We start from the raw sequence: 115343 nt of genomic DNA, 5'->3' as shown, positions 1-115343 counted from the left end.
TCTGCCCGGAGGTGATGCCGACCTCGCGCATGCGCGGCACCACGTAGTCCAGCAGCGGCTTGAGTTGCTCGTAATGGGCCTTGGGATTGTCGCTGATGCGCCCCAGCACCAGGACCGAGGGCCGCGCGTGCACGGACGCGGGCCAGCAGATCGCCAGCGCCAGCCACACCACGACCACCCGCCAACGCGAACTGGACAAACCACGATCCCCAAGTAGACCTTGCAAAGCCTAGCCGAAAGCGCATGCCGGTGACAGCGTCACAGAATGGCGCCTGCCGCGCATGCAGTCCGCCCTGGGCGCACGCGTCGGCGCGCGCGCCGCGATGGAGGCCTTCGCGCCTTGCCTGGCCTCAGTTTCCGGCCTGCCCGGCGAGTCGCGCCATGCGCTGCGCATCGGACAGCACGCCGCGCAGCAGGCGCACTTCCTGCTCGGTCAGCTCGGTGCGCAGGAATAGCCGGCGCAACTTGCGCATCGCCGAATCCGGGGCGCGGCCCTTGTGGAAGTCGATATCGTCCAGGGTCTCGGCCAACTGCCCGAACAGCCCTTCCACCTGTGCGTGGCTGGCCGGCGCCTCGCGGAACCCCGGTGCCGGCGCCGGCGCGGGGGAGGCGCCGCGCAGCTGCGCCAGGCGCAGTTCGTAGGCCAGCACCTGCACCGCCGCGGCCAGATTGAGCGAGCTGAACGCCGGATCGGAGGGAATGTGCACGGCCGCATGGCACAACTGCAGTTCCTCGTTGGTCAGGCCGGTGCGCTCACGCCCGAACACCAGCGCCACCTCCGCCGGTTCGGCGCTGGTGGCGGTCAGGCGCTGCGCGGCATCGGCCGGCAGCAACTCCTCCAGCGACACGCGGCGGCTGCGCGCGGTGCAACCCAGCACCAACCGGCAATCGGCCACTGCGTCGGCCAGCGCCGGCAGCACCGGCGCCTGCTGCAACAGATCCTCGGCCCCGGCAGAACGCCGGTAGGCCTCGGTCTCCAGCTCGCATTCCGGCGCCACCAGCACCAGCCGCGACAGCCCCATGGTCTTCATCGCGCGCGCCGCCGCGCCGATGTTGCCGGGGTGCTGGGTCCCGACCAGGACGAAGCGGATACGGAGGGAATCGGTCATGGCGGCACGGCAGGCGAAGCGAACGGGGGCGTAGATGGTAAACTGTGCGGCCGGCCTTGGCGCCGGACTGCTCTTTTCCTCCTCCAGACCCACCTCCGCCTTCTCGGGAGCGCTTGCCATGCAAAAACCCGCCGTCACCGTCATGGTCAAGGCCGCCCGCCTCGCCGGCAACGTGCTGTTGCGCCACATCAACCGCCTGGAAGCACTGAACGTGGTGCAGAAGGACCGCATGGACTACGCCAGCGAAGTCGATGCCGATGCGGAAAAGGTGATCGTCAAGGAGCTGCGCCGCGCCTACCCCGACTACGGCGTGATGGGCGAGGAAAGCGGCGTGCAGGGCGGCGGCCGCTACATGTGGGTGATCGACCCGCTCGACGGCACCAGCAACTACCTGCGCGGCTTCCCGCACTACTGCGTGTCGATCGCCCTGGTCGAGAACGGCGAGCCGGTCGACGCGGTGATCTTCGACCCGCTCCGCAACGAACTGTTCACCGCCAGCCGCGGCAACGGCGCCGTGCTCAACGACCGCCGCATCCGTGTCAGCGAGCGCAAGGAACTCAACGGCGCCATGGTCCACACCGGCTTCGCGCCGCGCGAGCGCAAGCGCACCAGCCCCCAGCTCAAGTGCGTGGATGCACTGCTGGTGCAGGCCGAGGACATCCGTCGCACCGGTTCGGCGGCGCTGGATCTGGCCTATGTGGCCTGCGGCCGCAGCGACGCCTACTTCGAAGCCGGCGTGAAGGCCTGGGACATCGCCGCCGGCGTGCTGCTGGTGCGCGAGGCCGGTGGCCGCGTCACCGATTTCAAGGGCGGCACCCTCGGCCGCATCGACGACCGCGGCCCGCAGCAGTTCCAGGTGGTCGCCGGCAACCTCAAGGTCGGCGACGCGCTGCAGAAGCTGATCGTCAATACCGGCTTCGCCGGGGAGTTCGACGCGAAGTTCTGAGCGAGGCGACCGGCGCTACGCCGGCGCAGCGACACCGCAACAACAGAAAAGCCGCGCACTCGCGCGGCTTTTTTTATGTCCGTCATCCGCCGATCGGACCGGCGCACGACCTCCGCACAGGTCCTTTCGCAGCATCCGCCTGGCCTCGCGCAGACCAGCCGCCATCCAGGAAATCCCGTCGAACGCAGAACGCACGGGCCGTTTTTCCGTCACACCGCACTCACGCATTGGACGCTGCGCGCTTCACTCCTGCTTGATCGGCGCTTGCGTAGAAAACGGCACACGACGCGCTACGTGCAGGCAAAACGGCATGTGCGATGCGCCCGACGCAATCGGCGAACGCAGCCCTAAAGATCCACGGAACGCGGCCGATACCGATGCGGGTCTTTGCCCGAACTTCCCCGCTGATCCGTGCCTGCATTGCCGTCCCTGCGGCAATGGAGCCGATAGCGCCGCTCTCTCGCATCTTCCGGAGATCTCGCGTGTCCTTCCATCATCTCACCGTCACCAAGCGCCTGGCAATCGGCTTCTGCGGCGTGATCGCCATGTTGTTGTTGGTCGGCATCACCAGCCTGATCGGCTTCCGCAAGTTCACCAGCGCGGCAGCGCTGGACGCGCACACCTACAAGGTCATCACCCTCGGCGACCGAATGCTGGTGAGCCTGCTCAACATCGAGAGCGGCGCGCGCGGCTTCGCCCTGACCCGCGATCCGTCCTACCTGGCGCCACTCGAACTCGGCGAACGCGAGTTCAGCGCACAGTGGCAGGAGTCCAAGGAACTGACCGCGGACAACGCGGCGCAGCAGGCGCGCCTGCAGACCCTGATGCAGGACTACACGCAGTTCATGACGACCAAGCGCAAGGCGGTGGAGCACATGCGCACCACCGCGGCCGACAGCGACGACGCCCAGCTGGACGCGTTCCGGAGCGTCGGCAAGCAGCAGATGGACGGGTTGCGCGACACGATCGGTCAGTACGAGAACGCCGAGCGCGCCCTGCTGCAGGTGCGCAAGGCCGAGAGCGAGGCGCGCGCGCAGTCGGGCGAATGGACCAGCCTCGGCGGGATGCTGATCGGTATCGTCGCCGCCATCCTGCTCGGCCTGCTGGTCCGCAACAGCCTGATGCGCCAGCTCGGCGGCGAGCCCGCCTACGCAGCCGACGTGGTGCGCCGCATCGCCAGCGGCGACCTGTCGCAGGACGTACGCCTGCGCACCCAGGCGCCGTCGCTGCTCAACGACATGCGGCAGATGCAGGAGGAACTGCGCACGGTGATCCAGGCGCAGACCGAGATGGCCAAGCAGCATGACGCCGGCCGGATCAGCTTCCGCATGGACGAGACACGCTTCCCGGGCGACTACGGGCGCATGGTCCGCGACACCAATGCCCTGGTGCACAGCCATATCTCGGTCAAGCAGCAGCTGATCGCGCTGATGGGCGAGTATGCCGAAGGCGATCTGAGCCGCGACCTGGAGCAGTTCCCGGGCGAGAAGGCGATCCTGACCGAGACCATGGCCAAGGTGAAGCGCAATCTCGGCGCGATCAACGACGAGATCGACCTGCTGGTGCGCGCCGCCGCGCAGGGCGACTTCTCCCGCCGCGGCAATGATCAGCGTTTCCGTCACGCCTTCCGCGGCATGGTCGCCAACCTCAACACGATGATGACGGGCACCGAGACCAATCTGGCGGCGCTGTCGCAGCTGTTGCGCGCGATCGCCGCCGGCGACCTGACCCAGACCATGCAGGGCGAGTTCCACGGCGTGTTCGCGCGGATGCGCGACGACGCCAACGCCACCGTCGCGCAACTGACCGACATGGTCGGCCGCATCCAGCAGGCCGCGGCCAGCATCGACACCGCCGCGGGCGAGATCGCCAGCGGCAACGACGACCTGTCGCGCCGCACCGAGCAGCAGGCCGCCAGCCTGGAGGAAACCGCCGCATCGATGGAGGAACTGACCGCCACGGTGAAGCAGAACGCCGAGCATGCGCGCCAGGCCAACCAGCTGGCCGCCGGCGCGGCCTCCGTGGCCTCGCAGGGCGGCACGGTGGTCGGACAGGTCGTCACCACCATGGACGGCATCGAGGCGGCCTCGAAGAAGATCGCCGACATCATCGGCGTGATCGACGGCATCGCCTTCCAGACCAATATCCTGGCACTCAATGCCGCGGTGGAAGCGGCACGCGCCGGCGAGCAGGGCCGCGGTTTCGCCGTGGTCGCCAGCGAGGTCCGCACCCTCGCCCAGCGCTCGGCCAGCGCGGCCAAGGAGATCAAGACGCTGATCGACGACTCGGTCGAGCGCGTGAACGCAGGTTCGGCGCTGGTCGCCCAGGCCGGCACGACGATGCAGGACATCGTGGCCTCGGTGCAGCGCGTGACCGACATCATGGGCGAGATCGCCGCCGCCTCACAGGAGCAGTCGGCCGGCATTGAGCAGGTCAACCACACCGTCACCCAGATGGACGAGACCACCCAACAGAACGCCGCCCTGGTCGAGGAAGCCACTGCCGCGGCACGCGCGATGGAGCAGCAGGCCGGCGACCTGGTGGAGATCGTCGGCCAGTTCCAGGTGCGCAGCGAGACCTATCCGATGGTGGCGCAACTGGTGGCCCGCGCCACCGCCAACGCGACGTAGCGCGGACGCCCTGCGCGGCACGCACGCCACGGAGGGGATGGGACCGTCATTGACGGCCCCATCCCACGCACGGCAACCCGGCCGACGTCGCGCTGCACCCACCCGATGCCCCCAGCGTCCGCACAAAGAAAAAGCCGCGCATCCGCGCGGCTTTTTCGTTCGCAGGAGGGAGTGCTTCAGGCCCAGGACGTCACGCTTTCACGAATCTCCAAACCCGGATCCCCACTCCCGGCCCCATCAGGGCCTGCGCGCCAGCGCCTCGACGTCCTTCGACTTCGGCAGCAGGTCCTGCTTGGTGACCTGGAACGGCCCGATCGACAGCAGCGGCACCGCCACGATCACCGAGGACACCACCACCACCACCGCACCGATCATGTGGGTCAGCGCCAGGCCTTCCATCGACTCGCCGCCGTACAGGTACAGCGCCAGCGCCGACAGGAAGAACATCACCGCGGTGATCACCGTACGCGACAAGGTCTGGTTGATCGAGCGGTTCAGCACCTCGATCGGCTCCACGCGCAGGCTGCGGAAGTTCTCGCGCACGCGGTCGAACACCACGATGATGTCGTTGATCGCAAAGCCCATCACCGACAGCAGGCCGGCCAGCACGGTCAGGTCGAACTCACGGCCGGTGACCGACACGTAGGCCACCGTCACCAACAGGTCGAACAGCGCGGTCAGGCTGGCCACCACCGCGAACTTCCACTCGAAGCGGAAGGCGATGTAGATCAGGAAGCCGACCAGCATGAACACCGTGGCGTAGACGCCGTTCAAGGCCAGGTCCTTGCCGACCTGCGGGCCGACGAACTCGCCCGGCTTGACCGTGGCCGGGTTCTGCGGCGTGCTCACCGCCTTGCGCACCTGCTCGGCGAGGTTCTTGGTGATGTCCTCGTTGTTGTGCTCGCCCTGCGGCTGCAGGCGGATCACCACCTCGTTGCCGCTGCCGACGTTCTGCACCTGCGCATTCTCGAAGCCGGCCTTGGCCAGCTGCTCGCGCACCTGGTCCACGTCGACCGGCTTCTGGAAGCTGGTCTGCACCAGCGCGCCGCCGGTGAACTCCAGCGCGTAGTTGAAGCCCTTGGCGAAGATCACCGCGAACGAGGCCAGCGCCAGCACCAGCATCAGCACCAGGGTCGGGTGCCGCCAGCGCATGAAGTCGATCTTGGTGTCGTTGGGGATCAGGTGAAGCGGGAAGATTTTCATTGGAGACCGCTCTGCGTTTTTTTGGACCCCGCGCCTGTCGGCGCGGGGACGTGCGGAAGGTGGCGTGCGTGGCTCAGATGGCCACGGACTTGATCTTCTTGCGACGGCCGTAGATCAGCACCGCCAGCGCGCGCGACACGGTGATCGCGGTGAACATCGAGGCGAAGATGCCGATGATCATGGTCAGCGCGAAGCCCTTCAGCGGGCCGGTACCGAACGCGTACAGCGCCACGCCGACGATCAGGCCGGTGAGGTTGGCGTCGAGGATGGTGCCGCCGGCCTTCTCGTAACCGGCCGCGATCGCCGACTTGGGCGGTACGCCCAGCCGCAGTTCTTCGCGGATACGCTCGTTGATCAGCACGTTGGCGTCCACCGACAGGCCCACCGACAGCGCCAGGCCGGCGAAGCCCGGCAGGGTCATGGTGGCGCCGAACAGCGACATCACCGAGACCACGATCAGCAGGTTCATCAGCAGCGCGACCGAGGTGATCAGGCCGAACATGCGGTAGTACACGCTGAAGAACACCAGGGTGAACAGAAACGCGTAGACCACGGCGGTGATGCCGCGCTCGACGTTCTCTGCGCCCAGGCTCGGGCCGATCACGTATTCCTCGACGAAGTCCATCGGTGCGGCCAGCGAACCGGCGCGCAGCAGCTTGGCCAGGTTCTCGGCCTCGGTCTTCTCCAGGCCGGTGGTCTGGAAGTTCTTGCCGAACACGCCGGCGATGCGGGTCGGCGCCAGCGCCTCCTCGTTGACGCGCACGCTGCGCACTTCCTTGCCGTCGACCATGGTCACGGTGGGGATGCGCTCGATGTAGACCACCGACATCAGCTTGCCGGTATTGGCGCTGGTGTAGTCGAACATGCGCTGGCCAGCGGCGTTGTTGAGCGTGACCGCCACGGCCGGCATGCCGTTCTGGTCGGTGCTGACGGTGGCGTTGACCATCTGGTCGCCGGACACCAGCACGCGCTTGCTCAGCAGCACCGGGGCGCCGCTGTCGCGCAGGCGGTAGACCTTGGCGTCGGGCGGGATGTTGCCGCTGCGCACCGCGTCCTCGGCGTTGCCGTCGACCACGCCGCGGAATTCCAGCGTGGCGGTGGCGCCGATCATGCGCTTGGCCTCGGCGGTGTCCTGCACGCCCGGCAGCTCGACCACGATGCGGTCGTCGCCCTGGCGCTGGATGATCGGCTCGGCCACGCCCAGCTGGTTGACGCGGTTACGCAGCGTGGTGAGGTTCTGCTCGATGGCGCCAGCGGCGATCTGCTTCAGCTCGGCCTCGGGCACGGTCACGGTGATGGTCTGCCCGGACACGGCGTAGCTCAGGGTCGGCTGCGCCTTGGCGATGGCCGCGCGCGCGGCGCTGGCATCGACGCCCTCGCCCAGGCTGACCTGGATGCTGTTGTCGGGACGGCGCTCGACCGAGCGGTAGGCCAGACGGCTGTCGCGCAACGTGGTGCGGATGTCCTCGGCGAAGGCGTCCAGGCGCTTTTCCAGCGCCGCCTTCTGGTCGACCTGCAGGGCGAAGTGCACGCCGCCGACCAGGTCAAGACCCAGCACCATCGGCTTGCCGCCCAGGCGCGACAGCCAGTCCGGCACGGTCGAGGCCAGGTTCAGCGCCACCGTGTAGTTCTCGCCCACCTGCTGGCGCAGCACGTCGTTGGCACGGGTCTGCGCCTGCAGGTTCGGCAGGCGCACCATCAGGCTGTCACCTTCCTTGTCGACCAGCTTCGGGGTAATCCCGGCCGTCTTCAGGTCGGCGAGGACCCGCTCGCGCAGGGCGTCGTCGATCTTGCCGCCGCGGCTGGCGGTGATCTGGACCGACGGATCCTTCTGGTACACGTTGGGCAGCGCGTACAACGCGCTCAACGCCAGCACGATCAGGATGAGGACATACTTCCAGCGCGGAAACTCGAGCATTGCGGGACCCCGCACGACGCCACGCCGGCGTCGCGCCTAGCAGTAGGAGAAATGGATCAGGCGGACTTCAGCGTGCCCTTCGGCAGGACATTGCCGACGGCGCCCTTCTGCACGCGGATGCGCACGTTGTCGGCCACTTCGATGGTGATGAAGTTGTCGCCGATGTCGGTGACCACGCCGGCCACGCCGCCGGAAGTGATGACCTCGTCGCCGCGGCCGAGCTTGTCCAGCATCGACTTGTGTTCCTTCTGGCGCTTCATCTGCGGCCGGATCATCACGAAATACATCACCGCGATCAGGATGATGGGCAGCAGGAACATCTGCAGGCCACCACCGGCCGGGGCGGCGCCGCCAGCGGTCTGCGCCTGGGCGACGGGAATCAGGAAATCGAGCGGATTCATCGGGTACGTCCTATGGTTTGGGCAGCCCGACGCCCTGGGGCACGGACCGCTGGTTTGCCTTGCGGCAGCAAGCAGCCGCCGATTATGCCACGATCTTCCCCTTGCCCCCCCGGAACGGCCGCCGCGCCCCTCCCTTCTCCCTGCGGGACCCGCGGCCCCCTTCTCGGGGGAAGGTGCCGCGCAGCGGCGAATGAGGGTACGGGCGAAGCCTCGTATCCTTTCGACTGCACGAGGCTGCGCCCGAACCCTCACCCCAACCCCTCCCGAACAACACGAGGCTGCGCCCGAACCCTCACCCCAACCCCTCTCCCGGGGGGAGAGGGGCTTATCCGTGCTCCGTTGGGAGTGGCGTGGCTTCCATCCCGCGCGCCGCATAGAAGGACCGCCGGAACTGGGCAAAGGTTCCCGCGGCGATCGCCGCGCGCATGTCGGCCATCAGCTTCTGGTAGTACCAGAGGTTGTGCAGGGTGCCCAGCATCGGCGCCAGCATCTCGTTGCAGCGGTCCAGGTGGCGCAGGTAGGCGCGGGTGTAGCCGCTGCTGCAGGCATGGCAGCCGCAGCCCGGCTCGATCGGATCGAGGTCGCGCTCGTACTTGGCGTTGCGGATGCGCACCGTGCCGAACGAGGTGAAGTAGTGGCCGTTGCGCGCGTTGCGGGTCGGCATCACGCAGTCGAACATGTCCACGCCGCGGGCCACCCCCTCGACCAGGTCCTCCGGGCGTCCCACGCCCATCAGGTAGCGCGGGCGGTCGCCGGGCAGGCGCGGATGCAGGTGCTCGAGCATGGCATTGCGCTCGTGCTCCGGCTCGCCCACCGCCAGGCCGCCGATCGCGTAGCCATCGAAGCCGATCGCCTGCAGGCCCTCGATCGAGCGGCTGCGCAGGTCCGCATGCACGCCGCCCTGGACGATGCCGAACAGCGCGGCGTCGTTGCCCAGCGCGTCGTGCGCGTCGCGCGAGCGCTGCGCCCAGCGCAGGCTCAGTTCCATCGAGCGCCGCGCCACGTCCTCGGTGGCCGGGTACGGAGTGCACTCGTCGAAGATCATCACGATGTCCGAATCGAGCACCCGCTGGATCTTCATGCTCTCCTCCGGCCCCAGGAACACCTTGGCGCCGTCGGTCGGCGAGGCGAAGGTGACGCCCTGCTCGCTGATCTTGCGTCGGTGCGCCAGCGAGAACACCTGGAAGCCGCCGGAATCGGTCAGGATCGGCCCGTCCCAGCGGGCGAAGCCGTGCAGGCCGCCGTGATCGCCGATCACGTCCAGGCCCGGGCGCAGGTACAGGTGGAAGGTGTTGCCGAGGATGATCTGCGCGCCCAGCGCCTTGATCTGTTCGGGCAGCACGCCCTTGACCGAACCGTAGGTGCCCACCGGCATGAACGCGGGAGTCTCGACCGTCCCGCGCGGGAAGGTCAGGCGGCCGCGGCGCGCGGCGCCGTCGGTGGTGTGGAGCTGGAACTGCAATCGGGACATGGTCTGGCGAATCTCGGTAAGCCGGGCATTGTCGCATTGCCGGGCCGTCGGCGCCGAACCGCCTGGCGGTGCGCCGCCCAGGGAACACCACGGTCGGCTGGTCGGATGCGCGTCGGGCACGCACAGCGCAGGCCCCGCCCAGGATCATGCCGCGGCGCGTACCCGGCGCCGCCCTGCCCTGGCGGCACGACACCGATGTCGCGCCGTCGCCGGCCATCCTGGATGGCGAGCCGCGTCAGTCCGCCGCGACGAAGCCACCGGTCTGGCGCGCCCACAGCCGCGCGTACAGGCCGCCGCGGGCGACCAACTCGGCGTGGGTGCCGGTCTCGACGATGGCGCCGCGGTCCATCACCACCAGCCGGTCCATCCGCGCGATGGTGGAGAGCCGGTGGGCGATCGCGATCACCGTCTTGCCGGCCATCAGTTCGTCCAGGCTGTCCTGGATCGCCGCCTCCACTTCCGAATCCAGCGCCGAGGTGGCCTCGTCCAGGATCAGGATCGGCGCGTCCTTGAGCAGCACGCGGGCGATGGCGATGCGCTGGCGCTGGCCGCCGGACAGCTTCACGCCGCGCTCGCCGACCTGCGCGTCGTAGCCGCGCTGGCCCTCGCCGTCCTGCAACTGTTCGATGAACTCGTCGGCGCGCGCCTTGGCCACCGCCGCGCGCAGCTGCGCCTCGCTGGCATCGGGGCGGCCGTACAGCAGGTTGTCGCGGATCGAGCGGTGCAGCAGCGAGGTGTCCTGGGTGACCAGGCCGATCTGCTGGCGCAGGCTCTCCTGGGTGACGCCGGCGATGTCCTGGCCGTCGATCAGGATGCGGCCCTGCTCCAGGTCGTACAGCCGCAGCAGCACGTTGACCAGGGTCGACTTGCCGGCGCCGGACGGCCCGACCAGGCCGATCTTCTCGCCCGCGCGCACCTGCAGGTCGAGCCCGGCGATGACCCCGCCGCGCTTGCCGTAGTGGAAGTGGATGTGCTCGAAGCGGACCTCGCCGCGCTCCACGCGCAGCGGCACCGCGTCGGCGCGATCCTGCACCTGCGCTGGCTGCGCGATGGTCTCCATGCCGTCCTGTACCGCACCGATGTCCTCGAAGATGCCGTTGACCGTCCACATGATCCAGCCGGACATGTTGTGGATGCGGATCACCAGGCCGGTGGCCAGGGTGATCGCGCCCACGCTGATCTGTCCGCGGCTCCACAGCCACAGCGCCAGCCCGCAGGTCACCGCGATCAGGAAGCCGTTGATGATGGCGATGGCGCTGTCCATCGCCGTGGTCATGCGGGTCTGCCCGCGGTGCTTGACCGCCAGCTCGTCGATCGCCTCGCGCACGTAGGCCTGCTCGCGCCCGGCATGCGAGAACAGCTTGAGCGTGGCGATGTTGGTGTAGCCGTCGACGATGCGGCCCATCGCCTTGGAGCGCGCGTCCGAGGCGATCCAGGCCCGCTGCTTCATCCGCGGCACGAAGTAGACCATCAGCGCCACGTAGGCCAGCACCCACACCAGCAGCGGCGCCATCAGCCAGGGATCGGCCTGCGCGAACAGGTACAGCGCGCTGCCGGTGTAGACCACGATGTACCAGAGCGCATCGACCATCTGCACCGCCGACTCGCGCAGCGAGGTGCCGGTCTGCATGACCCGGTTGGCGATGCGCCCGGCGAAGTCGTTCTGGAAGAAGCCCAGGCTCTGCCGCACCACGTAGTTGTGCATCAGCCAGCGCGCGCGGTTGCTCAGGCCGGGCACGATGGCCTGGTTCACCAGCAGGTTGTGCAGGGCCACGAACAGCGGCCGCGCCAGCAGCACGACGAACGCCATCCACAGCAGCTCGCCCGCATGGCGCTGGAAGAAGTCCGGCCCCGGCTGCTCGGCGACCATGTCGACGATGCGGCCGAGGAAGTCGAACATCGCCACTTCCACCAGCGCCAACGCGAGACCGGCCAGCAGCGTGGCCAGCAAGAGCGGCCACAGCGGACGCAGGTAATGCAGATAGAAGCGCACCACCCCACGCGGCGGCATCTGCGTCTCGATCTTCGGGAAGACCTCGATCAGGGACTCGAACCAGCGGAACATCGCCACGTCACGCCTAAAAAGGGGCGTCAGGGTAGCGTATTCGGCGTCACACTTCGTGACGCTGGGAATGGGGAATGGAGAATGGGGAATCGTAAAAGCGGCTGCCCGTGCGCATCGCTTTCCCTTGCGGGAGCGGCTTCAGTCGCGACGCGGTAGCGCCGGGATTGGGGGTTTGGGATTGGGGATTCGCGACAGTGGCTCCTCCATCGTTCCCCCTCGCAGGAGCGGCTTCAGCCGCGACCGGGCTTCACCGAGGAAGCCCGGTCGCGGCTGAAGCCGCTCCTACCATTCCCTATTCCCCATTCCCGATTCCCAGCAGTCACTCCACCGGCGTCAGCACCAGATCCTGGAAATCGAAGCTGAAATCGGTCAGCGGCGAGATCGCCTGCATGCGCGCCTCGCGTACCTTGCCGTCGGGCGTGAGCGCGAAATTGATGAAGGCATCGGCATTGAGCGAGCGGTCGCGCCAGCGCACGATGAAGGTGTCGTGCTGCCAGTGCTCCAGGGTGCCGACCAACTGCGCGGTCTTGCTGAACTGCAGCTCCAGGCGCTTGCCCTGCTGGCGCACCACCACGTCGCCGTACCACGGGTCGCGGTAGGTGCCGGCGTAGCCGGACAGCGGCAGCGACGGGGTGGACTTGGCGTCGCGCGCCGCGACGTGCTTGGCCCAGTCCTCGTCGGCATTGGCGTCGGCCTTGGCCACGGCCTTGGCGTAGGCGGCGGTCCAGTCCGTCGCCGGCGCGCCCAGGTAGGCGTCCAGCACGCGCAGGGTGATCGCGTTGAAGGCGGCGCCGACTTCCTGGTTGGTCAGCACGATCACGCCCAGCTTGCGCTCCGGCACCAGGGTCAACCGCGAGACCATGCCCGGCCAGCCGCCGGTGTGCCAGACCAGCTTGGCGCCGCGGTAGTCGCTCAGGCTCCAGCCCTCGCCGTAACCGGCGAAATTGGGCCTGGCCGGCAGCAGTTCCGGCACGCTCGGCTCGGAGATCGCGATCGGCGTGATCATCTGCCACATCTCCTGCTGGCGCTGCGCACTGAACAACTGCCGCGCCTGGCCATCGGCCGCCGGCAGGCGCCCGCTGTCGAGCTGCGCCTGCATCCACTTGGCCATGTCGTGCACGTTGGCGTAGATGCCGCCGGCACCGGAATTGTTGGACCAGGTCAGCGGCGCCACCGTGCGCAGCTCGCGGAAGTCGAACTTGGCGTGGCCGACCGCGGCCTCGTCGCCGGGCTGCAGGTGGTCGCTGTTGATGCGCGCGCCGGTCATGCCCACCGGCACGAAGATGCGCTGGCGCACGAACTCGGCGTAGCTCTGCCCGGACACCTGCTCGATCAGCTTCTGCGCCACCGCGTACAGGATGTTGTCGTAGGCGTAGCGGTCGCGGAAACCGCCCTTCAGCGGCACATGCGCCAGGCGCCGCACCACCTCTTCGTTGCTGTAACTGGTGGCCGGCCAGAACAGCAGGTCGCCCGCCCCCAGACTCAGGCCGCTGCGATGGCTGAGCAGGTCGCGCACGCGCATTTCGCGGGTGACGTAGGCGTCGGACATCTGGAACCACGGCAGGTGGTCCACCACCCGGTCCTCGAGCTTGAGCTTGCCTTCGTCGGCCAGGATCGACAGCGCGGCGGAGGTGAAGGCCTTGGTATTGGAGGCGATGGCGAACAGGGTCTGCGCGTCCACCGGTTCCGGCTTGCCGAGTTCGCGCACGCCGTAGCCGCGCTCCAGCACCACCTGCCCGTCCTTGACGATGGCGATGGCGATGCCGGGCACCTCGAACTGCTTGCGCACGCGCTCCACCTGCGCGTCCAGATCCTGCAGCCCGGGCGGCAATGCGGCCGGGGCCGGTGCGGGGGCCGCGGCGGGGACAGGCGTCTGCGCCTGCACGGTGGCGCTCATCGCCAGCAACAGGCCGCAGCCCATCGAGATGCTCTTCAACTGCGTCGCTCCTGAAGAAGGGAAACCAAGGCCGCACACTGGCGCGCGCGTCCCGGCGAGTGTAGAGCCTGCCGGGCCGTTTGCGGCGACGCCACGGCGGGCGGCGGCACCGCGCGGGGCTTGATGTCTTACAGGTGGGCGCTGACACCGCCGCCGACGTCCACCTCGCGAGCGGCGGCCAGTGCGGTTCCGCAACATCTCCCGTCCCCAGGCATATGCCTGCACGCGATCACGCAGGCCTCGACCTGCCGCACAGGCGGCGGCCGCGCAGCACCGAGCGACCCCGCAAGGTGGCCGGCTCCCACGACCACACCCCGCAACGCCACGCTGCGGCACAATCGCTCCCCGCCTGCCGCCGGACACGCCCGCATGAACGACCTCTTCGACTCCGCCCCGGCCGCGCCGGACGGCATCCGTATCGGCATCGGCGGCTGGACCTACGCACCATGGCGCGGCGGCATGTTCTATCCGCAGGGCCTGGTGCAGCGCCGCGAGCTGGAATACGCCAGCCGCCACGTCACCAGCATCGAGATCAACGGCACCTACTACGGGGCGCAGAAGCCGGAGACCTATGCGCGCTGGCGCGACGAGACGCCGCCGGGCTTCCTGTTCTCGGCCAAGGCGCCCAAGCGCATCACCGCATTGCGGCGGCTGGCCGGCGCCGGCACGCAGATCGAGGATTTCGTCGGCGGCATCGCCAGCCTCGGCGACCGCCTCGGCCCGCTGCTGTGGCAGTTCGAGCACGGCCACCGCCTGGACCTGGACGACCTGGCCGCGTTCCTGGACCTGCTGCCGCGCAGGACCGACGGACGCCGTCTGCGCCACGTGCTGGAAGTGCGCGATCCGGCCTGCGTCGGACCGGAACTGCTGCACCTGACGCGCCGGCACGGCGTGGCCACGGTGTTCACCGATTCGCCCGAGTTCCCCTCCTTCGCCGACCTGGGCGCCGACTTCGTCTATGCGCGGCTGATGCGCAGTCGCGCCGACCTCGCCCATGGCTACCCGCCCAAGGAACTGCAGGCCTGGGCCGCGCACGCGCAAGCCTGGCGCCGCGGCGAGGATCCGCAGGCGCTGCCGCACGCCGATACGGCCGTGGCCAAGACCACGCCGCGCGAGGTCTTCGTCTACTTCATCAGCGCCGCCAAGGAGCGTAATCCCGCCGCGGCGATGGCCCTGCTGAAGATGCTGGGGTCCGCCGCACAGGCGTGACGCGCTCGACCACGCGTACGCGACGCCCGGCACGGCGCAAGCGCGACCGTCGCCGCCGCGGTCGCAAGACGGCTGAACCGGACCCCGAGCGCGCGCACGCGGCGACACCTGGCGGTCGCCGCGCTGGGGTACAACACCGCCCGTCCGGCGCCGTCGCCGGGCCGCGGCCGCGGGCCGCGCCTGCACACGCGGAGTCCCTCGATGCGGATCAAGCACACGCTCGAACGTCTTCCCGGCGCCATGATGCTGGCGCCGCTGCTGCTCGGCGCGCTCTGCCACACCGTGTGGCCGCAGGCCGGCGCCTGGTTCGGCTCCTTCACCGAAGGCCTGATCGGCGGGCTGGTGCCGATCCTGGCGGTGTGGTGCTTCTGCCTGGGCGCCTCGATCCGGCTGCGCAGCGGCGGCCGCGTGTTGCGCGCCTCCGGCGTGCTGGTGCTGACCAAGATCGCGGTGGCGTGGCTGACCGCGGTGATCGCCGCGCGACTGCTGCCGCCGGGCGGCATCGTCTCCGGCATCTGGAGCGGCATGTCGGTGCTGGCACTGGTCGCGGCGATGGACATGACCAATGCCGGCCTGTTCGCCGCGCTCATGCAGCAGTACGGCCGCCGCGGCGAGGCCGGGGCGATGGCGCTGATGTCGCTGGAATCCGGCCCGCTGGTGACCATGCTGATCCTCGGCACCGCCGGCGTCGCCAACTTCGAACCGCGGCTGCTGCTCGGCGCGGTGCTGCCGCTGCTGGCCGGTTTCGCGCTCGGCAATCTGGACCCGGCGCTGCGCGCCCTGTTCGCGCGTGCGGTGCCGGCGCTGATCCCGTTCTTCGCCTTCGCCCTGGGCAATACCCTGGACCTGCGCATGGTCGCCCATGCCGGCATGGCCGGGGTCGCGCTGGGCCTGCTGGTGATGGTGGCGACCGGGATCCCGCTGCTGCTGGCCGATCGCTGGCTGGCCGGCGGCAACGGCAGCGCCGGCCTCGCCGCCTCCAGCACCGCCGGCGCGGCGGTGGCCACGCCCGCGCTGGTGGCGGCGGTGGCGCCGCAGTTCCGGGCCACCGCGCCGGCCGCGACCGCACTGGTGGCGACCTCGGTGGTGGTGACGGCGCTGCTGGTGCCGCCGCTCACCGCCGCCTATGCGCGCAGGATGGCGCGGAACGCGTCGCCGCCGGTGCCAGACGCCTGACCCGTGTGGCGATCCGCGACCGTGGCGGCGCGCTTTGCGCGACAATACGCGGATGCCGATGCACCCCACCACCAAAGCCCAGCTGCAAATCCATTTCTGCGTCCTGCTGTGGGGAATCACCGCGATTCTCGGCAAGCTGATCACCCTGCCCGCGCTGCCGCTGGTGTGGTGGCGGATGCTGATGGTGGTGGCCGCGCTGGCGCTGCTGCCGCGGGTGTGGCGCGGACTGGCGGCGCTGACGCCGAAACTGGCGCTGGGCTATGCCATCGTCGGCGCCCTGGTCGGCCTGCACTGGCTCACGTTCTACGGCGCGATCAAGCTGGCCAACGCCTCGGTCGCAGCGACCTGCATCGCGCTGGCGCCGGTGTTCACCGCGGTGATCGAACCCTGGGTGGCGAAACGGCCGTTCCGCCCCAGCGAACTGGCCTTCGGCCTGGCGGTGCTGCCTGGCGTGGCCCTGGTGGTCGGCGGGGTACCGCACGGGATGCGCGCCGGTGTCGCCGTCGGCGCGGTGTCGGCGCTGCTGGTGGCGGCCTTCGGCTCGCTCAACAAGCGCCTGGTCGACCATGCCGATCCGCTGACCGTGACCGCGCTGGAACTGGGCGCCGGCACCCTGACCCTGACCGCGCTGGCGCCGTTGCTGCCGTTCGTGCTGCCGGCGTTGAGCGGGCCCTTGCTGGTGCTGCCCAGCCTGCACGACACCGCGCTGCTGCTGGCGCTGGCGCTGCTGTGCACGCTGCTGCCGTTCGCCCTGGCCCTGGTCGCATTGCGCCGGCTCAGCGCCTACGCGGTGCAACTGGTCACCAACCTGGAACCGGTCTACGCGATCGTGTTCGCGATCGTGCTGCTGGACGAGCAGCGCCAGCTCACCGGGCTGTTCTACCTCGGCGTGGCGGTGATCCTGGGCGCGGTGTTCCTGCATCCGCTGCTGACCCGCACGCGTCCGGTGCAGCACCCGGAGCTGCTGGCCACCTGCGAGGCGAAGAACGTGGTGGAGTGAGCACGGGGGCGCTCACTTCGGGATTGGGGATTGGGGATTGGGGAGTCGGGATTGGCCCCGCTCCGCGCAGTTGCGGCATCACCGCAGGCCAACGCGAAGGGCGCAGCATGCTCGGGAACTAGCCCCTCTCCCCCCGGGAGAGGGGTTGGGGTGAGGGTACGGCGCGAAAGCGTCTGCGTCGTCTGCGTTCGCGAGGCGACGCGCCTACCCCTGCGGGGGAATTTTTCCCGTAGAACAAGGAGGAACCTGAGGATCGTCCCGGAATGACGTGGCGTACCTACGCCGCCAGCGACACGCAGTCGCGGCCGGCACGCTTGGCCTGGTACAGGCCCTGGTCGGCGCGCTTGAGCAGGTCCTCGGCGCTTTCGCGACCCTGCAGCGTGGCCACGCCGATGCTGGCGGTGAGCGGCACGCCGAGCTGCAGCAGACTGGTGTCCTGGCGCAGGCGCTCGCAGGCGCGCATGGCCTGCGCCGCGTCCATCCCCGGCAGCAACAGCGCGAACTCGCCGCCGCCGTAGCGCGCCACGACGCTCTCGGGCGGCAGGCGCGCGCGCAGCATGTCGGCCAGCGCCAGCAGCGCCTCATCGCCCTTGTCGTGACCATGCAGGTCGTTGACGCTCTTGAAGTAGTCCAGATCCAGGATCGCCACGCTGAGCGGCGCCGAACCCGGCTGCGCCGCCTCGGCATGGATCATCAACGCGGTGGCGAAGGCGCGGCGGTTGAGCAGGCCGGTCAGCGGATCGGTGCGCGCCTGTTCCAGCAGTTCGGCGTTGAGCGATTCCAGCGATTCCTGGTATTGCAGCAGCTGTTGCTCGTACCAGGCGCGTTCGCGCAACTGCAGCGCCAGCGCATGGCTGCTGCGGCGCAGTTCGATCAGCTGCATCACCTGCCGCGACAGCGCCTGCAGCGCCGCCAGTTGTTCCGGCTGCAGGGTGCGCGGACGGTTGTCGAGCACGCACACCGTGCCGACCGGCAGGCCCTCGCGGGTCAGCAGCGGCGCGCCAGCGTAGAAGCGCACCCCGCCCTCGGTGACCAGCGGATTGTGCTGGAAGCGCGCATCGGCGGTGGCGTCGGCGACCACCATGACCTGCTCCGGGGTCAGGATGGTGTGGCCGCAGAACGACTCGTCGCGTGCGGTGCTCAACAGGCAGACGTTGCGCTGCGCCTTCAGCCACTGGCGCTCGTCGTCGACCAGCGAGATCAGCGCCGAGGGCGTGTCGCACAGCTTGGCGGCGATGCCGACCAGATCGTCGTAGGACGCTTCCGGTTCGGTGTCCAGGATCTGCAATGCGTGCAACGCCTGCAGGCGTGCGGCTTCGTTGTCGGGCTTGCGGGGCTTGATCACGGAATACCCGGCGGCGGCGATGGTTCGGTTCGCATTGCGCAGTATGGCCAAATCCGCGACGGACGCCAGCCCTGGCGGGCGCGCCGCCTGTACGGTTGGGCCGCGCGGCGGCAGCCGACCGCCGACACTGCGACGTGGTTACCACTCCTGGCGCTGCGGCAGCAGGCCGCGCAGTTCCTGTTCGGTGAGATTGCGCCACTGGCCCGGCTTCAGCGCGCCGAGCTTGATGTTGTCGATGCGCACGCGGCGCAACTGGGTGACCCGGTAGTCGAACGCCGCGGCCATCAAGCGGATCTGCCGGTTGAGCCCCTGCTCCAGCACGATGCGGAAGCCGAACTTGGCGATCCGCGCGGTGCGGCACGGCAGGGTCATCTGGTCGTGCACGCGCACGCCGCGCGCCATGCCGCGCAGGAATTCGTCGGTGACCGGCTTGTTCACCGCCACCAAGTATTCCTTCTGATGGCGGTTCTCCGCGCGCAGGATCTCGTTGACGATGTCGCCGTTGCTGGTCATCAGGATCAGCCCCTCGGACTCCTTGTCCAGGCGCCCGATCGGGAAGATGCGCTGCTCGTGGCCGACGAAGTCGACGATATTGCCCTTGACCGCGCTCTCGGTGGTGCAGGTCACCCCGACCGGCTTGTTCAGCGCGATGTAGACGTGGCGGCGCCCGCTCTTGGTCTTGGCGCGCGCGCGCAGCGGCTGCCCGTCGACCTTGACCTCGTCGCCCTCGCCCACCACCGAACCGACCCCACCCGGCTGGCCGTTGACGGTGACCCGGCGCGCGGCGATCAGCCGATCGGCCTCCCGGCGCGAGCAAAAACCGGTCTCGGCGATGTGCTTGTTGAGGCGGACGGACATGGGCTGGGAGCTGGGAATGGGGAGTTGGGAATGGGGAATGGCAACAGCGGGCTGCTGCCGGCTGGGCCATGGCTAACGTCGGGAACGACGGCAGGGAGCGGCAGCGGGGACGCCCCCATTCCCGATTCCCTACTCCCTATTCCCGGCCTCTCAGCGCTTCGGCGGCCCCTTGCGCGGCGGCCGGTCGGCGGCGAAGCGGCCGGCCGGGCGCGGGCCGGCGGCGTTGGGCTTGCCGCCGGGCTTGCCGGTACGGGCGAACTTCGGCTTGAACGGCGCGCCGCCGGCATCGTCGCCCTCGAGCTTGCGCATCTGCAGTTGCTGGCCGGACACCCAGACCTTCTTCAGGTGCGTCAGCAGCTCGCGCGGCATGTCCGCCGGCAGGTCCAGCACCGAATGGTCGTCGTGGATGTCGATGCGGCCGATGTACTTGCTCTCCAGCCCGGCCTCGTTGGCGATCGCGCCGACGATGTTGGCCGGCTTGACCCCATGCTGGTGACCGACCTCGATGCGGTAGGTCTCCATGCCCACTTCCGGCGCGCCGCGCGGCGCTTTCGGCGCCTTGTCGCGGCGCGGCGCCTCGAAGCTGCCGACGTCGCGGTGGTAGTCGAAATCCTCGCCACGCGCGGCCGGGGCCGAACGCGCCGGGCGCTCGCCGTCGTCGCGACGCGGCGCACGCGGCTCGCGCTCGAACTTCGGCTCGAACCGGGGACGCTCCGGGCGCTCGCCCCGCTCGGGCCGCTCGCGGCGCTCGAAGCGTTCGCCCTGCGGCGGACGCGGACGGTCCGGGGCCAGCAGCAGCGGCGTCTCGCCCTGCAGCAGGCGCGCCAGCGCCGCGGCCACTTCCACCATCGGCACGTTCTTCTCGGCCTCGAACTTCTGCAGCAGGTCGCGGTACATGTCGATGCCGCCGGCGGCGATGGTCTCGCTGATCTTCTCCATGAAGCGGCTCACGCGCTGGTCGTTGACCGCGTCCACGCTGGGCAGCTGCATTTCCTCGATCGGCTGGCGGGTGGCGCGCTCGATCGCGCGCAGCATGCCGCGCTCGCGCGGGCTGACGAACAGGATCGCTTCGCCGCTGCGCCCGGCCCGGCCGGTGCGGCCGATACGGTGCACGTAGCTTTCGGTGTCGTAGGGGATGTCGTAGTTCAGCACGTGGCTGATCCGCTCCACGTCCAGGCCGCGCGCGGCCACGTCGGTGGCGACCAGGACGTCGAGCTTGCCATCCTTGAGCTGCTGGATCACCCGCTCGCGCTGCGCCTGCTGGATGTCGCCGTTGATCGCCGCCGCGGCCAGGCCGCGCGCCTGCAGCTTCTGCGCCAGCTCGTCAGTGCCGGCCTTGGTGCGGGCGAAGATGATCATCGCGTCGAACGGTTCGACCTCCAGGATCCGGGTCAGCGCGTCGAGCTTGTGCAGCCCGCTCACCGCCCAGTAGCGCTGGCGGATGTTGGCCGAGGTGGTGGTCTTGGAGGCGATGATCACCTCGGCCGGGTCGTTCAGATAGGTCTGCGCGATGCGCTTGATCGCCGGCGGCATGGTCGCCGAGAACAGCGCCACCTGGCGCGATTCCGGCAGCTTCTTCAGCACCGCCTCGACGTCGTCGATGAAGCCCATGCGCAGCATCTCGTCGGCTTCGTCGAGCACCAGCGTCTTCAGCTCGGACAGGTCCAGGGTGCCGCGGTCCAGGTGATCGATCACCCGCCCCGGGGTGCCCACCACCACGTGCACGCCGCGCTTGAGCGCCGACAGCTGCTGCACGTAGGGCTGGCCGCCGTACACCGGCAGCACCTGGAAGCCGGGGATCGCCGCGGCGTAGCGGTGGAACGCCTCGGCCACCTGGATCGCCAGTTCGCGCGTGGGCGCCAGCACCAGCGCCTGCGGCTTGCGCTGAGCGAAATCCAGCCGCGACAGGATCGGCAGCGCGAACGCGGCGGTCTTGCCGGTGCCGGTCTGCGCCTGGCCGAGCAGGTCGCGGCCGGTCAGCAGCGCCGGGATGGTGGCGGCCTGGATCGGCGACGGCGACTCGTAGCCGACGTCGGCGACCGCCTTCATCACAGCAGGGGAGAGGCCGAGATCTGCGAACAGCAGCGGCGCGGGGGTATCTTGGGACATGGGAGACTCCGGGGGCGCCGCAGAGAACCGGCAGGCGCAAAGAAGCCCCTATTGTGCGCCCTGCCGGGCCGCATGTCGAAAGCAGGTGAACGACACCGTTCAGGCGTGACCCTCTCCGCACTGCCGGACGCCGGCCACCGCGGCCGCCTCCAGCAGGCGCGGCGCCGCGGGCTGCGGCAGCGGCGACAGCCCCCAGCCGCCGACATGGCGGGCGTTTTGCCCGCGAATGACCGACAATGGGCGCCGATTTCCGAGCAAGCCCCAATGCAGACCATCGATCTCCAGCTAGAAAGCGACTACGTGGAACTCAAGCACCTGTTGAAACTGACCGGCCTGTGCGACAGCGGCGGCGCCGCCAAGGCCGTGATCAGCGAAGGCCAGGTGCGCGTGGATGGCGAGGTCGAACTGCGCAAGGCCTGCAAGGTGCGCGCGGGCCAGGTGGTACAGCTGGGCGACGTGCAGGTGCAGGTGCTCGGCAAGGCATGACCACCATCGGCGCCCCTGGCCTGCCACTCGCCGGCCGGTGGCGCCGGACAGCGCGGATCCCCGCACGATGCTGATCACGCTGGGCATCCGCAACATCGCGCCGTCTGCGGAAGATCCGCACCACGACGTGTACATCGCGCAGCTCGACCCCGACGCAGCGCAGCCATTCCGCCTGGGCCAGTCCATCCGCGGCGGCCACGCGGAGCGCGGCGGTTCCATCTCCCTGGCGCTGGACGAACTGGAGGGCTGGACCGGCGACTGGCGCCAGCACCTGCGCCACGCCGGCTGCGCCTGGGCCATCGCGCCGATCGAAGCGGCGCAGCGCAGCGGCGACCTGCAGAGCGCCCTCGACGCGCTGGTCGCCGGTGCGGAACAGCGGCACGCCGACGCCAGCTAGCCGCCGCTGAGATCGGGATTCGGGATTCGGGATTCGGGATTCGGAATTGAAAGCAAGCCGCGCCGAGCACCGATAGACACGCACGCATGCATCGGCACGACCGCCGCCTCAGCGCGCCATGGCCGCCACGCGCTGGGTCAGGTGCGCCGCGATGGCACGCTTGAACGGCGCGACCCGGTCGGCCACGCGCAGCGCGGCGCTGCGCAGGGCGCGCGCCGGCAGGCGATCGTCGGTGTACAGCGCGGCAATCGCGTTGGTCGCTTCGTACAGCGGCCGCGTGGCCAGGCGGTGCCCGCGCTGGTAGCCGGCGAGCAAGGCCGGCGCGGCGATGTCGCCGCCGCGCGCGACCGCGTCGTGCAGCGCACGCGCCAGCCGCGCCTGGCTCTGCAGGCCGAAGTTGAACCCATGCGCGGTCACCGGATGCATGCCCACCGCGGCGTCGCCGATCAAGGCATAGCGCTCGGCGACGAAGCGCTGCGCATAGACGGCCACCAACGGATACGCCTGCGGCCGCACCAGTGGCGTCATCGCGCCCAGGCGATGCTCGAAGCAGCTACTGATCTCCGCCCCCAACGCCGCCTCGTCCATCTGCAGCAGCGCCTGCGCGCGTTCCGGCGGCAGGGTCAGCACTGCCGAGGCCTCGTTGCCGTGCAGCGGCAGCAGCGCCATGGTGCGGCCGTAACCGAACCACTCCCAGGCGGTCTGATGGTGCGGGCGCTCGTGGCGCACCCGACACACCAGCATGGTTCGGCCGAAATCGCGCAACTGCGCGCCGATCCCGCTCATGCGCCGCGTGCTGGAAAAACGGCTGTCGGCCGCCACCACCAGCCGCGCCGCCACGCTGCGCCCGTCGGAGAGCTGCACCTGCGCCTGGCGCGCGTCGCGGCGCAATGCCTGCACCGAGACACCATCGAGCAAGGTCAGACCGGGCTGGTCCTGCACCGCGGCGAACGCGGCGCGGCGGATCAGATGATTGGGCACCAGCCAGCCGAGATCGCCACGGCCGCCCTCGCCCGCCGCGAAGGTCAGTGCGAACGGCGAGGAACCGTTCATCACCCGCGCATCGCGCAGCGGCGCGATCGCCTGCGGGTCGATCCGCGGCCACAGGTCCAACTGATCCAGCAATGCTCGCGAGGCATGGGTCAGGGCGATTTCGCGGCCGTCGAAGGCGGCCTCGGCCAGCGCCGCGCGCGGCTGCGGCTCGATCAGCGCCAGCGACAGGCCGCTGCCGGCCAGCGAGCGGGCGAAGCACAGGCCGGCAGGGCCGGCCCCGACGATGGCGATATCCACTTGCATGCGGCGACTCCGTGATCGGACCCGGCCAGGATACGACCGCCGCGCACCGCGTCCTTGATCTGGATCAGCGCTGCGACGATCGGTCGCAGCCCGCGGGGCTCAGAACAGCGCCCACACCAGTTGCAGGATCGCCCACAGCGACACCACCCACACCAGGCTGCGCACGTACGGCACGCCCGCCGCGTACAGCGGCACGTACGCCACCCGCGCCCACAGGTAAATCTGCGCCGACAGCGCGGTGTGCGCATCGCCCTTGCCCAGCGCCGCCACCGCCACCGCCGCGGCGGCGAAGAACGGGAAGGTTTCCAGGAAGTTGCGCAGCGCGCGGTCCAGGCGCCCGGCCACGCCGGCCGGCGGCGGTTGCGGCGCATCGCGCGCGCCGGCGTTCCACTTCAGCCCGCGCTGCGCGGTGACGAAGGCGGAGGCGAGCAGCAGTTGCGCGATCCCGAGCAGGATCGCCCAGGCCAGCATGCGGATTTCGATGGGCATCGGAGCCTCGGAGGAAAGGAAGACGGCGCGCAGCATGCCGCTCAATCGGGCATGGCCACGTGATAACCGACCAGGCGCCAGGTCTTGTCCTCGTCCAGCCGCAACGACACCAGCTCGCGCACCGGCTGCGGCGCATTGGCGAAGCGGCTGGGGAAGCTGATGTTGACGTAGGTGCCCGGCGGCACCTGCGAGCCGGCGGCGTACTGCACCCGCGCCACGCTGGCGACGCCGCGGCCGAGCAGCGCGCCCAGCCGCGCACGCGCGGCGTCGATCTCGCGCACGAACACCGCACGCGTCACCGCCTTCTTCGCCACAACGGAGGCGCCGTCCCACAGCTCGCCGGTGCGTCCGGCATCGACCAGTTGCGCGGCGCGCAGGCCGGCCTGCGCCATCTGCGCATCCTGCTTGGCCAGCGGCCCGGGTGCGGGTGCGGCAGCGGCGGCATGGCGCGGCGCCGGTTTCGGTGCCGCCGCGGGAGCGGCAGCAGGTGCGGCGGGTGCCGCTGGCGGAGCAGTCGTCGGCGCGGGCGCGGACGATGCCGGGGGCGCGTTTTGCGCGGAAGCGACGCCAGCGACGAGGGCCAGCAGGACGGGAGTGAGGCGGAACGCGAAGGAGATGGACAAGGACATCGCTCGGCAGCGGCGGTGGCAAGGCCGCAGTCTACGCGGCCTGTGCGGACCAGCGCAGCGGCCCTATGGCGTCTCCTCGGTCGCCACTACCGTATTCTCGCTCGCCACTACCGCGGCCGCGGCCGCGGCCGGGGCGGCATAGCGCTGGCGGTGCCAGGCGCGCCAACTCGCCCACAGTGCCCACGCGGTCGCCGCGAGCAGGCCGAACAGGCTCAGCAGCGAGCCGGTCCGCGCCAGCCACGGCGCATGCAGGCCGTTGGCGAGGTGCAGCAGCACTTCGGCGATCACGAAACCGCCCAACGCCAACAACGCCGGGGGCAGGTACAGCCGCAGCATCAAGCGGGTTCCGGCGGCCATGCGCGCGCTCCGGGATGGGATGCGGCGACGCTAGCCCCGCGTCCATGCCCGCCACGTGAATGGGCGGCACACGCCGCAGCGGCCGTTCAGGCGCCGGGCGAGGCCAGCGGCAGGGTCGCCACGTCGATCTCCGAGAGCGGGCTTTCCGCCGGACAGGCCTGGTCCGGGAACCCGAAGCGCTGCTTCAGCGCCTGGCCGCAGGCGGTCAGGCTCTCAAGGTCCACGTCTTTTTTGGTCTTGCACTCCTGGTCGAAGGCGACCAGGAACGCATCCTTGCGCCGCACGAAATCGTCGCCGCACTTGCGCAACTGCTTGATCCGTTCCAGATCGTCCTGCACCGCGTTAGTGCCGTCGAGCCCGTACTGCTTGAGCTCGTCGCTGCTGAGCAGGCGCAGGCTGCGGTTGGGCACGGTCATCATCAGGTCGGCCACCGCCACCGCCACGCCGTTGCGCTCCAGGTAGTCCTTGACGTTGCCATAGACCTCCTGCAGCTCGCGATTGAGCTCGGCGCGCGAGGTCGCAGTGGAGCTGATCCGCATCATCCGGTGGATGCCGACCTTGCCGGAGATCAGCCGGTTGTCGCCGGCGGCCAGCACGAACACGCAGGCGCTGTGGCAGACCGAACCTTCGCGCACCCACACGGTCCAGCCGGATTCGCCGATCGCATCGCCGGCGCGGATCGCCGCCTCGACCTGGCCGCCGCTGGAATCGAGGTCGAGCACGCGCTTGCCGATGCCGGTCTGCCTGGCCACCTCGGCCAGGCGCCGCACCATCTCGGCGAAGCCGGCGTTGATCTTGCCGACATAGCGCACCCGCATCAGCCCACGCTCGCGGCACGGCGCCAGCGCCGCCTCCACGGCTGGCCGGTCCAGCCCGGCCAGCGGCTGGCCATCGCCGGCGTCGGCGGCATAGTCGGTGTCGCAGCTGATGAAGGCCTCGCCATTCTCCAGGGTGGCCTCGTCCCAGGCCTGCGGGTCGCGCTTGGGCGCGACCGCATGCGGCGGCGGTGCCGGCGGCGCACCGATCGAGACCATGTGCTCGCCATCGGCGGAGGGGCTGTCGGCGACGGTCCGCGGTGCCGACGCCGGCTGCTGCCCGCAGGCCAACAGGCCCAGGCAACACAGCGACAACCAGCAGAGTCTGAACGGAGCGGCCAAACGGAGGATCCACGGACGAGACGAAAAAGACAGGCGCCAGGCGCCTGTGGACCTAGTCTAGTGCCGCCGCGCGGAACCTCCCCAACTGCGCCTAAACCGCGGGCACCGCGGCCACGCGACAGCCGCGGCATTGCTGTCCGAAAACGGCCAGTGCGCTGCGCCGGGGCCGACTAGACTGGCGCCATGCCTGCCCTCGCCGCCACCGATCACGCCCTCTACGACCGCGCCCGCCAGTCCCGCGACGCGCGCTTCGACGGCGTGTTCTTCACCGCCGTGCGCAGCACCGGCATCTACTGCCGGCCGGTGTGCCCGGCGCCGCCGCCCAAGCGCAGCAACGTGCGCTACTACCCCAGCGCCGCCGCGGCCGCGGCAGCCGGCTACCGGCCGTGCCTGCGCTGCCGCCCCGAACTCTCGCCGGAGGCGCAGCAGCACCTGGGCGAAGAAGTGGTGCGGCGCGCACTGGCGCTGATCGCCGAGGGCGCGCTGCAGGACGCCAGCGTCGCCGCGCTGGCGGCCGAACTGGGCATCAGCGCGCGCCAGCTGCAGCGCCTGTTCGTGGCCCAGCTCGGCGCCACCCCGGCAGCGGTGCACGCGACCCGGCGCCTGTTGCTGGCCAAGCAACTGCTCACCGAAACCGCCTTGCCGATCACCCAGGTGGCGCTGGCGGCCGGCTTCAACAGCCTGCGCCGCTTCAATGCCGCCTTCCTCGACGGCTGCGGCATGCCACCCTCGGCGATCCGCAAGCAGCGCACCGACAGCCCCGGTGGCGATTTGGTGCTGCGCCTGGGCTACCGGCCGCCACTGGACTTCCCGGCGATGCTGGCGTTCCTGCGCAAGCGCGCGATCCCCGGCATCGAGCGCATCGGCGAGGCCAGCTACGAGCGCGTGCTCGGCCTCTGCGAGGCCTCCACCCGCATCCGTGTCGAGGCCGATCCGCAGCGCCACGAACTGCGCCTGCACATCGCCGCGGCCGATCCGCGCGCCATTCCCGACATCGTGCGCCGGGTGCGCCGCGTGTTCGACCTGGATGCCGACCTGCGCGCGGTGCACGCCACGCTCGGCGACGATCCGCTGCTGGCGCGTGCCATCGCGCGGCGCCCCGGGCTGCGCGTGCCGGGCGGCTGGGACGGCTTCGAAGTGGCGGTGCGCGCGGTGCTCGGCCAGCAGGTCAGCGTGGCCGGCGCAGCGACCCTGGCCGCGCGCCTGGTCAATCGGCACGGCGCCGCGCGGCCCGGCCAGCCGCCGGGGCTGGACCGCGCCTTCCCGACCCCGCAGGCGCTGCGCGACGCGCCGCTGGAAGCCATCGGCCTGCCGCGCTCGCGTGCGGCGACGATCCGTGCGCTGGCGCAGGCGGTGCTGGACGGCCGTCTGTCGTTCCGTGCCGGCCAGCGCCTGGACGACTTCGTCGCCCACGCCATCACCTTGCCCGGCATCGGCGCCTGGACCGCGCAGTACATCGCCCTGCGCGCGCTCGGCCAGCCCGACGCCTTCCCCGCCGGCGACCTGGTCCTGCAGCGCATGCTCGGCGAGGACGGCGCACGCCTGAGCGAACGCGCCACCGAGGCACGCGGGCAGGCCTGGCGTCCCTGGCGCGCCTACGCGGTGCTGCACCTGTGGCACCTGGCCAACGACCCTCCCGAGGAGACCCGCGCATGACCGCGTCCCCGCTGTCCTACGACCGTTTCGACACCCCGATCGGCATGCTCACCGTCGCTGTCGGCAGCGATGGCGTGCGTCACATCCTGTTCCCCGAGAACCGCTACGACGCCCGCGGCCGTGCCGACTGGGTGCACGATCCGGCCCCGGTGCGTGCCGCGCGCGAGCAGTTGCTGGCCTACTTCGCCGGCGAGCGCGAGCACTTCGACCTACCGCTGGCGCCGCACGGCACCGACTTCCAGCGGCGGGTGTGGCTGGCGCTGGCCGAGATCCCGTTCGGCGCGACCTGGAGCTACGCGCAACTGGCGCAGCATGTGGGCCAGCCGCGTGCGGTGCGCGCGGTCGGCGCCGCCAATGGCCGCAACCCGTTGCCGATCGTGCTGCCCTGCCACCGGGTGATCGGCGCCAACGGCGCGCTCACCGGCTTCGGTGGCGGCCTGCCGACCAAGGCCGCGCTGCTGGCGCTGGAGCGACGCGATGGCGGCGACGCGGCCGCCGGCACCATGGCCCCGCTGTTCGGCTGAGCGTCGCAGCCTGCGGCGGCGGCGCCGCGAGCGCTGCGGCATCGCGCGCCCCGGATACCGATGCACGCGCGCCGCAGGCGCTGTCTTCGCCACGTCACCGTCCGCGCCTTATCATGCCGCGATGATGTCCTCCGTCCTGCGTTCCACGCTCGTCTGCGCCACCCTGCTGCTCGGTGCCTGCGCCTCCGCCCCCTCCACGTCGCCGCACGCGGCCGCCGCGGCCGCCGCACCCAGCGCCGCCGCACCGGCGAGGCTGCCCACGCCGGTGTTGCTGATCTCGATCGACGGCCTGCGCGCGGACATGCTCGATCGCGGCATCACCCCGAACCTGAGCCGCATGGTCCACGACGGCGTGCGCGCGCAGTGGATGACGCCCTCCTATCCGTCGCTGACCTTCCCCAACCACTACACCATCGCCACCGGCCTGCGCCCGGACCATCACGGCATCGTCCACAACAGCATGCAGGACCCGCTGCTGGGCACGTTCCAGCTCAGCGATCGCGCCGCAGTCAGCGATGGCCGCTGGTGGGGCGGCGAGCCGATCTGGGTCGGCGTCGAGAAGGCCGGCCTGCACGCGGCGACGTGGGCCTGGCCGGGCAGCGAGGCGGCCATCCAGGGCGTGCGCCCCAGCCGCCGCCAGGCCTTCGACGCGGACATGCCGCCGAACGCGCGGGTCGACCAGGTGCTGGGCTGGCTCGACGATCCCAGCGCGCCGCGTCCGCAGCTGCTGACCCTGTACTTCGAACAGGTGGACGAAGCCGGCCACGAGCATGGCCCGGAGTCGCGGGAATACGCGCAGGCCGTCGCCAGGATCGATGCGGCGATCGGACATCTGCTCGACGGCCTGGCGCAGCGAGGCGAACTGGACCGGATCAACCTGGTGCTGGTCTCCGACCACGGCATGGCCGCGGTGCCGCCCAAGCAGGTGCTGGCGGTCGAGGAGATGGTCCCGCCGCAACAGGTCACGGTGATCAGCTACGGGCAATCGGTGGGCATCGTTCCGCGCCCGGGCCAGGAAGTCGCGGCCGAGGCGCGCCTGCTCGGCGCGCATCCGCAGTACGACTGCTGGCGCAAGGGCGAACTGCCGGCGCGCTGGCACTACGGCAGCAATCCGCGCATCCCGCCGATCGTGTGCCAGATGCACGAGGGCTGGGATGCGCTGCCGCGTGCGCGCATCGCCGAGAAGCCGCGCAGCCTGCGCGGCTCCCACGGCTACGACCCGGCACTGCCGTCGATGCGCGCGGTGTTCGTCGCCCGCGGCCCGGCGTTCCGCCAGGGCGTCACCCTGGCGCCGATCGACAACGTCGACGTCTACCCGCTGCTGACCCGCCTGCTCGGCATTCCCGCCGCCCCCAACGACGGCGATCCGCAGGCGCTGCTGCCGGCGCTGCGCTAAGGCGGGCCACCACTCCCCGAGCATGCCGCGCCACGATTGCGCGCGCCTGTGGCAAGCGTCCACGCCCGTGCGATGACGCGGCCCTTCGGGTTGGGTCTGGCAGGCGCGCGGCATGCTCAGGAATGGGTGACACGCCCTGAGCGCCACGACAACGGTCGCGGCGCGGCGACGCCCGCCCATGGCAACGCGTGCGACAATGGCGGCATGCATTCGCCCGACTCCGCGCAACCGCCGCGCCTGCGCCATCGTCTGCGCCCGCTGATCTCGCAGGAGAGCTGGAAGCAGCGCGCCGTGCTGTGGGGCGGCGCGGTGGCGGTGGCCCTGGTCTCCATCGTCTTCGCCAAGGCCAGCGACGCCGCCTTCCACGTGTTCCAGCGCATCACCGCGCATTCGCCGTGGTGGGCGCTGCTGCTGACCCCGAGCGTGTTCGCCCTGCTGGCCTGGCTGACCAACGGCGCGTTGCGCCCCACCCGCGGCAGCGGCATCCCGCAGGTGATCGCCGCGCTGGAACGTCCCGACGACGGTTTCCGCCAGGCCAACCTGTCGCTGCGCGTGTCCGCGGGCAAGCTGATGCTGACCACCATGGCCCTGTTCGGCGGCGCCTCAATCGGCCGCGAAGGCCCCACCGTGCACGTCGGCGCCAGCCTGATGTACGTGTTCGGGCGCTGGTTCGGCTTTCGCGATGCGCGCCAGGCCAGCCATTTCCTGCTGGCCGGCGGCGCCGCCGGCATCGCCGCGGCGTTCAACACACCGCTGGCCGGCGTGGTGTTCGCCATCGAGGAACTGAGCGGACGCTTCGAGCACCACTTCTCCGGCACCTTGCTGACCGCGGTGATCGTCGGCGGCGTGATTTCGCTGGGCCTGCTCGGCGACTACACCTACTTCGGCCGGGTCGCCACCGCCGGCCTGCCGCTGGGCAAGGCGTGGCTGGCGATCCTGCTGTGCGGCGTGGTCGCCGGCCTGCTCGGCGGCGCCTTCGCGCGCATGGTGCTGCTCACCGTCGCCGGCAAGCCGCGCTGGCTGGGCGAGCTGCGCCGGCGCCAGCCGGTGCTGCTGGCCGCACTGTGCGGTCTGGCGCTGGTGCTGCTGGGCCTGATCTTCGGCGCCGGCGCGTTCGGCACCGGCTACGAGCAGGCGCGCAGCCTGGTGCAGGGGCACGCCAGCGTCGGCCACGAATTCGGCCTGATGAAACTGCTGGCGAACCTGGTGTCCTACGTGGCCGGCATCCCCGGCGGCCTGTTCTCGCCGGCCCTGGCGGTCGGCGCCGGGCTCGGCCACAACCTGGCCGTCCTGATGCCGGGCGTGGACCCACGCATCTTCGTGCTGCTGGGCATGTGCGCCTATCTCACCGGCGTAACCCAGGCGCCGCTGACCTCGGCGGTGATCTCGCTGGAACTCACCGACAGCAGCGACATGCTGCTGCCGATCCTGGCGACGGTGCTGATCGCCCGCGGCGCTTCGGCGCTGGTCTGCCGCACGCCGATCTACCGCGGCCTGGCCGAACTGTTGCTGGTGGCGCCGCCGCCGGCACCCACGCCGCCCGCGGAAGAGGAAACACCGACCTCGCTGGTGGCCGACCTGGCCAGCAGCGACCACGACGACCGCGACGACGGCCCGACCGCGCCACGCCCGCACTGATTGGCGGCGCGTGCCAGGCGCTGGTGCGATCGGAACGCGCGCCACTGCTGCCCGCTTCCGACGCAAGACCGCCGCCTGCCGCCTGGCAGCGACGGCCAAGGTAAAAACAGACAGACATAAAAAAACGCGGCGCAAGCGCCGCGTTCTTCGTCGCAACCGGTGGCTGGCTCAGCCGGCCTTGGCGACCGTCTTCTTGGCCACGGCCTTCTTCACCGCCGGCGCCTTGACCACCGACTTCTTAGCGGCCGGCGATGCAGCGCCCACGGCCACCTTGCTCACGCTGTGCGAGCGCGAATTGCCGTAGCTGGCGTTGTAGCGCTTGCCCTTGGCGGTCTTGCGGTCACCCTTACCCATGCTCATCGACTCCTGAATGTGTTTGCGAAAACCCCCGCGAGATGCACGGGGTTTGGCGAGGCCAACGCGGTCAGCGCCCTCGCGCAAGGGCGGCAAGCCTACCACGTGCGCTCAATGGGCGCAGCTTGCGTCGTGCACGTGGCCGTGGTTCAAACGCAGGTTGAGCAGGTGCGCCAGGCCGACCAGGGTGCCGCCGAAGGTCATGATCGCCGCGTGCGGCGCCACCGCATGATGCAGCGCCGGCACCAGCAGCCCGGCCCATAGGGCCAGCAGGCCGAGGATGAGCAATCCCAGCGCCTGCCACACGCGGTGCCGGCGATACCCGAGCACCAGACTGAACAGGCCCAGGCAGGTCACGAACAGGACCAGGGTGCGCTCCACGCCCTCGCCCAGCCACATCGCCAGACCCAGCGACGGCAGCACCGCCAGCGCCAGCGGCAACACCGCGCAATGCACCGCGCACAGCAGCGAACCGGTGGCGCCGAGACGGTCGAGCGTGGCGCGCAGATCGAACGATGAGGACATGACGGTCGGCACGGATTGAAAGTGTTACGGAATAATATAACATTCGGCCGCCGGCGACCAGCGCGTCCCGCGCCCCTTCCCCGACCGTCCACCGCCGCTGTGCGGTGCCGGCAGCGCGCACGTCGCCCCCGACTGTCCCTCCTGATGGAATGCCCATGCCCTCTCCCCGTCCCGTCCTGCTCCGCCGTTCCGCCCTGTCCCTGGCCCTGCTTGGCCTGCTGAGCCCGTCGCTGGCCCTGGCCGCCGACCCGACCACCGCGACGACCGCGACCGACGCCACGCCGCCTGCCAGCGACAGCCGCCACGGCGCAGGCCACAGGCAGGACCGACACGTGAAGGACATGGACCAGGTGGTGGTCACCGCCAGCCCGCTGCGCGATGCCGCCGGTGCGCTGAGCCAGCCGGTGGACGTGCTGGCCGGCGAGCGCCTGGACGAGAACCGCGGCGCCAGCATCGGCGAGACCGTGGCCAGCCTGCCGGGCGTGCAGAGCTCCAACTTCGGCCCCGGCGTGGGCCGGCCGATCATCCGCGGCCTCGACGGCCCGCGCGTGGCGGTGCTCAACGACGGCCTGTCCTCGCAGGACGTGTCCACGGTCAGCCAGGATCATTCGCCTGCCGTTGAGCCGTTCCTGGCCGACCAGATCGAAGTGCTGAAGGGTCCGTCCACCCTGCTGTACGGCTCCGGTGCGATCGGCGGCGTGGTCAACGTGGTCGACGGGCGCATCGCCGAGACCCCGGTCGACGGCGTGCACGGTCGTGCCGAAGCGCGCTGGGAAGGCGGCGACAAGAGCGGCAACACCGACATGTTCCGCGTCGATGCCGGCAACGGCAGCGGCCTGTCGATCCATGCCGACGGCGTGTACCGCAACCTGAAGGACTACGACACGCCGCAGGGCCCGCAGCTCAACTCGTTCGTCAAGTCCAAGGTCGGCTCGATCGGCAGTTCGCTGGCCGGCGACTGGGGCTTCGTCGGCGTGTCGATCTCGCGCTTCCGCGACAACTACGGCAACCCCGGCGAGCCCGGCGATCCGGCCGCCGGCGAGCGCGGCGTGTCGCTGCAGCTGCACCAGGACCGTTTCGAGCTCAAGGGTGCGCTGAACGACCCGTGGGGCGACGGCAGCGCACTGCGCTACAGCTTCGGCCACACCGCCTACACCCACACCGAGTTCGAAGGCGCGGAAGTGGGCACCAAGTTCGACAAGCGCGCCAACGAAGGCCGCGTTGAGGCCTCCTTCGGCCTGGGCGGCGGCTGGCAGACCGCGGTCGGCGTGCAGGGCAGCGACTCGACCTTCCAGGCCACCGGCGAAGAAGCCTTCGTGCCGAAGACCGACACCAGCGCCATCGGCGTGTTCGCGCTGGCGCGCAACAGCTGGGACCGCGTGCAGGCCGAGGTCGGCGCGCGCGTGGACAGGACCAAGTACGAGACCGACACCGGCGTGGACCGCGATTTCACTCCGAAGAGCCTGTCGCTGAGCGGCGGCTTCCGCTTCAACGAGCAGTGGCGCCTGACCGCCAACCTCGACCACGCCGAGCGCGCCCCGGCCGAAGAAGAACTGTTCGCCAACGGTCCGCACATCGCCACCCTCGCCTACGAGATCGGCAACCCCGACCTGAAGACCGAGAAGGCCAACCAGGCCGAACTGGGCCTGATCTTCAAGAACGACTGGGTCGACGCCAAGGTGGCCGGCTACTACAACCGCTACGACGACTTCATCTACATCGTCGACACCGGCGGCCAGTGGTTCCACGAGGAAGACAACGATTTCCTGCCGATCCGCCAGTGGACCCAGGCCGATGCGGTGTTCCATGGTTTCGAGGGCGAGGCTACCTTCCACCTGGCCAACAACGACAGCGGCGCCTGGGACTTGCGCGTGTTCGGCGACACCGTGCGCGCACGCCTGAAGGACGGCGGCAACCTGCCGCGCATCGCGCCGGCGCGCTACGGCGCGCAGCTGCGCTGGGACGCGAGCAACTGGCGCGCCGCGCTGGGCGCCACCCGCTACCAGAAGCAGGACAAGGTGGCGGTCAACGAGACGCCCACCGCCGGCTACACCCTGGTCGATGCGCATCTGGCCTATCACGTCGATGCCGGCAGCACCGCCTGGGAAGTGTTCCTGGACGGCAACAACCTGACCAATCAGGATGCGCGCGTGCATACCTCGTTCCTCAAGGACGACGTCATGCTGCCCGGCCGCAGCGCCTCGTTCGGCGTGCGCCTGTTCTTCTGATCGGGCAGCTTCGCTGCAGCATGACGAGGCCGCCTTCGGGCGGCCTCTTTTTTTGGCCAATCGCCCTGAGGCGCACTTACCCTCTCCGGCCAAGGCAACTTTGTCTAGGGCTCGGAAGGAATGAGAGCCGGCTCAAGAATTGAGTTCGGCCAGCAAAAGGAGTGTCGTCTCCTGCCGTGGCCCACCATATTGGCAAAGACAACCAAGGGTATTCATTGATCGAAACGGTTCCGTTAGAAACGGCAGAACACGCCCCACAATACGGTCAAGCTCTGCAATCTTCCAAGGATCTTGGCTGGGAGGCACAAGCTGATGAAGGTAGTTATTTCGCATCGTGTTCGCCTCAAACATCACCGAGACGAATTCCTTAAATTCCGCACCTCGCAAATCAGGCTCTGTTTCGGCCAAAACTATTTTACTTATCAATTCAAGGTTCTTCCGTTGCCCCTGCTTTTGGACCTTATCTTCAGCGATGGGATCAATCGCGACGACAAAGGCAAGATAACGCTCAACCACAACTTCAAAGGCTGCGTTCGCGAGAACCAAAGCCTCCATTGCGAACCCCGATTGGAAAAGCCGCTGAACCCGCGAAGAAACAAATTGAAGATCGACGACTTTACGACGCTGCTCATTGGACACGATTGCCAACGCCGCCCCTCCTTCCCAACGCCCTTGCACCTTAAACGAATTATCACCTTGGTGCTTAAATTGCGAAAGTCTTATCGAGCCGTCACCATGTCGCGCAAAGGTAAGATGGGCGCGTAACAGCGCATCCTCCATCACATGTCCAGGAACGTTACCTCCATATTCGAGCGCAAACGCTTGAAGCGCGACATTGGCTGTGTCGGCCAAGGCGTAAGTCAGGTAACTAGGAGCCATTTGGATCAGCCAATCGATTGATGGCCCCCTTGATTTACTTCTACCTGAGCGCGTCAAATGCTGCTCTAACTGATCATTTACAAAGGGTGCAATCCGCTCGTCGATGCGCGCAAGTTCACTTCTAAAAATCTTTAATAAATGCGCTACAGAAATCTCGACTTCGATCATGGCTGCATTGAGGTATTTTAGCAAAACCGGATGCTCGGGCGGCTCAGCTCCCAACGCTTCGCAGACCAAGGGAAATACATCACCCGCTTCGGCCGGCAGGTTTTGAAGCCTTACTTGCAAAGCCACTGGATCACTGTCAGGATTGGCCCGATACTCAAATGATCTCTCTAGCCGACCTGCTAGATGCTGCCAACCTCGATCCAGAACGACGCAAAAAATAAGGCTATTGATCTTCGACATACTCTCGTCGATTCCTCTCGGCTCCTCGACCTGACAAATTCCAGATTCGATCGCAGAGCGAAGTAGTTGAAACAAATGGTTCTGAAAGTCGTGAGGAATAAAGCCACACTCACAGTCATATCCGGTAAGGCGTCCTTCGGAAGAATAGACCTTTCTGGCCCACGTGACACGAGGCTCTAGCTCTTCGCAGAGTTTTTTTGCAATTCTTTCACGCAAAGCCCGAAAATGCCGGTTGCCTTCGTCGCAAGGAATCCAGCAATTATTGGCATGATAAGAGACATGCAATCCGCGCCAATTATAGACTTTGGTCGCGATAAACACATTCGAACATTCCATATCCAACTTTGTTTGAGACATGCGCGTTCACCCCCCTTTTTCTTGTGAGTTCGATCAAGGACGGCGCACACAGGACCCTGCTGTCACGGCAGCTTTCCGGCTTCGTCCATCCATAATGCAGCAAGTCCGCACTCGCCCCGAATCAGATAGTGTCGCGACTGAAGCTAATATCTTCTGTTAGCGAAAAGCGGTCAAATGCGAGCTCTCCCAAATAAATAAACTTCTTTTTGGGACGACAGCCAGGTCACTCAAATCAAGGCTTTCCGGAAAAATTCACCATGTTTCAATTGGACAACGGAGCAGTAGTTTGCCGCGTCATTTCGCCCTCGACTGAACCGCACCCGGATACGACTTCTTTTTCTCTTCCACACGCCCCCTGCAATCCTTGTTTTCCCACGGAAAGCTTCGCCGTCAGGCTCAGAATTCTCGCGCATGCGAGCCATCACACACGTGGCTGCCCCGCTAGCCGGTGGGATCAGCATACAGCGACAACGGAACAGTGCCATCGGAGCCCACTAACAGCAGACTTCAGTCGTCGATCGCCGTTCTCACGCCGCCTTTCTCAGACAGGCCAGAACGGTCTTTGTTTGCATAACCCCACCGTATCTCAGCACCTATCGGATTTCCTTGGGCAAGTGCGCCCTCATGGCGTGGCTAATGCGGGGCGCTGCGCGAGAACACGTTGATCACCACCACGCCGGCGACGATCAGCGCCATGCCGACGATCGCCGGCGGGTCCAGCGCCTGGCCGAACCGCCACCACGCCAGCAGCGAGATCAACACGATGCCGATGCCAGACCAGAGCGCATAGGCGACGCCTACCGGCACGCTGCGCAGGGTCAGCGACAGCAGGTAGAAGGCGATGCCATAGCCGCACAGCGCCAGCAGCGTCGGCCACAGCCGGGTGAAGCCCTCGCTGGCCTTCAGCGCCGAGGTCGCGACCACCTCGGCGAGGATGGCCACCAGCAGGAACAGCCAGTTCTTCATTGCAGGACACTCCTGGACGCACAGCGCGCCACGATAGCAAGCGGCGCGTGGCGACGATGGCGACGGCCCTTGCCCCGGATGCACGCTGCGCAGGAGCGGCGCGCTGTGCCCTTCTGGAAATCGACCACGATCGGCGTTCCGCGATCGTCTCTGTCACGGCTGCGCCTCTCCTGCGACGCCACGCATGACCACACGCATGACCAACCGAAGCGACGCCGCCCTGCGCAGCGCACGCCGTAGGTTGCGGTGCGATGTCGACCTGCCTGGGCAACCTGTCACGCAAACGCGGCCGGTACCGCGCTGCACAACGCTCCGATCGCCCGACGGCGTTACAAAGGGCGCCGCGCGTCGCCCCCTGCTTCGCGCCGTACCGGCCGATGCGACGCGGCCGCGCGCTGCACGCGCGTGCCGCATCCCGGCCGATCGTTCCGAATGAAGAAAGGAGAGATTCTTCATGCATCTTGCGCCGCTTCGTCATCTGCTGCCCCTGTCCATCGCCGCCGTCCTGCTCGCGCCCCCCGCGCTGGCGCAGACCGCCGACGCACCCGCTGCGCCGGCAACGCAACCCGACGCCACCACCCTGGATACCGTGGTCGTCAGCGGCACTGCGCGCTTCAGCGGCCTGCGCAAGCGCGACGCGAGCTTCTCGATCACCACCGCCACGCCCGAACAGATCCAGCAGGCGGTGCCGCAGAGCAGCGCCGACCTGCTGAAGATCGTGCCGGGCGTGTGGGCCGAGCCGAGCGGCGGCGGCACCGGCGCCAACATCTTCGTGCGCGGCATGCCCTCCGAAGGCGATGCGCCGTTCGTCACTTTCCAGCTCGATGGCGCGCCGCTGTTCCCGCCGCCGACCCTGTCGTTCCTGGAAAACTCCACGCTGTTCCGCACCGACGACACCATCGAACGCATGGAAGTGCTGCGCGGCGGTTCCAGCCCGATCTTCTCCAACGGCCAGGCCGGCATCACCGTCAACTTCATCCAGAAGAAGGGCCAGGACGAGCCGGAAGGCAGCGTGCGCCTCACCGGCGGCAGCGACGCCCTGCGCCGCATCGATCTGTTCGACAGCGGGCCGATGGGCAACGGCTGGTACTACAGCATCGGCGGCTTCTTCCGCGAGACCGACGGCGTGCGCGACCCGCAGTTCCCCGCCGACAAGGGCGGCCAGTTCAGCGCCACCCTGAGCAAGCGCTGGGACAGCGGCGAACTGTCGTTCTATGCGCGCCATACCGACGACAACAACGCCTTCTACACCGCGATCCCGTTGCTGTCGCGCAACAACGGCAACGACCTGTCCAGCTTCCCCGGCCTCAATGCGCAGCGCGGCACGCTGCTGAGCGACGACTTCCGCAACGTCACCCTGCCGGTCGGCCCCAACGGCCAGACCATCCGGCGCGACCTCGGCGACGGCCGCGGCGTCAACATCGACGTGTTCGGCGGCGAACTGAACTGGGAGGTGGGCGACTGGACCGTCGCCGACCGTTTCAACGTGATGGGCGGCACCGCACCGACCTATGCGCTGTTCACCGGTGACGCGCCGCAGCGGCTGGGCGACTTCATCGCCGGCTACGGCAGCACCGGCAGCGCGCGCTACACCAACGGCGGCGGCGCGGTCGATCCGAACCAGCAGGTACTGGAAGCCGGCTGGTGGTCGGTGGACAAGCGCCTGAACTCCTTCACCAACGATCTGCGCCTGAGCCGCATGCTGTTCGCCGGCAACACGCTCACCGTGGGCAGCTACTACGCCAGGTACACCTCCAACGACACCTGGTACCTCGGCAACACCATGCTGCTGACCGCGCAGAACCATGCGCGGCGCATCGACGTGACGCTGGACGACGGCCGCCAGCCGACCCGCGACGGCTTCACCAGCACCGCCTTCCTGGCGCTGCGCGCGCATTACGAGGGCGAGAACGCCGCGGTGTTCGTCGCCGACGAATGGGAACTGGACGAGCGGTTGCGCCTGGACCTGGGCGTGCGCTACGAGCGCCAGCGCGTCACCGGCACCGTGCACGACACCGCGACCGTGGACCTGGACGGCAATCCGGCCACGCTCTACGACAATGCCACCTCGATCTCGCTGCCGAGCGCGCGACACATCGACCAGGACGACAATGCGCTGTCGTGGACCGCCGGCCTGAACGTCAAGCTCGACGCGCACAACAGCGTGTTCGCGCGGGTCAATTCCGGGGTCAAGTTTCCTGGCTTCGACAATCTGCGCGACGGCCAGACCAAGGTGCAGGACATCCGGCAATACGAACTGGGATTGAAGTCGGGTGCGGCCAACTACGATCTGTACCTCACGGCGTTCTACAACACCTTCAGGAATTCGCCGTTCCAGGCCTTCCTGGCCAACGGCAGCAACTTCACCACGGTCGGCGATTCGCGTGCCTACGGCCTGGAGGTGGAAGGCGCGATCCGTCCGTTCGGCGGCTTCGAACTGGCCGGGACGGGGGTGTGGTTGGACGCGAAGTACCGCAATTACCGCGAATACACCGGCAACCAGGTCATGCGCCAGCCCAAGCGCCAGTTCCGGCTGACGCCGAGCTACTACTGGATGCTGCCGTTCGGCGACCTGCGCGTGTTCGCGACCTATTCCTACATCGGCGAACGCTACGCCGACCTGGCCAACAGCCAGCGCCTGCCGTCCTACGACATGCTCGACCTCGGCGCCAGCCTGCACAGCGGCGAGCACTGGGAGTTCACCGTCAGCGGCAGCAACGTGACCGACACGCTGGGCCTGACAGAAGGCAATGTACGCGTGCCCGGCGCGGCCACCGGCGGCGTGTTCATGGGCCGCCCGATCGCCGGCCGCCAGTATCAGGCATCGGTGGCGTATCGCTGGTAGCGCCTGCCGCATCGCAGACGCACGCGACGCCATCGCTGCACCGGCGTCGCGTGGCGCCGACGATGACAGGCGCAATCGCGCGCCTGTCGTGGCGGCGATGGCATCTGCAGGAGCGCATGCACGCGCATCCCGATCCAGTACGGCCACCCGTCCGTATCACTGCCCCGACACCCTCCCTTCGCGCCCTCTTCGCAATCCCTTCGCGGTACCGCCGCGATGCTGGCGGCCGGGTTCCGATGCGTGCCCGTACGCCGGCGTCGCGATGGCGCTGCTACCCAGGTCGACTCGCTCCATGCTGCGCCACGGCGCGCGCGGTGGCGGTCCCCCAGGCAGGAGAGACCGATGCAGCATGAGCCCCACCGTACCGATGACGCGTCCGGCGCCGCCGACAGCGCGCGCGACACCCCGCTGAGCGAGGACGAAGCCGCGCTCGCGCGCCGGCTCGGCATCAACGGCCTCTCGCGCCGCGAATTCCTCGCCCTGCTCTCGGCCGCGGGCCTGAGCAGCGCGGGCGGACAGATCCTCTTCAGCGAGGCCGCATTTGCCGCGCCGGCCGCCAAGGCCGCGCCACCGCAGAACGCCTTGCCCGTGGTCCTGGAGGTCAACGGTCAGCGCCATGCCCTGCAGCTGGATCCACGGACCACGTTGCTGGATGCGCTGCGCGAACACCTGGCACTGACCGGCACCAAGAAGGGCTGCGACCACGGCCAGTGCGGCGCCTGCACGGTGATCGTCGATGGCGAGCGCCGGCTGTCCTGCCTGACCCTGGCGGCACAGGCAGAAGACACCCAGATCACCACCATCGAGGGCCTGGCCGACGGCGAGCGACTGCATCCGATGCAGGCCGCGTTCGTGCAGCACGACGGGTTCCAGTGCGGCTATTGCACGCCTGGGCAGATCTGCTCGGCGGTGGCCTTGTTGAACGAGATCAGGCGCGGCGATGCCAGCCACGTCAGCGCCGACGTCAGCCGGCCGGTCACCGAACTCAGCGACGCCGAGGTGCGCGAGCGGATGAGCGGCAACATCTGCCGCTGCGGCGCCTACCCGAAGATCGTCGCCGCCATCCAGGACGTGCACAGCGGCGGCGCGCCGCGGCCGCTGACCTGGCGCTATGTCGACCAGTCCGAACTGACCGCCCTGAAGATGGCGAAAGAGGTGGCCGATGACGCCGTTTAAGTATCAGCGCGCGACCTCGCCGGAGGACGCGGTGCGCCGTGTCGCCGCCAACCCGAACGCACGCTTCCTCGGCGGCGGCACCAACCTGCTCGACCTGATGAAGGAAGGGGTGACCGGTGCCGACGAGATCGTCGACCTGACCCGGCTCAAGGGCCTGGCCGAGATCGCCGAAACCGCCGACGGCGGCCTGCGCCTGGGCGCGCTCGCCAACAACACGCAGACCGCCAACCATCCCTTGGTGCGCCAGCGCTATCCGCTGCTGAGCCAGGCGATCCTGGCCGGGGCCACGATGCAATTGCGCAACATGGCCAGCAACGGCGGCAACCTGCTGCAGCGCACGCGCTGCGGCTACTTCTACGACACCGCCCTGCCCTGCAACAAGCGCGAACCCGGCAGCGGTTGCGGCGCGCGCGAGGGGCTCAACCGCACCCACGCGATCTTCGGCCACAGCGCACACTGCGTGGCCGTGCACCCGTCGGACATGTGCGTGGCGCTGGCCGCACTGGACGCGACGGTGCAGGTGCGTACGCCGGCCGGCACGCAGCGCGAGATCCCGTTCGCCGAATTCCACCTGCTGCCCGAGGCGCGCGCCGATGTCGACAACCAGCTCGCGCATGGCGAACTGATCGAGTCCATCACCCTGCCGGCGCAGAGCTTCGCCGCGCACAGCCACTATCTGAAGGTACGCGACCGGGCCAGCTACGCATTCGCACTGATCTCGGTGGCCGCGGCGCTGGCACTGGAACCGGACGGGCGCATCCGCGACGCGCGCATCGCCATGGGCGGGGTGGCGCACAAACCCTGGCGCGCACGCGCCGCCGAACGTGCGCTGGTCGGGCAGCATGTCGGCGAGACCGCTTTCGCCGCCGCCGCGCAGGCCGAGATGGCCGCGGCGCAGCCGCTGGCGCACAACGCCTACAAGATCCCGATGGGCACGCACGCGATGATCCGCGCCCTGCACCGCGCCAGCGGCAGCGACGCCGCGTGAGCGGCCAACCGGAGAACCGGCAATGAACTACATCGGCAAGGAAATGCGCCGCGTCGACGGCTACGCCAAGGTCACCGGCAAGGCGCGCTATGCGGCGGAGTTCCAGATCCCGCATCTGGTCCACGGCTACATCCTCACCAGCACCATCGCCAAGGGCCGCATCGTGCGCATCGACACCCGCGCCGCCGAAGCCGCGCCGGGCGTGATCAAGGTGCTGACCCATCTCAATGCGATCAAGCCGGTCTCCGACGCGGTCAAGAAGAAGGGCGAAGACCTGTCGTTCCGCGCCCTGGTCGACGACCGCATCCACTTCAATGCGCAACCGATCGCGGTGGTGGTGGCCAGCACCTTCGAGCAGGCGCGGCATGCGTCGCGGCTGATCCAGGTGGAGTACGCCACCGAGGCCGCGCAGACCGATTTCGACGCGCTGCTCGGCCAGGCGCACGATCCGACACCGGAAGAGTCGCCGAAGCCGCGCGGCAACCCGGCCGCCGCGTTCGCCGCCGCGCCGGTGAAGCTGGAGGCCGCGTACACGATGCCGGTCGAGCACCACAATCCGATGGAGCCGCACGGCGGCATCGGCTACTGGATCGGCGACACCCTGACCGTGGTCAACAAGAGCCAGAACGTCTACCAGGACCGCGAACAGCTGGCCGGCTACTTCGGCATTCCGGTGGACAAGGTCAATGTGGTCTCGCTGTTCGTCGGCGGCGCGTTCGGCTCCTGCCTGCGCCCCAACTACTACACCTTCCTGCTCGGCGCGGTCTCCAAGGCGGTCGGCCTTCCGGTGAAGATCGTCTACACCCGGCGGCAGATGTTCAGCGGCCATGGCTACCGCCCCTATTACCGCGTGGAACTGGGCCTGGGCGCCGACGCCGCCGGCACGCTGCAGGCGATCCGCTACCGGCACGTGCTCAACACCTCGCGCATCGAGGCGTTCAACGAGGCCTTCTTCCGCAATGCCCGCTCGCTGTACGCCTGCCCCAACGTGGAGGATCGCTTCGAGGTGGTGGAGACCGACCTGCCGACGCCGCAGGCGATGCGCGCGCCCGGCACCATCAGCCAGATGTTCGGCATCGAGTGCGCGATGGACGAACTGGCCTATGCGCTGAAGATGGACCCGCTGGAACTGCGCCTGGCCAACTATGCCGAGACCGACCCGGACAGCGGCAAGCCGTTCTCGAGCAAGGCGCTGCGCGAATGCTACGCGCTCGCCGCCGAGACCTTCGGCTGGAGCAAGCGCACGCCCGAGCCGCGCTCCATGCGCGACGGCCGCCTGCTGGTCGGCTGGGGCATGGCTACCGGCACCTGGGCGTCGATGCAGATGCCGGCGCTGGCGCGGGTGGTGCTGAAGGCCGACGGCAGCGCCCGGGTCGGCAGCGCCACGGCCGACATCGGCCCCGGCACCTATACGGTGATGACCCTGATCGCCGCCGAGTACCTGGGCATCGACGCCAAGCGCGTGCAGTTCGAACTCGGCGATACGCGTCTGCCCAAGGCGCCCGCGCAGGGCGGCTCGTGGACCACCGCCAGCGTCGGCAGCGCGATCCACGGCGCGGCGCGCGAGATCCGCGGCAAGCTGCTGGAACTGGCCAGGCAGGATGGGCAGGCCGCATTCAGCGGGCTGGATGTGGATGCGGTGGAACTGGTCGATGGCCAATTGCGCCCGACCGGCAAGCCCGAAGCCGGCCTGGACGTGGCCAAGCTGATGCGCCAGCACGGCCTGCAGGAGCTGGAGGTGGTGCACGAATCCAAGCCCTCGGCCGAGCGCAAGCAGTACGCCACCGCCGCACACGGCGCGCAGTTCATCGAGGTCAAGGTCGATCCGGACACCGGCATGGTGCAGGTGACGCGGGTCATCGAAGCCACCGCCTGCGGCAAGATCATGAATCCGCTGACCTCGCACAGCCAGGAAATCGGCGGCGTGGTGATGGGCATCGGCATGGCGCTCAGCGAAGGCGCCGAGATCGACCACCGCTACGGGCGCATGCTCAACGCCTCGCTGGCCGACTATCATGTGCCGGTCAACGCCGACGTGCACGAGATCCAGACCATGTTCGTCGAAGAGGACGACACCATCGTCAACCCGCTCGGGGTCAAGGGCATGGGCGAACTGGGCATGGTCGGCATTCCCGCGGCCATCGCCAATGCCGTGTTCCACGCCACCGGCAAGCGCATCCGCGACCTGCCGATCACCCCGGACAAGTTGATCGGCTGAGCACGAGCGCCGCTTGCTGCGCCGTTCGCCCTATCCCTCGTGGGAGCGGCTTCAGCCGCGACAGACGTTACCCATAGCGCCTGTCGCGGCTGAAGCCGCTCCTGCGACATCGCTTCCGTAGTCATCAGAGGTGGCATTCCGTTGCAAAGAGCAAAGTAGGACGCCATCCGACGTCGCCCGTTGTCTGATGGAAGCCTTCGATGCATCTATCGCATCCCGCAGCAAGTCCTGCAGGAACCATCGCTACGTCGCGCCCTGCAGCGACCGCGATGGATCCAGCCACCCTTTCGCCACCGCCGCCTGCACATCCTCCGGCGTGTCCAGGTCCAGCGCCAAGGCCGGCGCGACGATGCAACCGAGGCTGTCCGGTGCCAGCGTCGCGAACAGCGTGCGCAAGCCCTGGTCGCCGCCCAATGGCAGCGCGCGCCAGCGCTGCTGCGCCACCACCGCGGGCATGCCACGCACGCCGGCGTAGGCGCTCACCGCGCAACCGGACGCCGCCCGTGAGGCCGCCGCCAGCAGATCCTGCAGATGCGCCGCGGCCAACGCCGGCTGGTCGCAACCGAGCACCAGGCTATGGGTGATCGCGGCATCGTCGCCTACCGCCGCACGCAGGCAGTCCAGGCTGCCGCCCATGCCGGTGGACCAGTCCGGATTGCGCACGCATTCCACCGGCAATCCCTCCAGCAGCGGGTGCAGCGCCTCGGCCTGCGCACCCAGCACCACCACGCAACGCGCCGGTGCCGTGGACAGCGCCAGGCGCACGACCTTGCGCAGCAGCGGCTCGCCGTCGCTGGTCAGCGTCTGCTTGGGACGGCCGAGGCGGCGGCTGCCGCCCGCGGCCAGGATCAGCGCCGCGTGCGCCTGCGCCATCACCTGGCGCCCTCGGCCAGCAATCGCGGCGCTGCCGTCAGCGCATCGCGGTGCGATCGCCGCGGCCTGTCGCTTGCCTGCGCGACCGCACTCAGCCGCGGCGGCGCCGCCCGGCTGGCCTGCAACTGCGCGGCGATGCTCAGCGCGATCGCTTCTGCGCCATTGCCTCCCAGGCGCAGCCCGATCGGCGAATGCAGGCGCGGCGACACCTGCGCGCGTTGCGTCGGGCTCAGCAAACGGAACAGGTCCTCGCGCCGCCGCACCGGTCCCAGCAGGCCGAGGAACGGGATCGCGCTGCCGGCCAGCGCGTCCAGCGCTTCACGATCCAGTTCGAAATTGTGGTGCATCACCAGTGCCGCGTCGCTGCCGTCACAGTCGGCCAGTGCGCGGGTCGGCGTACATGCCAGGGCGCGGTCGGCCAGCGCCGCCAACGCAGACCAGCGCGGCCGCTGCTCGACCAGGGTGGTCATCCAGCCCAATTGACGTAGCAGCGGCAGCAACACGGTGGTTTCCGGGCCGGCACCGAAGACGCTGACCCTCGGCGGCGGCGGCACCTGCACTTCGCCGGCGCGCGGCGGCGGCGCAGACAGCGTGTGCCAAGGCAGGCACCACCGCAACGCCTGCGCGGCCACGCTGGCGGCGATGCGACCGTCGGCCTCCAGCACCAGGGTCAATCCACCGCGCCCCTGCAGCCAGGCCTGGGCCAGCCCGTCGAAGCCCGGCAAGGCGAGCAGCGGCAGCAAGGCCAGGTGCAGGCGGCCCCGGCAACCGGCTGCCGAACCCGACAGCAGGTCCTCGTCCTCGCGCGTATCGATCTCCATCCACACCGGCATGCCGGCGACGGCGGCCTCCGTGGCGCAGCGCGCGATCTCCGGCTCCAGGCACCCGCCGCTGAGCCAACCTTGCTGCGCACCATCGGGGCCGAACAAGGCCATCGCCCCGGCGTGCGCGTAGGTAGAGCCTTCGCGGGCCATCGCCACGGCCAGGACCGCGGGCGTGCCGCGGCGGCAGGCGTCGATTGCAGCATGGAGACAGTGTCGGGCAGCGGACATGCGGCGGCACAGGCAACGTGGGAAACCCGAGCCTAAGCGGCAGCCTGTGGTCGCGAGGTGACCCTGGCCGCCGCGTGTGAGCGTCGGTTCGCGGCAACAGCGGTACGTTTGGGCAACAACCGACGTAGGCATGCGATCGGGAATGCGCGGCATCCTGCCGAAGTCCGGCGCTGCGCCGCGGATGCCCTTGGCGCGAGTTGCACCGCCGCAAGCCATACCCCTGCGGCAGCAGCACCCGGCTACAGCAGATGGAAGCGTTCGAACCGCTGCAACGCCGCGTCGATCCTCGCCTGCAGCGCCGGTCGCTGCGGCGCCAGCCAGGTCCATTGCTGGATCAGCAGGCGGCCGGCGCGACGGTCCATCTTCAGGTCGAGCGCGGCGACGATGCGGTCGCCGACCAGCACCGGCAGCGCGAAGTAGCCCAGTACCCGCTGTGGCGCCGGCACATAGGCCTCGAAGCGATGGGTATAGCCGAAGAACTGCTGCAACCGTTTGCGCTGGATCACCAGCGGATCGAACGGCGACAGCAACTGCGCCCGCGTCGGATCCGGTGGCGGCGGCGTGCTGTCCAGCAGCTCCGGCTCGACCCACAGGGCCACGCCTTCCTGGCCCTGCAGATGCACCGGGCGCAGGCGCTTGCGCGCCACTTCCGCGGCGATCAACGCTCGCACCGCCGGTTTGGCGGCGGTCTCGCCATAACAGACCGAGTCCACGCCGACGATGGCCTGCGCGCGCAACGCTCGCTGCAGCAGGTAACGCGCATATTGCGCGTCGCTGACCGGACGCGGCCGCTGCCGCCAGCCGAAATGCCGCGTGGCCAATTCGTACGTCTTGAGCATGCCGCTGCGCTGGCTGACCACCAGGTCGCCGCTGAAGAAACCGTACTGCAACGCAGCCCGCGACGGCTTGCGGCTGCCCCAGGGGTGGGTCTTCTCGACCAGCACCTCGTCGTCGATGTCGCGGATCGACAACGGCCCCTCGTTGCGGATGCGCCGCAACAACCGCGCATAGTCCTGCGCATCCACCGCGCCCCGGGCGTCGGCCTGTGCACGTCGGCGCGCCATCTGCGCCACGTACATGCGGTAGTCGGCGACCGGCACGTAGGCCAAGGCATGGGTCCAGTACTCGAACAGCGACTTGTCCTGCGACTGCGCCCGTTCCAGATCCCGTTCGCGGTACTCGGGAATGCGCGTGTACAGCACGTGGTGGTGGCTGCGCGCGATCACGTGGATGGTGTCGATCTGCACATAGCCCAGGTGCGCGGTCGCCTGCCGCACCGCTTCGGCGCCGCGGCCGAACGGCGCCGGCGTGGTCAGGCGCTGCGCATGCAGCCACAGCGCACGTGCCCGGTCGGGCGCGATCGGGACGGAGCGACGTGAGTGCGCATCGGAACGACCTTCCTGGCAATGCGGTAGCGCCGATCAGAATAGCAACCCGGGACGCGCAACGCGGTTCTCAGGCACTCGCTGTGGGGCTCCGCTTCGCCGTCGCTCCGATTTCCAGCGCGGCAACGCCGCACCGGAACGCGTTTAGCACGCTACCGCCACACGTCACGGCGGACAGGACGTGCCCGCGTTGCGGTGATAGCAGGCATTGCCGACAGCTATTCAGCCAGGCTCAGATCAATCGGATGCCATGTCCCGCAGGCCTGCAACGTATCGCAATGTCGGCACGGAGCTCAGCCCGCGCACTTCGCGCACAGCCCGTGCACTTCCAGGGTCTGCGCCTGCGGCTGGAATCCCAGGGCCTTGGCGCGCTGCTCCAGCTGGCTGACCACGTCGCGGTCCTCCAGCTCCACCGCGCTGTGGCAGCGGTCGCAGATCAGGAACGGCACCGAATGCTGGGCACTGCTCGGATGGTGGCAGGCGACGAAGGCGTTGACCGACTCGAGCTTGTGCACGAAGCCGTTGGCCATCAGGAAGTCCAGCGCGCGGTACACGGTGGGCGGCGCGTCGGCGCCCACGCCCTTGCCTTCGCGCACCCATTCCAGCAGGTCGTAGGCCTTGACCGGGCGCCCGGCCTCGGCGATCAGCCGCAGCACGTTGGCGCGGATCGGGGTCAGGCGCAGACCGCGCTCGCGACTCACCCGCTCCACCACCTTGACGAAGTCGGCAGCGTCGTGGACGTGGTGGTGCGGCTCGGTACAGGCGGTCTTCTTGCTGGACATGGCGGTCTCCCGGGAATCAGCTTCCCGCTGGGATCTTGATGAGCGCGGCGTCGATGCGTTTCAAGGCCTCCTCGCGACCGGCCAGGTACACGGTCTGCGAGATGTCCGGACTGACCTGGGTGCCGGTGATGGCCACGCGCAGCGGCTGCGCCACCTTGCCCATGCCGATCTCCAGGGCGGCGGCGGTGTCGTGCAGCGCGGCGGCGACGCCGTCCAGGTTCCACTGCGGCAGCGCGGCCAGCAGTTCGCGGGCCTTGCCCAGCGCCAGTTCGGCGCCCGGCTTGAAATGCTTGGCCACCGCCGCGTCGTCGTAGCGGGTCAGCGGGCGATACCAGACCTCGGCCTTCTCGGCCATTTCCTTGAGCGTCTGCACGCGCTCGCGCAGCGCCACCACCACCTCGGCCGCAGCCGGGCCGGCGGCCGGGTCGATGCCGAGCTTGCGCAACTGGAACTCCAGCTGCGGCGCGATCGTCGCCGGGTCGTCGCTCTTGAGGTAGTGCTGGTTGACCCAGCCGAGCTTGGCCATGTCCAGGCGCGCGGCCTTGGAGTTGACGTCCTTGACGTCGAACAGGTCGATCAGCTCCTGGCGCCCGAACAGTTCCTGGTCGCCGTGCGACCAGCCCAGCCGCGCCAGGTAGTTGATCAGCGCGTGCGGCAGGTAGCCGGCGTCCTTGTACTGCATCACGTCGGCCGCGCCGGTGCGCTTGGACAGCTTGGCGCCCTGCTCGTCCAGGATCATCGGCATGTGCGCGAACTTCGGCACCGGCGCGCCCAGCGCCTGGTAGATGTTGATCTGCCGCGGGGTGTTGTTGATGTGGTCGTCGCCGCGGATCACCTCGGTGATGCCCATGTCCCAGTCGTCCACCACCACCGCGAAGTTATAGGTGGGATAGCCGTCGGGACGGAAGATCACCATGTCGTCCAGTTCGCTGTTGGCGATCTCGATGCGGCCCTTGATCAGGTCGTCGAACGCCACCACGCCCTCGGTCGGGTTCTTGAAGCGGATCACCCGGTTGGGATCGTCGCGGTGCGGCAGGTTCAGTTCGCGCGCGGCGCCGTTGTAGCGCGGCTTTTCCTGCCGCGCCATCGCCGCTTCGCGCATGGCATCCAGTTCCTCGCGGGTCTCGTAGGCGTAGTAGGCCTGACCCTGCGCCAGCAACTGCTCGGCGACCTCGCGGTAGCGATCCAGGCGCCGGGTCTGGTAGATCGGGCCTTCGTCGTAATCCAGGCCCAGCCACTCCATCGCCTCCAGGATCGCGTCGATCGCCGCCTGGGTGCTGCGCTCGCGGTCGGTGTCCTCGATCCGCAGCACGAATTCGCCGCCGCGGTGGCGCGCCTCCAGCCAGCAATACAGCGCGGTGCGCGCGCCGCCGATGTGCAGATAACCGGTGGGACTGGGGGCAAAACGGGTGCGGCAGGCCATGGAACGCTCGAAACGACGGGAATCGGGCGATTTTACCTTGCCGAGCAGGCGCCTGCCGGCGCGCGGGATTCGGGATTGGGGATTCGGGATTGGTACGAGCAGCATTTTGCCCAGGGACAGGACCTGCCACGCCAGGGCGGACTGCCGACGGCGCAAAATCCTGCCCTACGCGAACCCGCTCAGTTCCGCGCGTACCACGGCCGGTGCCAGTTGCCCGCGCCAGTCGCGGTCGTTGGCCACTTGCGCATTAGCGCGGCTGGCCTCGAACGCGGCGAAGTCCAGCTCGGCGATCGCCCAGACCTGCTCGCCATGGGTCTGCGCGACGATGCCGTCGGCCGGGAAGCCGGCGTCCATCGGCGCGTACAGCGTGGCCTCGCCGGTGTTCACGTCCAGCGCCGGGCTCCACTCGGCGACGCCGGCGGTCACCGACTGAGCGACGAAGATGCGGTTCTCCAGCGCCCGCGCCAGGCAGCCCACGCGCACGCGGGTGGCGCCGGCCTCGGTGTCGGTGCAACTGGGCACCACCAGCAGCCGCGCCCCGGCCTCGTACTGGGCACGCACCGGCAGCGGGAACTCGCTGTCGTAGCAGACCGCCACGCCGGCGCGCACGCCCTCGGCCTCGAACACCTTCAGCGCCTCGCCGCCGTCGATCAGGCCGGTGGCTTTTTCGAAGCCGGTCAGTTGCAGTTTGTCCTGCCAGCCGTGGCCGCCGTCCGGGGGGAACCAGTAGGCGCGGTTGCGGTAGCGCCCCTGGCCCATGTCGAGCAGGAAGCTGCCGGCGACCACGTGCAGGCGATGGCGCCGTGCCAGGTCGGCGAACAAGGCCAGGTACGGCGCATGCAGTGCCTGGATCGCCGCCAGCGAAGCCGGCAGCCGCGCCGACACATCGGCGCCGAAGGTCGCGGCCAGTTCCAGCGAGAGGTACTCCGGCAGCACCGCCAGCTGCGCGCCGGCCTGCGCGGCCTCGCCCAGCAGCGCGGCCTGCTTGTCGGCGAAGGCGGCGAAATCGGCGGGCGCGCCGATCGGATACTTGGCGACGGCGACTTTCATGCGGCAGGCTCCAGCGCGCGGGTCCAGAAACCCAGGGTATGCGGCGTTTCGCCGCGGTCGACCTCGTTCCACGGCAGATGCATGCGCAACGCCGGCTGTGGCAGGTAGCCGCGCTTGCGCCAGAACACGTCGTTGCCGCGATACTCCGGCGGCCGCCGCGGGTCGTCGGGCGCCCGCTCCACCGAACAGAACGCGGTTAGGCGGAAGCGACCGAGCGCGCGCGCATGCGCCTCGCGCTCGTCGAAGAAGGCATGGCCGGCGCCGCGCCCGCGATACTGCGGCAACAGCACCGACTCGCCGAAATAGAACACCTCGGCCGGGTCGATGCCGCTGCCGGCGAAGGCCGCGGCGAACGCCTCGGTGTCGTCGACCAGCGGCAGCCCGGTGGAGGCGCCGACCACCTGCTCGCCGTCGCGCGCCAGCACGAACACGCTGTCGGGCGACGCCGCATAGGCGGCCAGGTACTCGCGTTCGTAGCCGAGGTCGCCGTCGTAGAGGTAGGGCCAGTCGCGGAACACCGCGATGCGCAGCTGAGCGACCGCGTCCAGGAACGGCACGATCCCGGCGCCGCGCAGGCGCTGAATGGAGAGCGGAGAGTGCATCCGTGCACTCTACCGCAAGCGTTTCCCTGGCGCTGCCTGCCTGGCGATGCCCTTGCATGTGCCTCCTTGCCGCCTCCCTGCGTGGGCGTCCCTGCCCGTCCTGTGACCCGTGGCGGCATCCGTGCCGCCACCGTCGGTGTTTCTGCCGTCAATGGCCGATGACCATCCGACCGATCCGCCCGTAGTGGTGGCGATCGATGCGGGTGCCCTGCCTCAGCGCCACCAGCGGCACAGCAGCGCGGCCTGTGCCGGCAGCACCAGCAAGCGCGCGCGGCCTTCCGCTTCCCAGGTCACGAACCCCGGCGCAGGCGTGTCCCCGCACCGCTCCACGTCCATCGCCCAGGCAGGATCGCGGCGCACCGCGCGCCAGGGGCAGTAGCGCCACGGCGCGGCTTCGCCCGGCAAGGCCGCACGCGCCTGCAGCGCGCCGGCCAGGAACGCCACCGCGTCGCCGGCCAGGGCGGCGCGGCTGCGTTCGCTCAAGCGCAGCCACAGGGCCCCGCCGCGGTCGGCGGCGGTGACCAGCGCGGCCTGCGCGCTGCGCGCGAGCGCCCCCGGCAGGTTGCCGGGATGCAGGCCATGGGTCTCCAGGGCGGGCGGCAGCAGCGCCTGCAGACGCCGATGCAGATGACGATGCGCGACCATGTCCGGTTCTCCCCCGACGGCTCAGCGCAGCGACGCGCCGAGTTCGTACCAGTCGATCCGGCGGGTGATCCACATGATCGCGCCGAGGATGCCGAACAGCAGCAGCGAGCCCATCAGCAAGGCGTTGTCTTCCGAGGCCAGCAAGCCGTACAGCGCGCCGTACAGCACGGTGAGCATGCTGGCGAAGCCGGCCGCGCGCAGGCGGCTGCGCAAGACCCCCGACAGGTAGAAGAACTGCAGCCCGATGCAGGCCACCGCCGAGACCAGATACGCCTGCCAGAACGGGATGTGCTCGGACAGGCTGAGCAGCAGCAGGAAGAAGATCGCCAGCGCCAGGCCCACCAGCAGGTACTGCAGCGGATGGATCGGCAGGCGCTTGATCAGCTCGAACAGGCCGAAGGCGACGAAGGTCAGCACCACGAACAGCAGGCCGTACTTGCTGGCACGCTCGGCCTGGGTATACACGTCCACCGGGTCGACCAGGTCCACGCGCAAGGCGTCGAGATCCTGTCCGCCGGAGGCCAGCTGCGCCTGCGCGCCGGTCGCCAGCGACGACAGCGCCCAGCTCGCCTGGAACCCCTGCGCGGTGATGCGGCGCTCGTTGGGCAGGAAGCGGCCGCCGAACAGCGGATGCGGCCACGGCGAGTTCAGCGCGATCTGGTTGTCGTCGCCGACCGGCACGATCGACAGCGCCTGGGTGCCGTCGAGCACGAATTCCATCTGCACGTCGTGCAGGTCGGTCAGCCGGCCCTGCTGCGTATCGCGCAATGCCGGCAACACTGCGTGCACGCCCTTGGAGATGTTGGCCAGCCCTTCCGAGCCCGGCTGCAGCGGCAGCGCGCGGCCGTCGGCGCGCAGATTCGGCGTGCCGACCAGGCCGCGCACGTCCTGCAGGCCGATCGCCAGATACGGCGTGCCGTACTGGCGGCGATCGACAGCGGCATAGTCGAGATCGTCGAACTCGGCCTTCAGCCGCGCATGCCAGCTGTACACCTGCACCTTGAACAGGCCGATGTGGCGCTGCGCGGGCTTCAGTTCGCCTTCGACCTGCAGCCGCCGCGGCGCCTGCAGCACGTAGCCGGCCTGGGTCTCGCGCTTGGTCACCCGCTTGCCGTCGGCGTCGAGTACGGCGACCTCACGTTCCTGGGTCCACGGGATCACCCGCAGCGGGCCGAGCAGGCGCTGCTCGCCGGCCTTGCTCTGCGACACCCGTTCCACCGCCTCGTCGCGGTAATGCTGGCGGTCCTGCACGGTGCCGCGAATCATCAGCAGCGGGATCAGCAACAACAGGATCAATCCGCCGATGGTGGCGAATCGCAACAGCAGCTTCAGGGATTTCATGGCGACCTCTCGGTTGGGAGGGGGCCAGCATGCGACCGCTGCGTGGGTGGGGTTTGAGGCGAATTTGAAGTGGGTGTGAAGTGGGAGGAGCCGGGATTGGGGATTGGGGAATCGGGATTGGTGGCCGGCATCCGGTCGACGCGGCGCCCCACTGTGGGAGGGACTTCAGTCCCGACGCGGGAGCCCCGGCACCGCGCTTCACGCCCTCTCGCGCGAATCGATCCGGCTCAGGCCAGCGGCAACGCCAGGCAGGCCACCGCGCCGCCACCGTCGCGGTTGCGCAGGCTGGCGTCGCCGCCGTGCAGGCGCGCCACCTCGCGCACGAACGGCAGACCAAGGCCGGAGCTGCGCTGGCCGGTGGCCGGGCGCGCCAGCGAGTAGAAGCGCTCGAACACCCGCTCCAGCGCGTAGTCGGGAACGCCCGGGCCAGCGTCCTCCACCGTCAGCAGCACGCGCGCATCGGCGCCGCGTTCGGCGCGCAGCACGATGCTCGCGCCCTCCGGCGAAAAGGCGATGGCGTTGTCGAGCAGGTTGTGCAGCGCCTGCCGCAGCAGGTAGGGATCGCCCGACACAACCAGGGCCGGGTCCAGCACCTGGACCTGCAGTTGCAGACCGCGCGCCTGCAGTTGCGGCGCCAGCGCTTCGGCCAGGTCCGCGCACAGCGGCGCCAGCGCCACCGGTTCGCGCCGCTGCAACCAGCCGTGCTGTTCCACCTCGGCCAGCGCCAGCAGCTTGTCGATGGTCTCGGTGAGGCGCTGCTGCTGCTCGGCGATGTTGCGCACGAAGCGCTGCCGCTCCGGTTCCGGCAGCGGCTCCTGCAGCAGTTCCGCCGCGCCCCGGATCGCGGCCAGCGGGCTCTTCATCTCGTGGGTCAGCGACTGCACGTACTGCTCGACGTACTGCTTGCCCTCCAGCTTGCGGCGCATGGTCTCCAGCGCACGGCCGAGATCGCCGATCTCATCGCGGCGCGGCGGCGGCGGCGGCACCGGCGCACCGGCACTGACCGCCTGCGCATAGCGGTTGAGCCGGCCGATGCCGCGCAGCAGGCCCCAGGTCATCAGGATCCCGATCAGCGCCGAGATGCCGATCAGCCAGGCGCCGCGCAGCAGGATGCTGCGCTGGCTGGCGACAATGAACGGCTCGATGCTGCGGTTGGGCTGGGACAGGGTCAGCACGCCAATCAGCCGCTGCGGGTCGGCCGGATCGTAGACCGGCGCGGCCACGTGCATCACCGTGTGGTTGGGGTCGCCGTCGGCCTCGGGGCTGGAGCGGGCGCCGTACTCGCCGCGCAGGGTGCGGTACACGTCGTTCCAGCGCGAGTTGTCGCGGCCGATGTCCTGTCCGCGCGAATCGAACACCACGATGCCCGCCGCATCGGTGAGGGTGACGCGGTAGTCGACGCTGTGCTTGGGAAAACGCCAGACCATCGCGCGCGGATCGCGCCGCTGCGCCGCGGCCAGGTCGCGGGCGAAACGGCCGCTGGCGATGCGCCCGTCCTTGAGATCCTGCGCGGCCATCTGCGCCAGCACGTTGGCCGCGTCCACCAGGGTCGATTCCATCGCCTGGCGCACGCCCGGCTTGACCTCGTTGACGAACACCCGCATCACGAAGAAGGCGGCCACGCCGACGATCAGGAAGAAGCCCAGGAACAGCTTCAGCCCCAGCCGCACCTCAGGCCTCCAGCGCGTAGCCGAGGCCGCGGTGGGTGCGGATCGGATCGTCGGTGGCGCCGGCCGCGCGCAGCTTGGCGCGCAGGGTCTTGATATGGGTGTCGACGGTGCGGTCGGCGCTGTCGGCGCTGCTGTCCCAGCCGCGGTCCATCAGTTGCGCGCGACTGAGGATGGCGCCGGGCCGCTGCAGCAGCGCTGCCAGCAACGCGTACTCGTAGCGGGTCAGGTCCAGCACCGCAGCGCGCCAGCGGATGCGGCGGCCGTCGCGGTCGATGGCGAAATCGCCGTGCTGCTGCCAGCCGGCCTCGGCATCGCCGACGACCACCGCCGGGCGCCGCAACCGCGCCCGCACCCGCGCCACCAGCTCGCGCGGCGAGAACGGCTTGGCCATGTAGTCGTCGGCGCCCAGTTCCAGGCCGAGCACGCGGTCGATCTCCTCGTTGCGCGCGGTCAGGAACAGCACCGGCACCTGGCTGAAACCGCGCAGCGTGCGGCACACCTCGAACCCGCTCAGGTCCGGCAGGCCGACGTCCAGCACCACCACGTCGATGCCGCCCTCGCGCAGCTGCGCCAGGGCCTCGCGCCCGAGCTGGCAATGCCGCACCGCGTAGCCCTCGCTGCGCAGCGCGTACAGTACGGTGTCGGCGATGGCGGATTCGTCCTCGACCACGAGGACACTGGCGGCGGCAGGCGTGGACATGGCGCGCAGCATAGCCGTCGCGCGGGCGCCGCGGCAGTCCGTCCGGCCATTCCGCGGCACCGCTCGTGGATCGGCACGGAACCCGACGCGCACCTGCGGCGCGTCAGCTGTCGCTGCCGCCGCGCGCGTTGGCCGCGCCCGGCGCCGACGCCAGTTCCACCCGGTTGCGGCCGCCGTGCTTGGCCCGGTACAGCGCGGCATCGGCGCGCGCCAGCAGCGCCTGGCTGCTCTCGCCGGCGCCGGCCTCGGCGATGCCGATGCTGACGGTCAGGCGCAGGCCCGGCACGACCGCGTCGAACGACTGCCGCTCCAGTACCTCGCGCAGCAGCCCGGCCAGCTCCCGTGCCTCGGCACAGGTGGCGCCGGGCAGCAGCGCCAGGAATTCCTCGCCGCCGGTCCGGCCGAAGCTGTCGTTCCTGCGCAGGCTCTGCCGCAGGGTGGTGGCGACCAGCCGCAGCACCTGGTCGCCCGCCGCATGGCCGTGTTCGTCGTTGATCCGCTTGAAGTGGTCCACGTCCAGCGCCAGCACCGACAGCGGCATGCGCCCGCCGCGTGGCAGCGCCGCCAGCGCAGTGTCGAGTTCGGCCAGCACCTGGCGCCGCGAGGCGACGCCGGTAAGGCTGTCGACCCGCACTTCGCGGCGGGCGCCGCGCAGGCGCCCGAGGGTCAGGAACAACACCCCGACGAGCACCGCCAGCAACAGCAGCGCCGCGCCCAGCAACGCGCGCCGCAGGGTCGCCTCGCGCTCCATCGCCTGCAGCCGGTTACGCTGGGTTTCCGCCTTCTGCGCCAGTTGCAGCGCCGCCAGGTCGCGCTCGCGGCTTTCCGATTCGGCGATCAGGAACTGCGATTGCTCGCGCTGCATGCGCGTGTCCAGTTCCTGCTGCACGCGCATCTGCGCCTCGCGCGCATCCAGTGCCTGGCGCCAGGCGCCCAGCGCGCGCAAGGCGGTGGCCTTGAGGTCCAGCACGTCGCTGAGGCTGCGCAGGTCGCCGTTGGCGCGGTAGCCCTGCTCGGCCTGGTCGGCCAGCGCCAGCGCGGCCCGCGCATCGCCGCTGCGCTCGGCGATCAGCGCATCGACGTAATCGCGACGCGCGCGCATCAGCCGCGTGGCGCCCATTGCGACCAGTTGCGCTTCGGCCTGCTGCCGCTGCGCCCGCGCCTGCGGCAGGTTGCCCAGCAACGCGTTGATCCGGGCCGCGCGCAGCAACAGCGACGCCTGCGACCCCTCCAGCGGATGTCGGCCATGCAGCTCGGCCGCGCGCAGGTAGGCAGCCAGCGCCGCCGGCAGATCGCCGCGTTGCTCGGCGATGGCGCCTTCGCGCTCCACCGCCAGCGCCTGCATGTAGCCGCCATCGCCCTGCCTGGCCCGCTGCAGGACCTCGGCGACGACCTGCTGCGACAGATCCGGCAGGCCCATGTCCAGGTAGGCGTCGGCAATGCCGATCAGGGTCAGCAGCGCGACCCAGCCGCCATCGCGCCGTGCGTCCAGCGCGCGCAGTTCCTGCAAGGTACGCAGCGACTGCGCGTAGTGGCCGGCGTCGCGCTCGGCGAAGGCACGCATGCGCAGGGCCGCCGCGCGCAGTCGCGGGAACCGCTGCGCGTCGGTCAGCGCCAGGATCGTGGTGGCGGGCCGCAGATAGGCCGGGCGCTGGCCGTCGTTGTAGAGCGCATAGGTTTCGCACAGCAGGTACTCCAGGCGGACCTGCACATGGGTGCGCGCGATCGCGCCGCGCTCGCCGCGCCGCGCCTGCTCCACCGCCGCGGCCGGGCCCTGCGGAAAATGCTGGCAGTCGAAGGCGTCCAGGCGCGCCCGCCGCACCGGGTCGCCGGCGGGCAGCAGCGCCTGCAGGCGCGCATGCGCGACGCGGTAGGCCTGCTCGTCGGCGGCCATGTCCTTGCCGTGCGCACCGACATCCTCGATCAGCGCATCGAACGCCGCAGCTTGCGCTGCGCCCGAGGGCGCGGCTTCGGCACGGGAGGCACCGCAGGCGGCGAACGGCAGCGCCAACGCCAGGACACCGAGCAACAGGGGAGAAGACATGCGCATGCGAACCGTGGACCCGCCGGCCGCCCACGCGGTATCGGCACTGCGCACCCGAACGCTCCGACGACGCCTGCGCCCGGATGCACAGGCCCATCGTCCACACCTTCCGGCCTCATGCCCGTTAGGCGCCGTGCGGCCGCCAGCGGTCGCCCGGCTAGTGTACCGCGGCCGCGGACCCGCCCCGCCCGGCACCTCGGCAGGCGTGGCCGGCCGGCGTGGCGCCCCGTACACTGCGCGGATGAATTACCGCCACGCCTTCCACGCCGGCAACCATGCCGATGTCCTCAAGCACATCGTGCTGCTGGCGCTGCTCGATGCGTTCAAGCGCAAGGACAGCCCGTTCTTTGTGCTCGATACCCACGCCGGGCGCGGCCGCTATCTGTTCGCGGCCAACGAGGCGCGCAAGACCGGCGAGGCCGCCGCCGGCGTGCTGCGGTTGATGGGCCAGCCGACCCTGCCCGACGTGGTGGAGCGCTACCTGCGCGCGGTGCAGGCCGACAATCCGGTCGGTGCCCTGGTCGCCTACCCTGGTTCGCCGCTGCTGGTGGCGCAGGCGCTGCGCGCGCAGGACCGGCTGGCCGCCTGCGAACTGCAGCCCGAGGAAGCCGCCGAACTCAAGGCGTTGTTCGCCCACGACCGCCGTGTGCAGGTGCATGCCGGCGACGGCTATGCGGCGATCAAGGCATTCCTGCCGCCCAAGTCCGGGGCCAACCGGATCGGCCGCGGGCTGGTGCTGATCGATCCGCCCTACGAAGCGCAGGACGCCGAGTACCCGCTGATCGTGACCGCGCTGCGCGAAACGCTGAGCCGCTGGCCGCAGGCGGTGTGCGCGGTGTGGTATCCGATCAAGCAGCGCCGCAGCCTGCAGCCGTTCTTCCGCAAGGCCGCGGCCCTGCCGGTGGCGTCGGCACTGGTCGCCGAACTGCAGGTGCGCCCGGACGATTCGCCGTTGCGGCTCAACGGCAGCGGCATGTTGCTGCTCAATCCGCCCTGGCAGTTCGAGCAGGCGCTGGCGCAGGCGCTGCCGCCGCTGAAGGCGCACCTGGGCGAAGCCGGTGCCAGCACGCGCCTGGAATGGCTCAAGCGCGAAGCATGAGGTACGCGGGGCGGCGCACGCGCGCGCTCAGAAGCAATCCCAGTTGTAGGCGATGCGGCTGAAATCGCCGCGCCGCAGGTCGTCCGGATCGATGAAGAAGTTGGCGACGCCGCTGTCGCCCCACATCATCTCCTCGTCGCTGTCCAACTGCAGCAGCAGGACCTGCTTGTCCTGCAGGGTTCGCGGGTCTTGCTGGGTGAACTCCGGGTAGCCGCCGAGCTTGTTGCCGCCACGGCTCAGCGCATCGAACAGCGCGTCGTCCACCGTATCCTGCGACACCGCGTGGCGCTTGGCATAGGCCGCGGCCACCTCCTCCAGTGGTTTGCCCAGCACCTGCTCGAAGCGCACATCGCTGCTGCCGATGGTTTCCTCGCCGGCGTCGAACCGCATCGCCCGCGGCCGCGCCGGATCGAACGGCAACGTGTCGGCCGCTGGCAACGGCACCTCGGCCTGCCGCGCCGACGCCTTCGGCTGCGGCCAGTACACCACGCGGAAATTGCGTTGTTCGCTCAGCGCGGCCAGGTCGCTGCGCGCGCCACCGAAGTTGGCGCCATAGAAATCGTCGCCGCCGATGAAGAACTGCAGCATGCCCTGGCGCGGGTAGCCGGGCAGCGGCGGCATCCGCGCCAGATCGATCTGCGCCAGCAGCGCCAGCGGCTGGCCGTCGGCCGCGTGCGGATACGGCTTATCACCGGTCCAGTAGGGGCGCCCGCCGACCTTGCTGGCCAGGCGATCGTCCTGCGTCATCGGCTGCAGTTGCACCTGCAGCACCGGCCGGCGCGTGGCCTGCAGGCGCGCCTGGTACGGGGCCAATGCCTGCGTCGCCAGCTGCTCCGCATCGGCGACTGGAGCGGCGGTGGTGGCGGTCGGCGTGTCGTGGTGCTGCGCGCGCAGCAGCCACCTGCCACCGCCCACCAGCAGCCCCACCAGCAGCGTGGCCAGGCCCAGCCCGATCGCCGCGGAGACGGCCACGGCATGCGATGTCTTCATCGTCGCGCATTCCCTTGAACGAAGCGCCACTCTAGCAAGACCACCCGATCGGCACATCGGCAGGACGCTGCGTTCACGGGCGTAAGGTTTTGGCAATGCGAGAATCCAGGCTTCGTCGAGGATCATACGGCCATGGCTACCCGCAACCGCATGCCTCCGTGGCATGAAACCTTCACCCTGCCCAGCGGGCGCGAACTGCTGATCCGTCCGATCCGGCCGGAGGACAGCGCGCCGCTGCAAGGTGCCTTCGGCCTGCTCGGGCCGACCGAGATCCGCGAGCGCTTCCTGCATTCGACGCAGGAACTGACCGAGGACATGGCGCAACGCCTCACCCATCCCAATCCGAAGTCGGAACTGATCCTGGTCGCCGCCGAGCCGCTGCCGCCTGGCGAAGCCGTGGTCGGTGCGGTGGCGCGCGCCGCGATCAACCCGGGTACCCGCGAGGCGCAGTACGCGATCCTGGTCAGCAGTTTCGTTTCCGGCCAGGGCCTGGGCCGGCAATTGATGCGCAAGCTGGTCAAGTGGGCGCGCCGCAAGTATCTGGACCGGCTCTACGGCGATGTGCTCGAACGCAACGTGCCGATGCTGCAGCTGGCCGAGTCGCTGGGCTTCCAGCGCATGCCGCATCCGGACAATCCGGACCTGGTGCGGGTGGTGCTGGAACTGGGCAGCTGAAAACTCGGGACCCGGGTCCCGACCTTGCTAAACTAGTTGGTCCATGCCGCCCCTTCCCTTCCCCGTTCCGCCGCTGCCCAAGTCCGGCCAGTTCCGCGCGCACTGGCGCGCTCCCGCGTCCTCCACCGCCCTGGCCTGGCACATCGCCTGCGCCGCGTCCGCGCACCGCGGGCCGTTGCTGGTGGTCGCCCGCGACAACCAGAGCGCGCACCAGCTCGAAGCCGACCTGCACAGCCTGCTCGGCGACGATCCGAGCCTGCCGGTGGTGCCGTTCCCGGATTGGGAAACCCTGCCCTACGACCAGTTCAGTCCGCACCCGGACATCGTCAGCCAGCGTCTGGCCGCGCTGCACCGGCTGCCGACGCTGACCCAGGGCATCGTGGTGGTGCCGGTGCAGACGCTGATGCAGCGGGTAGCGCCGCTGCGCTACATCGTCGGCGGCAGTTTCGACCTGCGCGTGGGCCAGCGCCTGGACCTGGATGCGGAGAAGCGGCGACTGGAAAGCGCCGGCTACCGCAACGTGCCGCAGGTGATGGACCCGGGCGACTTCGCCGTGCGCGGCGGCCTGCTCGACGTGTATCCGATGGGCACCGACGCACCGCTGCGGATCGAACTGCTGGACGAGGACATCGATTCGATCCGCGCCTTCGACCCGGAATCGCAGCGCTCGCTGGACCATGTGCAGGCGGTGCGCATGCTGCCCGGGCGCGAAGTGCCGATGGACGACGTCAGCGTGGAGCGGGTATTGACCGCGCTGCGCGAACGCTTCGACGTCGACACCCGGCGCAGCGCGCTGTACCAGGACCTGAAGGCCGGGCTGGCGCCGTCGGGCATCGAGTACTACCTGCCGCTGTTCTTCCAGGACACCCGCAGCAGCGGCGCACGCGAGGCCACCGCCACCCTGTTCGATTATCTGGGCGAGCACGTGCTGCCGCTGATCGCACCGGGCGTGGGCGCCGCCGCCGACGCGTTCTGGGCGCAGACCCAGGCCCGCTACGAGCAACGCCGCCACGACGTGGAGCGCCCGCTGCTGGCGCCGGAGGAGCTGTACCAGGCGCCGGACGCGCTGCGCGAGCGCCTCAACGGGCTGCCGCGCATCGACGTGTGGGCCGCCGACCACCCGCGCATCGACGAGGCACAGGCGCTGGGCGACCAGCCGCTGCCGCCGCTGCCGGTGGCGGCCAAGGACGCCGCGCCCGGCGCGGCGCTGAAGAGCTTCCTCGATCACTACCCGGGCCGGGTGTTGATCGCCGCCGATTCGCCCGGCCGCCGCGAGGCGCTGCTGGAAGTGCTGGCGGCCGCGGAGTTGAAGCCGGAGGTGCTGCCGAATTTCGCGGCATTTGTTCCTTCTCCCACCGGGAGAAGGTGGCGCGAAGCGCCGGATGAGGGTGCGGCGTCTGCGCGGTCGGGAACGAAGAAGGCGGGTGCTTCGGCAAGTTCCACGGTTGCGCAGACGAACTCCACTAGCGGTCGGACCCTCACCCCAACCCCTCTCCCGGAGGGAGAGGGGCTTTCTGCTGCACGTTTCGCTATCGCGGTTGCGCCGCTCGACGACGGCTTCGCGCTGGAGGAGCCGCGGATCGCGGTGCTGACCGAGCGCCAGTTGTTCCCCGAGCGTGCCAGCCAGCCGCGGCGCAGCCGCCGTGTGGGGCGCGAGCCGGAAGCGATCATCCGCGACCTGGGCGAGCTGTCCGAGGGCGCGCCGATCGTGCACGAGGACCACGGCGTCGGCCGCTACCGCGGGCTGATCGTGCTCGATGCCGGCGGCATGCCCGGCGAGTTCCTGGAAATCGAATACGCCAAGGGCGACCGGTTGTACGTGCCGGTCGCGCAGTTGCATCTGATCAGCCGCTACTCCGGCGCCTCGGCCGAGACCGCGCCGCTGCATTCGCTGGGCGGCGAACAATGGACCAAGGCCAAGCGCAAGGCCGCCGAGAAGGTACGCGACGTGGCCGCGGAGCTGCTGGAGATCCAGGCGCGCCGCCAGGCCCGTGCCGGACTGGCGCTGCAGGTGGACCGGGCGATGTACGAGCCGTTCGCCGCCGGCTTCCCGTTCGAGGAGACCCCCGACCAGTTGGCCGCGATCGACGCCACCCTGCGCGACCTGGCCAGCAGCCAGCCGATGGACCGCGTGGTCTGCGGCGACGTCGGCTTCGGCAAGACCGAGGTCGCGGTGCGCGCGGCCTTCGCCGCGGCCAGCGCCGGCAAGCAGGTGGCGGTGCTGGTGCCGACCACGCTGCTGGCCGAACAGCACTACCGCAACTTCCGCGACCGCTTCGCCGACTACCCGCTCAAGGTCGAGGTGCTGTCGCGCTTCAAGAGCAGCAAGGAGATCAAGGCCGAGCTGGAGAAGGTCGCCGCCGGCAGCATCGACGTGATCGTCGGCACCCATCGCCTGCTGCAGCCGGACGTGAAGTTCAAGGACCTGGGCATGGTCATCGTCGATGAGGAGCAACGCTTCGGCGTGCGCCAGAAGGAAGCGCTGAAGGCGCTGCGCGCCAACGTGCACCTGCTGACCCTGACCGCCACGCCGATCCCGCGTACCTTGAACATGGCCATGGCCGGCCTGCGCGACCTGTCGATCATCGCCACGCCGCCGCCGAACCGGCTGGCGGTGCAGACCTTCGTCACCCAGTGGGACAACGCGCTGTTGCGCGAAGCCTTCCAGCGCGAACTGGCGCGCGGCGGCCAGCTGTACTTCCTGCACAACGACGTGGAGAGCATCGGCCGCATGCAGCGCGAGCTGAGCGAACTGGTGCCGGAGGCGCGCATCGGCATCGCCCACGGGCAGATGCCCGAGCGCGAGCTGGAAAAGGTGATGCTGGATTTCCAGAAGCAGCGCTTCAACGTGCTGCTGTCGACCACGATCATCGAATCGGGCATCGACATCCCCAACGCCAACACCATCGTCATCAACCGCGCCGACCGCTTCGGCCTGGCGCAGTTGCACCAGTTGCGCGGCCGCGTCGGCCGTTCGCACCATCGCGCCTACGCCTACCTGCTGGTACCGGACCGGCGCAGCATCACCCCCGATGCGCAGAAGCGGCTGGACGCGATCGCCTCGATGGACGAACTGGGCGCCGGCTTCACCCTGGCCACCCACGATCTGGAGATCCGCGGCGCCGGCGAACTGCTCGGCGAGGACCAGAGCGGGCAGATGGCCGAGGTCGGTTTCAGCCTGTACACCGAACTGCTGGAACGCGCGGTGCGCAGCATCCGCCAGGGCAAGCTGCCGGACCTGGATGCCGGCGAGGAAGCGCGCGGCGCCGAGGTGGAACTGCATGTGCCCGCGCTGATCCCGGACGACTACCTGCCCGACGTGCATACCCGCCTGACCCTGTACAAGCGCATTTCCAGCGCCCGCGACAGCGACGGCCTGCGCGAACTGCAGGTGGAGATGATCGACCGCTTCGGCCTGCTGCCGGATCCGGTGAAGCACCTGTTCGCGATCGCCGAACTGAAGCTGCAGGCCAACGTGCTGGGCATCCGCAAGCTGGAACTGGGCGAGCACGGCGGGCGCCTGGTGTTCGGGGCCAAGCCCAACGTGGATCCGCTGACCATCATCCAGATGATCCAGAAGCAGCCCAAGCTGTATGCGATGGATGGCCCGGACAAGCTGAAGCTCAAGCTGCCGCTGCCGGAGGCGGCCGACCGTTTCAATGCCGCGCGCGGGCTGCTGACCGCGCTGTCGCCACGCTGAGCGACGCGGGCGCGTCCGCCCGCGCCGGCTCCCGCACGCGGCCGGCTGCCGCGACCCCGCACCCTCTGCCCCGCCCCGGACCGCCACAACATTCGGTGGCGTATGGGCGCTCGCACCGCTGTGTTCCCTGGCCTGCAGCGGTCTTCACGTGAAGACCGCCGCCACGTCGCACGTATGGCGCGGCTTTTTGACGCCTTCCCCGTTGCCGCGACTGGCACGGCGCGTGCAGAGACGTAGGGACCGACCGCATCGGCGCGGTTATGGGATCCGCGTCCTGGCACCGGCCTGAACCACTCAGGCTCGCGTGCGGCCTGCGAGACAAATGCTTCACGCAGGCTAAATATTTCTAAATATTTCCCGTCCGCGCCGATATCGCTGGTATCCAGGCCTGCACACGCCCTTCACGGCGTGGCGCCGGCTTTCCACTCGCCACTGCCGGAGACCCGCCATGCGCTCGACGCCCCCCGACGAACAGGATCCGCCGCTGCAGTTGATCGTGGACGGCGACATGACCATCCGCCATGCGGCCGAATTGAAGCCGCTGCTGCTGCCCGCGCTGGAGCATCCCGGCGGCCTGCGCCTGCAGTTGCAGGCGGTGAACGACATCGACGCCACCGGCGTGCAACTGCTGCTGGCCACCCAGGCCGCGCTGCGCGCGCTGGGACGGCCATTCCAGCTCGAGGGCTGCACCACAGCGGTCGGCGACGCGCTGGACCTGCTCGGCCTGGGCGACGCGTTCGAGCGCGTCGGCGACGACACTCTTCACTAATCGGCAGCACGACATGAACATGGATCAATTGCTGCAGACCTTCATCGCCGAGAGCCGCGACCTGCTCGAGGACATGGAACGCAACCTGCTGGAAGCCGAGCGCGGCGAAGCCGGTCCCGACGCGGTCAACGCGATCTTCCGCGCCGCCCATACCATCAAGGGCTCCGGCGGCCTGTTCGATCTGGCGCAACTGGTCGGCTTCACCCATGTGGTGGAGAGCGTGCTGGACCTGGTGCGCGAGCAGGCCGTCGCGCTGGATTCGGAGCTGATCCAACTGATGCTGGCCTGCTGCGACCATATCCGCACCCTGGTGGAAGCGGCCGCCGGCGCCGAGGCGGACGAAGCCACGCTGGCCACCGAGGGTGCGCCGCTGCTGGAACGCCTGCAGACCTACCTGCACCCTGCTGCCGCGCCGGCCGCCAAGGCCAGCGCCACCGCAACGCCCGCGGCGCCGGCGCAGACCGGCTACTGGCGGATCTCGCTGCAGTTGTTCACCGATGCGCTGCGCTTCGGCAACTCGCCGCTGCACCTGATCCGCTGCCTGCGCAGCCTCGGCAGCCTGGAAGCGGTGCGCACCCGTCACGAGCGCGTGCCGGCATTGCCGGAACTGGATCCGGAGGCCTGCTACCTGGGCTTCGACATCCTGCTGCGCAGCGACGCGCAGCAGGCCGCGATCGAGGACATCTTCGAATTCGTGCGCGACGACTGCGACCTGCAGGTGCTGGCGGTGGACCCGCACGGCGACGCCGCCAACCTGGATCTGCCGCTGCTGGTGGCCGAGGCCGGCAGCCAGGCCAGCGCCGACGACTTCGCCGGTTTCGAGAGTGCCGCCACACCGGAGGCCGCGCCGGCTGCAGCCGCTCCGTCCGTGCCGAGTGCGCCGGCCGCGGCAGCGGCCCCCGCCGCCAATGCCGGCCCCGCCAAGGCCGCCGGCGCGCGCGGCGAAGGCGGCTCGATCCGCGTCGACGCCGACAAGCTCGACCGCATGATCGACCTGGTCGGCGAGCTGATCATCGCGGTCGCCAGCACCGGCGCCAACGCGCAGCGCACCGGCGATGCGCAGTTGCTGGAATCCACCTCGATCCTCGCCGGCCTGGTCGAGGAGGTGCGCGAAAGCGCGCTGCAGCTGCGCATGGTCAAGATCGGCGGCACCTTCAGCCGCTTCCACCGCGTGGTCCACGACGTGGCCCGCGAACTGGGCAAGGACATCGCGCTGGTGGTCAATGGCGAGGACACCGAGCTGGACAAGTCGGTGGTGGAGAAGATCGCCGATCCGCTGACCCACCTGGTGCGCAACGCCATGGATCACGGCATCGAACCGGCCGAGGTGCGCCAGGCGCGCGGCAAGCCGGTGCGCGGCACGGTACGCCTAAACGCCTTCCACGATTCCGGCAGCATCGTCATCCAGATCAGCGACGACGGCGGCGGCCTCAACCGCGACCGGATCCTGGCCAAGGCGCTGGAACGCGGCCTGATCGAACCCGGCCGCCAGCTCTCCGACCGCGAGGTGTTCGCGCTGATCTTCGAGCCGGGCTTCTCCACCGCCGAGAAGGTCACCAACCTGTCCGGCCGCGGCGTCGGCATGGACGTGGTCAAGCGCAACATCGCCGCGCTGCGTGGCAGCGTCGACATCAGCAGCCAGCAGGACGTCGGCACCACCATCTCGGTGCGGCTGCCGCTGACCCTGGCGATCATCAACGGCTTCCAGGTCGGGGTCGGCAAGTCGGTGTTCGTGGTGCCGCTGGACGTGGTCGAGGAATGCGTGGAGTTCGCGCCGAACTACCAGAGCGAGTACATCGACCTGCGCGGCAACGTGCTGCCCTACGTGCGCCTGCGCTCGCTGTTCGCCATCGCCGGCGCGCCGCCGGCGCGCGAGAGCATCGTGGTGATCCGCCAGGGCGCGCAGCGGTTCGGCCTGGTGGTCGACACCCTGCTGGGCGAGTGGCAGACCGTGATCAAGCCGCTCTCCAAGGTCTTCGCCCAGGTCAAGGGCATCAGCGGCTCCAGCATCCTCGGCAGCGGCGGGGTCGCCCTGATCCTGGACGTGCCGTCGCTCATCGGCCAGTTGCAACCCGGCACCGAATCGCTGGCGGCCTGAACCGTCGCATCGCCTGCCGTCATTCCTACGTCACGCCATCAACCAGGAATCGCCGTCATGTCCCAGAACCGGACGCCCCTTACCACCCTGCCGACGGCCGCGGTCGTCGCCGTCGCCCTGCCCGCCGCCGCGGCCGTCGCGGCGCTGGCGCTGCCGCTGGCCGGCGGCCTCGCCTGGGCTGCGGTCGCCGTGGCCACGCTGGTCGCTGGCCTGGTGCTGGGCGGCAGCGTGCGTTCGGCGCAGCAAACGTCCGCTGCCGCGCAGCGCGAACTGGATCTGGCCCGCACCGGTCTGCAGGCGCTGGCGCAGGGCGAACTGGACCGCGTGGACGCGACCGCCGGCGGCAGCGAGATCGGCCAGGCCCTGCTCGCCGCGCAGCGACCGCTGCGGCAGTTGCAGGCCGACGTCGCGCACATGACCCGCGCGCACGCCGCCGGCGACTGCGACGTGATGCTGGATGCCGCGCAGTCCAGCGGCGCCTATCGGGCCGTGGCCGGCGACATCAACCAACTGGTCGGCGCCCACATCGGCGTCTGCAAGCAGGCGATCGATTGCGTGGGCGAGTTCGGCCGCGGCAACTTCACCGCGCCGCTGGCCGCGTTCCCGGACAAGAAGGCCTACATCAACGACACCATCGAGCAGGTGCGGCGCAACATGCTCGGCCTGATCGCCGAAATGCGCCGCGTCTCCGAGCAGCACGAGGCCGGCGAGATCGACGCCAGCATCGACAGCGCGCACTTCCAGGGCGACTTCCGCAGCATGGCCGACGGCATCAACCGCATGGTCGGCAGCCACATCGCGGTCAAGAAGCAGGCGATGGGCGTGGTCGCCGAGTTCGGCCGCGGCAACTTCGACGCGGGCATGCCGCAGCTACCCGGCAAGAAGGCCTTCATCAACGACACCATCGAGCAGGTGCGCGGCAACTTCAAGCGCCTGATCGGCGAGATCGCGCGCATGTCCGACGAGCACGACAAGGGCGACATCGACGTGCAGATCGACTGCACCCATCTGGACGGGGAATTCTGCGCGATCGGCAAGGCCATCAACCGCATGGTCGCGGCGCATATCGCGGTCAAGAAGCAGGCGCTGGGCGTGGTCGCCGAGTTCGGCCGCGGCAACTTCGACGCGCCGATGCCGCAGCTGCCGGGCAAGAAGGCCTTCATCAACGAGATCATCGAACAGACCCGCGGCAATCTGCGCAGTGTCGGCGACGTGATCAAGGTGATGGGCGCGATGGCCGAGGGCGACCTCAGCCGCCAGGTGCAGGGTCACTACGAAGGCGCCTTCGCCGACATGCAGCGCTACGTCAACGCCACCATCGACAAGCTCACCAGCATCGTCAACGAGGTCAACGGCAACGCCGTGACCCTGGCCAGCGCCGCCGAGGAACTGTCCTCCACCGCGCAGTCGCTGAGCCAGGCGGCCAGCGAGCAAGCCGCCGGCGTGGAGGAGACCAGCGCCTCGCTGGAGCAGATGACCGGCTCCATCGCGCAGAACGCGGAGAACGCCAAGATCACCGACGGCATGGCCGCCAAGGCCTCGCGCGAGGCCGCCGAAAGCGGCGAGGCGGTCCGCGCCACCGTCTCGGCGATGAAGGAGATCGCACGCAAGATCGGCATCATCGACGACATCGCCTACCAGACCAACCTGTTGGCGCTGAACGCGGCGATCGAGGCCGCGCGCGCCGGCGAGCACGGCAAGGGCTTCGCGGTGGTCGCCGCCGAGGTACGCAAGCTGGCCGAGCGCAGCCAGGTCGCCGCGCACGAGATCGGCGACGTCGCCAGCACCAGCGTGAACCTGGCCGAGACCGCCGGGCGCCTGCTCGGCGAGATGGAACCGTCGATCCGCCGCACCTCCGACCTGGTGCAGGAGATCACCGCCGCCTCCGAAGAGCAGAGCTCCGGCGTCGGCCAGATCAACACCGCCGTGGTGCAGCTCAGCCAGACAACACAGCAATCCGCTGCCAACGCTGAAGAATTGGCCGCCACGGCCGAAGAAGTAAGCAGCCAGGCCGAACAGTTGCAAACGCTCATGAGCTTCTTCACCACCGGCGCCACACCCACCCCGGCACCGGCCCCGCAGCCGCGGCGGCTGCCGACGCCGATGCAACGCGGGCCACGCGCGCGCAGCTTCGGCGGGCCTGCCGCCACGGCGCAGGCCGCACGCCTGGAAGAAGCCGCGTTCGTCTCGTTCTGATCCATCTCCGCACCGGCCCGGCAGGCCGGTGCCTCTCTATCCCGCACAGGTACCACGGCATGTCCAACTCCCTTTCGCTGTCATCCAAGCTGTGGAGCGGCTCGGCCATCGCCATCGTGCTGCCATTGGCCGCCGCCGTGTGCGGGTTCGCCCTCGGCCTGCCCGCCGGGCAGACCCTGGCGCTGGGCATCGGCGCCACCGTGCTCGCCGCCGCGGTACTGGCCTTTACCGTCCACGCCATCACCCGCTCGCTGCGGATCGCCACCACCACCCTGGCGCGCTTCGCCACCGGCAACTTCGAGGTGGTGATGCCGACGGTGCGCAACGACCAAGCCTGCGAGGTGCTGCTGGCACTGCGCCAGGTGCAGACCGGCATGCGTCAGATCAACGACGAGATCGTGCGCATGTCGCGCGAGCACGATGCCGGCGACATCGACGTGGTGATCGAGAGCCATCGCTTCGAGGGCGAGTTCAAGGTCATCGCCGAAGGCGTCAACCGCATGGTCGGCGATCACATCGCCACCAAGAAGAAAGCGTTGGCCTGCGTCGCCGAGTTCGGTCGCGGCAATTTCGATGCGCCGCTGGAGACGCTGCCGGGCAAGAAGGTCTTCATCAACGAGATCATCGAGCAGGTGCGGCGCAACATGCAGGGGCTGATCGCGCAGATGAAGCACATGTCCGCGCAGCACGACGCCGGCGACATCGACGTGCTGATCGAGAGCCACCGTTTCGAAGGCGATTTCCGCAGCATGGCCGACGGCATCAACCGCATGGTCGGCGACCACATCGCCACCAAGAAGAAGGCGATGGCCTGCATCGCCGAATTCGGCCGCGGCAACTTCGACGCGCCGTTGGAAGCCCTCCCGGGCAAGAAGGCGTTCATCAACGACACGATCGAGCAGGTGCGTTCCAACCTGCGCGCGCTGATCCGAGACACCAGCCTGCTGGTCGACGCCGCCGCGGCCGGCCGTCTGGACGTGCGTGCCGACGGCAGCCTGCACCATGGCGACTTCCGCCGCATCGTCGACGGCGTCAACCTGACCCTGGACACGGTGATCGGCCCGCTGAACGAAGCCCGCGCCGTGCTCAAGGCGATCGAGGCCGGCGACCTGACCCGGCTGGCGGACGTGCAGTGCCAGGGCCAGCTGAAGGAACTGTGCGACAGCATCAATGCCACCGTCGCGCGCCTCGCGCAGGTGGTCGGCGAGGTCAACATCAACGCCGACGCCCTGGCCAGCGCCTCCGAGCAGGTCAGCGCCACGGCGCAGTCGCTGAGCCAGGCGGCCAGCGAACAGGCCGCCGGCGTCGAAGAGACCAGCGCCTCGCTGGAGCAGATGACCGCGTCGATCTCGCAGAACACCGAAAACGCCAAGATCACCGACGGCATGGCCGCCAAGGCCGCACGCGAAGCCAACGAAGGCGGCGATGCGGTGCGCTCGACGGTGGCGGCGATGAAACAGATCGCGCAGAAGATCGGCATCATCGACGACATCGCCTACCAGACCAACCTGCTGGCGCTGAACGCGGCGATCGAGGCCGCGCGCGCCGGCGAGCACGGCAAGGGCTTCGCCGTGGTCGCCGCGGAAGTGCGCAAGCTGGCCGAGCGCAGCCAGGTGGCCGCGCAGGAAATCGGCCAGGTCGCCGAGTCCAGCGTGGAGCTGGCCGAGAACGCCGGCAAGCTGCTGGAGCAGATGGTGCCGTCGATCCGCCGCACCTCCGACCTGGTGCAGGAGATCACCGCCGCCTCCGAGGAACAGACCTCCGGCGTCGGCCAGATCAACGCCGCGGTCGGCCAGCTCAACCAGACCACCCAGCAGGCCGCGGCCAACTCCGAGGAGCTGGCCGCCACGGCCGAGGAAATGAGCGGGCAGGCCGAGCAGTTGCAGCAGTTGATGAGTTTCTTCCGTACCAACCAGGTCGTGGCGCCGCGGCGTCCGAAGGCAGTCACCGCCGGTCCGTCCCGCAGGGCGGCGCCGGCGCGCAAGCGTGGGTTCGGCGAGGTCGGCCTGGCACTGGTGTCGGGGCCGGACGAAGCCCATTTCGATACGTTCTGACATCCACTTTCACGACATCACATCCAGGGGGATAACGATGTTCCAGCACATGAAGATCGGCACGCGCATCGGCATCGGCTTCGGCCTAGTGTTGCTGCTGCTGTTGGGGACCGGCATTTTCGCCACGATGCAGATGGCCAGGATCAACGGCTCGTCCACGGAGCTCGCCACCAACTGGATGCCCAGCGTGCGCAACGTCGAGGAGATGAGCGCGAACTTCAACAAGCTGCGTCTGCTCGAGTTGCAGCGGGTCGTCGCCACCAGTCCAGCCGAGATGCAGGATTACGACACGCGCATGCTCAAGACACTGGAGGCGTTCGAGAACAACAGGAAGACCTATGTCCCGCTGATCTCCTCGCCCGAGGAGCAGGCGCTGTACGCGGATTTCGCCAAGAACTTCGATCGCTACACGGAGCTGCACAAGCAGTTGCTGGCGCTGGCGGCGCAGGGAAAAACGCAGGAGGCGATGACCGCACTGAACGGCGAGCAGCGGCAGATCTTCCGCAGCACCGCCGACGCGATCGACAAGCTGGTGGACCTGAACGTCAAGGGCGGCCAGGATGCCAGCGACCGCGGCGACGAACTCTATGCGTCCGCGCGCTCGCTGATCATCGCGACCATCGTGGCGGCGGTGCTGCTGGGCGCGGTCGTGGCGTTCTTCATCGTGCGCATCCTCACCCGCCTGCTGGGCGGCGAGCCGGCCTATGTGGCCGAGATCGCCAACAAGGTGGCGCAGGGCGACCTCAACCTGGAGGTGGCGGTGCGCGCCAACGACAGCGGCAGCGCGCTGTATGCGATGCGAACCATGGTCGAGCGGCTGAAGCTGGTGATCGACGGCCAGCGCCGTGTGGTCGCGGCCGCCAACCGCGGCGACTTCTCCGAGCGGATCGCGTTGGATGGCCTGGCCGGGTTCCAGCGTGAGATGGGCCAGGGCCTGAACGATCTGGCGACCACGACCGGCGGCAGCATCCAGGACGTGGTGCGGGTGATGGGCGGCCTGGCCGAGGGCGACCTGACCCAGAGCATCGACAAGCACTACGACGGCGCCTACGCCGAAATGAAGAACTACATCAACGACACCATCGCGCGCCTGTCGCAGGTGGTCAGCGAGGTCAACGGCAATGCCGAATCGCTGGCCAGCGCGTCGGAAGAGGTCAGCGCCACCGCGCAGTCGCTGAGCCAGGCGGCCAGCGAACAGGCCGCCGGCGTGGAAGAGACCAGCGCCTCGCTGGAGCAGATGACCGCCTCGATCTCGCAGAACACCGAGAACGCCAAGATCACCGACGGCATGGCCAGCAAGGCCTCCAGCCAGGCGCTGGACGGCGGCGAATCGGTGCGGGCGACCGTGCAGGCGATGAAGCAGATCGCGCAGAAGATCGGCATCATCGACGACATCGCCTACCAGACCAACCTGCTGGCGCTGAACGCGGCGATCGAGGCCGCGCGCGCCGGCGAGCACGGCAAGGGCTTTGCGGTGGTCGCCGCGGAAGTGCGCAAGCTGGCCGAACGCAGCCAGATCGCGGCGCAGGAGATCGGCGACGTCGCCAGCTCCAGCGTGGAACTGGCCGAGAACGCCGGCAAGCTGCTGGACGAGATGGTGCCGTCGATCAAGCGCACCTCCGACCTGGTGCAAGAGATCACCGCCGCCTCCGAGGAGCAGACCTCCGGCGTCGGTCAGATCAATGCCGCGGTCGGCCAACTCAACCAGACCACCCAGCAGGCCGCCTCCAACTCCGAGGAGCTGGCCGCCACGGCCGAGGAGATGAGCGCGCAGGCCGAACAGCTGCAGCAGCTGATGAGCTTCTTCAAGGTGCAGGGCGCCCCGCCGGCCAGGACCGCGGCGCGACGTCCCGGCGCCGGGCGCGGCCGCAACGGGCAGGCCGGTCCCAAGCCGATCGCGCGCGTCGCCAACGGCCAGCTGGTCCTGGCGGATTCGCTCGACGAAGCCCACTTCGAAACCTTCTGAGACATGGCCATGAACGCTCCCGCTTCGCTCTCACCCTCCGACGCCGGCGACCTGGCCACGGACCAGTTCCTGACCTTCCTGCTCGGCAAGGAAATGTTCGGCGTCGGCATCCTCGGCATCAAGGAGATCATCGAGTACCGCACGCCGACCGACGTGCCGATGATGCCGCCCGCGTTGCGCGGGGTGATCAACCTGCGTGGCGCCGTGGTGCCGGTGGTGGACCTGCAGCAACGCTTCGGCCGCGCGCCCAGCGAGATCAGCAAGCGCACCTGCATCGTCATCATCGAGGTGGCCAGCGGCGAGGAACGCCAGGTGCTGGGCCTGCTGGTGGACGCGGTCAGCGAGGTGCTGGAGATCGCCACCGCCGACATCGCGCCGCCGCCGGCCTTCGGGACCGGCATCCGCCGCGATTTCATCCACGGCATGGGCAAGGTCGGCGAGCGCTTCGTGATCCTGCTCGCCGCCGATGCGGTGCTGGCGCCCCAGGAGTTCGCCAGCATGACCGCGCTCGACGCCCACCTGGAAGAAGGCATCGCCGCCTGAGCGGCCGTTGCCACTTAGCGCCCCGCCCTTTCCTCGAGACGGATTTCGCATGCCCACGTCCCCCGACACCGCCGCCCTGCACCACTTCGGCACGGTCCTGGTGGTCGACGACAGCCAGGTCCAGCGCGAACATGCGCTGGCCCTGTGCCAGCGCATGGGGGCGGTGGCGGTGGAAGGCGCGGCCGACGGCCATGCCGCGCTGGCACGGGTAACCCAGGGGCCGCCGCTGGGGCTGTTGATCGTGGATCTGGAAATGCCCGGCATGGACGGCGTGCAATTGCTCGACGCACTGGCCCGCTGCAGCGTGCGCGTGCCGATCGTGGTCGCCTCGCAGCGCGGCGCGGCCCTGATCGACTCGGTGCTGCAGGTCGGGCGCAGCAACGGCCTGCAGGTGCTGGCGGGACTGGAGAAGCCGCTGCGCGCCGCCCAGCTCGCGGCCGCGGTGCGCGCCCACGCGCCGAGCGCACCGGCACCACGTGACGACGCCGAGGCGCCCGGCGAGGCGACCATGGCGGCGATGCTGCGCGAGGCACTGCAACGCGGCGAGATCGAGGTGGCCTATCAGCCCAAGGTGGACATGCGCAGCGGCCGGGTCGGCGGCGTGGAAGCGCTGGCGCGCTGGCGCCATCCCAGCGCCGGGCCGATCGCGCCGGACCGCTTCATCGCCGTGGCCGAGCGCGAAGGCCTGATCCATGCGCTCACCGCCTGCGTCGCCGACCAGGCGATGGCACGGCTGGCGGCGTGGAAACAGGACGGGTTCCAGCTGACCCTGGCGTTGAACCTGTCGCCGAGCATGCTGCAGGACCCGAACCTGCTCGACGAACTACTCGGGCTGCTGCGCCAGCATGGGCTGGCGCCGTCGGACCTGGTGCTGGAAATCACCGAAAGCTCGCTGGTCTGCGGCAGCGCACTGGGCATGCTGGCACGGCTGCGGCTGCAGGGCTTCGGCCTGTCGCTGGACGACTACGGCACCGGCTTCTCCTCGCTGCAGCAGCTCACCCGCATCCCCTTCACCGAACTGAAGATCGACCGCATCTTCGTCCACGACGCGCACCGCAGCCGCAACCTGCGCACGGTCCTCGAATCGGCGCTGGGCATGGCCCAGCGGCTGGGCCTGAGCACCGTCGCCGAGGGCATCGAAACGGTGGAGGACTGGACCCTGCTGCAGGAGCTGGGCTGCGACTTCGGCCAGGGCTACCTGCTGGCGCGCCCGTTGGGGGGCGGCGCGCTGCACGCCTGGCTGCTGGAGCACCAGCGCCTGCTGCGGGAACACGGCCCCACCGGCAACGCCAGCGTCCCCGCTCCCGCCCCTCCCCACTGACCGACCGGCCATGACCATGACCAGCCACGACACCATCACCGAGCAGGAATTCGGCCGGTTCCAGCGCTTCATCTTCGACGCCGCCGGCATCACCATCTCGCCGGCCAAGAAGGCCATGCTGTGCGGACGCTTGGGCAAGCGCCTGAAGGCGCATTCGCTGCAGACCTACACCCAGTACCTCAAGCTGCTGGAAAGCCGCGAGGGCAGCGGCGAGGTGCAGACCGCGATCGACCTGCTGACCACCAACGAAACCTATTTCTTCCGCGAACCCAAGCACTTCGACCTGCTGCGCAGCATCGCCGCCGCGCACACCGGCGGTACGCCGTTCCGTTGCTGGAGCGCGGCCAGTTCCAGCGGCGAGGAGGCCTACAGCATGGCCATGGTGCTGGACGATACCCTGCAGGGCCGCCCCTACGAGGTGGTCGGCACCGACATCAGCACGCGCGTGCTGGCCAAGGCGCGGACCGGCCATTATCCGCTGCTGCGCATCGAGCACATGCCGCCGGCCATGCTCAAGCGCTACTGCCTCAAGGGCCGCGGCGAGTACGAGGGCAGCATGCTGATCGACCGCAAGATCCGCGACCATGTGCGCTTCCTGCACGCCAACCTCAACGCGACGCTACCCAACCTGGGCCAGTTCGACGTGGTGTTCCTGCGCAACGTGATGATCTACTTCAACGGCCAGACCAAGCGCGAAGTGGTGGCGCGGGTGCTCGGCACGCTCAAGCGCGGCGGCATCTTCTGCATCGGCCACTCCGAAAGCCTCAACGACGTCAACGGCGACGTGGTGCAGATCGCGCCGTCGGTGTACCGCAAGCCATGAACCACGACGTCCCAGGAGGGAACCCCGCATGACCACGATCAAGGCCATGGTGATCGACGATTCGGCGGTGGTGCGCCAGGTGCTGGTCGCCGTGCTCAACGACGCGCCCGGCATCGAGGTCATCGCCGCCGCGGCCGACCCGCTGCTGGCGATGGACAAGATGCGCCAGCAGTGGCCGGACGTGATCGTGCTGGACGTGGAGATGCCGAAGATGGACGGCATCACCTTCCTGCGCAAGATCATGAGCGAACGCCCCACTCCGGTGGTGATCTGCTCCACGCTCACCGAGAAGGGCGCGCGGGTGACCATGGACGCGCTGGCCGCCGGCGCGGTGGCGGTGGTGACCAAGCCCAAGCTCGGCCTGAAGCAATTCCTCACCGACTCGGCCGAGGAAATGATCGCCACGGTGAAGAGCGCGGCGCGCGCCAACGTCAAGCGCCTGTCGGCGCGGCCGGCCGTGGCGCCGGCGGAGCCGGAGATCAAGCACACCGCCGACGTGATCCTGCCCGCACAGGGCGGCCGCGCGCTGTCGCAGACCACCGAACGGGTGGTGGCGATCGGCACCTCCACCGGCGGCACCCAGGCGCTGGAGGAAGTGCTGACCGCGCTGCCGCGGGTCAGCCCCGGCATCGTCATCGTCCAGCACATGCCGGAAAAGTTCACCGCCGCCTTCGCCGCACGCCTGGATACGCTGTGCCAGATCTCGGTGAAGGAAGCGGCCAACAACGACCGCGTGGTGCCGGGACGCGCGCTGATCGCGCCGGGCGGCAAGCACATGCTGCTGCGGCGCAGCGGCGCGCAGTACTTCGTCGAAGTGCTGGACGGGCCGCCGGTGAACCGGCACCGGCCGTCGGTGGACGTGCTGTTCCGCTCCGCCGCGCGCGCCGCCGGCGGCAACGCGCTGGGCATCATCATGACCGGCATGGGCGACGACGGCGCGGTCGGCCTGCTGGAAATGCGCCAGGCAGGCGCACGCACCGTGGCCCAGGACGAACAGAGCAGCGTGGTGTTCGGCATGCCCAAGGAAGCGATCAAGCGCGGCGGCGCGGAGAAGATCCTGCCGCTCAACGCGATGGCGCGCGAGATCGGCCAGCAGCTGAGCTAGCCCAGCCGGCCGCCGCACCACCCTGCCGCAGGAGCCGCTTCAGCTGCGACGAAGCATTCCCATGAATGTCGGTCGCGGCTGAAGCCGCTCCTGCAAACGCGGGCAGCCAAGCCCTGTCCCTGCCACACACCTTGCAGCGCGCAGCGGCGCAAGCAGGTTCGCGGCAAGCGGCGACGCACATGCGCCCGCAAGCCCCACTCAACCCGAATTGATGTGCTCCTTGCAGTACAGCCGCCGATACGCACTGGGGGTCATGCCCAGGCGCTGGCGGAACACGCGGCGGAAGTAGCCGCTGTCGCTGAAGCCGGCGCGCTGCGCCACGTCGTCCACCGCGCAGGTGTTCACCAGCAGCAGCTTCTCGGCGAAGGCGATGCGCTGGCGGTGGATCGCCTCGGTCAGCGTGGTGCCGAAGCTGCGCCGGTAGATGCGGCCCAGATAATCCGGATTGCAGTGCAGTTGCGCGGCCAGCGACGAGGCGGTGAGCGCGGTGTGGAACTGGGTGCCGATCAGTTGCTTGGCACGGTACGCCAGCGCCACCCCGGCGCGTTCGGAATCGTGCGGATCCGGCCAGGCGCCGGCCACGCATTGCAGCATCGACAGCACGATCGGTTCCAGCATCGGCAGCGTGCGCCGTTCCTCCTGCTCGGCCAGGAACCAGCGGAACAGGCCGACGAAGCGATCCGGATCGCGGATCGCAGTGCGCTGCGGCATCGACAGCGCCACCGCGTTGTCCGCCTGCGCCGCGCCCGGTTCCAGTTCGAAATGCACCCAATAGAACCGCAGGTCGTCCGGGAACTGGCCCAGGCCGGCGTGCGCGCGGCCGGGCCACAGCAACAGCGTCTCGCCGGGGCCGACGTGGAAGTCGTTGTCCTGTTCGCGAATCGAGAGGATGCCGCGCTCGACGAAGATCAGCTCGTAGGACTGGATCACCCGCGCCGGATGCGCACCCACGCCGCGGGAAATGAACAGTCCTCCGTTCTGGACCCGGATCGGATAGGCGACGGCGAATTCGAGCATGTCGGAAACGTCTCCCCTTGCCTGCGCGACGCTGCACTGCAGCATTCGAATGAACGATGCCGCGCAAGGACGCCGCGGCCGCCGTGGTCGGAATCGTACCGGTTTTATACCGCACAGACTCTTGTCGCGGGTGCGCCGCCATGCCACTTTGCGCTGGCGCCGGACCGGGCGCGCCAGGAGCCGTTACGTTGACCGCGACCGCCATCGGCCACGCCACCGCAGACGCCGCACCGGCCGCGACCACGCCGCGTCTGTCGCGTCTGGAGAAGTTCGGCTACGGCCTCGGCGATGCCGGCGGCACGGTGGTCACCTGCCTGATCGCCAACTTCCTCACCTTCTTCTACACCGACGTGTTCGGCCTGACCCCGGCGCTGGTCGGCACCCTGTTCACCGTGCTGCGCGTGGCCGACGCGGTGTCCGATCCGGTGATGGGCCTGATCGCAGATCGCACCCGCAGCCGCTGGGGCCGGTTCCGCGCCTGGCAACTGTGGGTCGCCGTGCCGATCGGCATCGCCTGCGTGCTGACCTTCAGCGCGCCGCAGCTGAGCGCCGGCGCCAAGATCGCCTACGCCTTCGCCAGCTACTTCCTGCTGTCGCTGTGCTACACCGCGATCAACGTGCCCTACTGCGCGCTGATCAACAGCATGACCGGCGACCACCGCGACGTGGTCTCGGCGCAATCCTGGCGCTTCGTGCTGTGCGGCATCGCCGGCTTCCTGGTGTCGGTCGGGCTGCCGTGGCTGGTGCGGGAACTGGGCAACGGCGACGCCGCGCGCGGCTACCAGCTCGGCGTGGGCGTGATGGCGGTGCTGGCGGTGGCGATGTTCCTGTGCTGCTTCTTCGCCGTGCGCGAACGCGTGCCGGTCAGCCTGCTCGGCGGCGCCGGCATCGGCGCACATCTGCGTGGCCTGCTGCAGAACGACCAGTTGCGGCTGGTGCTGCTGATGTCGTTCCTGCTGATCAACGTCTACAACATCCGCGGCGGCGCCTATCTGTACTTCATCACCTACGTGCTCGGCGGCAGCAGCGGCTACGCCTCGCTGTTCTTCGCGATGGTGGCGCTGGCCACGGTACTCGGCGCGATCGTGGTCAACGCGCTGTGCCGCCGCTTCGATCCGCTGGCGCTGTACCTGCACACCAACCTGGTGCTGGCCGTGTTCGGCGTGGCGCAGTGGTGGCTGCCGACCGGACCGGCGCAGCAGACGCTGTGGCTGGGGGTGATCTTCGTGCACTGCCTGGTGCTGGGCTTCGCGCTGCCGCTGCACTTCTCGCTGATGGCCTTCGCCGACGACTACGGCGCCTGGAAGAACCGGGTGCGTTCCTCGGGCATCAACTTCGCCTTCAACCTGTTCTGCATCAAGCTGGCCTGGGCCTCGAGCGCGGTGGTGATCAGCGCGCTGTTCGTCTACGCCGGCTACCGCGCCGGCGCCGCGCGGCAGAGTCCCGCCTCGCTGCAGGCCATCACCCTGCTGGAAACCCTGGTCCCCGCCGGCCTGCACCTGCTGCTGGCCGCGGTGATCCTGCGCTGCCGGCTGCGCCGGCCGCTGCTGGCGAATATCGCCGCCGATCTGGCCGCACGCCCGGTGCACTGACCTTCCCCACTCTCCAGGATCTCCGCTCCATGCCGCATTCGCCCGTGCCGTCCCCGGAACTGCCGCTCGCCCACCTGCGTATCGCCGATCCGTTCTGGCAGCGCTACCAGCGCCTGGTGCAGGAGGTGGTGCTGCCCTACCAGTGGGACGCGCTCAACGACAACGTCGCCGATGCCGAACCCAGCCATGCCATCGAGAACTTCCGCATCGCCGCCGGCCGCAGCGACGGCGCGTTCTACGGCATGGTGTTCCAGGACAGCGACGTGGCCAAATGGCTGGAAGCGGTGGCCTACCTGCTCGCACAGCATCCCGATCCGGCGCTGGAGCGCGATGCCGACGCCACCATCGAGCTGATCGGGGCTGCGCAGCAGGCCGACGGCTACCTCAACACCTACTTCACGGTGAAGGCGCCGCAGGAACGCTGGACCAACCTGGCCGAGTGCCACGAGCTGTACTGCGCCGGGCACATGATCGAGGCCGGCGTGGCCTACTTCCAGGCCACCGGCAAACGCACCCTGCTCGACATCGTGTGCCGGCTCGCCGACCACATCGACGCCACCTTCGGCCCCGGCCCCACGCAGTTGCACGGCTACCCCGGGCATCCGGAGATCGAACTGGCACTGATGCGCCTGTACGAGGCCACGGGCGAGGCGCGCTACCTGGCACTGGCGCGCTACTTCGTCGAACAACGCGGCACCGCGCCGCACTACTACGACGAGGAGTACGCCAAGCGCGGCCAGACTTTCTTCTGGGGCGGGCACGGCCCGGCCTGGATGATCCAGGACAAGGCCTACAGCCAGGCGCATCTGCCGGTGGCGCTGCAGGACACCGCGGTCGGCCATGCGGTGCGCTTCGTGTACCTGTACGCCGGCGTGGCGCACCTGGCCCGGCACAGCGGCGACGCCACCCTGCGCGCGGCCTGCGAGCGCCTGTGGGACAACGCCACCCAGCGACAGATGTACCTGACCGGCGCGATCGGTGCGCAGAGCTACGGCGAAGCCTTCAGCGTCGACTACGACCTGCCCAACGACACCGCCTACAACGAGAGCTGCGCCTCGATCGGGCTGATGATGTTCGCCAACCGCATGCTGCAGCTGGCGCCGGATGGCCGCTACGCCGACGTGATGGAGCGGGCGCTGTACAACACCGTGCTGGGGGGCATGGCCCTGGACGGGCGCCACTTCTTCTACGTCAACCCGCTGGAAGTGCACCCGCCCACGGTGCACGGCAACCACACCTTCGATCATGTGAAGCCCGTGCGCCAGCGCTGGTTCGGCTGCGCCTGCTGCCCGCCCAACATCGCCCGCGTGCTGACCTCGCTCGGCCACTACCTCTACACTCGCCGCGACGACACGCTGTACGTGAACCTCTACGTCGGCAGCGATGCGCGGCTCGAGGTCGGCGGGCAAACCCTGACCCTGCGCCAGCGCGGCGAATATCCGTGGCAGGACACGATCGCCTTCGAGGTGGAGTGCAGCGCCCCGGTGGAGGCGGCGCTGGCGCTGCGCCTGCCGGACTGGTGCCAGGCGCCGCAGTTGCGGCTCAACGGCGAGCCGGTGGCGATCGACGCGCACCGCCAGCACGGCTACTGCGTGCTGCACCGGCGCTGGCAGTCCGGCGACACCTTGCAGCTGCGCCTGCCGATGCCGCCGATGCGGGTCAGCGGGCACCCGCGCGTGCGCCACCTGGCCGGCAAAGTCGCGGTGCAACGCGGGCCGCTGGTGTACTGCCTGGAGCAGGCCGACAACGGCGCCGACCTGCATCAGCTGCGCCTGCCGGCCAACGCCACGCTGCAGGCCGTACCCGGCACCGGCGCGCTCGCCGGCCAGGTGCTGCTGCAAGCCACCGGCGAACGCCTGCATGGCGACGTCGACGCCGCGGCCGCACCGCTGTACCGCTACGATGCGCCGCCGCCGACGCGGCAGCCGCAGCCCCTGACCTTCGTGCCCTACTTCGCCTGGGCCAATCGCGGCGAGGGCGAAATGCGGGTGTGGGTGGACGCCAGCGACGGCTGAAGGCAACGCTGCGGAACGTCTGCTGTAAGAGCGGCTTCAGCCGCGACCGGCGTTACCGGGAACGCCGGTCGCGGCTGATCCCGCAGAAGGGGACAAGCGCCGTTCCTGCCGGACAAGCTGCATTCGGATGAATCCTTGCGGAAACAGGTCACCACAGCGATGCCTGCCTGCGCCCCACACGCGCCGCACGGCCAGCGCACGCTCTAAGCTAGGGCCATGAATGCCCTGGCCCTCGCCGCCCCGCCGTTCGCCCGCCTCGCTCTCGGCGCGCATCGCATCGCCGTGCCGGACGCCTGGCTGCTGCCGTTCGAGGTCGATGCCTTCGACAGCGACGATTTCCAGCGCCACCGCGTGCAGCAGCCGCCGTCGATCGCGCGCAGCGTGCGCAAGCGCCAGGCCGAGTACCTGGCCGGACGGCGCGCGGCGCTCGCCGCGCTGCGGGCGGCCGGCAGCACGGCCACCGACCTTCCGATCGGCCCCGACCGCGCGCCGCTCTGGCCAGAGGGTTTCCTCGGCAGCCTCTCGCATACCGACGGCGTGGCGGTCGCCATCGCCATGCCGACGTCCGCCGGAGCCAACGGCATCGGCCTGGATATCGAACGTGTGGTGGCGGCGGACCAGCTCGAGGCGATCCGCAGCATGGCCCTGAACGCCAGCGACTGTGACGCATTGGCTGCGCTCGCCCGCGTCTGCGGCTGGCCGTATGCGCTGACCCTGGGCTTCTCGGCGAAAGAGAGTTTCTACAAGGCCACCGCGGCGACCGTCGGCCGCTTCTTCGATTTCGACGCCTTGCGCATCGAAGGCTGCGACCCGGCCAGCGGCAGCGTGGAGACGCGGATCGCCACGCCGCTGGCGCCGGCCTTGCCGGCCGGACAAGCGCACCGTCTGCGCTGGGTGGACGTGCAGCCCGGGCTGCTGCTCACCAGTTGCGTCTGGTAAGGGCAGTCCGGGGTTACGCCGTTGCCGCGCAGCTGCGGCAACGCGCGCTGCATGCAACACGCGGCGCGGCGTCGACACCGCACTTTCGCTTGGCAGGCCGCAAGAACGCGGCGCCTGCCGAGGCGTCACACACTCACAACGCGGCCAGGATCTGCTCGCGCCGGCGCGTGTACTCCGCCGCATCGATCAATCCCTGCGCCTTCAGTTGCTCCAGCGCGCGCAGGCGCTGCTCGACCGAGTCGACGGGAGGCAACGGCGGCGCCGCCGCGGCCGGCCGGCGCCGCTGGGCGCGGATCGCCAGCCACACCACCATGCCGACCAGCAGCGGCAAGGCGAGCAAGACCAGCAGGATGAGCCAATGCCAGATACTGAATCCACCCATCGCGTTCTCCTGCCGGCCGCGTGCCGATCCTGGTGCTTACTTCGCCTTGCCCTGATTGGCCACCGCTTCGGCGGCCTTCTTGGCCGCTTCCGGGTCGCCCAGGTAGCGGTAGGACTGCACCTGCAGGCTGTCGTCCAGTTCGAACAGCAGCGGGATGCCGGTGGGAATGTTGAGTTCGAGAATTTCTTCGCGCGAGACGTCGTTCAAGTACTTGTACAGCGCGCGCAGCGAGTTGCCATGGGCGGTGACCAGCACGGTCTGCCCGGCCTTGAGCTGCGGCGCGATGGCGTCGTGCCAGTACGGCAGCACGCGCTCGAGCGTGGTCGCCAGCGATTCGGTGGCCGGCAGCGCGTTGCGGTCCAGGGTGGCATAGCGGCGGTCGTGCAGCGGATGGCCCGGATCCTCGGCGTCCATCGGCGGCGGCGGGATGTCGTAGGAGCGGCGCCAGATCTTGACCTGGTCCTCGCCGTGCTTGGCCGCGGTCTCGGCCTTGTCCAGGCCCTGCAGGCCGCCATAGTGGCGTTCGTTGAGACGCCAGCTCTTGTGCACCGGCAGCCAGTCCTGGTCGAGTTCCTTCAGCGCGCCCTGCAAAGTGTGGATGGCGCGCTTGAGCACCGAGGTATGGGCGACGTCGAACTGCAGCCCCTCCTCGCGCATCAGCCGGCCGGCGGCCACGGCTTCCTGGCGGCCCTGCTCGGTCAGGTCGACGTCGACCCAGCCGGTGAAGCGGTTATCCAGGTTCCACTGGCTCTGGCCATGGCGCAACAGTACGAGTTTGCGGGTCACTGCGACGGTCTCCGTTGGGGGATGCGTGGGTCGTGCGGCCCTGGATTGTAGCTCTTGGCTGGGAATGGGGAATCGGGAATGGGGAATCGTTGAAGCGGTTCCCGCGCGGCTCTGACCAGCAGGCGGCGCTTGGCTGTCCGGCTTGCTGGAGAACAAAGCCGTTGCGATTCCCCATTCCCCATTCCCGATTCCCAGCCCCTGCACACCCCAGCCAAGAAGGCGGCGCGATCATCGGCGCATGGACACTTCTTCGCACTCCGTATTCGGCGACTGGGACGGCAGCATCGTGCAGGCGCGCGCGCTGCAGGCGACGCTGGCGCGCCAGGTCAGCCTGCAGGACGAGGTGCCCGACCCGCCGCGCTGGCTGGCCGGCTTCGACGTCGGCTTCGAGGACGACGGCCAGGTCACCCGCGCCGCCGCGGTACTGCTCGACGCGCAGACCCTGCAGCCGCACCAGGCCGAGATCGCCCGCGTGCCCACCTCGATGGCCTACGTGCCCGGCCTGCTCAGCTTCCGCGAACTGCCGGCCTTGCTGGCTGCGCTGGGTCTGCTGCGGCAGCGCCCGGACCTGGTGTTCGTCGACGGCCAGGGCATCGCCCATCCGCGCCGGCTCGGCATCGCCGCGCACTTCGGCGTGGTCACCGGGCTGCCCAGCATCGGCGTGGCCAAGACCTTGCTGGCCGGCCGCTTCGAGGAGCCCGGCGCGCAGGCCGGCGACCACAGCCCCATCGTGCATCGCGGCGAGGTGGTGGGCTGGGCGCTGCGCAGCAAGCTGCGCTGCAATCCGCTGATCGTCTCGCCCGGCCATCGTGTGGCGGTGGACAGCGCGCTGCAGTGGACCCAGCGCTATCTGCGCGGCTACCGCCTGCCGGAACCGACCCGGCTGGCCGATCGGCTGGCATCGCGCCGCGGCGAGGTGGCGATCGCCCAGCCGGGCTTGCTGTAGCCTCGGCATCCGCTGGCGCGACTGCGAAGGCAGAATCGCCGCATCCGCACTGTCGTGTCGCGTCCGAAGCGGACGCGTTGGATTGAAACCACATGGCGTTGTCCCCACCGGCGTCGTCGATCGGTCGCCCCCGCCCGGGGGCGTGGATCCACGCAGTCGCCTGTCGCCTGCGTCGTGTCGCGATGCGCACCTGCGAACGCGCATCACCTGCGCAAGAGAGGCGCACACCAGGCGCCGCGGCACGCGGAACATTGCGTCTTGCGCCGCCGGCGTCCGTGCCACGCGTTCGCATGCGAAGCTTGCGCTCCGTTCCTGCCACCACGAGCGCCGGCATGCCCACCCTGATCGCCCCCCGCGTCCACGATATCGGCGGCTTCGAAGTGCGCCGCGCCGTCCCCAGCGTGCAGGCGCGCAGCGTCGGCCCCTTCGTCTTCATCGACCACATGGGCCCGGCGGTGTTCGAGCCGGGCCACGGCGTGGACGTGCGCCCGCATCCGCACATCGGCCTGGCCACGGTCACCTTCCTGTGGTCCGGCGAGATCGGCCACCGCGATTCGCTCGGCTCCGACCAGGTGATCCGCGCCGGCGACGTCAACTGGATGACCGCCGGCCGCGGCATCTCCCACTCCGAACGCACACCGACCACGCTGCGTGAGCATGCACATCCGCTGCACGGCATGCAGACCTGGGTGGCGCTGCCGAAATCGGCGGAAGAAACCGCACCGGCGTTCTACCACCATGCCGCGGCCAGCCTGCCGCAGCAGCGCCGCGACGGCGCGTGGCTGCGGGTGATCGCCGGCCGCGCCTACGGCGAGGAATCGCCGGTCAAGGTGTTCGCCGACACCCTCAACGTGGCCCTGGACCTGGAGGCGGACGCCGAAATCGACCTGGACGCGCGGCACGTCGAGCGCTCGCTGTACATCCTGGAAGGCGAGGCGCAACTGGACGGCGTGGACATTCCGGCGCGGCACCTGGTCCTGCCCGAGCCCGGCGCGCGCGGGCGGTTGCGCGCAAAAACCCCGCTGAAGGCCATGCTGATGGGCGGGGAACCGCTGGATGGCCCGCGCCACCTCTGGTGGAACTTCGTCTCCAGTTCGGTGGAACGCATCGAGCAGGCCAAGCAGGATTGGCGCGAGGGCCGCTTCGGGACGATTCCCGGCGACGACCAGGAATTCATCCCGTTGCCCGAACCCGGCCGCTGAGCCGGCGGCAGGCCTGCATCGGGCCACCGCCCCCCCACACGCGAAGCGCCACCGCCCTCGTCCCGCCGCGATCCGCGCCCGCAACCGCCTGATCGGCGCAGCCGGGCGGGTGCCGGCATGCCGTACCACGCGTACGGATGTTCCGGAATCCGCATCCCAATTGTCAGCGCGGCCATGCTGGGCTATGGTGCAGACGCGGCCGCGCACGCGTGACCGCACACGGGACACGCACTGCGTCGGGGGATGCACTGCCGGGATCCCGCACAGGATGGGCGCTCCCGCAGACGACGCCACAGGCGTGCGTATGGATCGAACGCGTCGCATCGCGGCGTATGGGGAACATCGCGAATGAAGACACTCTTGCGCAAGGCGCTGCTGACCGCTGCGGCGGCGTTGCCCGCCGCTGCCGCCACCGCGCAGCAGGCACAGAACTGCCCACCGCTGCCGCCGCAGAGCAAACTGCAATGGAGCGAACGCAGCGACAAGGGCTTCATCGTCTGCCGCGCCAGCGACGCCGACGGACGTCAGGTGCTGGGCATGATGCTCACCGCGCGCGACCCGAACATTCCGCTGCAGCGCACGCTGCGCGAGGAAAAGGGCGCCATCGCCGGCGAGCAGGTGTACTGGTACCGGCCGGACCTCGGCGGTGCCGACCTGCCGGGCCTGGCCTCGCGCCGGATCGCGGTCGCGGAGCTGAAAAAGGGCCAGTTCGCCCAGGTGTGGATCGACGCCGCCGACACCCAGGAACTGCAGACCCTGCAGTCGCTGGTGCAGGGGCTGGACATGCGCCAGTCGAGCCTGGCGCTGGAGCGCTGAGGCGGCGCACTGCGCCATGCACTGCGGTCTCTCGTAGCAGCGGCTTCAGCCGCGACGGCGTTATTGGGAATGCCTGTCGCGGCTGAAGCCACTCCTACGAGGAAACAAACCCTCGCACCACATGCGGCGCGAAACGCGCCCTCAGAAGCGCCCTTCCTGGAAATCCACGAAGGCCTGCATCAGTTCCTGGCGCGTGTTCATCACGAACGGCCCATGCCGCGCGACCGGCTCGCGCAACGGCCGTCCGGCAACCAGGATCAGCCGCGCGCCCTGCGTGCCGGCCTGCACCTGCAGCAGGTCGCCGCCGCCGAGCACCGCCAGCGTCTGCGCCGGCAGCACGCGCGCCGCCTCGCCCTCGCCCAGTGCCGCCTCGCCCTCGAACATGTAGGCGAAGGCGTTGTGTCCGGACGGCAGCTCGAACGCCCAGCGCGTGCCGGCGTCCAGCGCGATGTCCAGATACAGCGGGTCGGTGGCCGGCTGCGCGATCGGGCCGTGCACCTCGCCGACCTGGCCGGCGATCACCTTGACCGTCACCCCCGGCGCCGGCTGCGCCACCGGGATGCGCTCGGGCGCGAATTCCTGGTAGCGCGGCGCGGTCATCTTGTCGCGCGCCGGCAGGTTCACCCACAGCTGGAAGCCGCGCATGCGCCCGTGCTCCTGCTCCGGCATCTCCGAATGCACCAGGCCGCGGCCGGCGGTCATCCACTGCACGCTGCCCGGGGTCAGCAGGCCCTCGTTGCCATGGTTGTCCTTGTGCCGCATGCGCCCGTCGAGCATGTAGGTGACGGTCTCGAAGCCACGGTGCGGATGGCTCGGGAAGCCCCCGATGTAGTCCTCGGCCCGGTCGGTGCCGAACTCGTCGAGCAGCAGGAACGGATCCAGTTCGGGCAGCGCACCGCCGCCGATGACGCGGGTCAGCTTGACCCCATCGCCGTCGGCGGTGGCGTGGCCGCGAATGGCACGCAGGATGCGCGCGGGGGCGACGGTAGTGGAAGCGGTCATGGCGGACGATCTCCTGATGAGCTCCCTACTGTGGGTGCCGCCGCCACCGCGGCCAACCGCGACCGGCGCAACCCATCGTTCCATCGTCTGCGGCGACTGGTTCCCTTCCCCCCCCGGGAGAAGGTGCCCCGAAGGGGCGGATGAGGGTACCGGCGCAGCCTCGTGCGCAGGCTGGCTTCGCGAGGGCTTCGCCCCGTACCCTCACCCCAACCCCTCTCCCGGGGGGAGAGGGGCTCGCGCCTCTCCCTTCTCCCACCGGGAGAAGGTGCCCCGTAGGGGCGGATGAGGGTACGGGCGCAGCCTCGTGCGCAGGCTGGCTTCGCGAGGGCTTCGCACCCGTACCCTCATCCCAACCCCTCTCCCGGGGGGAGAGGGGCTCGCGCGCTGCGCCGTCCGTCCCCGCCACACCGTTCGTCACAAGGACTGTCTACGACCAAAGTACTAGCCCCTCGGCCCTCCCCGCCATTGACCCCCCAGGCCATCGGGGCGACCCTTGCGGCAATCTCCGGGGGAGCGTTCTGCATGAAAGGGTTTTCCAAGCTGGCCTGGGCCGCACTCGCCATCCTGGCGGCGTTCTGCCTCGGCACCATCGCGCTGCGCCGCGGCGAACACATCAATGCGCTGTGGATCGTGGTGGCCGCGGTGTCGATCTACCTGATCGCCTACCGCTTCTACAGCCTGTTCATCGCCGACAAGGTGATGCAGCTCGATCCCACCCGGGCCACGCCGGCGGTGCTCAACAACGACGGCCTGGACTACGTGCCGACCAACAAGCACGTGCTGTTCGGCCACCACTTCGCCGCCATCGCCGGCGCCGGACCGCTGGTCGGGCCGGTGCTGGCCGCGCAGATGGGCTACCTGCCCGGCCTGCTGTGGCTGGTGGTCGGCGTGGTGGTGGCCGGCGCGGTGCAGGACTTCATGGTGCTGTTCCTCTCCAGCCGCCGCAACGGCCGCTCGCTCGGCGACCTGGTACGCGAGGAAATGGGTCAGGTGCCCGGCACCATCGCCCTGTTCGGCGCCTTCCTGATCATGATCATCATCCTGGCGGTGCTGGCGATGGTGGTGGTCAAGGCGCTGGCGGAAAGCCCCTGGGGCATGTTCACGGTGATCGCGACCATGCCCATCGCGATCCTGATGGGCGTGTACATGCGCTACATCCGCCCCGGCAAGATCGGCGAGATCTCGGTGGTCGGGCTGATCCTGCTGCTGGCGGCGATCTGGTTCGGCGGCAAGGTCGCCGCCGATCCCACCTGGGGCCCGGCCTTCACCTTCACCGGAACGCAGATCACTTGGATGCTGATCGGCTACGGCTTCGTCGCCTCGGTGCTGCCGGTGTGGCTGCTGCTGGCACCGCGCGACTACCTGTCCACCTTCCTCAAGATCGGCACCATCATCGCCCTGGCGATCGGCATCCTGGTGGTGATGCCGGAGCTGAAGATGCCGGCGCTCACGCAGTTCGCCGCCAGCGGCGACGGCCCGGTGTGGAAGGGCGGCCTGTTCCCGTTCCTGTTCATCACCATCGCCTGCGGCGCGGTCTCCGGCTTCCACGCGCTGATCTCCTCGGGCACCACGCCCAAGCTGCTCGCCAACGAGTCGCACATGCGCTACATCGGCTACGGCGGCATGCTGATGGAATCGTTCGTGGCAGTGATGGCGCTGGTGGCGGCCTCGATCATCGACCCGGGCGTGTACTTCGCGATGAACAGCCCGGCGGCGGTGATCGGCGCCGACGTCGCCGCCGCCGCGCACCACATCAGCACCACTTGGGGCTTCGCCATCACCCCGGAGCAACTGACCGCCACCGCGGCGGCGATCGGCGAACCCACCATCCTGCATCGCGCCGGCGGCGCGCCGACGCTGGCGGTGGGCATCGCGCAGATCCTGCACCAGGCCATTCCCAACAGCAGCGATGCGATGATGGCCTTCTGGTACCACTTCGCGATCCTGTTCGAGGCGCTGTTCATCCTCACCGCGGTGGACGCCGGAACCCGCGCCGGCCGCTTCATGCTGCAGGACCTGCTCGGCAACTTCATCCCGGCGTTGAAGAAGACCGAGTCGTGGACCGCCAACATCATCGGCACCGCCGGCTGCGTGGCGCTGTGGGGCTACCTGCTGTACACCGGCGTGGTCGATCCGTTCGGCGGCATCCAGACGCTGTGGCCGCTGTTCGGCATCTCCAACCAGATGCTGGCCGGCATCGCGCTGATGCTGGGCACGGTGGTGCTGTTCAAGATGAAGCGCGACCGCTACGCCTGGGTGACCGCAGTGCCGGCGGTATGGCTGCTGATCTGCACCACCTACGCCGGCCTGATCAAGATCTTCGACCGCAACCCGTCGCAGGGTTTCATGGCGCAGGCGCACAAGTTCCAGGACGCCATCGCCAGCGGCACCATCACCGCACCGGCCAAGTCGGTGGCGCAGATGCAGCAGATCGTCACCAATGCCTACGTCAACACCGGGCTGACCGTGCTGTTCCTGTGCGTGGTGTTCGCGGTGCTGATCTATGCGGTGAAGACCATTCTTGCCGCGCGCCGCAACCCGCAGCGCAGCGACCGCGAGACCGCGTACGTGGCCCTGCAGCCGCACCAGATGGCGGACCTGTAATGGCCGGCGCCCTGGTTCCGGTCGGGCAGTACCAGGCGCACCGCCGGCTATGGCGGCGCCTGGTGCAGACCGCGCGGCTGTGCTGCGGCATTCCCGACTACGACAACTACGTGCGGCACATGCTGGAAAAGCATCCGGACCGCGAGCCGATGGACTACAAGACCTTCTTCCGCGAGCGCCAGGAGGCGCGGTACGGCGGCAAGAGCGGGTTTCGCTGTTGTTGAAAGGCGGGGATTGGGGAGTCGGGATTGGGGATTGGTGGTGGGCGCCTGAAGGCATTCGGCGAACGCGGCGGTGATCGTGATGAAAGTGCGGCGATGCTTGCAATGAGCATCGCCGCTTGGCTGTTGTAGGAACGGCTTCAGCCGCGACGCATTACCGACAAGGCATCGCGGCTAAAGCCGCTTTTACGGAGAAGCACGCGGATGCCATGCACTCGCGGCGCCGCTCCCATTCCCGAATCCCGATTCCCCAATCCCAGCTCTTCATGCCGCCGCGGCGCGCACCAGTTCCGCATAGGTCTGCGGCAGTTCGCGCATGTGTTCCATCACCGCGGCCACGCCGAGCTGGCGCAGGGTCGCGGCGTGCCCGGCGGGAATGTGCGCGGCGCCGGTAAAGCCGATCACGGTCATGCCCGCGGCCAGCGCGGCGCTGGCACCGGTGGCGCTGTCCTCGATCACCAGGCAGCGTTCCGGCGCCACCTCCAGCGTGCGCGCCGCCAGCAGATACACGTCCGGCGCGGGCTTGGGCCGCGCCACCATGTCGGCGCTGAAGATGCGTTCGCCGACACGCTCATGCAGGCCGGCGCGCGCCACCGAGGCGACCACGCTCTCGCGCATGCTGTTGGAGGCGACCGCCAGCGGCAGCGGCAACGCCAGCAAGGCCTCGCGCACGCCGTCGATCGGCTGCACCTCGGCGGCAATCAGCGCCTCCGAGCGTGTGCGGATCTCCTCGCACAGACCCGGCGGCAGCGCCAGCGCGTACTGCCGTTGCACGCGCTGCACGATTTCCTGTGCGGTGAGGCCGAAGCTGCCCGCGAGAAAGCGTTCCAGTTCGGCCCGCGGCACATAGGCGCCCAGCGCGTCGAGCATCACCCGGTCGGCCAGCACTTCGCTGTCGACGAGCACGCCGTCGCAATCGCTGATCAACAGGTCGAAGGGGGTCGCCGTCATCGCGCGCTCCTTTGGGAAAACGTCCATTATGCCGCTGCGCACATGTCCCTCGCCTGTGCGGCGCCTGCAGTCGCGGCAGCGCGGCCGATCCCATGCGCACGCGCTGCATGCGCCTGCGGCGCTGCCTGTCCGCCCTGCCCGCTCGCGGCAGCAATTGCATCTCGGCGATATCCCCGGCCGCCAAGCGTTTGTTTCCGGTTAAACGATGGACCGCCTGGCGGGACGCCACCAGAGATTCGCAGACCGCGTCACAAAACTGGCACAACACCACTGCGATCCGCTGCTAGCATCGGCAACGGCGCCAGGACGTGCGCCGTCATCCCAGGACCGCGAACAGGAAAGGAGCCTTGCATGCGTACGCCCGTCCCCGCCCTGATCGCACTCGCGACCTCGCTGTTCTTCTCGGTCAGTTGCGCCGCACAGTCCGGCGCCAAGGAGCATTCCGCCATGTCAGCCTCGCTGCAGGATCATTCGGTCGCGTTCCGCGACCCCGCACTCGCCGACATCGCCGCCGCCATCGCGCGCGGCGACGTCGCCCGCATCGCCGCCCTGGCGCCCAGCACGGACCTGTCCGCGCACGGCGACCAGAACGTCACCCTGCTCGAATGGGCCATCTGGAACGAACAGCCGCGCGCGCTGGCGGCGCTGCTCGACGCCGGTGCCGACCCGTCGCTGCCGGGCATGGATCAGGAAACCGTAGTGCACATGGCCGCCATGGCCAAGGATCCGCAATACCTGGAGATCCTGCTGCAGCACGGCGCCCCGGTCGACCCGGTGAGCGCGCGTGCGAACTGGACGCCGCTGTTCCGCGCCGTGCAGAGCAAGCGCGACGCGCAGATCGAACTTCTGCTCAAGGCCGGCGCCGACCCGAAGCGGGTCGACGCCACAGGCAACTCGTTGCTGCACCTGGCCGCGCAGAGCAGCGCCGGCAACCCGTGGGTGCCCAAGCTGCTGCAGGCCGGGGTCGATCCGAGCCTGCGCAACGCCCAGGGCAAGACCTTCCAGGCGTACTTCTTCAACACGCCCGAGCGGCTGCTCAACGCCAACGCGCAGCAGGTCCGCAACGACGTGCGCGCCTGGCTGAGCGCCCACGCAATCCCGTTGGAAGCGAGCCGCTGACGCGGTCGGTCGCCACATTCGCACGGAGCCGCGCATGAACCAGAACGAGCTTTCCCCGTCCGATCCGTCCACCTCCTTCTCCGACGCCGTCCGCGGCCAGCAGCCACAGGCCGTGGACCGGCAACTGCCGCCACTGTTGCAGGACCTCTACCACACCGCGGCCGAACGCCGCGCCGGCGGCGCCGAGACCTTCGCCGCGCTGCCCGATGGCTGGTCGCGCATGGACGACGCCGCGCTGCAGCGCGCCGGCATCGATCCCAGCCTGCAGCACGACGCCAAGAGCGGCTTCGATGCCGCGTTCTACCGCAACCCGCAGGGCAACGTGGTGCTGGGCTTCTGCGGCACCGACGAACTGAAGGACTGGAAACACAACCTTGGCCAGGGCCTGGGCTTTTCCGACGCGCAGTACGCCTCGGCGATCCAGCTCGGCAGCCAGGCCAAGCAGGCCTTCGGCGACAACCTGCTGATCTCCGGGCACTCGCTGGGCGGCGGCCTGGCCGCGGCCTCGTCGATGGTCAACGACGTGCCGGCGGTGACCTTCAACGCCGCCGGGGTCAACAACAAGACGCTCGAGCGCGAAGGGCTGGATGCCGACGCGGCCAAGGCCTATGCCGCCGACGGGCTGATCCGCGGCTATCACGTCAAGAACGAACTGCTGACCTACCTGCAGGAAGACAACCTGCTGACCCGCGGCCTGATGCCCGACGCCGCCGGCCACCAAATCCAGCTGCCGGAACCGGACCCGCTGTCGTTCGGCCAGCGCCTGATCCCCGGGATGATGCTCAAGCATCGCCTGGACCTGCACGGCATCGATTCGGTGATGAAGGCCGAGGACCTGGCGCAGAACCAGAGCCAGGGTCAGGTCCAGAGCCAGGGGCAATCCGGTTCGCTGTCGACCGGCAGCCGCCTGTTCAACGACGCGGTGGTGCAGTTGGACGGCCAGCGCGACCGGCTCGGCCTGCACGACGACGCAGCCTTCCTCAACACCGCCGCCAGCGTCGCCGCGCGCGCCGGCCAGGACGGCCTGCAGCGCATCGACCAAGTGCTGCCCAGCCGCGATGGCGACCGACTGTTCGCGGTCCAGGGGCAACCGGAGAACCCGGCGCACCTGCGCAGCCAGGTCCAGACCGCGGCTGCGGCCCACGAGCCGTCGCAGGCCAACGTCGGCCAGTTGCAGCAACAGAACCTGCAGGCGCCGCCGCAGCAGCAGGAAGAACGGCAGCGCAGCGTGGCGATGCAGTAGTCGCCGCCTGCGACTGCATCACGGCAGGCGTCCACGCCGACGCCTGCCGTGGCGTCCACCACCCAGACCAGCAGTTTCGCAGGCACACCGCCGGACGCAGCGCCCCAGATCCACGCCCGCGATGTACGGCGGCAGTCCCAGCGCCGGCTCCCACATCGCACTGCCGCACGCGAACAGGCTGCGGCGGTCACGCCGCCGCGGCTCAGCCAGCGCCGGCCATCGCGCGCAGGGTGATCCCAACCAGATAGGCCAGGTACGTGCCGGTGGCGTAGCCCATCGTGCCCAGCAGCACGCCGACCGGGGCCAGCGCCGGATGGAACGCGGCCGCCACCACCGGCGCCGAGGCCGGGCCGCCGACGTTGCTCTGCGAGCCGATCGCGAAGTAGAAGAACGGCACCCGCAGCAGCTTGCCCAGCGCCAGCAGCAGCAGAACGTGCACGATGAGCCAGATCAGGCCGAGCGCGAAGATCCAGGGCCGGTCGAACAGCGCCAGCAGATCCATCTGCATGCCGATGCAGGCGATCAGGAAATACAGCAGCAGCGTGCCGATGCGCGAGGCGCCGGCGCCCTCGAGGGTGCGCGCGCGGGTAAAGCTGAGCAGCAGGCCGAAGGTGGTCGCCAGCACCACCACCCACACGAACGGCGAGCCGAGGCTGAACTGCTTGGCCCAACTCACGTTCGCGTCGAACCACGCCGCCGTGGGAGTGGCGATCGCATGCGCCAGGCCGACCGCGCCGAAGGCCACGCCGACGATCAGCATCAGGTCGGTGAGGCTGGCCACGCGTTCGTGCTGAGCCTGGAAGTGGGCGATGCGCTGCTTGAGGTCGTCGATGCCGCGGGTGTCGGCGCCAGTGCGCGCATCGATCGCCGGCGCACGTTGCGCAAAGAAGATCAGCAGCGCCATCCACACGTAGCCGACGCCGACGTCGACCACCGCGAACTGGCCGAAGGTGGTGGCATCGACCTGGAACACTTCGCGCATCGCCAGCATGTTGGCGCCGCCGCCGATCCAACTGCCGGCCAACGCGGCCATGCCGGCCCAGGTGTCGCCGGCCACGGTCACCGGATGCAGCCACTTCATCACCTGGAACGCGACCACCGCGCCGAGCATGATGCTGAAGGACGCGCCCAGGTACATCGCCACCAGCTTCGGCCCCAGCCGCAGGATGCCCTTGAGATCGATGGTGAGGGTGAGCAGCACCAGCGCCGCCGGCAGCAGCACGTCGCGCGCGACCGGGTTGTAGAGCGAATTGTGCTGGCCGTCGATCAGCCCGACGGTGTTGTAGATGCCGGGAATCAGGTAGCACAACAGCAGCGCCGGCACGAAGCCGTAGAAGCGCTTCCAGACTCCCGACGGCCGCGCCGCGGTCCAGAACACCGCGCCCAGGGTGGCGGCGATCAGGCCGAAGATGACGATGTCGTTGGTGATCAGGGGCGTCGAGGGCATCGGGCTTTAGGGCGGGGATTCGGGAGTGGGGATTCGGGATTCGTGCGCCGCGATTGGAGGTTTGGAGGTGTCAACAAAGATCGAAAGAGAGCAACAGGCCGCGGGTGAATTCGCAGGAGCGATGCGCTGCAAGCGCCCTGTTGTTTTTGTGGGAGAGGCTTCAGCCCCGACGCTTTAGCGGTAAGGCGTCGGGGCTGAAGCCCCTCCCACAAGGGCCATCGGATTACCGGGATCGCGGGAAAATCCCGAATCCCGAATCCCGAATCCCGGGACCTGGGCCGTATTCCCAGAAGGGGCCCGGGAAACCCAGGCCCCAGGTCCCCTCACTGCCCGATATGCTGCTTCAGCCAGCCGTTGACCGTGTCGTGCCAGAGGATGCTGTTCTGCGGCTTCAGCACCCAATGGTTCTCGTCCGGGAAGTACAGGAACTTGGACTCGATGCCCTTGCGCTGCAGCGCGCCGAACGCGGCCAGGCCCTGCTCCATCGGGATGCGGAAATCCTGCTGGCCATGGATCACCAGCATCGGCACCTTCCACTTGTCCACGTGCAGGATCGGGTTGAACTTTTCGTAGCCGGCCGGGTTCTGCCACGGCGTACCGCCGTTCTCCCACTCGCTGAACCACAGCTCCTCGGTGGCGTAGCCCATCATGCGGTTGTCGAACACGCCGTCGTGGTCGACCAGGCACTTCCACGGCTTGTTCCAGTTGCCGGCCATCCAGTAGACCATGTAGCCGCCGTAGCTGGCGCCGAGCGCGCAGGCCTTGTCGCCATTGAGGAAGCCGTACTGCTTCTGCGCCGCGTCCCAGCCCTTCTGCAGGTCTTCCAGCGGGCGGTCGCCCCAGTGCTGGCTGATCGCATCGGTGAAGGCCTGGCCGTAGCCGGTGGAACCGTGGAAGTCGATCATCACCACCGCGTAGCCCTGCCCCGCATAGGTCTGCGGGTTCCAGCGATAGCTCCAGCCGTTGCCGAAGCTGCCCTGCGGGCCGCCGTGGATCAGGAACGCCACCGGATAGGTCTTGCCTTCCTGGTAGTTGTACGGCTTGACCACATAGCCGTGCACGGTGTCGTTGTTCCAGCCCTTGAACGAGAACTGCTCGTAGTCGCCGAACTTCACGTCCGGCAGCAGTTCGCCGGCGCTGGGGGTGATGGCGCGCGGCTGCTGGCCATCGGCGTCGGCGACCACGATCTGGTCGCCGCTCTTGAGGCTGTTGCGGGTGAAGGCCAGGGTGGTGCCGGCCAGGACCGGTGAGCCGACGCTGCCGTCGGCGGCCACGGTGCGGACCTTGCCATCGGCCACGTCGACCGCGAACAGCGGGTGCTGGCCCATGTCGTCGGCGGTGGTGTAGACGGTCTTGCCGTCGGCCGACAGCACGATCTCGCCGGCGGAACGGTCCCACTGCGGAGCGATCTCGCGGGTCTTGCCGCTGCCCACGTCCATGGCCATCAGGCCGAAGCGGTCGGCCTCGAAGCCGGGGCGCTTCATCGCACGGTAGAACAGGGTCTTGCCGTCGGCGGAGAACACCGGGCCGGCGTCCCAGGCCGGGTTGGACGCGGTCAGGTTGACCGGCGCAGCCTTGCCGGCGGCGTCCAGCCGGTACAGGTCGAAGTTGGTCGACCACGGTTCCTCGCGGCCGGCCACGCGCACGCTGGCGACCAGCGACTGCCCGTCCGGCGCCCAGGTGTAGTCCTCGCTGCCGCCGAACGGCTTGGAGGGGATGTCGCCGGCCAGGGTCACGCTGACCGCCGAGGCGCCGGCGACCGGCTTGGCCTTGGCGCCGGCCGGCAGCGGCGCGACGAACAGGCTGTTGCGGCGGCCATCGTTCCACGTATCCCAGTGGCGCACGAACAACTGGTCGAACACCACGCCGGTGGCCTTGGCCTGCTTCTTGGCGTCCAGGCGCTTCTGCGTGCAGGCCAGGTCCGAGCCGCAGTCCTGGAACACGCCGGCGCTGAAGGCCACGCGGTCGCCCTGCGGGGCGATGCGGTAGCTGTCCACGTCCAGCGCGAAATCGGTGAGCTGGCGCGGCGCGCCGCCGGCCAGCGGCAGCGCGTACAGCTGCTGGCGGCCGGACTTGGCGCTGAGGAAGTACACGGTCTTGCCGTCGGCCGACAGTTCCGGCGAGTTGACGTTCCAGCCTTCCGGGGTCAGCCGCTTCGGCGGCGCCGCATCGCGGGTGCGCAGGTCGCGCAGCCACAGGCTGGTGCTGGACTTCTCCAGCGCCTTGTCCATCTGCCGCTTGGCGAAGATCACCGTGCCGCCATCGGGCGTCAGCAGCGGCGAGGACACCCGGTCCAGCGCGACCATGTCGCGAACTTCGAAACCGCGGGTGGCGGCCAGCGCGGGCAGCGCGGTCAGCAGGGCCAGGGGCAGCAAGGCGTAGCGCAGGGTCATCGGGCGTCTCCGGAACACGGCAAAACGTCGATGGTAGGGGCCGCGGTGGGCGTGGCGCAAAGGACTGAAGTCATGGAAGAGCTGGGAATGGGGAATCGGGATTGGGGATTGGGAAGCGCGGGGCGCTGGCCCGGCTGTGATTACGAAGACCCGCACTGACCCGGTTTCGGATAGCAAGCGGACCGTGGCCATACCGCGGCCAGATGAGCGTGGTGGATCGGGAGTGACCGCGAAGCACTGATACGGCGAAGTGCAGCAGGCCGGTGCCGAAGCTGGCCTTGGTGGTGAGGCGGACCGCGGGAGGCGCACGCGGCCGGGGCAAGATTCGGTCTTTGCGACCCACGCGGCGCGGAGCAGCCAGCGAGAAGCTGATGTGATCGGCAAGTGCGGCGCGCGGGCCCGGTCGGAAAAAGCGAAGCCCGGCGCGGGGCCGGGCTTCGGATGTTGCGTTGCAGGAGGCGATTGCGCCGGTTACGTGCGCGGCGCGGCCGCGGCTTCGCCCTTGCGGCCGGTGCGGTACAGCAGCCAGCCGACGAAGGCCAGCAGCGCCAGGCCGTACCACTGGTTGAGGTGGAATGCTTCCGGCAGCGCCAGCACGTCGGCGCGGCCCGAGGCCACGATCGGCACCGCGATCGCAATGCCCATCAACGCCTCACCGGTGATCAGGCCCGCGGCGAACAGCGTGCCCGGGCGGTGCACGCGATCGCGGCCCTCCTCGTCATCAGCGCGGATCTTGTGGAAGCGCTCGACCAGGTGGGTCAGCAGGCCGCCGAGGAAGATCGGCACCATCAGCTCCAGCGGCAGGTAAATGCCGATCGCCGCGGCCAGCACCGGCACGCGGAAGCGCTTGCCGGTCTTCTTCAGCCACTCGTCCAGCGCGATGATCGCCGCACCGACGCCAGCACCGATGCCGATCATGGTCCACGGCAACTCGCCGCCGAACAGGCCCTTGGCCACCGACGCCATCAGCGTGGCTTGCGGCGCCGCCAGCGCATTGGGATGCTGCGGCGTGGCTGCGCCGATGCCATAGGCCTGGGCCAGCAGATTCAGCACCGGCGCCATGATCAACGCGCAAGAGAACGCGCCGATCGCGAGCATCAGCTGCTGCTTCCACGGCGTGGCGCCGACCAGGTAGCCGGCCTTCAGATCCTGCAGGTTGTCGCCGCCCACCGCGGCGGCGCAGCACACCACCGCGCCGATCATGATCGCGGCGACCGCGCCGATCGGCGAATCGCGCCCGAGCAGCAGCACCAGCACCGCCGAGGCGAACAGGATGGTGGAGATGGTGATGCCGGAGACCGGGTTGTTCGACGAGCCGATCAGGCCGGCCAGGTAGCCGGACACCGAGACGAACAGGAAACCGGCGACGATCATGATGAGGGTCATCGGCACGCTGACGTGCCACTGGCCGACGATGGCCTGGTACAGGCCCAGCAGCGGCAGCGTGCACAGCAGCAGCGCGACCAGCATCCACTTCATCGGCAGGTCGCGATCGGTCTCGGCCACCGCGGCGCCGCCGGTGCTCTTGCGCGCCGCGGCGAAGCCGCTCTTGACGCCCGACAGCAGCGACTTGCGCAGCGAGAACAGCGTCCACACGCCGCCGATCAGCATCGCGCCCACGCCCAGATAGCGCACCTTGGCCGCCCAGATGCCGAACGCCGCTTCGGCCGCCGGCGCATTGACCAGGCTCTGCGCCAGCGCCGGGTCGGAGCCCATGAAGAACTGCTGGTACAGCGGGATGGCCAGATGCCAGGACAGGATCGAGCCGGACAGCACCACGATGCCGACGTTGAGCCCGACGATGTAGCCCACGCCCAGCAACGCCGGCGACAGATTGGTGCCGACGTAGCCGACCATCTTGCTGCTGCCGATGTATGCGGCCTGCGCCCAGGTATCCGGAATCACCTTCAGGCCGCTGGCAGCGCCGAGCTTGACCAGCCCGCCGATCGCTGCCGACAGGCCCAGGATCTTCAGCCCCGGCCCGGGATTCTCACCGGCCTTGAGCACTTCCGCGGCGGCCTTGCCCTCCGGGAACGGCAGCGGATCCTCGACGATCATCGAGCGCCGCAGCGGCACCGAGAACAGTACCCCGAGCAGGCCGCCCATGCCGGCGATGCCGAGCACCCACCAGTACTTGAAGTCCGGCCAGTAGCCCATGATCACCAGCGCCGGGATGGTGAAGATCACCCCGGCCGCGATCGAGGAACCGGCCGAGGCGCCGGTCTGCACGATGTTGTTCTCGAGGATGGAACCGCCGCCGAGCAGGCGCAGCACCCCCATCGACACCACCGCCGCCGGAATCGCGGTGGCGATGGTCAGGCCGGCGAACAGACCGAGGTAGGCATTGGCGGCGGACAGCACCACGGCCAGCACGATCGCCAGCACCACGGCACGGAACGTGAGCTGGCGCGGCGCGGCAGCGTTGTTCATGGTTACCCCTGAAACGACAAAAACGCTTTGCACGCTAGCGTCTGGGGCCGGGCAAGTCCAGCATCGCGGTGCCCAGCTTGTGGCACATGCCTGGGGGCGGGGATTGGGGATTCGGGATTGGGGATTTGCAGAGGCTGAGGCAGCTGGTAGCCCCTCTCCCACCGGGAGAGGGGTTGGGGTGAGGGTACGGCGGCGCGCAGCACACCCCAGCCATGCAGGCGCTGCCCAACCCTCATCCGCCCCTGCGGGGCACCTTCCCCCCGAGAAGGGGGCCGTGGTCCCGAGGGGAGAAGGAATGGCGCTAGCCCCTCTCCCACCGGGAGAGGGGTTGGGGTGAGGGTGCGGCGTCACGCAGCACACCCCAGCCACCCAGGCGCTGCCCGATCCTCATCCGCCCCTGCGGGGCACCTTCCCCCCGAGAATGGGGCCGTGGTCCCGACGGGAGAAGGAACGGCGTTAGCCCCTCTCCGACCGGGAGAGGGGTTGGGGTGAGGGTACGACCGCCGCCGAACCACCCATGCCGCGCGCCGCCATTCGAGCGGGCGTCCGCGCGCCTATACTCCGCCGCTGCCTTCCTGCGCCGAGAATCGCCGTGTCCGTGTCCTCCCTGCCGCTGCGCGACGCGCGCGACGATTTCCTCGGCCATCCCAAGGGCGTCTACGTCTGTTTCTTCACCGAGATGTGGGAGCGCTTCTCCTTCTACGGCATGAAGGCGCTGCTGCTGCTGTACCTCACCAAGTACCACCTGTTCGGCGACGACGCCGGGCTCGACCTGCTCGGCGCCTACGGCGGCCTGGTGTACTGCGTGCCGGTGCTTGGCGGGCTGCTCGCCGACCGCTGGCTGGGCATGCGCAAGGCGGTGGTGTTCGGCGGCCTGCTGCTGGTGCTCGGCCACATCGGCATGGCCTTCGAGGGCCACGCCGCCGCCCGCATCAACGGCGAGGTGGTCCGCGACACCGCATCGCTGAGCGTGACCTATCTGTCGCTGGCGCTGATCATCATGGGCGTGGGCTTCCTCAAGCCCAACATCTCCACCATCGTCGGCAAGCTGTATCCGGCCGACGACCCGCGCCGCGACGCCGGCTTCTCGCTGTTCTACGCTGGCATCAACCTCGGCGCGCTGTTCGCCTCGCTGGTCTGCGGCTTCCTGGGCGAGGCCTACGGCTGGCGCTACGGCTTCGGCGCGGCAGGCATCGGCATGCTGCTCGGCCTGGGCATGTTCCTGTGGGGCCAGAAATACCTGCACGGCCACGCCGAACCGGCGCAGCCGGCGCTGCTGCGCGAGCGCGTGCTCGGCGTGCCGCGCGAATGGGCGATCTACCTGTGCGCCGTGCTGGGCGTGCTGCCGGTGGCCGCGCTGATGTGGGCCGCGGCCAACGGCGCCTTCAGCCTGGGTGGGGAAATTTCCCTGGCCCTGCTGCTGATGCTGCTGGTGCTCGGCGCGGTACTGCTGTGGTTCGCCTGGTTCACCGGCACCCAGTGCACGCCGGTGCAGCGCCAGCAGATGATCGCGCTGATGGTGCTGATCGCGATGGCGCTGGTGTATTTCACCCTGTACGAGCAGACCTACGGCTCGTGGGTCACCTTCACCGACCGGCTGATGACCAAGGACATCGTGCCGTCGCTGGTGATCCGCGACGGCACCCCCCTGCCCTGGTCGATCGCTTCGCTGCTGCTGGCGCCGCTGGGCTTCGTGCTGGCGGCCTCGCTGTCCGACCGCCGCCCCGGCTCGTCGGCGCCGCGGCGGCTGTTCGTCGCGGTCAGCGCGTTGATGCTGCTGTTCCTGATCCGCGACTGCCTGGTGCTGCCGCAGACCGCCGGCTCCCTGACCTATCTGGGCGCGCTGTTCCTGGTGTTGCTGGCGCCGCTGTTCGCCGCTCTGTGGGCGTGGTTGGCGCGGCGCGGACGCGAGCCGTCCAAGCCGGCCAAGTCGGCGATGGGGCTGTTGCTGGCCGGCCTATCCTTCGTGCCACTGGCACTGGCCGCGCAACAGGTCGGCGCGACCGGCCAGATGGCGAGCGTGTGGTGGTTGGTGCTGGCCTACTTCGTGCTGGAGGCCGGCGAAATGTGCCTGTCGCCGGTCGGCCTGTCGGCGGTGACCCAACTCGCGGTGCCGCGCGTGGTCAGCCTGATGATGGGCACCTGGTTCCTGGCCACGGCGTTCTCCGAGGCGCTGGCGGCGCTGTTCGGCAAGCTGGCCGCGATCGAGGTGCCGGATGGCCAGACCCTCAACGTCGCCGACGCCGCGGCCAAGTACGCGCATCTGTTCTGGCTGCTGCTGTGGATCGGCGTGGGCTGCGCGGTACTGGCCTTCCTCGCCGCGCCGCTGCTGCGGCGGATGATGCATGGGGTGCGTTGAGGAACTGCGTCGCCCGATCGGAGACGCAACCGTTTCACATCGACACAGCGCATTTCGCATGGTCAAGGACGACCTCGGCGATAAGTCCTGCTAGTTGTGCTGCGCCACAGATCCAACCAGAGCCAGCGCAACAGCGATGCGGCCGCCTGGAGCGCACATGGTCAGGTGCAAGCGCTCACGGTTTGGCCGATGCCGGCACCGCCTACGTGCTGCACAGCGAGCACTCAGCAGTTCCAGCGCGCGAGTGTAGAACGCCCAGCGATGCGCTTCGGCATGGAATCCATGGCCCCCGCCGGGGCATCCTCCCCACCGGCACACAGCCCCCCCCCCCCCAAGCGTCGCCTCAATGCGCATTAGTGGTGCATGGGCAACGCAGATCGGCATTTGAACCTCTCAATACAATATTTTCATATGAAACTATTGAAATCTTAAAGATCTTGTCTTGCTACAGGCGCGGTGCTAGGTTCTGCTCGTCGCCGCATGACGACATCTAGAAAAGGAGCTTTGTGATGAAAATCCAAGATGGCAAGCTTGAGAAACAAGATTCTCCATCCAATCCTTTCGCTATCCAGCTCGACGAACCCATGCAAAATATCGCAGCGCCTGGCGTCTGCGAGATGAAGCCTTATCTTGGTGAGGATTCTCGCGGGTACTCCACGCAACCTGGCGGCTAAAACGACGGCGATTGCACCAAAGGCATCGCGATAAAGAGCGCCGCCATCAGGCGGCGCTCTTCTGTTCTAAAGCGCGATAACCATCCGACGCCGATCGCAGGCAGCCGCGTCGCCATGATCAAGGCCAACGTCGCTTTTTCCGACCTCGAACATTCCCCGGTTTGGCAGGACAGTATCCTGTGTCTCGGGAACAGCCAGATCGCGCCCTACCGTCACCCTGCGCTGGAAACCGTCGTGGTTCGCACGCAGGGACAGTGGTTCGCGACGGTACGCGAGCGCTGCACGGACGTCGAATGGAAAAAAGACGATACGGGCGTGCTGGTCGATGCCGATCAATTCAACCGGCTATACAAAGAGGCTCTGCTATGGCCGCTTGATTATCTCATGATCGAAGTGGCCCAGGCCGGATCCCGACTGAAATTGCGCGCGGGCCTTCTCGCATCGGCGCCGGTCTATTGCCGGGTCACCGATGACGCAGTAGAAATCTCCTACGATCTGGCCGACTTTTTTTCCCGACCCACCACCATCGACCTGGAGATGGCCAGTCGGCGTCTCGCACTTAACGCGGACTACTCCGCCAGACAGCTGTGTTCGGGTGTCGTAATGCTGACAGAACGCGCCACGCTTTACGCCGAGCCGGGCAAGACGCGTTACGTCTATCCTTCGCCTGCTGAAATCGGATCACCTTCCCAAGAAGCACTGATCGACTACGGCGCAGGGCGATTCGAGCAGTTGTTGCATCGTGCCATTTCGATTCGTCCCGCGTCGAAGCGGGTGGCCACGGAGTTGAGTGGGGGCATGGATTCGGCGACCGTTGCATGCGCTCTGACGCGATCGCATGACAACATCCTGAGCTTTGGAATCTTGCTCGACGAGGGAGACAATCAAAACCAGGCACAACGCCGTCGCATGCTTGTTGAAAAGCTCGGCCTTCGCGACACGAGCGTCCCTATCGTTTCATTTCCACCAACGCTCGATCTGCAACCGAGTGCGGCTCGACCGGACTATCCCCTTGTCGAGTTCTATCTCGAAGCGTTCGAACATTTATGGGACTGCGCTCAAGCACAGGAAAGCGAATGGCTTTTCACCGGCATTGGCGGAGACCAGTTGTTCCCAATGTACCGGAACGAGGAACATCCCGCCGCAGGCCCCGGCAGCGGGGTGGCTGCAGAAGCCAAACGTCGCGCGAATCTGTTGTTGACGCCCCGAGCGCTCACTGCATCGCGTTCGATCAGTGGATTTGATGCTCCCACCGGCCTGTTGTCTGCATCCGTATTGGCGTCGAACGCGTGCCAGGCTCCCCATCTGCTTCGGCGAGGCCTCTGGCCGGTCAATCCCTTAAGCGATCCACATCTGGTGGCTTTCTGTCGGGGCCTTCCCCTCGAGTGCCGTAAAGAGCGAGAAACGATGTGGCGCTATTTACGGGCCAACGTAGGCGACATATTTCCGCGAGATTATTGCAAGGAAACGTTCGCGCATGTGCTCCCGGAGTTGATCGCACATCACGCCAAGACGATCGCCATGCAGTTGAGCGAATGCGCCCTCGCCGACTTGGGCTTGGTCGACCGAGACGCCGCACTGCAATTGCTGGACGAGTTGGTGGCGACGCGCGCGCGTCCGCTGACGGCACCGTTGATCTCGTTCCTTTGGCTGGAGCGCTTCGTTCGGCAGTTTGCCTGACAGTCGCACTCAGCAGGTCTCGAAGCGGCCGTCCCGGCAGACCCGGATGTGGCTGCACGACGGTGTCGAAGCGGTGGTCGGCACTTGATGCTGCGCCAGTTTTCACCTCGCAGATCAGCCCGCGGCACACGCTGAGCAGGGGCAGACTCAGCCCCGCGCCATCCACGACGATGACGGCGGCAAGACCTCCAAGTGCCACTTGCTCACACTGAGCTAGGGCATTCACCCCGCATCAGTGCGATCCGGAAGCACCGGACCGCACTGATGCCGCACAGCTTTGGCGCATGGAACCTCGGCGCGCCTGGTCAGGCGCCGGCCACTTACTGCTTCGCTGCCACCGGTGCCGCCTGCGCACCGCCCAGCGACTTGCTCAGGAACGCCAGCAGGCGGGTGTAGAACTCGCGACGATGCGCTTCGGTGTAGAAGCCATGGCCCTCGGTCGGGACGTACAGCGTCTCCACCGGTACGCCCACCTTCTTCAGGGCGGCTTCCATCTTTTTGGAGTGCTGGATGGGCGCGCGCTCGTCCTCGCCGCCAGCGGCCAGGAACACCGGCACCTTGATCTTGTCGGCCAGATTGACCGGCGAAATCGCGGCCAATCCATCGCCCGTCCCCATCCATTCGCGCAAGAAATTCTGGCTGGCATCGCGCAGCTGGGCATCGCCCCTGACATACATCATCGGCAGGTCGTAGACGCCGACATAGCCTGCCGCGCAGCGATACAGCGTCGGCTCCTTGGCCACGCCCATCAACGACGCATAGGCGCCATAGCTGGCACCGTACATGCAGATGCGCTGCGGGTCGGCGATGCCCTGGTCGATCGCCCAGCGCGTGGCATCGGTGACGTCGTCCTGCATCTTGCCGCCCCATTGGCCGGCGCCGGCCTGCTGGAAAGCGCGCCCGTAGTTGCCGGAACCCCGATAATTGACCTGCAGCACCGCGTAACCGGCGCTGGCCAGGATCTGCGCATCCTCATCGAACATGCCGTTGTCGAAGATCCCGAACGGTCCGCCATGCGGCATCACCACCATCGGCACCTTGCCGGACTTGGCCGCCGCCGGCAGGGTCACGAACCCATGCAGTGGCAGGCCATCTCGCGCCTGCAACGCGATCGGCCGCACCTCGGCCAGCTTCGGCGGCTGCAGTGCCGCACGGCGTGCGAACACGAAATCGGCCTTCTTGGCGACGGTGTCGAACAGGTAGAACTCGCCCGGATTGCGACCGGACTGCACGTTGACCAGGTTGAGCCGGCCGTCGCGCGTGCTGGAGGTGACATAGACTGCCTGCCCCGGGAAGGCCGCTTCCAGCGAGCGCTGGGTCTTGGCTTCGGGCGAGGCGTCATCGAAAAACAGGCTCCGCGGCTTGTCGCCCAGCACTTCGATCCCGACCGGGACATGGGTGCCATGGCGATACATGATCCGATAGGGATCGGCCAGCACATCGCGTGCCACCACCTTGCGCTCGCCGCTGTCGGTATTCCACGACTCGATGACGTCACTCCCCTTCGCCTGCTGTACCTGCAGATACGCGACATGCCCGTCTTCGGAAAAACCGATCGGCGTCTCCACGTGATGGCTGACGTTTTCGTCATTGATCAGCTTCCAGTCGCTGCCCTGCGCATCGCGATAGAACAGCTTCTTGGCATTGTCGGCATCCGCGCCCAAGGCGAAGCGCACCTTACCTTGCTCATCGCTGTAGAAATCCGCGCCGCGCACCTTGGGCGAACCGGTCAGCAACCGCCGGCGGCCGCTATAGACGTCCATGATTTCGGTGCGGCTATAAGGATCCTGGCTGGTGCTGAACGGCTGCGCCTGGATGATGACGTTGCGGTCGTCGCCGGGCAGCGAACCAACGAAATACGCGGCAACCTTCTCCACCTTCTTGGTCTGGATCAGCGTCCCCGGCCCGTTGCCGGTCACGCGCTGGCCCACCAACAGCTCCGCCGCCCCGCCGTCGGCGTTGATCGCGAACAGTTCTCCGGTCCCCCAGGGCTGGTCCCGCTGCCCGATCTTCTGAACCATGTTGAACAGCACGCGCGTGTCGTTGACCCACACGAAATCGGAGACGTGGGTGTTCTTCTCCATCGAGAAGCTGCCGACGATCTTGTTGTCGGAACGGCGCATGATCGCCAGCGCGGTCCGATCCTCCAGCGGCACCGTCGCCGCGTAGTACTCGCCGGTCGGCGACAACTTCAGCGTTTCGACCTGCTCCTTGACCAGATACGGCGCCAGATCCACCTGCGCCCATGCATTCCCCGCTCCCAGCAGACACAACAACGCGACTGCGTGCAGTCCCCTCTTCATTCCCTGTTCCCCTGTTCCTGTTGGCGTGACGTACATGTGAAGTCTAATCCAGGCGTTTGTCCGATGGCGCACCGGAAGCTGGGCGCCAACCTCCGGCGACGTCGGGGCTGGAAACTGAAAAAGCGCGCTGCCCGGAGGCCGCACGCCCGTCATCTGCCGCGGAAACGGCGGCGCGCACCGATCAGGCACATCGCCGCCGCCCTGGCGTCACCTACTGTCTCGGCGCGCCGGTCGACCCGCGCACCATCAAGCTGAAGTCCAGCGTCTGCTGCAGCGGCACGTCCACACGTTCGATGATGGCAAGCAGCAGGTTGACCGCGCGGACACCGATCTCCCGCATCGGCTGCCTGATGGTCGTCAATGGCGGCGTGAGGTAGCTGGACGAGGCCAGATCATCGAAGCCGACGATGGACAGGTCGTCCGGCACGCGGATTCCCAGGTCCCGGCAGGCCGCCAGGGCACCCAGTGCCATTTGATCGCTGAAGCAGAAGATCGCGGTCGGCGCGGGTGTACGACCCAACAGCGCCATCGCCGCCGCATGGCCGGATTCCACGGAGAAGTCGCCCGGCACGACGGTCAGGTTGCGCAGGCGGCCGCGCGCCTTGGCGCAGGCGCGAACTCCTTCCAGTCGCTGCTGATGCAGGGGATTGTCGGGCGGACCGCCCACCACGGCGATCCGCACGTGCCCCAGTCCATACAGGTGTTCCATCACGGCGCGCGCGGCGGCCGCGTTGTCGATGTGGACGCTGGGAATCCCCAGCGCCGGGTCGAACTCGCAGCCGTTAACCACCGGCGCGGCGTCGCCCTGCTGCTTGACGATCTCACGCGCCGTCGGCGGCAAGCGGTGCCCCAGCACGATCAGGCCGTCCGCCTCGTTGCGTGGGAGCATCTGCGCGTAGCGCTCCTCGCGGTCGGGCTGGTGCTGGGTATCGCCCAGCAGCACGGCGTAGCCGACCGCCTGCGCGGCGTCTTCCGCCCCCTGCAGGATCTGGGCGAAGAAGGGATTGGCGATGTCCGGGACGGTGACCAGGAGCTTGCCGCTGCGCTGGGTCTTGAGCGTCCTGGCCACCGCGTTGGGGACATAGCCCAGCGCGGCGGCGGCCTGCTCGATGCGCGCGCGCGTGGCGGGCAGGACTTTTTCCGGCCGGGAAAGCGCCCGCGACACCGTGCCCGCGGTGACGCCGACGTGCTTTGCGATGTCGTAGATGGTTGTCGCCATGAACTGAGCTCTTGTGTCTGCTGTGCAGTGCACAACGGGTCTTGCGGGAGGCCCATGCTAGGATGATTCAATCGATTGCATGAGGGCGAATCACGTTGAAGACGCTCAAGGGTCCAGCGCTGTTCCTGGCACAGTTCATCGCCGACACACCTCCCTTCAATCGCTTGGACACGCTGGCCGAATGGGCCGCGGGCCTGGGCTATTCTGGCCTACAAATACCGACCAGCGCGCCCCACCTGTTCGATCTGGCCCAGGCCGCGCACAGCCAGGCGTACTGCGACGACCTCGCCGGCATGCTGGCCGGGCATGGCCTGCAGATCACCGAGCTGTCCACCCACCTGCAGGGACAGCTGGTCGCCGTCCACCCCGCCTACGACGGCCTGTTCGACGGCTTCGCACCGCCGGACAAGCGCGGCAACCCCGCCGCCCGCCAGGCCTGGGCGGTGGAGCAGCTGCAGTTGGCCGCCAAGGCCAGCCAGCGCCTGGGACTGACGGCGCATGCCACGTTTTCCGGCGCGCTGGCCTGGCCCTACTTCTATCCCTGGCCGCAACGCCCGCCCGGACTGGTGGAAGAAGCCTTCGCCGAGCTCGGCCGGCGCTGGCGTCCGATCCTGGATGCCTTCGACGCCTGCGGCGTGGACCTGTGCTTCGAGATCCACCCGGGCGAGGACCTGCACGACGGCGCCACCTTCGAGCGCTTCCTCGACGTGGTCGACCAGCACCCCCGCGCCAAGATCCTGTACGACCCCAGCCACCTGCTGCTGCAGCAGATGGACTACCTGGGTTTCATCGATCGCTACCACGCGCGCATCGGCATCTTCCACGTCAAGGACGCGGAGTATCGCGCCAGCGCGCGCAGCGGCGTCTATGGCGGCTACCAGGACTGGATCGATCGTCCGGGGCGGTTCCGCTCGCTCGGGGACGGCCAGGTCGACTTCAAGGCCATCTTCTCCAAGTTCGCGCAATACGATTTCCCCGGCTGGGCGGTGCTGGAGTGGGAGTGCTGCCTGAAGCATCCGGAAGACGGGGCGCGGGAAGGGGCCGCGTTCATTCGCGACCACATCATCCGCGTGACCGAACGCGCCTTCGACGATTTCGCCGATAGCGGCGCCGATCCGGCATCGCTGCGCCGCATGCTGGGAACCTGAGTCATTACCGCCCTGGGAGGGGACGCCATGACGCACACCATGTCGCGCTTGGGCGCGATGATGTTTCTGCAGTTCTTCATCTGGGGCGCCTGGTTCGTGACCCTGGGAACCTACCTGGTGCAGGGGCCGCTGCACGCCAGCGCGAGCCAGGTGGCGACGGCGTTCCTCAGCCAGTCCATCGGCGCCATCGTCGCGCCGTTCCTGGTCGGCCTGATCGCCGATCGCTACTTCGCGGCGCAGCGCATCCTGGGAGTGCTGCATCTCGCCGGTGTGGTACTCATGTGGCTGGCATCCACGGCGACGAGCTTCGGCGTGTTCTTTGCCTGCGTGATGGGCTACATGCTGCTGTTCATGCCGACGCTGGCGCTGGCCAACAGCGTGGCGATGCGGCACATGCAAGCGCCGGAAAAGCAGTTCCCGCCGGTGCGCGTGGCCGGCAGCGTCGGCTGGATCGTGGCCGGCGTGCTGATCGGCTGGCTGGGCTGGGAACAGGCGCATCGGCTCGAGCTGACCTTCCGGATGGCGGCGCTGGCCTCGCTGGCCCTGGGCCTGTATGCCTTCACCCTGCCGCACACGCCGCCGCTGGCGCGCCAGCGCGATGCCGGTCTGGGGCAGATCCTGGGGCTGGACGCGCTGCGGCTGCTGAAGTCGCGCTCCTATCTGGTGTTCTTCCTGGCGTCCATCGCCATCTGCATCCCGCTGGCGTTCTACTACAACTTCACCAACCCCTACCTCAACGATCTGGGCGTGCGCGGCGCGGCCGGCCTGCAGTCGCTGGGCCAGGTGTCCGAAGTCCTGCTGATGCTGGCCATGCCGTTCCTATTCGTGCGGCTGGGAGTCAAGACGATGCTGGCGGTTGGCATGGCGGCGTGGGTGGTGCGCTACGCGATGTTCGCCTTCGGCGATGCCGGCGGCGGCTTTTCCCTGCTGGTGATCGGCATCGTGCTGCATGGCATCTGCTACGACTTCTTCTTCGTCACCGGCCAGATCTACACCGATGCGCACGCCGGCCCGGCCGCTCGCAGCAGCGCGCAGGGCTTCATCACCCTGGCCACGTACGGCGTGGGCATGCTGATCGGCACCTTCCTGTCCGGCGCCGTGGTTGAGCACTACACCACCGCGGCGGGCCCGGACTGGCGGCAGATCTGGCTGTTCCCGGCCGGCGTGGCACTGGTGGTGCTGGTCGCCTTCCTGCTGCTGTTCCGCGACCGGCCCGCCGTCGCGGCCGCCCCCTCCGCGCCTTGAGGATCCCCCCGATGCCCAAGCTTGGAATCGCCATCGTCGGCACCGGCATGATCGGCGCCGTGCACCGTCGCGCGGCACTACTGGCGGGCGCCTCGGTCCGCGGCGTCGCCGCCTCGTCCCCGCAGCGCGCACGCGAGGTGGCGCAATCGTGGGATGTCCCGCATGCGTATCGCGACATCGAGGAGGTGGTCGCCGATCCGCAGGTGCAGGTCGTGCACGTCTGCACGCCCAACCATCTGCACCGCGCCATGGCGCAGGCGGCGCTGGACGCCGGCAAGCACGTGATCTGCGAGAAGCCGCTGGCCACCACGCTGGAGGATGCGCGGGCGCTGGCGACCCTGGCCCGCGCGACCGGGCTGGTCGCCACGGTGCCCTTCGTCTACCGCTACCACCCGGTGGTCCGCGAGGCGCGCGCCCGCATCGCCCAGGGCGAACTGGGGCCGCTGCGCCTGATCCACGGCAGCTATCTACAGGACTGGCTGCTGGATCCGGCCAGCAACAACTGGCGCGTGGACCCGTCGCTGGGCGGCACGTCGCGCGTATTCGCCGACATCGGCTCGCACTGGTGCGACCTGGTGGAATGGGTGAGCGGCGAGCGCTTCGCCGAGGTCAGCGCGGCGTTCGCGACGGTGATCGCCGAACGCGGCACCAACACCGGGCAGAGCTTCACCACGCCGGCGGCGGGCGGCGCGATGCAGGCGGTCTCCAGCGAGGACGTGGCCATGGCGATGCTCCGAACCGGCGCGGGCACGCTGGCTTCGTTGACGGTCAGCCAGGTCTCGGCGGGGCGCCGCAATCGGCTCTGGTTCGAGATCGATGGCGCCCAGGCCAGCGTGGCGTTCGACCAGGAGGACGCCGAACGCCTGTGGATCGGCCGGCCGGACCAGCGCGAGGAAATCTTCGTGCGCGGACCGGGTGCCGGCAGCGCCGAACAGCGCCGGCTGGCGACGCTGCCGGCCGGGCACGCGCAGGGCTACGGCGATTGCTTCGAGGCGTTCGTCGCCGACACCTACCGCGCCATCGACGGCGAGCGGCCGGACGGCCTGCCCACCTTCGACGACGGGCTGCGCTCGGCGCTGATCGTCGATCGCGTCATCGCATCGGCCAGGACACGCGGCTGGACATCCATCGACTGACTCCCGGGAGGACTTCTTGATGAACACAGCGACACGCAGAACCGCAACCCTCGCACTGCTGCTCTTCGCGGCCCTGCCCGCCTTCGCACGCGACGCCGCCGGCCAGGAGGCCCCCATCGCAGTGCAGATGTACTCGCTGCGCAACGCCGGCACGCTCGACCAACAGTTGAAGATCGTCCATGACGCCGGCGTGGGCGCGGTGGAAACGGTCGGCACGCAGAACATGAGCGCGGTGGAACTCAAGCAGTTGCTGGACAAGTATTCGATCAAGGCGATCTCCTCGCACGTGCAGCTGGCCGACCTGCGCAAGGACCTGGACGGCGCGGTGGCCTTCAACCGCTCGATCGGCAACACGACGCTGGTGGTGCCTTACCTGGACCAGAAGGAGCGGCCCACCGATGCCGCAGGCTGGACCGCACTGGGCAAGGAACTGGGCCAACTCGCGACGCGGGCACGCGCCAAGGGCATGCGCCTGGCCTATCACAACCACGATTTCGAGCTGGTCGATTTCGATGGCAAGACCGGCCTGGAACTGCTGTTCGCCGCGGCCGGCCCCGATCTCAAGACCGAGCTGGACCTGGCGTGGGTCGCGCGCGCGGGCTACGACCCGGCGACGATGCTGGGCAAGTTCAAGGGCCGCATGTTCGCGGTCCACGCCAAGGACAACGCACCGAAAGGCCAGGCCCAAGACGAAGGCGGCTTCGCCGCGGTCGGCAAGGGCGTGCTGAACTGGAACGCGATCCTGCCTGCCGCGGCGGCGAGCGGCGTGCAGTGGTACATCATCGAGCACGACCAGCCGCGCGACCCGGCCAGCGTCGTCCGGACCAGTGCGGAGTACCTGCGCGAACATCTGCCCGCCAGCACACAGCGCTAGCACGCAAAGGAGTTCCGCTTGAAAACGATCACGACGATGGCCGTGGTGCTGCTGGGGGCGACGCTTGCGCCCAAGGCCTGGTCCAAGGACGACCCGGCGGCCGGCGCGCAGCTCTACGCGAACCATTGCACGGCCTGCCATGGCGCGAATCGCGCGGGCGTCCCGCCCACCTTCCCCGCGCTGACCGACGTGGGCAAGCGCCTGCAGCCCGCGCAGATCAAGGAGAAGATCCGCAACGGCGGCGGGCTGATGCCGCCGTTTTCGCAGCTGTCGCAACAGGAGGTCGACGACCTCGCCAGCTTTCTGGCGCAGTAGGGCGCGCCCTCCATTCCCGGGTATGCCGCGTTGAGCACGGCATACCCGGGATCGCCGACACACCCCAGGCGATCGGCGCCGACGGCGCCGGCGCTACAGCTCGCGCACCCAGATGTTGCGGTAGCTGACCTTGGAATCGTGCTCCTGCAGGAAGATCGGCGCGCATCCATGCGGCGCGTACGACGGCGCGCCGATGTATTCGGTCTTGCCCGCCAGCACGGTGTCGTTCTGCACCAGCACGCCGTTGTGCAGGACGGTGATGCGGGCGGGTGACGTGAGCCCGCCGCCCTGCGAGAAACGCGGCGCCTTCCAGATGATGTCGTACACCTGCCACTGGCCCGGCGCACGCGAGGCATTCACCAGCGGAATGGCCTGCTTGTAGATCGCACCGGCCTGGCCATTGGCATAGGTCGGGTTGTTGTAGCTGTCGAGCACCTGCAACTCATACAGCTCCTGCAGGAAGATGCCGCTGTTCCCGCGCTGCTGGCCGTCGAATCCGCGCGTCGCGGTGGGCGTACGCCACTCGACATGCAACTGGATGTCGCAGAAGCCTTGCTTGGTGCGGATGCCCTTGCTGCCCGGCACCACGGTCATTGCGCCGTCGGCGACGCTCCAGGGCACGCGTCCGCCCTGCTCCGACTCCCAGGCCGACAGATCCTTGCCATCGAACAGCACGATCGCGTCGGAGGGCGCGCCGCCCGGGGGCGTGGCCACGGTCGCGGGCACGGGCTTCCACACTTCGGTCTTGGCAGGATCGCGTGCGGGGTCGCCGTCGGCCTGCGCGACCGCAGGCGCCACGGCCAGCAGGCAGGCCGCCATCAGCAGGGATCTGGTCATCGTGTTTCCAGGAAAAGGAGGAAGGGCGAAGCGTGGCGCTCCATCAGCCAGTGGCCCAGGCGGGCGTGCCGGGAACGTAGGCGATGTCTTCATAGCGGCCCGGTACCGCGACGTAGCGCAGCACTTCGGTCGCGCCGACCTCGGAGGTGAAGAAGCCGAAGATGGTCAGCTGCTTGATCATGGTGAAGGGATGCGGCATCGCGTCCGCCGTGTCGGCGGTGCCGGTGTCGGTCACGTCGACGGCCTTTGCCTTGGCCTCCGCATCCAGGGCGCGCAGCAGTTCGGCGCGCGCCTGCGGGGTGAGCGACACGAATCGGCCGCCGGCACGTTTGTCGATCTCGGCCAGGCCGGCGCGGAACGTCGCCTGCTGCCGCGGGGTGTAGCAGTCGGTGACGAATTTCGCCATGAACGCGCCGGCACCGGCGTCCTTCGCCCCCGGCGTCTTGGTCCGCGGCAGGATGGTCTCGGCGATCTCGTCCAGCGTGCCGATCTCGGCGGCGGAGAACAGCACCTTCGTCCCCGCGGCCGACGCCTGTGCCGGGGCGAGCGCGGGCAGGCCGACCATCGCCGCGCCGGTGGCGGCAAAGATCATCTTCAGCAGTTCGCGACGTTCCATCACAGGTTCCCCGCTTTCAGTTCGCGCACGGCATGATCGGCGGCACGTGCGGTCAGCGCCATGTAGGTCAGCGAAGGATTCACGCAGCCGCTGGAGGTCATGCAGGCGCCATCGGTCACGTAGACGTTCGGTGCGTCCCACACCTGGTTGTACTGATTCAGCACGGAGTTCTTGCGATCCCGGCCCATGCGTGCGGTGCCCATCTCATGGATGCCCTTGCCCGGCGCGTAGTCGCCATCGTGCATCTTCACGTCCTTGACGCCGGCCGCCTCCAGCATCTCGGCGGCATCGGCGGCCATGTCCTTGCGCATGGCCTTTTCGTTCTCGCGCATGGCAACGTCCATCGCCAGCACCGGCAGCCCCCATTTGTCCTTGCGCTGCGGATCCAGGCGAATCGTGTTGTCGTGGTGCGGCAGCATTTCGCCGAATCCGGTCATGCCGATGCTCCAGTCGCCTGGCACGGTCAGCGCCTCCTTCAGGTCGGCGCCGATGTTCAGCTCGGCGATCTCGCGCGACCAGCCGGTGCGGCTCGCACCGCCCTGGTAGCCGAAGCCGCGCAGGTAACCGCGCTTGTCCATGGC

The 115343-nt window shown here is 68.9% G+C and carries 92 protein-coding genes and 1 pseudogene (2 of these 93 cut by a window edge); 47 read left to right on the top strand and 46 right to left on the bottom strand.

Annotated features, from left to right (window positions below; translation table 11 throughout):
- Positions 1 to 172, bottom strand: partial view of a phosphate/phosphite/phosphonate ABC transporter substrate-binding protein gene (locus SLW55_RS12300; protein ID WP_152237866.1) — the start only. The gene continues 719 nt to the left of window position 1, outside the view; 172 of the gene's 891 nt are visible here — the first part of the coding sequence; the start codon lies at positions 170 to 172; its stop codon lies off the left edge, out of view.
- A 178-nt stretch (positions 173 to 350) separates the two neighbouring features.
- Positions 351 to 1109: an RNA methyltransferase gene (locus SLW55_RS12295; RefSeq protein ID WP_320745206.1), complete on the bottom strand. Its 759-nt coding sequence runs from the start codon at positions 1107 to 1109 to the stop codon at positions 351 to 353.
- Between the two features lie 118 nt (positions 1110 to 1227).
- On the opposite strand from SLW55_RS12295, the gene SLW55_RS12290 reads away from it, so the two are divergent.
- Complete coding sequence (locus SLW55_RS12290; RefSeq protein ID WP_026144017.1) at positions 1228 to 2055, top strand: inositol monophosphatase family protein; 828 nt, start codon at positions 1228 to 1230, stop codon at positions 2053 to 2055.
- A gap of 482 nt (positions 2056 to 2537) precedes the next feature.
- On the top strand, positions 2538 to 4685 hold the full coding sequence (locus tag SLW55_RS12285) for a methyl-accepting chemotaxis protein (protein WP_267102940.1): 2148 nt from the start codon (positions 2538 to 2540) through the stop codon (positions 4683 to 4685).
- A 237-nt stretch (positions 4686 to 4922) separates the two neighbouring features.
- Here the strand turns inward: SLW55_RS12285 and secF are convergent, their stop codons facing one another.
- From secF to SLW55_RS12255, 6 genes are all read right to left on the bottom strand, one after another.
- The gene (gene secF, locus SLW55_RS12280; protein WP_017910687.1) at positions 4923 to 5888 is read right to left on the bottom strand and encodes a protein translocase subunit SecF; all 966 of its coding nucleotides are present in this window, start codon (positions 5886 to 5888) and stop codon (positions 4923 to 4925) included.
- A 73-nt stretch (positions 5889 to 5961) separates the two neighbouring features.
- The gene (gene secD / locus SLW55_RS12275; protein WP_320745205.1) at positions 5962 to 7806 is read right to left on the bottom strand and encodes a protein translocase subunit SecD; all 1845 of its coding nucleotides are present in this window, start codon (positions 7804 to 7806) and stop codon (positions 5962 to 5964) included.
- Between the two features lie 56 nt (positions 7807 to 7862).
- A complete protein-coding gene (gene yajC, locus SLW55_RS12270) occupies positions 7863 to 8207 on the bottom strand; it encodes a preprotein translocase subunit YajC (protein ID WP_017910689.1) in 345 nt (114 codons plus the stop codon).
- A gap of 325 nt (positions 8208 to 8532) precedes the next feature.
- On the bottom strand, positions 8533 to 9678 hold the full coding sequence (gene tgt, locus SLW55_RS12265; protein WP_026144018.1) for a tRNA guanosine(34) transglycosylase Tgt: 1146 nt from the start codon (positions 9676 to 9678) through the stop codon (positions 8533 to 8535).
- A gap of 235 nt (positions 9679 to 9913) precedes the next feature.
- Positions 9914 to 11743 carry an ABC transporter ATP-binding protein gene (locus SLW55_RS12260; RefSeq protein WP_152180669.1) on the bottom strand — a complete coding sequence of 610 codons (1830 nt, stop codon included), beginning with the start codon at positions 11741 to 11743 and terminating at the stop codon, positions 9914 to 9916.
- 319 nt (positions 11744 to 12062) lie between these two features.
- Positions 12063 to 13679: a serine hydrolase gene (locus tag SLW55_RS12255; RefSeq protein WP_267099598.1), complete on the bottom strand. Its 1617-nt coding sequence runs from the start codon at positions 13677 to 13679 to the stop codon at positions 12063 to 12065.
- Positions 13680 to 14048: 369 nt separating this feature from the next.
- On the opposite strand from SLW55_RS12255, the gene SLW55_RS12250 reads away from it, so the two are divergent.
- The 3 genes from SLW55_RS12250 to SLW55_RS12240 all read left to right on the top strand — a co-directional run bounded on the left by SLW55_RS12250 (position 14049) and on the right by SLW55_RS12240 (position 17064).
- The gene (locus tag SLW55_RS12250) at positions 14049 to 14888 is read left to right on the top strand and encodes a DUF72 domain-containing protein (RefSeq protein WP_267093886.1); all 840 of its coding nucleotides are present in this window, start codon (positions 14049 to 14051) and stop codon (positions 14886 to 14888) included.
- Positions 14889 to 15089: 201 nt separating this feature from the next.
- Positions 15090 to 16064 carry a 2-keto-3-deoxygluconate permease gene (locus tag SLW55_RS12245; RefSeq protein ID WP_320745204.1) on the top strand — a complete coding sequence of 325 codons (975 nt, stop codon included), beginning with the start codon at positions 15090 to 15092 and terminating at the stop codon, positions 16062 to 16064.
- 52 nt (positions 16065 to 16116) lie between these two features.
- Complete coding sequence (locus SLW55_RS12240) at positions 16117 to 17064, top strand: DMT family transporter (protein WP_148829689.1); 948 nt, start codon at positions 16117 to 16119, stop codon at positions 17062 to 17064.
- 277 nt (positions 17065 to 17341) lie between these two features.
- Here SLW55_RS12240 and SLW55_RS12235 read toward each other — a convergent pair whose 3' ends face one another.
- The 3 genes from SLW55_RS12235 to SLW55_RS12225 form a co-directional block, all read right to left on the bottom strand.
- On the bottom strand, positions 17342 to 18409 hold the full coding sequence (locus SLW55_RS12235; protein ID WP_152180665.1) for a sensor domain-containing diguanylate cyclase: 1068 nt from the start codon (positions 18407 to 18409) through the stop codon (positions 17342 to 17344).
- 138 nt (positions 18410 to 18547) lie between these two features.
- Positions 18548 to 19267, bottom strand: coding sequence for a pseudouridine synthase (locus SLW55_RS12230; protein ID WP_043095651.1), 720 nt, complete (start codon positions 19265 to 19267; stop codon positions 18548 to 18550).
- Between the two features lie 150 nt (positions 19268 to 19417).
- Entirely contained in the window at positions 19418 to 21376 is a 1959-nt protein-coding gene (locus tag SLW55_RS12225) for a DEAD/DEAH box helicase (protein WP_295912958.1), read from the bottom strand.
- 264 nt (positions 21377 to 21640) lie between these two features.
- On the opposite strand from SLW55_RS12225, the gene SLW55_RS12220 reads away from it, so the two are divergent.
- On the top strand, positions 21641 to 21862 hold the full coding sequence (locus SLW55_RS12220) for an RNA-binding S4 domain-containing protein (protein ID WP_017909138.1): 222 nt from the start codon (positions 21641 to 21643) through the stop codon (positions 21860 to 21862).
- A gap of 67 nt (positions 21863 to 21929) precedes the next feature.
- The gene (locus SLW55_RS12215; protein ID WP_043095855.1) at positions 21930 to 22259 is read left to right on the top strand and encodes a hypothetical protein; all 330 of its coding nucleotides are present in this window, start codon (positions 21930 to 21932) and stop codon (positions 22257 to 22259) included.
- 108 nt (positions 22260 to 22367) lie between these two features.
- Here the strand turns inward: SLW55_RS12215 and ubiM are convergent, their stop codons facing one another.
- From ubiM to SLW55_RS12190, 5 genes are all read right to left on the bottom strand, one after another.
- Positions 22368 to 23555 carry a 5-demethoxyubiquinol-8 5-hydroxylase UbiM gene (gene ubiM, locus SLW55_RS12210; RefSeq protein WP_152238657.1) on the bottom strand — a complete coding sequence of 396 codons (1188 nt, stop codon included), beginning with the start codon at positions 23553 to 23555 and terminating at the stop codon, positions 22368 to 22370.
- A 99-nt stretch (positions 23556 to 23654) separates the two neighbouring features.
- Positions 23655 to 24044 (bottom strand): MAPEG family protein, encoded by a 390-nt coding sequence (locus SLW55_RS12205; protein ID WP_026143987.1) that lies wholly within the window; start codon positions 24042 to 24044, stop codon positions 23655 to 23657.
- A gap of 41 nt (positions 24045 to 24085) precedes the next feature.
- The gene (locus tag SLW55_RS12200; protein ID WP_320745203.1) at positions 24086 to 24673 is read right to left on the bottom strand and encodes a DUF4019 domain-containing protein; all 588 of its coding nucleotides are present in this window, start codon (positions 24671 to 24673) and stop codon (positions 24086 to 24088) included.
- A gap of 63 nt (positions 24674 to 24736) precedes the next feature.
- Positions 24737 to 25030: a hypothetical protein gene (locus SLW55_RS12195; protein ID WP_320745202.1), complete on the bottom strand. Its 294-nt coding sequence runs from the start codon at positions 25028 to 25030 to the stop codon at positions 24737 to 24739.
- Between the two features lie 86 nt (positions 25031 to 25116).
- Positions 25117 to 26145, bottom strand: a complete 1029-nt coding sequence (locus SLW55_RS12190) for a hypothetical protein (RefSeq protein ID WP_225851644.1) — start codon at positions 26143 to 26145, stop codon at positions 25117 to 25119.
- Between the two features lie 225 nt (positions 26146 to 26370).
- Here SLW55_RS12190 and SLW55_RS12185 point away from each other — a divergent pair, with 225 nt between their 5' ends.
- From SLW55_RS12185 to SLW55_RS12170, 4 genes are all read left to right on the top strand, one after another.
- On the top strand, positions 26371 to 27843 hold the full coding sequence (locus tag SLW55_RS12185) for an AlkA N-terminal domain-containing protein (RefSeq protein WP_320745201.1): 1473 nt from the start codon (positions 26371 to 26373) through the stop codon (positions 27841 to 27843).
- Positions 27840 to 28367: a methylated-DNA--[protein]-cysteine S-methyltransferase gene (locus SLW55_RS12180; protein ID WP_152238660.1), complete on the top strand. Its 528-nt coding sequence runs from the start codon at positions 27840 to 27842 to the stop codon at positions 28365 to 28367. The genes SLW55_RS12185 and SLW55_RS12180 overlap by 4 nt, the downstream gene beginning before the upstream one ends.
- Before the next feature lie 124 nt (positions 28368 to 28491).
- Complete coding sequence (locus SLW55_RS12175) at positions 28492 to 29763, top strand: ectonucleotide pyrophosphatase/phosphodiesterase (protein ID WP_320745223.1); 1272 nt, start codon at positions 28492 to 28494, stop codon at positions 29761 to 29763.
- A gap of 204 nt (positions 29764 to 29967) precedes the next feature.
- Entirely contained in the window at positions 29968 to 31401 is a 1434-nt protein-coding gene (locus SLW55_RS12170) for a chloride channel protein (RefSeq protein WP_320745200.1), read from the top strand.
- Positions 31402 to 31569: 168 nt separating this feature from the next.
- On the opposite strand, the gene SLW55_RS12165 is transcribed toward SLW55_RS12170, so the two are convergent.
- Entirely contained in the window at positions 31570 to 31755 is a 186-nt protein-coding gene (locus SLW55_RS12165) for a 30S ribosomal protein THX (RefSeq protein ID WP_017911843.1), read from the bottom strand.
- A gap of 111 nt (positions 31756 to 31866) precedes the next feature.
- Complete coding sequence (locus SLW55_RS12160) at positions 31867 to 32280, bottom strand: MerC domain-containing protein (RefSeq protein ID WP_320745199.1); 414 nt, start codon at positions 32278 to 32280, stop codon at positions 31867 to 31869.
- A gap of 155 nt (positions 32281 to 32435) precedes the next feature.
- Here SLW55_RS12160 and SLW55_RS12155 point away from each other — a divergent pair, with 155 nt between their 5' ends.
- Complete coding sequence (locus tag SLW55_RS12155) at positions 32436 to 34508, top strand: TonB-dependent receptor (protein WP_320745198.1); 2073 nt, start codon at positions 32436 to 32438, stop codon at positions 34506 to 34508.
- 132 nt (positions 34509 to 34640) lie between these two features.
- Here the strand turns inward: SLW55_RS12155 and SLW55_RS12150 are convergent, their stop codons facing one another.
- The gene (locus SLW55_RS12150; protein ID WP_320745197.1) at positions 34641 to 36152 is read right to left on the bottom strand and encodes a hypothetical protein; all 1512 of its coding nucleotides are present in this window, start codon (positions 36150 to 36152) and stop codon (positions 34641 to 34643) included.
- A gap of 633 nt (positions 36153 to 36785) precedes the next feature.
- A complete protein-coding gene (locus SLW55_RS12145; protein WP_010343489.1) occupies positions 36786 to 37118 on the bottom strand; it encodes an SMR family transporter in 333 nt (110 codons plus the stop codon).
- Between the two features lie 454 nt (positions 37119 to 37572).
- Between SLW55_RS12145 and SLW55_RS12140 the strand changes: the two genes are divergently transcribed.
- The 4 genes from SLW55_RS12140 to SLW55_RS12125 all read left to right on the top strand — a co-directional run bounded on the left by SLW55_RS12140 (position 37573) and on the right by SLW55_RS12125 (position 44345).
- Positions 37573 to 39963, top strand: coding sequence for a TonB-dependent receptor (locus tag SLW55_RS12140; protein WP_320745196.1), 2391 nt, complete (start codon positions 37573 to 37575; stop codon positions 39961 to 39963).
- Positions 39964 to 40305: 342 nt separating this feature from the next.
- Entirely contained in the window at positions 40306 to 41139 is an 834-nt protein-coding gene (locus tag SLW55_RS12135) for a 2Fe-2S iron-sulfur cluster-binding protein (protein ID WP_295958847.1), read from the top strand.
- Entirely contained in the window at positions 41126 to 42127 is a 1002-nt protein-coding gene (locus SLW55_RS12130; RefSeq protein WP_267115185.1) for a xanthine dehydrogenase family protein subunit M, read from the top strand. The genes SLW55_RS12135 and SLW55_RS12130 overlap by 14 nt, the downstream gene beginning before the upstream one ends.
- A 22-nt stretch (positions 42128 to 42149) precedes the next feature.
- Positions 42150 to 44345, top strand: a complete 2196-nt coding sequence (locus tag SLW55_RS12125; RefSeq protein WP_320745195.1) for a xanthine dehydrogenase family protein molybdopterin-binding subunit — start codon at positions 42150 to 42152, stop codon at positions 44343 to 44345.
- A gap of 243 nt (positions 44346 to 44588) precedes the next feature.
- Here SLW55_RS12125 and SLW55_RS12120 read toward each other — a convergent pair whose 3' ends face one another.
- From SLW55_RS12120 to SLW55_RS12065, 12 genes are all read right to left on the bottom strand, one after another.
- Positions 44589 to 45218 carry a nucleotidyltransferase family protein gene (locus tag SLW55_RS12120; protein WP_320745194.1) on the bottom strand — a complete coding sequence of 210 codons (630 nt, stop codon included), beginning with the start codon at positions 45216 to 45218 and terminating at the stop codon, positions 44589 to 44591.
- Positions 45218 to 46270, bottom strand: a complete 1053-nt coding sequence (locus SLW55_RS12115; protein WP_320745193.1) for an XdhC family protein — start codon at positions 46268 to 46270, stop codon at positions 45218 to 45220. Before SLW55_RS12115 ends, SLW55_RS12120 begins: the two co-directional genes overlap by 1 nt.
- Before the next feature lie 239 nt (positions 46271 to 46509).
- On the bottom strand, positions 46510 to 47547 hold the full coding sequence (locus SLW55_RS12110; protein ID WP_320745192.1) for a winged helix DNA-binding domain-containing protein: 1038 nt from the start codon (positions 47545 to 47547) through the stop codon (positions 46510 to 46512).
- Between the two features lie 401 nt (positions 47548 to 47948).
- Complete coding sequence (locus SLW55_RS12105) at positions 47949 to 48437, bottom strand: transcriptional repressor (protein WP_017907264.1); 489 nt, start codon at positions 48435 to 48437, stop codon at positions 47949 to 47951.
- Positions 48438 to 48453: 16 nt separating this feature from the next.
- Positions 48454 to 49860, bottom strand: coding sequence for a glutamate--tRNA ligase (gene gltX / locus SLW55_RS12100; protein ID WP_295943213.1), 1407 nt, complete (start codon positions 49858 to 49860; stop codon positions 48454 to 48456).
- A 165-nt stretch (positions 49861 to 50025) separates the two neighbouring features.
- On the bottom strand, positions 50026 to 50910 hold the full coding sequence (locus SLW55_RS12095; RefSeq protein ID WP_320745191.1) for a carbon-nitrogen hydrolase family protein: 885 nt from the start codon (positions 50908 to 50910) through the stop codon (positions 50026 to 50028).
- Positions 50907 to 51512 carry a GNAT family N-acetyltransferase gene (locus tag SLW55_RS12090; RefSeq protein WP_267099580.1) on the bottom strand — a complete coding sequence of 202 codons (606 nt, stop codon included), beginning with the start codon at positions 51510 to 51512 and terminating at the stop codon, positions 50907 to 50909. The genes SLW55_RS12095 and SLW55_RS12090 overlap by 4 nt, the downstream gene beginning before the upstream one ends.
- A gap of 213 nt (positions 51513 to 51725) precedes the next feature.
- Positions 51726 to 52157: a hypothetical protein gene (locus SLW55_RS12085; protein ID WP_267099579.1), complete on the bottom strand. Its 432-nt coding sequence runs from the start codon at positions 52155 to 52157 to the stop codon at positions 51726 to 51728.
- A gap of 21 nt (positions 52158 to 52178) precedes the next feature.
- Entirely contained in the window at positions 52179 to 53498 is a 1320-nt protein-coding gene (gene creD, locus SLW55_RS12080) for a cell envelope integrity protein CreD (protein ID WP_267099578.1), read from the bottom strand.
- A gap of 227 nt (positions 53499 to 53725) precedes the next feature.
- Positions 53726 to 55168, bottom strand: a complete 1443-nt coding sequence (gene creC / locus SLW55_RS12075; protein ID WP_267124398.1) for a two-component system sensor histidine kinase CreC — start codon at positions 55166 to 55168, stop codon at positions 53726 to 53728.
- A 1-nt stretch (position 55169) separates the two neighbouring features.
- Positions 55170 to 55880 carry a two-component system response regulator CreB gene (creB, locus tag SLW55_RS12070; protein WP_267084770.1) on the bottom strand — a complete coding sequence of 237 codons (711 nt, stop codon included), beginning with the start codon at positions 55878 to 55880 and terminating at the stop codon, positions 55170 to 55172.
- A 91-nt stretch (positions 55881 to 55971) separates the two neighbouring features.
- Positions 55972 to 57912 (bottom strand): GGDEF domain-containing protein, encoded by a 1941-nt coding sequence (locus SLW55_RS12065; RefSeq protein WP_320745190.1) that lies wholly within the window; start codon positions 57910 to 57912, stop codon positions 55972 to 55974.
- Positions 57913 to 58153: 241 nt separating this feature from the next.
- On the opposite strand from SLW55_RS12065, the gene rlmJ reads away from it, so the two are divergent.
- Positions 58154 to 59011 carry a 23S rRNA (adenine(2030)-N(6))-methyltransferase RlmJ gene (gene rlmJ / locus SLW55_RS12060; protein WP_320694202.1) on the top strand — a complete coding sequence of 286 codons (858 nt, stop codon included), beginning with the start codon at positions 58154 to 58156 and terminating at the stop codon, positions 59009 to 59011.
- Between the two features lie 27 nt (positions 59012 to 59038).
- Here the strand turns inward: rlmJ and SLW55_RS12055 are convergent, their stop codons facing one another.
- Positions 59039 to 60001: a YwqG family protein gene (locus tag SLW55_RS12055; RefSeq protein WP_043095674.1), complete on the bottom strand. Its 963-nt coding sequence runs from the start codon at positions 59999 to 60001 to the stop codon at positions 59039 to 59041.
- Between the two features lie 132 nt (positions 60002 to 60133).
- Here SLW55_RS12055 and SLW55_RS12050 point away from each other — a divergent pair, with 132 nt between their 5' ends.
- The 12 genes and pseudogenes from SLW55_RS12050 (at position 60134) to SLW55_RS11995 (ending at position 77251) form a co-directional block, all read left to right on the top strand.
- Positions 60134 to 60676: a GNAT family N-acetyltransferase gene (locus tag SLW55_RS12050; RefSeq protein ID WP_017909572.1), complete on the top strand. Its 543-nt coding sequence runs from the start codon at positions 60134 to 60136 to the stop codon at positions 60674 to 60676.
- A gap of 43 nt (positions 60677 to 60719) precedes the next feature.
- Positions 60720 to 62021, top strand: a pseudogene (locus SLW55_RS12045) (transcription-repair coupling factor); the annotation flags it as partial.
- Entirely contained in the window at positions 61995 to 64376 is a 2382-nt protein-coding gene (gene mfd / locus SLW55_RS12040) for a transcription-repair coupling factor (protein ID WP_343229740.1), read from the top strand. The pseudogene SLW55_RS12045 and the gene mfd, both read left to right, overlap by 27 nt.
- Before the next feature lie 448 nt (positions 64377 to 64824).
- On the top strand, positions 64825 to 65145 hold the full coding sequence (locus tag SLW55_RS12035) for an STAS domain-containing protein (protein WP_267093858.1): 321 nt from the start codon (positions 64825 to 64827) through the stop codon (positions 65143 to 65145).
- A 13-nt stretch (positions 65146 to 65158) separates the two neighbouring features.
- Entirely contained in the window at positions 65159 to 67243 is a 2085-nt protein-coding gene (locus SLW55_RS12030; RefSeq protein ID WP_320745189.1) for a chemotaxis protein CheA, read from the top strand.
- 57 nt (positions 67244 to 67300) lie between these two features.
- Positions 67301 to 69439, top strand: a complete 2139-nt coding sequence (locus tag SLW55_RS12025; protein WP_267099571.1) for a methyl-accepting chemotaxis protein — start codon at positions 67301 to 67303, stop codon at positions 69437 to 69439.
- 59 nt (positions 69440 to 69498) lie between these two features.
- Positions 69499 to 71493: a methyl-accepting chemotaxis protein gene (locus tag SLW55_RS12020; protein WP_267099570.1), complete on the top strand. Its 1995-nt coding sequence runs from the start codon at positions 69499 to 69501 to the stop codon at positions 71491 to 71493.
- 37 nt (positions 71494 to 71530) lie between these two features.
- A complete protein-coding gene (locus SLW55_RS12015) occupies positions 71531 to 73459 on the top strand; it encodes a methyl-accepting chemotaxis protein (RefSeq protein WP_267084776.1) in 1929 nt (642 codons plus the stop codon).
- Positions 73460 to 73468: 9 nt separating this feature from the next.
- Entirely contained in the window at positions 73469 to 74002 is a 534-nt protein-coding gene (locus SLW55_RS12010) for a chemotaxis protein CheW (protein WP_026143817.1), read from the top strand.
- Positions 74003 to 74051: 49 nt separating this feature from the next.
- On the top strand, positions 74052 to 75323 hold the full coding sequence (locus tag SLW55_RS12005; RefSeq protein ID WP_267099567.1) for an EAL domain-containing response regulator: 1272 nt from the start codon (positions 74052 to 74054) through the stop codon (positions 75321 to 75323).
- A gap of 16 nt (positions 75324 to 75339) precedes the next feature.
- On the top strand, positions 75340 to 76146 hold the full coding sequence (locus SLW55_RS12000; protein ID WP_267086608.1) for a CheR family methyltransferase: 807 nt from the start codon (positions 75340 to 75342) through the stop codon (positions 76144 to 76146).
- Between the two features lie 28 nt (positions 76147 to 76174).
- On the top strand, positions 76175 to 77251 hold the full coding sequence (locus SLW55_RS11995; RefSeq protein WP_017909387.1) for a chemotaxis response regulator protein-glutamate methylesterase: 1077 nt from the start codon (positions 76175 to 76177) through the stop codon (positions 77249 to 77251).
- A 198-nt stretch (positions 77252 to 77449) separates the two neighbouring features.
- Here the strand turns inward: SLW55_RS11995 and SLW55_RS11990 are convergent, their stop codons facing one another.
- Positions 77450 to 78268: an AraC family transcriptional regulator gene (locus SLW55_RS11990; RefSeq protein WP_017913264.1), complete on the bottom strand. Its 819-nt coding sequence runs from the start codon at positions 78266 to 78268 to the stop codon at positions 77450 to 77452.
- A 188-nt stretch (positions 78269 to 78456) separates the two neighbouring features.
- Between SLW55_RS11990 and SLW55_RS11985 the strand changes: the two genes are divergently transcribed.
- The 3 genes from SLW55_RS11985 (at position 78457) to SLW55_RS11975 (ending at position 82814) form a co-directional block, all read left to right on the top strand.
- A complete protein-coding gene (locus SLW55_RS11985) occupies positions 78457 to 79860 on the top strand; it encodes an MFS transporter (protein WP_320745188.1) in 1404 nt (467 codons plus the stop codon).
- A gap of 29 nt (positions 79861 to 79889) precedes the next feature.
- Positions 79890 to 81875 carry a beta-L-arabinofuranosidase domain-containing protein gene (locus tag SLW55_RS11980; RefSeq protein ID WP_320745187.1) on the top strand — a complete coding sequence of 662 codons (1986 nt, stop codon included), beginning with the start codon at positions 79890 to 79892 and terminating at the stop codon, positions 81873 to 81875.
- Positions 81876 to 82091: 216 nt separating this feature from the next.
- Positions 82092 to 82814, top strand: a complete 723-nt coding sequence (locus tag SLW55_RS11975; protein WP_320745186.1) for a 4'-phosphopantetheinyl transferase superfamily protein — start codon at positions 82092 to 82094, stop codon at positions 82812 to 82814.
- 133 nt (positions 82815 to 82947) lie between these two features.
- Here SLW55_RS11975 and SLW55_RS11970 read toward each other — a convergent pair whose 3' ends face one another.
- Together SLW55_RS11970 and gpmA are read right to left on the bottom strand one after the other, a co-directional pair.
- A complete protein-coding gene (locus SLW55_RS11970; RefSeq protein WP_017909382.1) occupies positions 82948 to 83196 on the bottom strand; it encodes an SHOCT domain-containing protein in 249 nt (82 codons plus the stop codon).
- Positions 83197 to 83232: 36 nt separating this feature from the next.
- Positions 83233 to 83982 (bottom strand): 2,3-diphosphoglycerate-dependent phosphoglycerate mutase, encoded by a 750-nt coding sequence (gene gpmA, locus SLW55_RS11965; protein WP_010342084.1) that lies wholly within the window; start codon positions 83980 to 83982, stop codon positions 83233 to 83235.
- Between the two features lie 238 nt (positions 83983 to 84220).
- On the opposite strand from gpmA, the gene nfi reads away from it, so the two are divergent.
- The 3 genes from nfi (at position 84221) to SLW55_RS11950 (ending at position 86946) form a co-directional block, all read left to right on the top strand.
- Entirely contained in the window at positions 84221 to 84928 is a 708-nt protein-coding gene (gene nfi, locus SLW55_RS11960) for a deoxyribonuclease V (protein WP_017909380.1), read from the top strand.
- Between the two features lie 332 nt (positions 84929 to 85260).
- A complete protein-coding gene (locus SLW55_RS11955; protein WP_267099564.1) occupies positions 85261 to 86130 on the top strand; it encodes a pirin family protein in 870 nt (289 codons plus the stop codon).
- Between the two features lie 348 nt (positions 86131 to 86478).
- Positions 86479 to 86946, top strand: coding sequence for a hypothetical protein (locus SLW55_RS11950; protein ID WP_017917461.1), 468 nt, complete (start codon positions 86479 to 86481; stop codon positions 86944 to 86946).
- A gap of 141 nt (positions 86947 to 87087) precedes the next feature.
- Here the strand turns inward: SLW55_RS11950 and SLW55_RS11945 are convergent, their stop codons facing one another.
- A complete protein-coding gene (locus SLW55_RS11945) occupies positions 87088 to 87948 on the bottom strand; it encodes a pirin family protein (RefSeq protein ID WP_043095685.1) in 861 nt (286 codons plus the stop codon).
- 522 nt (positions 87949 to 88470) lie between these two features.
- Between SLW55_RS11945 and SLW55_RS11940 the strand changes: the two genes are divergently transcribed.
- Both SLW55_RS11940 and SLW55_RS11935 read left to right on the top strand, forming a co-directional pair.
- Positions 88471 to 90552: a carbon starvation CstA family protein gene (locus SLW55_RS11940; protein WP_153751909.1), complete on the top strand. Its 2082-nt coding sequence runs from the start codon at positions 88471 to 88473 to the stop codon at positions 90550 to 90552.
- Positions 90552 to 90776, top strand: coding sequence for a CstA-like transporter-associated (seleno)protein (locus tag SLW55_RS11935; protein WP_017909376.1), 225 nt, complete (start codon positions 90552 to 90554; stop codon positions 90774 to 90776). Before SLW55_RS11940 ends, SLW55_RS11935 begins: the two co-directional genes overlap by 1 nt.
- Before the next feature lie 261 nt (positions 90777 to 91037).
- Here the strand turns inward: SLW55_RS11935 and SLW55_RS11930 are convergent, their stop codons facing one another.
- Positions 91038 to 91724: an HAD-IA family hydrolase gene (locus SLW55_RS11930; protein ID WP_320745185.1), complete on the bottom strand. Its 687-nt coding sequence runs from the start codon at positions 91722 to 91724 to the stop codon at positions 91038 to 91040.
- Between the two features lie 351 nt (positions 91725 to 92075).
- Here SLW55_RS11930 and SLW55_RS11925 point away from each other — a divergent pair, with 351 nt between their 5' ends.
- Both SLW55_RS11925 and SLW55_RS11920 read left to right on the top strand, forming a co-directional pair.
- Complete coding sequence (locus SLW55_RS11925; protein ID WP_193314269.1) at positions 92076 to 92843, top strand: ankyrin repeat domain-containing protein; 768 nt, start codon at positions 92076 to 92078, stop codon at positions 92841 to 92843.
- A 34-nt stretch (positions 92844 to 92877) separates the two neighbouring features.
- Positions 92878 to 94086, top strand: coding sequence for an XVIPCD domain-containing protein (locus tag SLW55_RS11920; protein WP_017909373.1), 1209 nt, complete (start codon positions 92878 to 92880; stop codon positions 94084 to 94086).
- Between the two features lie 202 nt (positions 94087 to 94288).
- Here SLW55_RS11920 and SLW55_RS11915 read toward each other — a convergent pair whose 3' ends face one another.
- The 3 genes from SLW55_RS11915 to SLW55_RS11905 all read right to left on the bottom strand — a co-directional run bounded on the left by SLW55_RS11915 (position 94289) and on the right by SLW55_RS11905 (position 100356).
- Positions 94289 to 95533 carry a DUF819 family protein gene (locus SLW55_RS11915; protein ID WP_017909372.1) on the bottom strand — a complete coding sequence of 415 codons (1245 nt, stop codon included), beginning with the start codon at positions 95531 to 95533 and terminating at the stop codon, positions 94289 to 94291.
- A 323-nt stretch (positions 95534 to 95856) separates the two neighbouring features.
- Positions 95857 to 97926, bottom strand: a complete 2070-nt coding sequence (locus tag SLW55_RS11910; protein ID WP_320745184.1) for a S9 family peptidase — start codon at positions 97924 to 97926, stop codon at positions 95857 to 95859.
- A 471-nt stretch (positions 97927 to 98397) separates the two neighbouring features.
- Positions 98398 to 100356: an oligopeptide transporter, OPT family gene (locus SLW55_RS11905; protein ID WP_150411195.1), complete on the bottom strand. Its 1959-nt coding sequence runs from the start codon at positions 100354 to 100356 to the stop codon at positions 98398 to 98400.
- A gap of 598 nt (positions 100357 to 100954) precedes the next feature.
- Here SLW55_RS11905 and SLW55_RS11900 point away from each other — a divergent pair.
- From SLW55_RS11900 to SLW55_RS11890, 3 genes are all read left to right on the top strand, one after another.
- Positions 100955 to 102715: an oligopeptide:H+ symporter gene (locus tag SLW55_RS11900; protein ID WP_320745222.1), complete on the top strand. Its 1761-nt coding sequence runs from the start codon at positions 100955 to 100957 to the stop codon at positions 102713 to 102715.
- A gap of 509 nt (positions 102716 to 103224) precedes the next feature.
- Positions 103225 to 103389, top strand: a complete 165-nt coding sequence (locus SLW55_RS11895) for a hypothetical protein (protein ID WP_170268151.1) — start codon at positions 103225 to 103227, stop codon at positions 103387 to 103389.
- 114 nt (positions 103390 to 103503) lie between these two features.
- Positions 103504 to 105069, top strand: coding sequence for an asparagine synthase-related protein (locus SLW55_RS11890; protein WP_320745183.1), 1566 nt, complete (start codon positions 103504 to 103506; stop codon positions 105067 to 105069).
- A gap of 320 nt (positions 105070 to 105389) precedes the next feature.
- Here SLW55_RS11890 and SLW55_RS11885 read toward each other — a convergent pair whose 3' ends face one another.
- Together SLW55_RS11885 and SLW55_RS11880 are read right to left on the bottom strand one after the other, a co-directional pair.
- The gene (locus tag SLW55_RS11885; protein WP_320745182.1) at positions 105390 to 107153 is read right to left on the bottom strand and encodes a S9 family peptidase; all 1764 of its coding nucleotides are present in this window, start codon (positions 107151 to 107153) and stop codon (positions 105390 to 105392) included.
- Between the two features lie 430 nt (positions 107154 to 107583).
- Entirely contained in the window at positions 107584 to 108591 is a 1008-nt protein-coding gene (locus SLW55_RS11880; protein ID WP_267094154.1) for a LacI family DNA-binding transcriptional regulator, read from the bottom strand.
- A 95-nt stretch (positions 108592 to 108686) separates the two neighbouring features.
- Between SLW55_RS11880 and SLW55_RS11875 the strand changes: the two genes are divergently transcribed.
- Genes SLW55_RS11875 through SLW55_RS11855 form a run of 5 tightly spaced genes read left to right on the top strand, consistent with a single transcriptional unit; the run spans position 108687 to position 113309 of the window.
- The gene (locus SLW55_RS11875) at positions 108687 to 109739 is read left to right on the top strand and encodes a sugar phosphate isomerase/epimerase family protein (protein WP_267099556.1); all 1053 of its coding nucleotides are present in this window, start codon (positions 108687 to 108689) and stop codon (positions 109737 to 109739) included.
- A gap of 27 nt (positions 109740 to 109766) precedes the next feature.
- Complete coding sequence (locus tag SLW55_RS11870) at positions 109767 to 110984, top strand: nucleoside permease (protein ID WP_320745181.1); 1218 nt, start codon at positions 109767 to 109769, stop codon at positions 110982 to 110984.
- A gap of 11 nt (positions 110985 to 110995) precedes the next feature.
- Complete coding sequence (locus SLW55_RS11865) at positions 110996 to 112120, top strand: Gfo/Idh/MocA family oxidoreductase (RefSeq protein WP_320745180.1); 1125 nt, start codon at positions 110996 to 110998, stop codon at positions 112118 to 112120.
- A 19-nt stretch (positions 112121 to 112139) separates the two neighbouring features.
- Positions 112140 to 112994: a sugar phosphate isomerase/epimerase gene (locus SLW55_RS11860; protein WP_267093843.1), complete on the top strand. Its 855-nt coding sequence runs from the start codon at positions 112140 to 112142 to the stop codon at positions 112992 to 112994.
- An 18-nt stretch (positions 112995 to 113012) separates the two neighbouring features.
- On the top strand, positions 113013 to 113309 hold the full coding sequence (locus tag SLW55_RS11855) for a cytochrome c (RefSeq protein WP_026143968.1): 297 nt from the start codon (positions 113013 to 113015) through the stop codon (positions 113307 to 113309).
- A gap of 93 nt (positions 113310 to 113402) precedes the next feature.
- Here the strand turns inward: SLW55_RS11855 and SLW55_RS11850 are convergent, their stop codons facing one another.
- The 3 genes in view from SLW55_RS11850 to SLW55_RS11840 are tightly spaced (at most 43 nt apart) and all read right to left on the bottom strand, a layout consistent with a single transcriptional unit that may run on beyond the window.
- Positions 113403 to 114146, bottom strand: coding sequence for a DUF1080 domain-containing protein (locus SLW55_RS11850; RefSeq protein ID WP_191091420.1), 744 nt, complete (start codon positions 114144 to 114146; stop codon positions 113403 to 113405).
- A gap of 43 nt (positions 114147 to 114189) precedes the next feature.
- Positions 114190 to 114762 (bottom strand): gluconate 2-dehydrogenase subunit 3 family protein, encoded by a 573-nt coding sequence (locus SLW55_RS11845; protein ID WP_320745179.1) that lies wholly within the window; start codon positions 114760 to 114762, stop codon positions 114190 to 114192.
- Positions 114762 to 115343, bottom strand: the end of a protein-coding gene (locus tag SLW55_RS11840; protein WP_043095703.1) for a GMC family oxidoreductase. It continues 1104 nt past the right edge of the window; the window shows 582 of its 1686 coding nt (coding positions 1105–1686); its start codon lies beyond the right edge, outside the window; its stop codon occupies positions 114762 to 114764. Before SLW55_RS11840 ends, SLW55_RS11845 begins: the two co-directional genes overlap by 1 nt.

Origin of the sequence: Xanthomonas sp. LF06-19, assembly GCF_034105425.1 — a bacterium.
In the GTDB taxonomy this organism is placed as follows: Bacteria; Pseudomonadota; Gammaproteobacteria; order Xanthomonadales; family Xanthomonadaceae; genus Xanthomonas_A; species Xanthomonas_A sontii.
Note: the sequence above shows the minus strand (reverse complement) of the source record. Positions and strands in the feature narration are given on the sequence as shown.

Bases quoted from the DNA above. Each gene is read 5' to 3' on its own strand.
- SLW55_RS12295 (WP_320745206.1), bottom strand. From the start codon at position 1,109: ATGACCGATTCCCTCCGTATCCGCTTCGTCCTGGTCGGGACCCAGCAC.
- SLW55_RS12290 (WP_026144017.1), top strand. From the start codon at position 1,228: ATGCAAAAACCCGCCGTCACCGTCATGGTCAAGGCCGCCCGCCTCGCC.
- secF (WP_017910687.1), bottom strand. From the start codon at position 5,888: ATGAAAATCTTCCCGCTTCACCTGATCCCCAACGACACCAAGATCGAC.
- secD (WP_320745205.1), bottom strand. From the start codon at position 7,806: ATGCTCGAGTTTCCGCGCTGGAAGTATGTCCTCATCCTGATCGTGCTG.
- yajC (WP_017910689.1), bottom strand. From the start codon at position 8,207: ATGAATCCGCTCGATTTCCTGATTCCCGTCGCCCAGGCGCAGACCGCT.
- tgt (WP_026144018.1), bottom strand. From the start codon at position 9,678: ATGTCCCGATTGCAGTTCCAGCTCCACACCACCGACGGCGCCGCGCGC.
- SLW55_RS12260 (WP_152180669.1), bottom strand. From the start codon at position 11,743: ATGTTCCGCTGGTTCGAGTCCCTGATCGAGGTCTTCCCGAAGATCGAG.
- SLW55_RS12250 (WP_267093886.1), top strand. From the start codon at position 14,049: ATGAACGACCTCTTCGACTCCGCCCCGGCCGCGCCGGACGGCATCCGT.
- SLW55_RS12245 (WP_320745204.1), top strand. From the start codon at position 15,090: ATGCGGATCAAGCACACGCTCGAACGTCTTCCCGGCGCCATGATGCTG.
- SLW55_RS12240 (WP_148829689.1), top strand. From the start codon at position 16,117: ATGCCGATGCACCCCACCACCAAAGCCCAGCTGCAAATCCATTTCTGC.
- SLW55_RS12230 (WP_043095651.1), bottom strand. From the start codon at position 19,267: ATGTCCGTCCGCCTCAACAAGCACATCGCCGAGACCGGTTTTTGCTCG.
- SLW55_RS12225 (WP_295912958.1), bottom strand. From the start codon at position 21,376: ATGTCCCAAGATACCCCCGCGCCGCTGCTGTTCGCAGATCTCGGCCTC.
- SLW55_RS12220 (WP_017909138.1), top strand. From the start codon at position 21,641: ATGCAGACCATCGATCTCCAGCTAGAAAGCGACTACGTGGAACTCAAG.
- SLW55_RS12215 (WP_043095855.1), top strand. From the start codon at position 21,930: ATGCTGATCACGCTGGGCATCCGCAACATCGCGCCGTCTGCGGAAGAT.
- ubiM (WP_152238657.1), bottom strand. From the start codon at position 23,555: ATGCAAGTGGATATCGCCATCGTCGGGGCCGGCCCTGCCGGCCTGTGC.
- SLW55_RS12205 (WP_026143987.1), bottom strand. From the start codon at position 24,044: ATGCCCATCGAAATCCGCATGCTGGCCTGGGCGATCCTGCTCGGGATC.
- SLW55_RS12200 (WP_320745203.1), bottom strand. From the start codon at position 24,673: ATGTCCTTGTCCATCTCCTTCGCGTTCCGCCTCACTCCCGTCCTGCTG.
- SLW55_RS12195 (WP_320745202.1), bottom strand. From the start codon at position 25,030: ATGGCCGCCGGAACCCGCTTGATGCTGCGGCTGTACCTGCCCCCGGCG.
- SLW55_RS12185 (WP_320745201.1), top strand. From the start codon at position 26,371: ATGCCTGCCCTCGCCGCCACCGATCACGCCCTCTACGACCGCGCCCGC.
- SLW55_RS12180 (WP_152238660.1), top strand. From the start codon at position 27,840: ATGACCGCGTCCCCGCTGTCCTACGACCGTTTCGACACCCCGATCGGC.
- SLW55_RS12175 (WP_320745223.1), top strand. From the start codon at position 28,492: ATGTCCTCCGTCCTGCGTTCCACGCTCGTCTGCGCCACCCTGCTGCTC.
- SLW55_RS12170 (WP_320745200.1), top strand. From the start codon at position 29,968: ATGCATTCGCCCGACTCCGCGCAACCGCCGCGCCTGCGCCATCGTCTG.
- SLW55_RS12165 (WP_017911843.1), bottom strand. From the start codon at position 31,755: ATGGGTAAGGGTGACCGCAAGACCGCCAAGGGCAAGCGCTACAACGCC.
- SLW55_RS12160 (WP_320745199.1), bottom strand. From the start codon at position 32,280: ATGTCCTCATCGTTCGATCTGCGCGCCACGCTCGACCGTCTCGGCGCC.
- SLW55_RS12155 (WP_320745198.1), top strand. From the start codon at position 32,436: ATGCCCTCTCCCCGTCCCGTCCTGCTCCGCCGTTCCGCCCTGTCCCTG.
- SLW55_RS12150 (WP_320745197.1), bottom strand. From the start codon at position 36,152: ATGTCTCAAACAAAGTTGGATATGGAATGTTCGAATGTGTTTATCGCG.
- SLW55_RS12145 (WP_010343489.1), bottom strand. From the start codon at position 37,118: ATGAAGAACTGGCTGTTCCTGCTGGTGGCCATCCTCGCCGAGGTGGTC.
- SLW55_RS12140 (WP_320745196.1), top strand. From the start codon at position 37,573: ATGCATCTTGCGCCGCTTCGTCATCTGCTGCCCCTGTCCATCGCCGCC.
- SLW55_RS12135 (WP_295958847.1), top strand. From the start codon at position 40,306: ATGCAGCATGAGCCCCACCGTACCGATGACGCGTCCGGCGCCGCCGAC.
- SLW55_RS12130 (WP_267115185.1), top strand. From the start codon at position 41,126: ATGACGCCGTTTAAGTATCAGCGCGCGACCTCGCCGGAGGACGCGGTG.
- SLW55_RS12125 (WP_320745195.1), top strand. From the start codon at position 42,150: ATGAACTACATCGGCAAGGAAATGCGCCGCGTCGACGGCTACGCCAAG.
- SLW55_RS12120 (WP_320745194.1), bottom strand. From the start codon at position 45,218: ATGGCGCAGGCGCACGCGGCGCTGATCCTGGCCGCGGGCGGCAGCCGC.
- SLW55_RS12115 (WP_320745193.1), bottom strand. From the start codon at position 46,270: ATGTCCGCTGCCCGACACTGTCTCCATGCTGCAATCGACGCCTGCCGC.
- SLW55_RS12105 (WP_017907264.1), bottom strand. From the start codon at position 48,437: ATGTCCAGCAAGAAGACCGCCTGTACCGAGCCGCACCACCACGTCCAC.
- gltX (WP_295943213.1), bottom strand. From the start codon at position 49,860: ATGGCCTGCCGCACCCGTTTTGCCCCCAGTCCCACCGGTTATCTGCAC.
- SLW55_RS12095 (WP_320745191.1), bottom strand. From the start codon at position 50,910: ATGAAAGTCGCCGTCGCCAAGTATCCGATCGGCGCGCCCGCCGATTTC.
- SLW55_RS12090 (WP_267099580.1), bottom strand. From the start codon at position 51,512: ATGCACTCTCCGCTCTCCATTCAGCGCCTGCGCGGCGCCGGGATCGTG.
- SLW55_RS12085 (WP_267099579.1), bottom strand. From the start codon at position 52,157: ATGGTCGCGCATCGTCATCTGCATCGGCGTCTGCAGGCGCTGCTGCCG.
- creD (WP_267099578.1), bottom strand. From the start codon at position 53,498: ATGAAATCCCTGAAGCTGCTGTTGCGATTCGCCACCATCGGCGGATTG.
- creB (WP_267084770.1), bottom strand. From the start codon at position 55,880: ATGCTGCGCGCCATGTCCACGCCTGCCGCCGCCAGTGTCCTCGTGGTC.
- SLW55_RS12065 (WP_320745190.1), bottom strand. From the start codon at position 57,912: ATGTCTTCTCCCCTGTTGCTCGGTGTCCTGGCGTTGGCGCTGCCGTTC.
- rlmJ (WP_320694202.1), top strand. From the start codon at position 58,154: ATGAATTACCGCCACGCCTTCCACGCCGGCAACCATGCCGATGTCCTC.
- SLW55_RS12055 (WP_043095674.1), bottom strand. From the start codon at position 60,001: ATGAAGACATCGCATGCCGTGGCCGTCTCCGCGGCGATCGGGCTGGGC.
- SLW55_RS12050 (WP_017909572.1), top strand. From the start codon at position 60,134: ATGGCTACCCGCAACCGCATGCCTCCGTGGCATGAAACCTTCACCCTG.
- SLW55_RS12035 (WP_267093858.1), top strand. From the start codon at position 64,825: ATGCGCTCGACGCCCCCCGACGAACAGGATCCGCCGCTGCAGTTGATC.
- SLW55_RS12030 (WP_320745189.1), top strand. From the start codon at position 65,159: ATGAACATGGATCAATTGCTGCAGACCTTCATCGCCGAGAGCCGCGAC.
- SLW55_RS12025 (WP_267099571.1), top strand. From the start codon at position 67,301: ATGTCCCAGAACCGGACGCCCCTTACCACCCTGCCGACGGCCGCGGTC.
- SLW55_RS12020 (WP_267099570.1), top strand. From the start codon at position 69,499: ATGTCCAACTCCCTTTCGCTGTCATCCAAGCTGTGGAGCGGCTCGGCC.
- SLW55_RS12015 (WP_267084776.1), top strand. From the start codon at position 71,531: ATGTTCCAGCACATGAAGATCGGCACGCGCATCGGCATCGGCTTCGGC.
- SLW55_RS12010 (WP_026143817.1), top strand. From the start codon at position 73,469: ATGAACGCTCCCGCTTCGCTCTCACCCTCCGACGCCGGCGACCTGGCC.
- SLW55_RS12005 (WP_267099567.1), top strand. From the start codon at position 74,052: ATGCCCACGTCCCCCGACACCGCCGCCCTGCACCACTTCGGCACGGTC.
- SLW55_RS12000 (WP_267086608.1), top strand. From the start codon at position 75,340: ATGACCAGCCACGACACCATCACCGAGCAGGAATTCGGCCGGTTCCAG.
- SLW55_RS11995 (WP_017909387.1), top strand. From the start codon at position 76,175: ATGACCACGATCAAGGCCATGGTGATCGACGATTCGGCGGTGGTGCGC.
- SLW55_RS11990 (WP_017913264.1), bottom strand. From the start codon at position 78,268: ATGCTCGAATTCGCCGTCGCCTATCCGATCCGGGTCCAGAACGGAGGA.
- SLW55_RS11980 (WP_320745187.1), top strand. From the start codon at position 79,890: ATGCCGCATTCGCCCGTGCCGTCCCCGGAACTGCCGCTCGCCCACCTG.
- SLW55_RS11975 (WP_320745186.1), top strand. From the start codon at position 82,092: ATGAATGCCCTGGCCCTCGCCGCCCCGCCGTTCGCCCGCCTCGCTCTC.
- SLW55_RS11970 (WP_017909382.1), bottom strand. From the start codon at position 83,196: ATGGGTGGATTCAGTATCTGGCATTGGCTCATCCTGCTGGTCTTGCTC.
- nfi (WP_017909380.1), top strand. From the start codon at position 84,221: ATGGACACTTCTTCGCACTCCGTATTCGGCGACTGGGACGGCAGCATC.
- SLW55_RS11955 (WP_267099564.1), top strand. From the start codon at position 85,261: ATGCCCACCCTGATCGCCCCCCGCGTCCACGATATCGGCGGCTTCGAA.
- SLW55_RS11950 (WP_017917461.1), top strand. From the start codon at position 86,479: ATGAAGACACTCTTGCGCAAGGCGCTGCTGACCGCTGCGGCGGCGTTG.
- SLW55_RS11945 (WP_043095685.1), bottom strand. From the start codon at position 87,948: ATGACCGCTTCCACTACCGTCGCCCCCGCGCGCATCCTGCGTGCCATT.
- SLW55_RS11940 (WP_153751909.1), top strand. From the start codon at position 88,471: ATGAAAGGGTTTTCCAAGCTGGCCTGGGCCGCACTCGCCATCCTGGCG.
- SLW55_RS11935 (WP_017909376.1), top strand. From the start codon at position 90,552: ATGGCCGGCGCCCTGGTTCCGGTCGGGCAGTACCAGGCGCACCGCCGG.
- SLW55_RS11930 (WP_320745185.1), bottom strand. From the start codon at position 91,724: ATGACGGCGACCCCCTTCGACCTGTTGATCAGCGATTGCGACGGCGTG.
- SLW55_RS11925 (WP_193314269.1), top strand. From the start codon at position 92,076: ATGCGTACGCCCGTCCCCGCCCTGATCGCACTCGCGACCTCGCTGTTC.
- SLW55_RS11920 (WP_017909373.1), top strand. From the start codon at position 92,878: ATGAACCAGAACGAGCTTTCCCCGTCCGATCCGTCCACCTCCTTCTCC.
- SLW55_RS11915 (WP_017909372.1), bottom strand. From the start codon at position 95,533: ATGCCCTCGACGCCCCTGATCACCAACGACATCGTCATCTTCGGCCTG.
- SLW55_RS11910 (WP_320745184.1), bottom strand. From the start codon at position 97,926: ATGACCCTGCGCTACGCCTTGCTGCCCCTGGCCCTGCTGACCGCGCTG.
- SLW55_RS11905 (WP_150411195.1), bottom strand. From the start codon at position 100,356: ATGAACAACGCTGCCGCGCCGCGCCAGCTCACGTTCCGTGCCGTGGTG.
- SLW55_RS11895 (WP_170268151.1), top strand. From the start codon at position 103,225: ATGAAAATCCAAGATGGCAAGCTTGAGAAACAAGATTCTCCATCCAAT.
- SLW55_RS11890 (WP_320745183.1), top strand. From the start codon at position 103,504: ATGATCAAGGCCAACGTCGCTTTTTCCGACCTCGAACATTCCCCGGTT.
- SLW55_RS11885 (WP_320745182.1), bottom strand. From the start codon at position 107,153: ATGGAGAAGAACACCCACGTCTCCGATTTCGTGTGGGTCAACGACACG.
- SLW55_RS11880 (WP_267094154.1), bottom strand. From the start codon at position 108,591: ATGGCGACAACCATCTACGACATCGCAAAGCACGTCGGCGTCACCGCG.
- SLW55_RS11870 (WP_320745181.1), top strand. From the start codon at position 109,767: ATGACGCACACCATGTCGCGCTTGGGCGCGATGATGTTTCTGCAGTTC.
- SLW55_RS11865 (WP_320745180.1), top strand. From the start codon at position 110,996: ATGCCCAAGCTTGGAATCGCCATCGTCGGCACCGGCATGATCGGCGCC.
- SLW55_RS11860 (WP_267093843.1), top strand. From the start codon at position 112,140: ATGAACACAGCGACACGCAGAACCGCAACCCTCGCACTGCTGCTCTTC.
- SLW55_RS11850 (WP_191091420.1), bottom strand. From the start codon at position 114,146: ATGACCAGATCCCTGCTGATGGCGGCCTGCCTGCTGGCCGTGGCGCCT.
- SLW55_RS11845 (WP_320745179.1), bottom strand. From the start codon at position 114,762: ATGGAACGTCGCGAACTGCTGAAGATGATCTTTGCCGCCACCGGCGCG.